This window comes from Enterobacter sp. Tr-810, assembly GCF_011752765.1.
In the GTDB taxonomy this organism is placed as follows: domain Bacteria; phylum Pseudomonadota; class Gammaproteobacteria; order Enterobacterales; family Enterobacteriaceae; genus Enterobacter; species Enterobacter soli.
The window spans coordinates 57,672-169,713 of sequence record NZ_VWWW01000007.1 but is presented as its reverse complement, the minus strand read 5'-3'; the positions used below and the strand labels follow the sequence as shown (position 1 = coordinate 169,713).

Annotated in this window: 111 protein-coding genes and 1 tRNA gene (2 of these 112 only partly in view); 51 read left to right on the top strand and 61 right to left on the bottom strand. The window is 54.4% G+C overall.

Annotated features, from left to right (window positions below; genetic code table 11):
• The 4 genes in view from phnS to phnV are tightly spaced (at most 5 nt apart) and all read left to right on the top strand, a layout consistent with a single transcriptional unit that may run on beyond the window.
• Positions 1–603, top strand: partial view of a 2-aminoethylphosphonate ABC transporter substrate-binding protein gene (phnS, locus tag F3J30_RS18745; protein ID WP_166718186.1) — the 3' portion only. The gene continues 411 nt to the left of window position 1, outside the view; 603 of the gene's 1,014 nt are visible here — the last part of the coding sequence; its start codon lies beyond the left edge, outside the window; the stop codon is at positions 601–603.
• Between the two features lie 5 nt (positions 604–608).
• Positions 609–1,718, top strand: coding sequence for a 2-aminoethylphosphonate ABC transport system ATP-binding subunit PhnT (gene phnT, locus F3J30_RS18740; RefSeq protein ID WP_166718185.1), 1,110 nt, complete (start codon positions 609–611; stop codon positions 1,716–1,718).
• Between the two features lie 2 nt (positions 1,719–1,720).
• Complete coding sequence (phnU, locus tag F3J30_RS18735) at positions 1,721–2,581, top strand: 2-aminoethylphosphonate ABC transporter permease subunit (protein WP_166718237.1); 861 nt, start codon at positions 1,721–1,723, stop codon at positions 2,579–2,581.
• 2 nt (positions 2,582–2,583) lie between these two features.
• Positions 2,584–3,381: a 2-aminoethylphosphonate ABC transport system, membrane component PhnV gene (phnV, locus tag F3J30_RS18730; protein ID WP_166718184.1), complete on the top strand. Its 798-nt coding sequence runs from the start codon at positions 2,584–2,586 to the stop codon at positions 3,379–3,381.
• A gap of 39 nt (positions 3,382–3,420) precedes the next feature.
• On the opposite strand, the gene F3J30_RS18725 is transcribed toward phnV, so the two are convergent.
• The 6 genes from F3J30_RS18725 to F3J30_RS18700 form a co-directional block, all read right to left on the bottom strand.
• Complete coding sequence (locus F3J30_RS18725; RefSeq protein ID WP_014068294.1) at positions 3,421–4,326, bottom strand: DMT family transporter; 906 nt, start codon at positions 4,324–4,326, stop codon at positions 3,421–3,423.
• Between the two features lie 148 nt (positions 4,327–4,474).
• The gene (locus tag F3J30_RS18720) at positions 4,475–5,854 is read right to left on the bottom strand and encodes a carbohydrate porin (protein ID WP_166718183.1); all 1,380 of its coding nucleotides are present in this window, start codon (positions 5,852–5,854) and stop codon (positions 4,475–4,477) included.
• Between the two features lie 140 nt (positions 5,855–5,994).
• Entirely contained in the window at positions 5,995–6,297 is a 303-nt protein-coding gene (locus F3J30_RS18715; RefSeq protein ID WP_014068296.1) for a PTS lactose/cellobiose transporter subunit IIA, read from the bottom strand.
• A gap of 11 nt (positions 6,298–6,308) precedes the next feature.
• Positions 6,309–7,682, bottom strand: a complete 1,374-nt coding sequence (locus tag F3J30_RS18710) for a glycoside hydrolase family 1 protein (RefSeq protein WP_166718182.1) — start codon at positions 7,680–7,682, stop codon at positions 6,309–6,311.
• Positions 7,683–7,699: 17 nt separating this feature from the next.
• Positions 7,700–9,025, bottom strand: coding sequence for a PTS cellobiose transporter subunit IIC (locus F3J30_RS18705; RefSeq protein ID WP_014068298.1), 1,326 nt, complete (start codon positions 9,023–9,025; stop codon positions 7,700–7,702).
• Positions 9,026–9,036: 11 nt separating this feature from the next.
• Positions 9,037–9,351 carry a PTS sugar transporter subunit IIB gene (locus F3J30_RS18700; RefSeq protein WP_014068299.1) on the bottom strand — a complete coding sequence of 105 codons (315 nt, stop codon included), beginning with the start codon at positions 9,349–9,351 and terminating at the stop codon, positions 9,037–9,039.
• Positions 9,352–9,645: 294 nt separating this feature from the next.
• On the opposite strand from F3J30_RS18700, the gene F3J30_RS18695 reads away from it, so the two are divergent.
• Positions 9,646–10,596, top strand: a complete 951-nt coding sequence (locus tag F3J30_RS18695) for a LacI family DNA-binding transcriptional regulator (protein ID WP_166718181.1) — start codon at positions 9,646–9,648, stop codon at positions 10,594–10,596.
• Between the two features lie 59 nt (positions 10,597–10,655).
• Here F3J30_RS18695 and F3J30_RS18690 read toward each other — a convergent pair whose 3' ends face one another.
• From F3J30_RS18690 to F3J30_RS18665, 6 genes are all read right to left on the bottom strand, one after another.
• On the bottom strand, positions 10,656–10,952 hold the full coding sequence (locus tag F3J30_RS18690) for a YicS family protein (protein WP_014068301.1): 297 nt from the start codon (positions 10,950–10,952) through the stop codon (positions 10,656–10,658).
• Positions 10,953–11,039: 87 nt separating this feature from the next.
• Positions 11,040–12,194: a multidrug effflux MFS transporter gene (locus F3J30_RS18685; RefSeq protein ID WP_166718180.1), complete on the bottom strand. Its 1,155-nt coding sequence runs from the start codon at positions 12,192–12,194 to the stop codon at positions 11,040–11,042.
• 43 nt (positions 12,195–12,237) lie between these two features.
• Entirely contained in the window at positions 12,238–13,599 is a 1,362-nt protein-coding gene (locus F3J30_RS18680; RefSeq protein WP_166718179.1) for a TolC family protein, read from the bottom strand.
• Positions 13,599–16,709 (bottom strand): efflux RND transporter permease subunit, encoded by a 3,111-nt coding sequence (locus F3J30_RS18675; RefSeq protein ID WP_014068304.1) that lies wholly within the window; start codon positions 16,707–16,709, stop codon positions 13,599–13,601. Before F3J30_RS18675 ends, F3J30_RS18680 begins: the two co-directional genes overlap by 1 nt.
• A complete protein-coding gene (locus F3J30_RS18670) occupies positions 16,709–17,830 on the bottom strand; it encodes an efflux RND transporter periplasmic adaptor subunit (RefSeq protein ID WP_166718178.1) in 1,122 nt (373 codons plus the stop codon). The genes F3J30_RS18675 and F3J30_RS18670 overlap by 1 nt, the downstream gene beginning before the upstream one ends.
• 148 nt (positions 17,831–17,978) lie before the next feature.
• Entirely contained in the window at positions 17,979–18,548 is a 570-nt protein-coding gene (locus tag F3J30_RS18665) for a helix-turn-helix domain-containing protein (RefSeq protein ID WP_014068306.1), read from the bottom strand.
• 186 nt (positions 18,549–18,734) lie between these two features.
• Between F3J30_RS18665 and F3J30_RS18660 the strand changes: the two genes are divergently transcribed.
• Positions 18,735–19,154, top strand: coding sequence for a GNAT family N-acetyltransferase (locus tag F3J30_RS18660; protein ID WP_166718177.1), 420 nt, complete (start codon positions 18,735–18,737; stop codon positions 19,152–19,154).
• On the opposite strand, the gene F3J30_RS18655 is transcribed toward F3J30_RS18660, so the two are convergent.
• The gene (locus F3J30_RS18655; RefSeq protein ID WP_014068308.1) at positions 19,151–19,798 is read right to left on the bottom strand and encodes a TetR/AcrR family transcriptional regulator; all 648 of its coding nucleotides are present in this window, start codon (positions 19,796–19,798) and stop codon (positions 19,151–19,153) included. The two genes, F3J30_RS18660 and F3J30_RS18655, sit on opposite strands and share 4 nt — an antisense overlap.
• A 93-nt stretch (positions 19,799–19,891) precedes the next feature.
• Here F3J30_RS18655 and F3J30_RS18650 point away from each other — a divergent pair, with 93 nt between their 5' ends.
• The 6 genes from F3J30_RS18650 to F3J30_RS18625 all read left to right on the top strand — a co-directional run bounded on the left by F3J30_RS18650 (position 19,892) and on the right by F3J30_RS18625 (position 25,030).
• Positions 19,892–21,379, top strand: coding sequence for an MDR family MFS transporter (locus tag F3J30_RS18650; protein WP_211053315.1), 1,488 nt, complete (start codon positions 19,892–19,894; stop codon positions 21,377–21,379).
• A 117-nt stretch (positions 21,380–21,496) separates the two neighbouring features.
• Complete coding sequence (locus tag F3J30_RS18645; protein WP_166718175.1) at positions 21,497–21,760, top strand: AbrB/MazE/SpoVT family DNA-binding domain-containing protein; 264 nt, start codon at positions 21,497–21,499, stop codon at positions 21,758–21,760.
• Positions 21,760–22,158: a type II toxin-antitoxin system VapC family toxin gene (locus F3J30_RS18640; protein WP_166718174.1), complete on the top strand. Its 399-nt coding sequence runs from the start codon at positions 21,760–21,762 to the stop codon at positions 22,156–22,158. The genes F3J30_RS18645 and F3J30_RS18640 overlap by 1 nt, the downstream gene beginning before the upstream one ends.
• Before the next feature lie 187 nt (positions 22,159–22,345).
• The gene (gene nlpA, locus F3J30_RS18635) at positions 22,346–23,146 is read left to right on the top strand and encodes a lipoprotein NlpA (RefSeq protein ID WP_166718173.1); all 801 of its coding nucleotides are present in this window, start codon (positions 22,346–22,348) and stop codon (positions 23,144–23,146) included.
• Positions 23,147–23,270: 124 nt separating this feature from the next.
• A complete protein-coding gene (locus F3J30_RS18630; RefSeq protein WP_166718172.1) occupies positions 23,271–24,050 on the top strand; it encodes an MBL fold metallo-hydrolase in 780 nt (259 codons plus the stop codon).
• A 26-nt stretch (positions 24,051–24,076) separates the two neighbouring features.
• A complete protein-coding gene (locus F3J30_RS18625; protein WP_166718171.1) occupies positions 24,077–25,030 on the top strand; it encodes a helix-turn-helix domain-containing protein in 954 nt (317 codons plus the stop codon).
• A gap of 28 nt (positions 25,031–25,058) precedes the next feature.
• Here F3J30_RS18625 and F3J30_RS18620 read toward each other — a convergent pair whose 3' ends face one another.
• Positions 25,059–26,147, bottom strand: a complete 1,089-nt coding sequence (locus F3J30_RS18620; RefSeq protein ID WP_166718236.1) for an AAA family ATPase — start codon at positions 26,145–26,147, stop codon at positions 25,059–25,061.
• Between the two features lie 60 nt (positions 26,148–26,207).
• Complete coding sequence (locus F3J30_RS18615) at positions 26,208–27,164, bottom strand: LysR family transcriptional regulator (RefSeq protein ID WP_166718170.1); 957 nt, start codon at positions 27,162–27,164, stop codon at positions 26,208–26,210.
• 113 nt (positions 27,165–27,277) lie between these two features.
• On the opposite strand from F3J30_RS18615, the gene F3J30_RS18610 reads away from it, so the two are divergent.
• Both F3J30_RS18610 and F3J30_RS18605 read left to right on the top strand, forming a co-directional pair.
• Complete coding sequence (locus tag F3J30_RS18610) at positions 27,278–27,592, top strand: DUF1330 domain-containing protein (protein WP_166718169.1); 315 nt, start codon at positions 27,278–27,280, stop codon at positions 27,590–27,592.
• Positions 27,593–27,603: 11 nt separating this feature from the next.
• The gene (locus F3J30_RS18605; protein WP_014068318.1) at positions 27,604–28,131 is read left to right on the top strand and encodes an NAD(P)H-dependent oxidoreductase; all 528 of its coding nucleotides are present in this window, start codon (positions 27,604–27,606) and stop codon (positions 28,129–28,131) included.
• Between the two features lie 84 nt (positions 28,132–28,215).
• Here F3J30_RS18605 and F3J30_RS18600 read toward each other — a convergent pair whose 3' ends face one another.
• The 3 genes from F3J30_RS18600 to F3J30_RS18590 all read right to left on the bottom strand — a co-directional run bounded on the left by F3J30_RS18600 (position 28,216) and on the right by F3J30_RS18590 (position 30,512).
• A complete protein-coding gene (locus tag F3J30_RS18600) occupies positions 28,216–29,175 on the bottom strand; it encodes a DUF523 and DUF1722 domain-containing protein (RefSeq protein WP_014068319.1) in 960 nt (319 codons plus the stop codon).
• Positions 29,176–29,276: 101 nt separating this feature from the next.
• Complete coding sequence (gene uraH, locus F3J30_RS18595; RefSeq protein ID WP_166718168.1) at positions 29,277–29,687, bottom strand: hydroxyisourate hydrolase; 411 nt, start codon at positions 29,685–29,687, stop codon at positions 29,277–29,279.
• A gap of 99 nt (positions 29,688–29,786) precedes the next feature.
• Positions 29,787–30,512 (bottom strand): MerR family transcriptional regulator, encoded by a 726-nt coding sequence (locus F3J30_RS18590; protein ID WP_166718167.1) that lies wholly within the window; start codon positions 30,510–30,512, stop codon positions 29,787–29,789.
• A gap of 117 nt (positions 30,513–30,629) precedes the next feature.
• Here F3J30_RS18590 and F3J30_RS18585 point away from each other — a divergent pair, with 117 nt between their 5' ends.
• On the top strand, positions 30,630–31,154 hold the full coding sequence (locus F3J30_RS18585; protein ID WP_166718166.1) for a lipocalin family protein: 525 nt from the start codon (positions 30,630–30,632) through the stop codon (positions 31,152–31,154).
• 77 nt (positions 31,155–31,231) lie between these two features.
• Entirely contained in the window at positions 31,232–32,230 is a 999-nt protein-coding gene (locus F3J30_RS18580; RefSeq protein WP_166718165.1) for a class I SAM-dependent methyltransferase, read from the top strand.
• A 67-nt stretch (positions 32,231–32,297) separates the two neighbouring features.
• Here the strand turns inward: F3J30_RS18580 and F3J30_RS18575 are convergent, their stop codons facing one another.
• Positions 32,298–32,906: a hypothetical protein gene (locus F3J30_RS18575; RefSeq protein WP_166718164.1), complete on the bottom strand. Its 609-nt coding sequence runs from the start codon at positions 32,904–32,906 to the stop codon at positions 32,298–32,300.
• 18 nt (positions 32,907–32,924) lie between these two features.
• Positions 32,925–33,071, bottom strand: coding sequence for a hypothetical protein (locus tag F3J30_RS18570; RefSeq protein ID WP_166718163.1), 147 nt, complete (start codon positions 33,069–33,071; stop codon positions 32,925–32,927).
• 9 nt (positions 33,072–33,080) lie between these two features.
• Here F3J30_RS18570 and F3J30_RS18565 point away from each other — a divergent pair, with 9 nt between their 5' ends.
• Positions 33,081–33,518 (top strand): acetyltransferase, encoded by a 438-nt coding sequence (locus F3J30_RS18565; RefSeq protein WP_166718162.1) that lies wholly within the window; start codon positions 33,081–33,083, stop codon positions 33,516–33,518.
• 140 nt (positions 33,519–33,658) lie between these two features.
• Here F3J30_RS18565 and F3J30_RS18560 read toward each other — a convergent pair whose 3' ends face one another.
• Positions 33,659–33,808, bottom strand: a complete 150-nt coding sequence (locus F3J30_RS18560; RefSeq protein ID WP_166718161.1) for a hypothetical protein — start codon at positions 33,806–33,808, stop codon at positions 33,659–33,661.
• 53 nt (positions 33,809–33,861) lie between these two features.
• Positions 33,862–34,146 carry a SymE family type I addiction module toxin gene (locus F3J30_RS18555; protein WP_166718160.1) on the bottom strand — a complete coding sequence of 95 codons (285 nt, stop codon included), beginning with the start codon at positions 34,144–34,146 and terminating at the stop codon, positions 33,862–33,864.
• A 128-nt stretch (positions 34,147–34,274) separates the two neighbouring features.
• Between F3J30_RS18555 and F3J30_RS18550 the strand changes: the two genes are divergently transcribed.
• A complete protein-coding gene (locus F3J30_RS18550) occupies positions 34,275–34,442 on the top strand; it encodes a YlcI/YnfO family protein (RefSeq protein ID WP_166718159.1) in 168 nt (55 codons plus the stop codon).
• Between the two features lie 44 nt (positions 34,443–34,486).
• Here F3J30_RS18550 and F3J30_RS18545 read toward each other — a convergent pair whose 3' ends face one another.
• Together F3J30_RS18545 and F3J30_RS18540 are read right to left on the bottom strand one after the other, a co-directional pair.
• Positions 34,487–36,544 carry an AIPR family protein gene (locus tag F3J30_RS18545; RefSeq protein WP_166718158.1) on the bottom strand — a complete coding sequence of 686 codons (2,058 nt, stop codon included), beginning with the start codon at positions 36,542–36,544 and terminating at the stop codon, positions 34,487–34,489.
• Between the two features lie 175 nt (positions 36,545–36,719).
• A tRNA-Sec gene (locus F3J30_RS18540) sits at positions 36,720–36,814 on the bottom strand.
• 290 nt (positions 36,815–37,104) lie between these two features.
• Here F3J30_RS18540 and F3J30_RS18535 point away from each other — a divergent pair.
• Positions 37,105–38,496: a glycoside-pentoside-hexuronide family transporter gene (locus F3J30_RS18535; protein ID WP_166718157.1), complete on the top strand. Its 1,392-nt coding sequence runs from the start codon at positions 37,105–37,107 to the stop codon at positions 38,494–38,496.
• A gap of 12 nt (positions 38,497–38,508) precedes the next feature.
• Positions 38,509–40,827 (top strand): alpha-xylosidase, encoded by a 2,319-nt coding sequence (gene yicI, locus F3J30_RS18530; RefSeq protein WP_166718156.1) that lies wholly within the window; start codon positions 38,509–38,511, stop codon positions 40,825–40,827.
• A gap of 60 nt (positions 40,828–40,887) precedes the next feature.
• Here yicI and F3J30_RS18525 read toward each other — a convergent pair whose 3' ends face one another.
• Positions 40,888–42,591 (bottom strand): AsmA family protein, encoded by a 1,704-nt coding sequence (locus F3J30_RS18525; protein WP_166718155.1) that lies wholly within the window; start codon positions 42,589–42,591, stop codon positions 40,888–40,890.
• A gap of 119 nt (positions 42,592–42,710) precedes the next feature.
• Positions 42,711–44,102 carry a uracil-xanthine permease family protein gene (locus F3J30_RS18520; RefSeq protein ID WP_014068333.1) on the bottom strand — a complete coding sequence of 464 codons (1,392 nt, stop codon included), beginning with the start codon at positions 44,100–44,102 and terminating at the stop codon, positions 42,711–42,713.
• A gap of 225 nt (positions 44,103–44,327) precedes the next feature.
• On the opposite strand from F3J30_RS18520, the gene gltS reads away from it, so the two are divergent.
• On the top strand, positions 44,328–45,530 hold the full coding sequence (gene gltS, locus F3J30_RS18515) for a sodium/glutamate symporter (protein ID WP_166718154.1): 1,203 nt from the start codon (positions 44,328–44,330) through the stop codon (positions 45,528–45,530).
• Between the two features lie 2 nt (positions 45,531–45,532).
• On the opposite strand, the gene recG is transcribed toward gltS, so the two are convergent.
• Genes recG through gmk form a run of 5 tightly spaced genes read right to left on the bottom strand, consistent with a single transcriptional unit; the run spans position 45,533 to position 51,399 of the window.
• On the bottom strand, positions 45,533–47,614 hold the full coding sequence (gene recG / locus F3J30_RS18510; RefSeq protein WP_166718153.1) for an ATP-dependent DNA helicase RecG: 2,082 nt from the start codon (positions 47,612–47,614) through the stop codon (positions 45,533–45,535).
• Between the two features lie 3 nt (positions 47,615–47,617).
• Positions 47,618–48,307 carry a tRNA (guanosine(18)-2'-O)-methyltransferase TrmH gene (gene trmH, locus F3J30_RS18505; protein WP_014068336.1) on the bottom strand — a complete coding sequence of 230 codons (690 nt, stop codon included), beginning with the start codon at positions 48,305–48,307 and terminating at the stop codon, positions 47,618–47,620.
• A gap of 4 nt (positions 48,308–48,311) precedes the next feature.
• Positions 48,312–50,426 carry a bifunctional GTP diphosphokinase/guanosine-3',5'-bis pyrophosphate 3'-pyrophosphohydrolase gene (gene spoT / locus F3J30_RS18500; RefSeq protein WP_014068337.1) on the bottom strand — a complete coding sequence of 705 codons (2,115 nt, stop codon included), beginning with the start codon at positions 50,424–50,426 and terminating at the stop codon, positions 48,312–48,314.
• A 19-nt stretch (positions 50,427–50,445) separates the two neighbouring features.
• The gene (gene rpoZ, locus F3J30_RS18495) at positions 50,446–50,721 is read right to left on the bottom strand and encodes a DNA-directed RNA polymerase subunit omega (RefSeq protein ID WP_000135058.1); all 276 of its coding nucleotides are present in this window, start codon (positions 50,719–50,721) and stop codon (positions 50,446–50,448) included.
• Positions 50,722–50,775: 54 nt separating this feature from the next.
• Positions 50,776–51,399, bottom strand: coding sequence for a guanylate kinase (gmk, locus tag F3J30_RS18490; protein WP_166718152.1), 624 nt, complete (start codon positions 51,397–51,399; stop codon positions 50,776–50,778).
• Positions 51,400–51,650: 251 nt separating this feature from the next.
• Between gmk and ligB the strand changes: the two genes are divergently transcribed.
• Positions 51,651–53,321, top strand: a complete 1,671-nt coding sequence (gene ligB, locus F3J30_RS18485) for an NAD-dependent DNA ligase LigB (protein WP_166718151.1) — start codon at positions 51,651–51,653, stop codon at positions 53,319–53,321.
• Position 53,322: 1 nt separating this feature from the next.
• On the opposite strand, the gene F3J30_RS18480 is transcribed toward ligB, so the two are convergent.
• The gene (locus F3J30_RS18480) at positions 53,323–53,940 is read right to left on the bottom strand and encodes a trimeric intracellular cation channel family protein (RefSeq protein ID WP_014068340.1); all 618 of its coding nucleotides are present in this window, start codon (positions 53,938–53,940) and stop codon (positions 53,323–53,325) included.
• Positions 53,941–54,144: 204 nt separating this feature from the next.
• Positions 54,145–55,053, bottom strand: a complete 909-nt coding sequence (locus tag F3J30_RS18475) for a LysR family transcriptional regulator (protein ID WP_166718150.1) — start codon at positions 55,051–55,053, stop codon at positions 54,145–54,147.
• A gap of 92 nt (positions 55,054–55,145) precedes the next feature.
• On the opposite strand from F3J30_RS18475, the gene F3J30_RS18470 reads away from it, so the two are divergent.
• Entirely contained in the window at positions 55,146–56,159 is a 1,014-nt protein-coding gene (locus tag F3J30_RS18470; protein ID WP_166718149.1) for an NAD(P)-dependent alcohol dehydrogenase, read from the top strand.
• A gap of 63 nt (positions 56,160–56,222) precedes the next feature.
• Here the strand turns inward: F3J30_RS18470 and F3J30_RS18465 are convergent, their stop codons facing one another.
• The 3 genes from F3J30_RS18465 to F3J30_RS18455 all read right to left on the bottom strand — a co-directional run bounded on the left by F3J30_RS18465 (position 56,223) and on the right by F3J30_RS18455 (position 59,038).
• Positions 56,223–57,281, bottom strand: coding sequence for a methylated-DNA--[protein]-cysteine S-methyltransferase (locus F3J30_RS18465; RefSeq protein ID WP_166718148.1), 1,059 nt, complete (start codon positions 57,279–57,281; stop codon positions 56,223–56,225).
• Positions 57,265–58,029 (bottom strand): isocitrate lyase/phosphoenolpyruvate mutase family protein, encoded by a 765-nt coding sequence (locus F3J30_RS18460; protein ID WP_166718147.1) that lies wholly within the window; start codon positions 58,027–58,029, stop codon positions 57,265–57,267. Before F3J30_RS18460 ends, F3J30_RS18465 begins: the two co-directional genes overlap by 17 nt.
• Positions 58,030–58,174: 145 nt before the next feature.
• Positions 58,175–59,038 carry a YicC/YloC family endoribonuclease gene (locus F3J30_RS18455; protein WP_014068345.1) on the bottom strand — a complete coding sequence of 288 codons (864 nt, stop codon included), beginning with the start codon at positions 59,036–59,038 and terminating at the stop codon, positions 58,175–58,177.
• A gap of 125 nt (positions 59,039–59,163) precedes the next feature.
• Here F3J30_RS18455 and rph point away from each other — a divergent pair, with 125 nt between their 5' ends.
• On the top strand, positions 59,164–59,880 hold the full coding sequence (gene rph / locus F3J30_RS18450) for a ribonuclease PH (protein ID WP_014068346.1): 717 nt from the start codon (positions 59,164–59,166) through the stop codon (positions 59,878–59,880).
• 72 nt (positions 59,881–59,952) lie between these two features.
• Positions 59,953–60,594, top strand: a complete 642-nt coding sequence (gene pyrE / locus F3J30_RS18445; protein WP_166718146.1) for an orotate phosphoribosyltransferase — start codon at positions 59,953–59,955, stop codon at positions 60,592–60,594.
• Positions 60,595–60,634: 40 nt separating this feature from the next.
• Here pyrE and slmA read toward each other — a convergent pair whose 3' ends face one another.
• The 3 genes from slmA to coaBC all read right to left on the bottom strand — a co-directional run bounded on the left by slmA (position 60,635) and on the right by coaBC (position 62,999).
• Complete coding sequence (gene slmA / locus F3J30_RS18440) at positions 60,635–61,231, bottom strand: nucleoid occlusion factor SlmA (protein WP_166718145.1); 597 nt, start codon at positions 61,229–61,231, stop codon at positions 60,635–60,637.
• 120 nt (positions 61,232–61,351) lie between these two features.
• Entirely contained in the window at positions 61,352–61,810 is a 459-nt protein-coding gene (gene dut, locus F3J30_RS18435) for a dUTP diphosphatase (RefSeq protein ID WP_014068349.1), read from the bottom strand.
• Positions 61,788–62,999: a bifunctional phosphopantothenoylcysteine decarboxylase/phosphopantothenate--cysteine ligase CoaBC gene (coaBC, locus tag F3J30_RS18430; protein ID WP_166718235.1), complete on the bottom strand. Its 1,212-nt coding sequence runs from the start codon at positions 62,997–62,999 to the stop codon at positions 61,788–61,790. The genes dut and coaBC overlap by 23 nt, the downstream gene beginning before the upstream one ends.
• A 175-nt stretch (positions 63,000–63,174) precedes the next feature.
• Here coaBC and radC point away from each other — a divergent pair, with 175 nt between their 5' ends.
• From radC to mutM, 4 genes are all read left to right on the top strand, one after another.
• On the top strand, positions 63,175–63,840 hold the full coding sequence (gene radC, locus F3J30_RS18425; RefSeq protein WP_166718144.1) for a DNA repair protein RadC: 666 nt from the start codon (positions 63,175–63,177) through the stop codon (positions 63,838–63,840).
• A gap of 216 nt (positions 63,841–64,056) precedes the next feature.
• On the top strand, positions 64,057–64,293 hold the full coding sequence (rpmB, locus tag F3J30_RS18420; protein ID WP_002436699.1) for a 50S ribosomal protein L28: 237 nt from the start codon (positions 64,057–64,059) through the stop codon (positions 64,291–64,293).
• 22 nt (positions 64,294–64,315) lie between these two features.
• The gene (rpmG, locus tag F3J30_RS18415) at positions 64,316–64,483 is read left to right on the top strand and encodes a 50S ribosomal protein L33 (RefSeq protein ID WP_003024094.1); all 168 of its coding nucleotides are present in this window, start codon (positions 64,316–64,318) and stop codon (positions 64,481–64,483) included.
• Positions 64,484–64,557: 74 nt separating this feature from the next.
• Positions 64,558–65,367: a bifunctional DNA-formamidopyrimidine glycosylase/DNA-(apurinic or apyrimidinic site) lyase gene (gene mutM / locus F3J30_RS18410; protein WP_166718143.1), complete on the top strand. Its 810-nt coding sequence runs from the start codon at positions 64,558–64,560 to the stop codon at positions 65,365–65,367.
• A gap of 47 nt (positions 65,368–65,414) precedes the next feature.
• On the opposite strand, the gene coaD is transcribed toward mutM, so the two are convergent.
• From coaD to F3J30_RS18390, 4 genes are all read right to left on the bottom strand, one after another.
• A complete protein-coding gene (gene coaD / locus F3J30_RS18405; protein WP_166718142.1) occupies positions 65,415–65,894 on the bottom strand; it encodes a pantetheine-phosphate adenylyltransferase in 480 nt (159 codons plus the stop codon).
• A 3-nt stretch (positions 65,895–65,897) separates the two neighbouring features.
• A complete protein-coding gene (locus F3J30_RS18400) occupies positions 65,898–66,668 on the bottom strand; it encodes a glycosyltransferase family 2 protein (RefSeq protein ID WP_166718141.1) in 771 nt (256 codons plus the stop codon).
• Positions 66,668–67,942 (bottom strand): lipid IV(A) 3-deoxy-D-manno-octulosonic acid transferase, encoded by a 1,275-nt coding sequence (waaA, locus tag F3J30_RS18395; protein WP_166718140.1) that lies wholly within the window; start codon positions 67,940–67,942, stop codon positions 66,668–66,670. The genes F3J30_RS18400 and waaA overlap by 1 nt, the downstream gene beginning before the upstream one ends.
• A 67-nt stretch (positions 67,943–68,009) precedes the next feature.
• Positions 68,010–68,993 carry a glycosyltransferase gene (locus F3J30_RS18390; RefSeq protein ID WP_166718139.1) on the bottom strand — a complete coding sequence of 328 codons (984 nt, stop codon included), beginning with the start codon at positions 68,991–68,993 and terminating at the stop codon, positions 68,010–68,012.
• A 158-nt stretch (positions 68,994–69,151) separates the two neighbouring features.
• Here F3J30_RS18390 and F3J30_RS18385 point away from each other — a divergent pair, with 158 nt between their 5' ends.
• Complete coding sequence (locus tag F3J30_RS18385; RefSeq protein WP_166718138.1) at positions 69,152–70,255, top strand: glycosyltransferase family 4 protein; 1,104 nt, start codon at positions 69,152–69,154, stop codon at positions 70,253–70,255.
• Here the strand turns inward: F3J30_RS18385 and F3J30_RS18380 are convergent.
• The 5 genes from F3J30_RS18380 to rfaD all read right to left on the bottom strand — a co-directional run bounded on the left by F3J30_RS18380 (position 70,234) and on the right by rfaD (position 75,532).
• Positions 70,234–71,343 (bottom strand): glycosyltransferase family 4 protein, encoded by a 1,110-nt coding sequence (locus tag F3J30_RS18380; protein ID WP_166718137.1) that lies wholly within the window; start codon positions 71,341–71,343, stop codon positions 70,234–70,236. The genes F3J30_RS18385 and F3J30_RS18380 overlap by 22 nt on opposite strands.
• Positions 71,340–72,443, bottom strand: a complete 1,104-nt coding sequence (gene rfaQ / locus F3J30_RS18375; RefSeq protein WP_014068359.1) for a putative lipopolysaccharide heptosyltransferase III — start codon at positions 72,441–72,443, stop codon at positions 71,340–71,342. The genes F3J30_RS18380 and rfaQ overlap by 4 nt, the downstream gene beginning before the upstream one ends.
• Positions 72,436–73,422: a lipopolysaccharide heptosyltransferase RfaC gene (gene rfaC / locus F3J30_RS18370; protein ID WP_166718136.1), complete on the bottom strand. Its 987-nt coding sequence runs from the start codon at positions 73,420–73,422 to the stop codon at positions 72,436–72,438. Before rfaC ends, rfaQ begins: the two co-directional genes overlap by 8 nt.
• A gap of 3 nt (positions 73,423–73,425) precedes the next feature.
• A complete protein-coding gene (gene rfaF, locus F3J30_RS18365) occupies positions 73,426–74,472 on the bottom strand; it encodes an ADP-heptose--LPS heptosyltransferase RfaF (RefSeq protein ID WP_166718135.1) in 1,047 nt (348 codons plus the stop codon).
• Positions 74,473–74,551: 79 nt separating this feature from the next.
• On the bottom strand, positions 74,552–75,532 hold the full coding sequence (gene rfaD / locus F3J30_RS18360) for an ADP-glyceromanno-heptose 6-epimerase (RefSeq protein WP_166718134.1): 981 nt from the start codon (positions 75,530–75,532) through the stop codon (positions 74,552–74,554).
• Positions 75,533–75,747: 215 nt separating this feature from the next.
• On the opposite strand from rfaD, the gene kbl reads away from it, so the two are divergent.
• The 6 genes from kbl (at position 75,748) to F3J30_RS18330 (ending at position 82,912) form a co-directional block, all read left to right on the top strand.
• A complete protein-coding gene (kbl, locus tag F3J30_RS18355) occupies positions 75,748–76,944 on the top strand; it encodes a glycine C-acetyltransferase (RefSeq protein ID WP_166718133.1) in 1,197 nt (398 codons plus the stop codon).
• Between the two features lie 9 nt (positions 76,945–76,953).
• Complete coding sequence (tdh, locus tag F3J30_RS18350; protein ID WP_014068364.1) at positions 76,954–77,979, top strand: L-threonine 3-dehydrogenase; 1,026 nt, start codon at positions 76,954–76,956, stop codon at positions 77,977–77,979.
• Between the two features lie 176 nt (positions 77,980–78,155).
• Positions 78,156–79,736, top strand: coding sequence for a phosphoethanolamine transferase (locus tag F3J30_RS18345; RefSeq protein ID WP_166718132.1), 1,581 nt, complete (start codon positions 78,156–78,158; stop codon positions 79,734–79,736).
• A gap of 69 nt (positions 79,737–79,805) precedes the next feature.
• Positions 79,806–81,065, top strand: coding sequence for an O-antigen ligase family protein (locus F3J30_RS18340; RefSeq protein WP_166718234.1), 1,260 nt, complete (start codon positions 79,806–79,808; stop codon positions 81,063–81,065).
• Between the two features lie 71 nt (positions 81,066–81,136).
• Positions 81,137–81,985: a glycosyltransferase gene (locus tag F3J30_RS18335; protein ID WP_166718131.1), complete on the top strand. Its 849-nt coding sequence runs from the start codon at positions 81,137–81,139 to the stop codon at positions 81,983–81,985.
• Between the two features lie 15 nt (positions 81,986–82,000).
• The gene (locus F3J30_RS18330; protein WP_247650638.1) at positions 82,001–82,912 is read left to right on the top strand and encodes a capsular polysaccharide synthesis protein; all 912 of its coding nucleotides are present in this window, start codon (positions 82,001–82,003) and stop codon (positions 82,910–82,912) included.
• A gap of 37 nt (positions 82,913–82,949) precedes the next feature.
• Here F3J30_RS18330 and F3J30_RS18325 read toward each other — a convergent pair whose 3' ends face one another.
• From F3J30_RS18325 to gpmM, 3 genes are read right to left on the bottom strand one after another with little or no spacing between them, the layout of a single operon-like run.
• Positions 82,950–83,885: a divergent polysaccharide deacetylase family protein gene (locus F3J30_RS18325; protein ID WP_166718130.1), complete on the bottom strand. Its 936-nt coding sequence runs from the start codon at positions 83,883–83,885 to the stop codon at positions 82,950–82,952.
• A 3-nt stretch (positions 83,886–83,888) separates the two neighbouring features.
• Entirely contained in the window at positions 83,889–85,148 is a 1,260-nt protein-coding gene (gene envC / locus F3J30_RS18320; protein WP_245551580.1) for a murein hydrolase activator EnvC, read from the bottom strand.
• Positions 85,149–85,181: 33 nt separating this feature from the next.
• The gene (gene gpmM / locus F3J30_RS18315) at positions 85,182–86,726 is read right to left on the bottom strand and encodes a 2,3-bisphosphoglycerate-independent phosphoglycerate mutase (protein ID WP_166718129.1); all 1,545 of its coding nucleotides are present in this window, start codon (positions 86,724–86,726) and stop codon (positions 85,182–85,184) included.
• Positions 86,727–86,974: 248 nt separating this feature from the next.
• Here gpmM and F3J30_RS18310 point away from each other — a divergent pair, with 248 nt between their 5' ends.
• From F3J30_RS18310 to cysE, 5 genes are all read left to right on the top strand, one after another.
• The gene (locus F3J30_RS18310) at positions 86,975–87,406 is read left to right on the top strand and encodes a rhodanese-like domain-containing protein (RefSeq protein ID WP_166718128.1); all 432 of its coding nucleotides are present in this window, start codon (positions 86,975–86,977) and stop codon (positions 87,404–87,406) included.
• An 11-nt stretch (positions 87,407–87,417) separates the two neighbouring features.
• Positions 87,418–87,669 carry a glutaredoxin 3 gene (gene grxC, locus F3J30_RS18305; RefSeq protein WP_014068373.1) on the top strand — a complete coding sequence of 84 codons (252 nt, stop codon included), beginning with the start codon at positions 87,418–87,420 and terminating at the stop codon, positions 87,667–87,669.
• Positions 87,670–87,701: 32 nt separating this feature from the next.
• Complete coding sequence (secB, locus tag F3J30_RS18300) at positions 87,702–88,169, top strand: protein-export chaperone SecB (RefSeq protein ID WP_014068374.1); 468 nt, start codon at positions 87,702–87,704, stop codon at positions 88,167–88,169.
• On the top strand, positions 88,169–89,188 hold the full coding sequence (gene gpsA, locus F3J30_RS18295; RefSeq protein WP_166718127.1) for an NAD(P)H-dependent glycerol-3-phosphate dehydrogenase: 1,020 nt from the start codon (positions 88,169–88,171) through the stop codon (positions 89,186–89,188). Before secB ends, gpsA begins: the two co-directional genes overlap by 1 nt.
• Before the next feature lie 78 nt (positions 89,189–89,266).
• Positions 89,267–90,088 carry a serine O-acetyltransferase gene (cysE, locus tag F3J30_RS18290; protein ID WP_008502718.1) on the top strand — a complete coding sequence of 274 codons (822 nt, stop codon included), beginning with the start codon at positions 89,267–89,269 and terminating at the stop codon, positions 90,086–90,088.
• Here cysE and trmL read toward each other — a convergent pair.
• From trmL to F3J30_RS18250, 8 genes are all read right to left on the bottom strand, one after another.
• A complete protein-coding gene (trmL, locus tag F3J30_RS18285; RefSeq protein ID WP_166718126.1) occupies positions 90,085–90,558 on the bottom strand; it encodes a tRNA (uridine(34)/cytosine(34)/5-carboxymethylaminomethyluridine(34)-2'-O)-methyltransferase TrmL in 474 nt (157 codons plus the stop codon). The two genes, cysE and trmL, sit on opposite strands and share 4 nt — an antisense overlap.
• Positions 90,559–90,596: 38 nt before the next feature.
• The gene (lldD, locus tag F3J30_RS18280; protein ID WP_166718125.1) at positions 90,597–91,784 is read right to left on the bottom strand and encodes an FMN-dependent L-lactate dehydrogenase LldD; all 1,188 of its coding nucleotides are present in this window, start codon (positions 91,782–91,784) and stop codon (positions 90,597–90,599) included.
• On the bottom strand, positions 91,781–92,554 hold the full coding sequence (gene lldR, locus F3J30_RS18275) for a transcriptional regulator LldR (RefSeq protein ID WP_014068378.1): 774 nt from the start codon (positions 92,552–92,554) through the stop codon (positions 91,781–91,783). Before lldR ends, lldD begins: the two co-directional genes overlap by 4 nt.
• Entirely contained in the window at positions 92,551–94,206 is a 1,656-nt protein-coding gene (gene lldP / locus F3J30_RS18270; RefSeq protein WP_014068379.1) for an L-lactate permease, read from the bottom strand. The genes lldR and lldP overlap by 4 nt, the downstream gene beginning before the upstream one ends.
• Positions 94,207–94,483: 277 nt before the next feature.
• Positions 94,484–94,846: a YibL family ribosome-associated protein gene (locus F3J30_RS18265; RefSeq protein WP_014068380.1), complete on the bottom strand. Its 363-nt coding sequence runs from the start codon at positions 94,844–94,846 to the stop codon at positions 94,484–94,486.
• A gap of 58 nt (positions 94,847–94,904) precedes the next feature.
• Positions 94,905–95,495: a mannitol operon repressor MtlR gene (mtlR, locus tag F3J30_RS18260; RefSeq protein ID WP_166718124.1), complete on the bottom strand. Its 591-nt coding sequence runs from the start codon at positions 95,493–95,495 to the stop codon at positions 94,905–94,907.
• Positions 95,492–96,640, bottom strand: a complete 1,149-nt coding sequence (gene mtlD, locus F3J30_RS18255; protein WP_166718123.1) for a mannitol-1-phosphate 5-dehydrogenase — start codon at positions 96,638–96,640, stop codon at positions 95,492–95,494. Before mtlD ends, mtlR begins: the two co-directional genes overlap by 4 nt.
• 98 nt (positions 96,641–96,738) lie before the next feature.
• Entirely contained in the window at positions 96,739–98,646 is a 1,908-nt protein-coding gene (locus tag F3J30_RS18250) for a PTS mannitol transporter subunit IICBA (RefSeq protein WP_166718122.1), read from the bottom strand.
• Positions 98,647–99,301: 655 nt separating this feature from the next.
• Here F3J30_RS18250 and F3J30_RS18245 point away from each other — a divergent pair.
• The 7 genes from F3J30_RS18245 (at position 99,302) to aldB (ending at position 107,781) form a co-directional block, all read left to right on the top strand.
• Positions 99,302–99,658 (top strand): DUF3302 domain-containing protein, encoded by a 357-nt coding sequence (locus F3J30_RS18245; protein WP_166718121.1) that lies wholly within the window; start codon positions 99,302–99,304, stop codon positions 99,656–99,658.
• Between the two features lie 2 nt (positions 99,659–99,660).
• Positions 99,661–100,797, top strand: a complete 1,137-nt coding sequence (locus F3J30_RS18240; RefSeq protein WP_014068385.1) for an HlyD family secretion protein — start codon at positions 99,661–99,663, stop codon at positions 100,795–100,797.
• A gap of 90 nt (positions 100,798–100,887) precedes the next feature.
• Positions 100,888–101,496: a glutathione S-transferase gene (locus tag F3J30_RS18235; protein ID WP_166718120.1), complete on the top strand. Its 609-nt coding sequence runs from the start codon at positions 100,888–100,890 to the stop codon at positions 101,494–101,496.
• A 103-nt stretch (positions 101,497–101,599) separates the two neighbouring features.
• Positions 101,600–102,985, top strand: coding sequence for an L-seryl-tRNA(Sec) selenium transferase (gene selA, locus F3J30_RS18230; RefSeq protein WP_166718119.1), 1,386 nt, complete (start codon positions 101,600–101,602; stop codon positions 102,983–102,985).
• Positions 102,982–104,853, top strand: coding sequence for a selenocysteine-specific translation elongation factor (gene selB, locus F3J30_RS18225; protein ID WP_166718118.1), 1,872 nt, complete (start codon positions 102,982–102,984; stop codon positions 104,851–104,853). Before selA ends, selB begins: the two co-directional genes overlap by 4 nt.
• A gap of 152 nt (positions 104,854–105,005) precedes the next feature.
• Positions 105,006–106,157: an L-threonine dehydrogenase gene (yiaY, locus tag F3J30_RS18220; RefSeq protein ID WP_166718117.1), complete on the top strand. Its 1,152-nt coding sequence runs from the start codon at positions 105,006–105,008 to the stop codon at positions 106,155–106,157.
• Positions 106,158–106,242: 85 nt separating this feature from the next.
• Positions 106,243–107,781 carry an aldehyde dehydrogenase AldB gene (gene aldB, locus F3J30_RS18215; RefSeq protein ID WP_166718116.1) on the top strand — a complete coding sequence of 513 codons (1,539 nt, stop codon included), beginning with the start codon at positions 106,243–106,245 and terminating at the stop codon, positions 107,779–107,781.
• Here aldB and F3J30_RS18210 read toward each other — a convergent pair.
• Positions 107,778–108,740: a LysR family transcriptional regulator gene (locus tag F3J30_RS18210; protein ID WP_041162168.1), complete on the bottom strand. Its 963-nt coding sequence runs from the start codon at positions 108,738–108,740 to the stop codon at positions 107,778–107,780. The two genes, aldB and F3J30_RS18210, sit on opposite strands and share 4 nt — an antisense overlap.
• A 120-nt stretch (positions 108,741–108,860) precedes the next feature.
• On the opposite strand from F3J30_RS18210, the gene F3J30_RS18205 reads away from it, so the two are divergent.
• The 3 genes from F3J30_RS18205 to F3J30_RS18195 all read left to right on the top strand — a co-directional run bounded on the left by F3J30_RS18205 (position 108,861) and on the right by F3J30_RS18195 (position 110,543).
• Positions 108,861–109,601, top strand: coding sequence for a MipA/OmpV family protein (locus F3J30_RS18205; RefSeq protein WP_166718115.1), 741 nt, complete (start codon positions 108,861–108,863; stop codon positions 109,599–109,601).
• Between the two features lie 337 nt (positions 109,602–109,938).
• The gene (locus F3J30_RS18200; RefSeq protein WP_014068393.1) at positions 109,939–110,124 is read left to right on the top strand and encodes a type II toxin-antitoxin system HicA family toxin; all 186 of its coding nucleotides are present in this window, start codon (positions 109,939–109,941) and stop codon (positions 110,122–110,124) included.
• A 14-nt stretch (positions 110,125–110,138) separates the two neighbouring features.
• Positions 110,139–110,543, top strand: a complete 405-nt coding sequence (locus F3J30_RS18195) for a type II toxin-antitoxin system HicB family antitoxin (protein ID WP_166718114.1) — start codon at positions 110,139–110,141, stop codon at positions 110,541–110,543.
• A gap of 43 nt (positions 110,544–110,586) precedes the next feature.
• On the opposite strand, the gene F3J30_RS18190 is transcribed toward F3J30_RS18195, so the two are convergent.
• Positions 110,587–112,042: the 3' portion of a glycoside hydrolase family 127 protein gene (locus tag F3J30_RS18190; protein WP_166718113.1), read on the bottom strand. It continues 494 nt past the right edge of the window; 1,456 of the gene's 1,950 nt are visible here — the last part of the coding sequence; its start codon lies off the right edge, out of view — the gene reads right to left on this strand; the stop codon is at positions 110,587–110,589.

Genomic DNA, 112,042 nt, shown 5'->3' with positions numbered 1-112,042 from the left:
GCCAACTGGCAGGAATTGCTCGACGGCAAATTCAAAAACAAGCTGCAATACTCGACGCCGGGCCAGGCGGCAGACGGCACGGCGGTCATGCTACAGGCCTTCCACAGCATGGGCAGCAAAGACGCAGGCTTTGACTATCTTGGCAAACTGCAGGCCAACAACGTTGGGCCATCGGCCTCTACCGGCAAGCTAACCGCGCTGGTCAACAAAGGCGAGCTGTACGTGGCGAACGGCGATCTGCAAATGAATCTGGCGCAGATGGAACGCAACCCGAACGTGAAGATCTTCTGGCCAGCAAACGCACAGGGTGAGCGCAGCGCGCTGGCACTGCCGTACGTGATTGGTTTAGTCCAGGGCGCGCCAGAAAGCGAAAACGGTAAAAAACTGATTAACTTCCTGCTGAGTAAAGAGGCACAAACGGCTGTGAGCGCGCTCTCCTGGGGAATGCCGGTTCGCAGCGACGTGACGCCGACGGATGACCACTACAAGGCTGCAACCGCTGCGCTGAACGGCGTGAAAAGCTGGGAACCGAACTGGGATGAGGTCGCCACATCGCTCTCCGCCGATATTTCCCGCTGGCATAAAGTGACCGACAGCGAGTAAGCCTGATGCTGATGAAAACATCTACCCTTCACGCCCCGCCGCTGGCGGGGTCATCGGGGATTGTCCTCGACTCGCTGCGCGTGGCGTACCACGGAAATGTGGTGCTCAAGCCGCTCTCATTAACCATCGAGCCGGGTGAAGTGCTGGCGCTGATTGGTCCGTCAGGCTCCGGCAAAACGACAGTGCTACGTGCTGTGGCGGGTTTTGTCCAGCCTGCGGGCGGGCGCATTCTGATTGGTGATACGGATGTCACCCATCTGCCGCCCTACAAGCGCGGGCTGGCGATGGTGGTGCAGAACTACGCGTTGTTCCCGCATCTGAAGGTTGAGGACAACGTTGCTTTCGGATTGCGAGCGCAAAAGCAGCCGAAAGCCCTGATTAACGATCGCGTGACCGAGGCGTTAAAAATTGTCGGGATGAGCGACTACGCGACGCGCTACCCCCATCAGCTTTCCGGCGGGCAGCAGCAGCGCGTGGCGATTGCCCGTGCGATTGCCGTACGCCCGCGCGTATTGTTGTTGGATGAACCACTTTCTGCGCTGGATGCGCAGATCCGCCACAACATGGTGGAAGAGATTGCGCGTTTACACCGTGAGCTGCCTGAACTGACCATTCTCTACGTGACGCACGATCAGACCGAGGCGCTTACTCTGGCAGATAAGATCGGCATCATGAAGGACGGGTCGATGATTGCTCACGGCGAAACTCGCGCGCTCTATCACCATCCGCCGAATCGCTTTGCAGCGGAGTTCCTCGGGCGGGCGAACATCCTTCAGGCGACGGCGCTGGGCAATGTTTCTGCGCCGGGGCTGGTGGGCGTGAGCTGTGGTGGAACGGTGATCCGTGCCTGGAGTCAGGGCGTGAAGCACGGACATAACAAACTGCTCTGCATTCGCCCGCAGCACATGAGCCTGACGCCGCGTTCGTCCAGCAGTAACCGCCTGAACGCCACCCTACAGTCTGTCCACTGGCAAGGCGATTTAACCCACTTGCTGTGCGATGTCGCAGGTGAATCGGTACGCATTGTGATGACCCACGTTAACCCGTTGCCGCAGGCGGGTGATCCGCTGGCGCTGTGGTTTGAGCCTGACGATGCGGTTCTGATTGAGGTGTAATGATGTCGCTCTCTCTGACGCTGAACAATACCGCCCCTGCACTACGCCCGTTGGTGTGGCTGGCGCTGCCGTTATTGGTACTGGGTACGCTCTTTTTCTATCCCTTACTGCTTATTGCCGAGCAGGCGCTGCGCAACACCAGTGGGCATATCGGGCTGGAGACCTTCTGGCAGGTGGTGGAGTCAAAACGTTTTGCCAGCGCGCTGCTGAATACTCTGCAGATTGCGTTGTCTGCAACTGCCGGGTGCCTGATTCTGGGCAGCGTGATGTCCCTGATCCTGGTGTTTATCCCCTTTCCGGGCAGCGGCCTGATTGGCCGGGTAGTGGATACCTTTATCGCCCTGCCAACCTTTCTGATCACGCTGGCGTTCACCTTTGTTTACGGTTCCGCCGGGCTGCTCAACGGCACGTTGATGAGCCTGTTTGATTTTGACCTTCCGCCCGTCGATTTTCTCTATTCCATGCAGGGGGTGATTCTGGCGGAGATCACCGTCTTCACGCCGCTGGTGATGCGCCCGCTGATGGCCGCCCTGCGGCAGATCGATACCAGTCAGCTGGAAGCAGCCAGCATTCTCGGTGCCCATCCGGCGCGCGTTATTGCACAGGTGATTTTCCCTGCGGCGCTCCCTGCGCTGATGGCGGGCGGCAGCCTGTGCCTGCTGTTAACCACCAATGAGTTTGGCATCGTGCTGTTTATTGGTGCGAAAGGGGTGAATACCTTGCCGATGATGGTCTATAGCAAAGCGATCCTTGAATCGGATTACAGCGTGGCGTGCATGATTGCCCTGATTAATATTGTGTTGTCGCTGGGGCTGTTCGCGCTCTATCGCCTGGCGGCATCGCGTACTGGCGTAAGGAATTAACGATGCTGATCTGGTCTCGTAAAGGGCGTGTTGTAGCCGGTGCGCTGGCGACCACGCTATTTACCGTCTTCTTCTTCCTGCCGCTGGCAGTGATTTTAATGTCCAGCCTGAGCCAGCAATGGAACGGCATCCTGCCGAGCGGGTTCACGTTGATCCATTTTGTGAACGCGCTGCGCGGCGCATCCTGGAATGCTCTGTCGGCGAGCCTGGTCATCGGTTTTTGCGCCAGCCTGTTCGCTCTGTTGTGCGGCGTGTGGGCGGCGCTGGCGTTACGCCAGTACGGTATGAAAACACAAAAGTGGTTGAGTATGGTCTTTTACCTGCCGAGTGCGATCCCGTCGGTATCGGTGGGGCTGGGGATCTTGGTGGCGTTCAGCCAGGGACCGTTGCAGATGAATGGTACGCTGTGGATTGTGCTGGCGGCACACTTTGTTCTGATCTCGGCTTTCACCTTTAGTAACGTCTCGACCGGGCTGGCTCGCGTGTCGGCGGATATCGAAAACGTGGCCTCGAGCCTGGGCGCTACGCCGTGGTATCGCCTGCGTCACGTGACCTTACCACTGCTGATGCCGTGGATGGTCTCCGCGCTGGCGCTGAGTTTGTCGCTGTCGATGGGCGAACTGGGTGCGACGATGATGATCTATCCGCCTGGCTGGACGACGCTTCCGGTCGCGATTTTTAGTCTGACCGATCGCGGGAATATTGCCGACGGCGCGGCGCTGACCATTGTGCTGGTGGCTATAACCTTGCTGCTGATGCTGAAACTGGAAAGGATCGCGAAGCGTTTAGGGCAGCGGTGAACGTGCTTTTAACCCTCTCCCGTGGGAGAGGGTATCAGGTCAGGCTGATGTCTGAACGCGTCTGCGCGAGTCCATTGAAATCAGCACCACCGACGAGACAATCAACAGCGTGCCCAGCCAGTCTGGCAGGGTGAATGCCACGCCCAGCAAGATGACAGACAGCAACGCGCTGCTCAGCGGCTCGGCGCAGCTGAGAATGCTCGCCTTCGGCCCGCCAATCATCTGTGCACCTTTCAGATACAGGCTGAACGTCAGCGCTGTGCCAATCACCACCAGATAGAAGAACGCCAGCAACAGGCTGCCGTCGATCACGAATGTGGTTCCGCGCCCGGCGTAGAACGGGGTCAGCATTAACCCTGCAATCAACATGCTCCAGCCGACAATCGGCAGCGTGCCGTAGCGGGCAATCAGCGTCGACGGATACGTGGTGTAGAACGCGGCGGCAAAGGCCGAAGCGATTCCGAAGAACAGAGCCGCAGGCGAAATAGAGAGCGAGGTGGGATCGCCATGGGTCACCAGCAGAAACGTGCCGATCAGTGACGTCATAATCGCGGACAACACAAAAATCCCCGGGCGCTTTTTCCGCGCCAGCGCAAACCACGCCACGATGATGGTGGGCGACAGGAATTGCAGCACGGTGGCGGTGGCGGCGTTGGATTTTTCAATCGTCAGCAGGAAGGTGAGCTGCACGGTGAGCGCGCCAACCAGCGAGAAAATCAGCAGGCTGATGGCATCTTTGCGATTTTTGATGACCGAGAAAATCTTGTCGCCGTGAACGAAGGAGAGCGTGAGCAGGATAACACCGGTAAACAGCAGGCGAACCATGGTCAGATAAGGCGAAGAAATATGGCTTTTCTCCATGATGTATTGCGCACAAACCCCTGAACTTCCCCATAAAACGGCGGCGATCAGGACGTTTAGCATCCCTTTACGTGTGGAACCCATGTACTCCCCTGCATTGTCGATTTTTGACTAGCATAACATGGGTCTTGTCGGGTGTGATGCGGCCTGATGCCCTCACCCCGGCCCTCTCCCACAGGGAGAGGGGGAAAACACTCGAAACGGCAACTTGCGTTGCCGTTTTGCGTTTACCTTAGAACCACGCTTCCCACATCGCGCCGACGTTGAAATCGTCGAGCGTGGTGTCATCCGTGCCGTTCACGCGTGCGGTGTGTTCGTTATCCACTTTGCCGCCGGTCACGTAGAAACGCAGCATCGGGCGGAACTCAGGCCCCATGGCGATAGACATGTTCTGCGACAGGGTCAGCTTCCAGCCTTTGTTATCGCCGCCGTTGTCGTAATCAACGTGCTGCCAGCCCGCTTCCAGCCAGGTGGAGTGAACATCGTTCCACCAGTGCATCGGGCGAATAATGGCGTTGTAGTTTTTGCGGTTATCGCTCTTGTCGCGGCTATTGTCGTAGTCGTGGAAGGCGAGGATGTACTCCACCTGGGTCTGCGGGGTGAATTTGTGCAGACCTTCGAAGCTGGCGTACACCGTGGTCAGATCCTCGGTTTTGTTAAATACGCTGTTGTCCGAGTTATCCGAGTAACGGGCAATCACCTTGTTCACGCCGCTGTCGTTGGTGTGGCTCAGCACTACACCGCCCTGCCAGGCGTTAAGACGCTCGTCGCTCTCAACGGCTTTGGAGTCAAAGCCATAGTTGGCATACAGCTCCAGATCGATTGGGCCGAGTTTCATGCCGTGGATTTTTGAGGTCGCGGCGTAGTTGCCTTTGTCGCCCGTGCCGGAACCGCCGGTACAGGTGATGCGCGATGGGTTAGCCTCATCTTCCATCACTTCCGGGCTACAGGACTCCACTGCCGCCACGGTCGCGACGTCAAACTGGACGCCGCCGATGTCGAAGTTCTTCACCCCGGCGCCCTGGCCGTCGTGGTTCATCCAGAAGTAATCGTTGATGCCCTGCTGCGGACGCTGGTGGAAGTCACGGCCGGCCCAGAAATAGGCGTTCGGGTTGGAGGCCATAATGTTGGTCACGCCCGCGTAGGCTTTTTTCAGGTTAACTTCATCGCCCCAGTGGTCGATCATCACGTTGATGTCCCAGATGGCGCCGTTTTCACCCTTGAAGGCTTTGGAAAGCTGGAATTCACCGCCGTTACCTTCGTTCCCCAGACGACCAATCGCGGATGCGCCGTTGTAGGAGCCATCCACTGCCACGTATTTCTGATCGGCGGCCTGGAAGTGCGCACCGTAGCGGGCGTAGCCGGTAAATTTGATGCCGAACGGGATAGCCATATCCGGGGATTGCGCCGCGCTTTGCGGCTCGGTCACCACGTCGACTTTTTTCGCCACCGCTGCATCCATTTTAGCCTGACGGTCTGCCAGGGCTTTATCCACCGCTTTGGCCACAATGGCGTCGATTTGCTCCTGCGTGAATTCTTGTGCGAGGACAGAAATTGGGCAAAGCGCGGCGATAACCGCCATTGTTAATGGAAGTTTTTTAATATTTTTCATTGTCATCTCTATTAATTTACATTTTATTCAGACAATAACCATCCCATTCCGATTAGACAGAATATGTCGCTATCATCAGAAACAGAGTGATTTATATTTTCAGGTACAGAGGTATTACATTAACGTTATTTCGCCATAAGCTATCTCTGATATAAATGAATAATTTCTTCGGATAATTCACGCGCCAGCAGGGAATTCATTAAATGATCCTGGGCGTGCACCATAATTAACGTCATCGGCTGACGGGCTTCACCCGCATCCTGCTCGATCAGTTTGGTTTGCATCTTGTGCGCCTGACGCGCGTAGCCATCGGCTTCGCGCAGCAGGTTTTTTGCTTCGTCAAGGTTGCCCTGACGCGCAGCGTGCAGTGCTTCAAAGCACAGGCTGCGCGACTGACCAGCATTGACGATGATTTCCATTACCGCTTCTTCTAAGGCAACCATCATCTCTTTCTCTATTTATCGAAACTATTGTTTAACGAGGTAGCGGCAAACCACTCACCGCTCTTTTTAACGGTGCGTTGCTGCGTATCTAAATCGAGCTGGATAAACCCATAGCGATTTTTATAGGCATTACACCATGACCAGTTATCAATAAATGTCCACATATGGTAACCAAGACAATTACACCCTTCGCTAATACCTTTATGCAGCCAGGTTAAATGTCCGGAAATAAAATCAATGCGGTATTGATCGTTTATTTGGCCATTTTCAATAAAGCGTTTTTCATTTTCGACACCCATACCGTTTTCAGAAATAAAGCAGCGTGGGTTGCCGTAATTGTCGCGAAGATTAACCAGAATATCGTAAATACCGGGTTCATAGATTTCCCAGCCACGATAAGGGTTCATCTTGCGGCCTGGCATTTCGTAGTTATCAAAGAACCACTCCGGCATAAAGGGTGCCTGTGGATTCACCGCGCTGTCACGGCACTTCACGCGACGCGGCTGATAATAGTTAACGCCTAGCAGGTCGATTTTCCCTTCTGCAATCAACGCACTGTCTTCCGGTTTACAGGCTGGAAGCTGATCGTAGGACTTCAGCAGAGTCACCAGGTCGGCCGGGTACTCGCCGCGCAACACCGGGTCGAGGAAGCTGCGGTTAAACATCAGGTCTGCAATGTGCGCCGCCTTCACATCGGCCGGGTTTTGTGAACGCGGGTACGATGGCGTCAGGTTCAATACAATGCCAATTTCACCCGCGTAATGACCGGCGCGGTAAGCGCGAACGGCCAGTGCATGAGCCAGCACAGTGTGGTACGCCACCGTCGCCGCACGACGGAAATCCACCACGTTTGGATAGTGGAAGTCGTACAGATAACCGCCCTCGACCGGGACGATCGGTTCGTTGAAGGTAAACCAGTGCAGCACGCGATCGCCAAACAGCTCGAAGCAAATTTGCGCGTAACGGGCATAGGCTTCCACTACGTCACGGTTTTCCCAGCCACCGATCTCCTGCATTGCCATCGGCATGTCGAAATGGAACAGGGTGATAAACGGCGTAATGCCCTGTTCAATCAGCTCATCAATGACCTGATTATAAAAATCGACTGCCTGTGGGTTCACTTCACCGATACCGTCGGGGATCAGGCGCGCCCAGCTAATCGAGGTCCGAAAGCTGTTGTGGTTCAGCTGCTTTAACAGCTGAATGTCCGTTTTCCAGTGCTGATAGAACGTGGAAGTCTGCTGCGGCCCCACGCCATTGTGAAAACGGTTTGGCTCGCGGGCAAACCAGTAATCCCATGTGGTTTGACCCTCTCTTGTCCCTTCGGTCTGGAGAGCGGAACTTGCGCTGCCCCACCAGAAATGCTCGGGAAATGAATATTTCATGACGCTTCCTCTTTGACTTAATTGCTTGCTGTTTCAGCGGCACCGACCGTGGCCTGAGCTTTCTGCTCTTCGTTTTTGAGCAGTGAGCGCTCATAAGCACGCAGGAACGGTAAATACATCAGCGCGGACATCACCATACAGACGACGCACATCACCACCGGACTTAACGCCCAGTTCGCCGCCCATGAGGCACCAATTGGCGCAGGGGTGGTCCACGGTGTTAACGACACAACCTGCGCCAGCCAACCCAGTTTAGTCGCGGCGTACGCCAGGCAGGCGTTGACCAGCGGAACACACACGAACGGGATGAACAGCATCGGGTTCATGATGATTGGCGCACCGAACAGGATCGGTTCGTTGATGTTAAAGAAGCTTGGCACAACGCCCATTTTGCCAATGGTGCGCAAGTGCGTTACGCGGCTACGCAGCAGCAGGAACGCCAGCGGCAGAGTCGAGCCCACACCACCAATCAGCAGGTAGTGATCCCAGAAACCTTGCAGGTAAACGTGTGGCAGCGCCGCGCCAGCAGCCAGTGCCGCCTGGTTTGCCGACAGGTTTGCCATCCAGAACGGGTTCATGATGCCGGTGACAATCAGCGAGCCGTGGATGCCCGCGAACCAGAAGATCTGGCACAGCAGCACAGAAAGCAGAATGGCTGGCAGGGAGTCAGACGCAGAGACCAGGGGCTCCAGCAGGTGCATAATCGCCTGCGGAATAATCATCCCGGTTTGCGCTTCAATAAACAGGTTCAGCGGGTGCAGCGTGCCGATCACCACCATCACCGGGATCAGAATCTCAAACGAACGCGCCACGCCGGTTGGCACTTCTTTCGGCAGGCGAATGGTCACGTTGTTCTGTTTCAGCCAGGCATACACGCGGGTAGAGTAAATCGCGGTGATAAGCGCAGTGAAAATCCCCTGACCAGACAGATACTGGGTAGAGATTTTGCCGTCGGCATAGGGCGCGGCAACCAGCAGAAACGCCATAAAGGCCAGCAGGCCAGACATCACCGGGTCGAGGTTAAACTGACGCCCCAGGCTCGCACCAATCCCCACCGAAATGAAGAAAGTCATCACACCCATGCTGAGGTTAAACGGCAGCATCAGCTGTTCGCGATAGGTCTGGGAGAAATCCAGCCAGCCGCGGGCGAAGCTGTTGGTGGTGTCCGCTGAGAACGGCGGGAAGATGAACACCAGCATAAACGAGCCGATGATCATAAACGGCAGGGCGGCGGTAAAGCCGTCGCGGATCGCAATCACATACTTCTGCTGTCCGAGCTTTGCCGCCAGCGGGGTAATAGATTGCTCAATAACCGCGACCATTGATTGATATAACGAACTCATGTGAACACCTTTTAGTGTGCCGCTTCGATGAGCGACAGTGCATAGTCCAGTACTTTATCGCCACGTTGCATCCCGTAGTCCATCATGTCGATGGCTTGTACCGGAATACCTTGCGTAGCCGCCTTGTCTGAGAGTGTCTGTAACATGTATTTCACTTGCGGTCCGAGAAGTACAACCTGGTATTGCGGAAACTGCGTATCAAATTCGGAAACACCGTACGCATCAATCTTGACCGGCAAACCACGTTCTTTCGCGACATCGACCATTTTGCTGACCAGCAGGCTGGTGGACATCCCGGCAGAGCAGCACAGCATAATCTTGAACATCGACAACCATCCTCTAAATGTAAAAAGTTATTGCGGGGATGATTGGACATCATACGGAAACCGGTTTCCATTTATAAAAGAAAGAAATGTGACAGCCATCAAGAAGCGTTGCTTATGGGGCTTGTTACCACGATCTGTGTCACAGAATTTGGCGATTAAGACCTCATTTTGAGTGGAAACGGAAAATCGGTTTCCATGAAAAACGGAAACGGATATACTCCATTCTGGCTATAATGTGAGCCGTAGCGGTTATGGAATTTACAGGTGCGGGTGGTTGCCTGTCAGGGGAGAGAGATGTCTACAATCAACGATGTATCACGTCTGGCCGGGGTGTCCAAAGCCACGGTATCACGGGTGTTGAGTGGGTCGCGTGGCGTAAAGGAAGCCAGCCGTCTGGCCGTATTGAAAGCGGTGGATGAGCTGAACTACCGGCCTAATGTGATTGCCCAGTCGCTGCTGAGCCAGTCCACGGGCTGTATTGGCGTGATTTGCGCGCAGGAAAATATTAACCAGACTACCGGATATCTTTACGCGCTGGAAAAACACCTCAGTCAGCATCAAAAACACCTGCTGTTGCGTTTTGCGCATACCAAAGCGGAAGTGATGCACGCCCTTGAAGAGCTCTCCTGCGGATTATGTGATGACATCCTGGTGATCGGCGCGCGTTTCCCGCTGGATATCGAGATGGAAAACGTCATTCTGGTCGACTGCATGGAAGCTGATAACGCCAACAGCATTCAGTTTGATCATGCCTTCGCCGCCGAAACCGCCTGTAACTACCTCACCAGCCAGGGGCGCCGCCAGATTGCGCTGATCCAGCCACAGGGTAGCGGTTTTGCCGACCAGGTGCTGCTGGGCTATAAGCACGCGCTGGAGAAAAATTTCCTGCCCTTTAACCGTAATCTGGTCTTTATGGAGGCAACGTCTTCTTCCGTTGCACTCCAGGAGCTGCTCAATAACGCCACCACGCTGAACTTTAACGCACTGCTGGTGGCTGATGAACAGGAAGCCCAGCGCGTTATTCCGCAGTTGCAGGCGTTTAATAAATCCGTACCGGACGACATTATGGTCTTCAGCCTTGCCGGTTCGCTGCATCTGCCGGGTATCCCGGTGATCCCGGCTATTGAGTATTCGATGGATGCGATGGCAGCGAGAATTGTGGCCTGGCTGAACGAGAAAACACAGATGCTCGGGTCGTACGTCTTACGCGGTGATTTAATTATTCCTGATATGCGTAAGCGTTAAAAATGGTGTGTAGGCCGGGTAAGCGCAGCGCCACCCGGCGAGAAGCACGTGCCCAACCCTCAATAATCTTCCATACAATCAATCTGCCCGATCGCCGCCCAGTAGCCATCCAGATTGTCGCGCTTCACCGCCGTGATGGCGTTTTTCACCAGCAGCTGATTTGCCTCGGATGACAAAATCATCGCCTGCCACTCTTTATCACTCTGTTTTCGCTGCGGCGTGCAGGTTTTCTTGATGTCTTTTAGCACCTGCTGCTTAATCTGCGCGTCCTTTGCCGGGCTTTCTTCTTCCTGGGCATGAACGAACGCGGCGAACAGCAGGCAAACAATCAGGCAAAAAAGGTGTGCAGATTTCATTGAAACCTCCGGTATTGAGTCACATGTTTCACCTGAAATATATAGTTACATTCACCGTTCCGACTCAAGCCGAAAGTATGAATTTGCTCATTCGCGCGTATGAGTACCGATTACCAGTGCAATGCTATAGCTGACGACCACGGCGAAACTCATTTTCAGCATAGTTTCTCCCCCAATCCCGGCAAGTGGTGCCGCAATCCCGCCGAACAAAAACATCAGCATTCCCAGAATGGCCGACGCCGTACCTGACTCGCGCGCCTCGACCGCGCTCATGGCCTCTGAACCCGCAATGGTGCTGATCCCACTGTTAAACGCGACGGTGAAAAATAGCGCGATCAGCGCAAGCGCTGAGAGGTGCATCCAGGCGAAGAGCAGCGTTAATGCGCCCGCGGCAACGGCCAGCACCAGACCTATTTGCATCAATCCTTCCGAGGGATGGCGGCGGGCCAGACGAGAAAAGATCAGTGCGGAAATAATCAGCCCGATACCGTTTACGCCGAACAACAGACTAAATTGCATGGCGCTCAGGCCATATTCGTTTTGCAACACAAACGATGAGGCACCGATATAGGAAAAAAGTCCCGCCAGCATAAAGGCCTGAATCAGGCAGAAGCGCATAAAACGGCGATTTTTGAGTACCGTTTTAGCCGTGCCCAGCAATGTTCCCGCGCTGGATTTTTCGCTGAGTGATTCACGGATAAACAACTGGCTGGCGACCAACAGCGCCAGACCCGCACCGGCCATCACCCAGAACAGCATCCGCCAGTCGAAGTGTGATGAGATATAACCGCCCAGCACCGGAGAAACCACCGGCGCAATGCCGTTAACCGTCATCAGCAGGGCGAAGAACTGCGTCAGCATCGTGCCGTGATAATTATCGCGGGCGATAGAGCGTGCCAGAACCGAGCCACCCGCCCCGGCAACGCCCTGGACGAACCGCCAGCCAATCAGCGCGTAGATATTTTGCGTGGTGGCACATAGCACAGAAGCCACCACAAACAGCAGCAGCGAAATCAGGAGCGGCATTTTTCGTCCCATGCGATCGCTCAACGGGCCGAAAAAGAGCTGCCCAAGTCCCAGGCCAATCAGCGCCGAAGTCAGCGAAAGCTGGGTTAGCGTGGTGGAGGTATTCAGATGCGTGGCGATCTCCGGCAGCGCCGGAAGATAAAAATCAGAGCACAATGGCCCGATGGCCGTCAGCAGGCCAAGAATCGCTGCAAATGAGAAAGAGAGTTTTGCCATATTGATCTGTCCCGTAGGCCGGGCAAGTGCCCGGCTAACCATGCTAAAGACCGCCACCCAGTGACTGCCACAAGGTGATGCGGTTTTCCAGGTCGGTTTGTTGTAATGAAATCAGTGATGCCTGCGCCGACCACAGCGACCGCTGCGCGGTCAGTACCGTCAGATAATCACCCGCGCCGGCCTGATAGCTGCGCATTGCCACATCCAGCGTTTTTTGCTCGGCGGCCACGTATTCACGCTGAGCATCAAGCTGCTCGCTCAGCGTTTCGCGACGTGCCAGCGCATCGGCCACATCCCTGAACGCGCTCTGGATGGTTTTTTCGTAGGTGGCAATCAGTCCTTTTTTCTCTGCTTCTGCGTAGCGCAGCTGCGCCATGTTGTTGCCACCGCTAAACAGCGGCAGGGTGATGGATGGCGCGAACGACCAGACCTTCATGCCGTGGCTAAACAGGGACGACAGCGAATCGCTGCCCACCCCTGCGCTGGCAGTGAGCGAAATCGTCGGGAAGAAGTTGGCGCGCGCAGCGCCGATATTGGCATTCGCACTCAGCAGGTTATGTTCTGCCTCCTGAATATCCGGGCGGCGCAGCAGTGTGCTTGAGCTGACGCCTGCCGGGATCAGGGTGATGGCGTTATCGCTCAGGCTCTCCAGCGTGCCGGGCAGCAGGTTGTCCGGTACGGTAGCCCCCGCCAGCAGATTCAGGGCGTTTTTGTCCTGCATCACCTGGGTTTGATAACTCGCCACGCTGGCGCGCGCCTGCTGGTAAACGGCCATCGCTGAACTAACGTCCGTGGCCGCCGCAACGCCAACTTGCTGCTGACGCTTCACAATGTTGAGCGAGTTTGCGGCACTCTCCATCGTCGATTTCGCCAGCGCCAGGTTGCTGTTATCGGCGGCGAGGGTAACCCAGGCCGTCGTCAGCTCGCTGACCATCGTCAGGCGGGTATTCTGGGCGGTAAATTCACTGGCAAGCCAGGTTTCACGCGCCGCCCGGGACAGGCTCTGGTTACGGCCGAACAGATCCAGCTCGAAGCTGGATACCGCGCCGTTGGCTTCGTCGCTGGTGGTCACACCGCTTGCCAGCGTGCGGCTGCGGGTGTGGCTCAGTTCCGCGTCCACCGTCGGGAACAGTGACGAACGGGTTTCACCGTACTGGGCGCGGGCGGCGTCGATATCCGCAATCGCTTTTTGCACATCACGGTTACTGTTGAGCGCCATCGTCACCACGCTTTTCAGCCGCGCATCGTTCATCACCTGCTGCCACTGGCTGACCACGGTATTGGCTTCACCGTGTGCGCCCGGCAACGTCGCCGGGACGGGCGCGTCAGGGCGCTGATAAGTTGGATCGAGCGAGACACAGCCAGCGCTCAGCAGGGCTAAGACTAAAACAGAGACACGAAACATTATGATCTCCGGTTTGCGTGTTTACCGGAGAACAGACGTTTCACCAGTACAAAGAATAAGGGGACGAAGAAGATAGCCAGCAGCGTGGCGGCGAGCGTACCGCCGATGATGCCGGTACCGATTGCCACGCGGCTGTTGGCCCCGGCACCGGTTGCCACGGCCAGCGGCGTCACGCCTGCAATAAACGCCAGCGAGGTCATGATGATAGGGCGCAGACGCGTCTGGGCGGCGCGAATGGCGGCGCGGGTCAGGGAATACCCTTCAGCCACTTTCGCCTCGGCGAATTCAACAATCAGAATGGCGTTTTTCGACGACAGGCCGATGGTGGTTAACAGCGCCACCTGGAAATAAACGTCGTTGTTCAGGCCGCGCAGGGTGGCGGCCACGGCTGCCCCCAGTACGCCAAGCGGGATCACCAGTATCACCGAAATCGGCACCGACCAGCTTTCATACAGCGCGGCCAGACACAGGAACACCACCAGAATGGAGAGGGCATACAGGCTCATCGCCTGACCGCTCGCCAGTTTCTCTTGCAGCGACAGGCCGCTCCACGCCCATGTCGTGCCGGATGGCAGGTTGTTGGCCAGCTGTTCCATTTTGCTCATTGCCGTACCGGAACTGGAGCCGCTGGCGTTTTCGCCCTGGATCTCATACGCCGCCGAGCCGTTATAACGCACCAGACTTTCCGGGCCATATTCCCAGCGGGTGGAGGCGAACGCAGAGAACGGCGTCATGGTGCTGTCACTGCCGCGGACATACCATTTGTTAAGGTCGGACGGCACGGCGCGGTAATCGCTATCGCCCTGGATATAGACCTTTTTCACGCGACCCCTGTCGATAAAGTCGTTCACGTAGGTCCCGCCCCAGGCGCTTGAGAGCGTGTCGGTCACATCGCTGAGAGAGAGCCCCAGAGACACGGCTTTGTTGTTATCAATATCCACCTGCAACTGCGGCATCTGCGGCAGATCGTTGGCACGCACGGCGTGCAGGTCGCTATCCTGATTGGCCTCACCAATCAGCTGGTTACGCATTTTGAGTAGGGTTTCACGGTCGGTATTGCCGGCCGCCATCAGCTCGAAGGTAAAGCCGTTACTCTGCCCCAGGCCGTCGACCGCAGGCGGCGTCATGGCAAAGATGGTGGCGTCACGAATGGTGCTCAGATCCTGCGTGGCACGCAGGGCAATCGCCTGGGCGGTGTTCTCTGCGCCTTTACGCTCAGACCAGTTTTTCAGCGAGACAAACGCCATCCCGGCATTCTGGCCGCTGCCGCTGAAACTAAAGCCCTCAACGGTAAAGATAACGTCGGTATTGGCTTTCTCTTTGTTGAGGAACCATTCGCGGACCTGGCGGCTCACCTCTGCGGTGCGTACTGCCGTTGCGCCTGCTGGCAGGGTATACTGCACCATGATTTCACCCTGGTCTTCCGTTGGCAGGAAGCTGCCCGGCAGTTTCAGCATCGCCAGACCCATTGCACCGCAAAGCAGGGCGTAGATGGCCAGCATCCCGCCGGAGCGGCGCAGTGCGCGCAGCACCTTGTTCTGATAGCCGTGTTCGGTTTTGCTGTAGAAGCGGTTAAACGCGCCGAAGAACCCTTTTTTGTGTGGTGGGGTATGACTCAGTACCGAGCCGCAGAGCGCTGGCGTCAGGGTCAGGGCCACCACAACCGAGAGGATCATCGCCGAAATAATGGTGACCGAGAACTGACGATAGATAACCCCGGTAGAGCCGCCGAAAAACGCCATCGGCAGGAACACAGCGGACAGCACCAGGGCAATGGCGACCAGTGCGCCGGAGATTTCACCCATCGATTTTTCGGTCGCTTCACGGGCGGGCAGCCCTTCGTCGCGCATAATACGCTCGACGTTTTCCACCACCACGATGGCGTCATCTACCAGCAGCCCTATCGCCAGCACCATCGCAAACAGCGTCAGGGTATTGATGGAATAACCGAACAGCGCCAGGACGCCAAACGTACCCAACAGCACCACCGGCACGGCCAGCGCCGGGATAAGCGTGGCGCGGATGTTTTGCAGGAACAGGTACATCACCACCACCACGAGGATAATGGCTTCGAACAGCGTCTGGATTACGTCCTCAACCGAGATTTTGATGAACTCGGTGCTGTCTTTCGGGTAGGCAACATCGTAGCCTTCCGGCATCGCGCGTTTAAACTCAGCGATTTTGTTCTTCACCGCCGTGGCCGTATCCAGCGCGTTGGCACCCGGGGAGAGCATCACTGCCATACCCGCTGCCGGGTGGCCGTTCAGTTTCGCGGTTGCGGTGTAATCTTCACTGCCCATCTCCACGCGGGCAACGTCGCTCATGTGCACGACCGCGCCGTTGGACTGGCTTTTCACGATGATATTTTTAAACTGATCGACCGTTTGCAGACGCGACTGGGCGCGCACGGTGGCGGTCAGCTGTTGGGCGTTTGAAGACGGCAGCGCACCGATTTTACCGGCTGATACCTGCACGTTCTGCGCTTCAATCGCGCTTTGCACGTCGGACGGCATCAGCGAGTAAGAGGCCAGTTTCGCCGGGTCGAGCCAGATGCGCATGGCGTATTCAGCACCAAACACCTGCAAGCTACCCACACCTTCAACGCGCGCCAGTGGGTCTTGCACGTTACTGACCATCCAGTCGGCGATATCGGAGCTGCTGGATTTGTCGGTCTTATCGTAGACGCCCATGATCAGCAGGAAGTTACTCTGCGATTTTTCTACCGTGATACCGGACTGCTGCACCTCGGTTGGCAGACGCGATTCCGCCTGCTGGACTTTGTTCTGCACCTGAACCTGCGCGGTATCGGGGTCGGTCCCCTGTTCGAAAGTCACGTTAATGCTGACCGAACCGTCCGAGCTGCTGGTGGAGGTGAAATAGAGCAGGTTATCCAGCCCGGTCAGCTGTTGCTCAATGACCTGGGTAACGCTGTTTTCCAGGGTCTGCGCCGATGCGCCGGTATAGGTGGCAGAGATTTTGACCGATGGCGGCGCAACGTCCGGGTACTGCGCGACGGGCAGCGTGCGGATCGCCAGCATCCCCGCGAGCATAATCAGAATGGCGATCACCCACGCAAACACCGGGCGACGCACAAAGAAACGGGAAAACATCAGGCGTTTCCTCCGTTGTCTTTCATCTCTTCAGCTTTCACTTCCTGACCGGTGGTGACTTTATCAGTACCTTCGACAATAAGCTTATCGCCGGCTTTCAGGCCGCTCAGTACCAGCCATTTGTCACCGTAGGTGTCGCCCGTTTCCAGCTGACGCTGTTCCACTTTGTTGCTGGCATCCACGACCAGCGCGGTGGCGTTGCCTTTGGCATCGCGGGTAATGCCCTGCTGCGGCGCGAGGATCGCATCGTTCATGATGCCTTCATCCACTCTGGCGCGTACAAACATCCCCGGCAGCAGCTGATGCTGCGGGTTCGGGAAGACGGCGCGAAGCGTCACCGAGCCGGTCGATTCATCCACCGCGACCTCGGTCAGCGCCAGGCGGCCTTTTTCGCTGTAGGTGCTACCGTCTTCCAGCAACAGGGATACGCTCAGGGTGTCACTGTTGCTGGCGAGAGTCTGTTTGCGTAAGCGCAGCAGGTCGGCGCTGGAGCGCGTTAAATCAACGTACATGCTGTCCAGACCCCGAACGGTGGCCAGTGCGGTGTCCTGCTGAGCGGTGACCAGTGCGCCTGGCGTGACGGAAGAGATGCCGATACGCCCGGCAATCGGCGCGGTGACGGTCGTCCAGTTGAGGTTAATGCGTGCACTCTCCTGGGCGGCTTTTTTCGACTCCACGCTGGCTTTGTCCTGCGCACAGGTGGATTTTGCGTCTTCCGCATCCTGGCGCGATACGCCGTCGTCTTTCACCAGCTGCGCATAGCGCTGGGCTTTCTGGCAGTCGGCCGTTACCAGCGCCTGCGCCTGTTTCAGTGCTGCGGCGGCTTCATCGTAAGCGGCGCGATAGCTTGAGGGATCAATCTGATACAGAGCTTGCCCGGCTTTAACGGTATCGCCTTCGGTAAATAGCCGCTTCTGGATAATGCCGCCGACCTGTGGGCGCACTTCGGCGCTCATGGCGGCGGTGGTGCGGCCGGTCAGTTCGCTGACCACCGATACCGGCTGGCTCATCAGGGTGACAATGCCCACTTCCGGGAGGGGGCGCTGGGGAGCAGATGTTTGCGCATTATCGCACCCCGTCAGGAGGAATAATGCCGCGATGGAGGTTGTTATGGCTTTCATAATGTTTTTCCAGGGTGAACGATGCCTGCCCTGTTAATCGCTTAACAAGGAGGAGGGCTATTTAAAGGCACAGCGATACCGCATCTCCGGCAGCGCCGGAAATGTAAAAACGAGAAATTACTTATCTCTTTTAATTATTCACATACGACTACTTCGCAGTGAAAAGCATATTTAAAATATCCTGATAAATGGGCTGTAACTGTTCTGATGGTACTTTTAAAGGTGTTAATCGACGGTATATGGTGCCCTCGATCATCACGGCGGTGATCTCCACGCAGCAGCGGATATGTTCGTCACTGAGGTGGGGAAATTGCTTTTTCAGGTGCGTACAGGCGTTGGCAAACATGCGGGCTTCGGCCTCGATAAGCATGGTCGCCACCTGTGGGTTGCGTGTTGCTTCGGCGGACATTTCGAGCATCAGCGCATCGTCATCTTCGTTAAGCGTCATGCGTGAGGCGAGGGCTTCCGGCATCCCTTCAACCAGCGTTTTGCCCTGCATCTCTTCAATGCGCGAGTCGATAATGCGGCGGATCATCTCTTCGATAATCGCGTCTTTGTTACTGAAATAACGATAGATTTGCCCGACGCTGAGCTTCGCCTCGCTGGCGATTTGCGACATGCTGGCCGCGTGAAATCCGCTGGCGCGAAAGCAGCGTCGCGCCGCAGTGATGATCTCGTCCTGGCGTATTTTTTGGCGTTCTGCAAGCGTTGGGCTCATCGTCGGTTACCGTGAAAAAGTGAGAATGATCGTTCTCATTATACGTTTTAAGAGCGTATTGGAAAGAGTTTTTTTATTTACATATTGAATGAATATTTCCAGATAAAAAGAATGGAGGAATTAAGGAGTTTCTGTGAAGGAAAGGCTGTGCGATATTAAGATTGCACAGAAAATAAGGAGAACAATATGCACCTGAGCACGACCGATAATGTCACGCAGCAAGAGAAAGACGAGTTATTAACGGGATTAAGAGCCTACAACGGGCAATTTTTGGATCTGACGACCTTTAGCGGTGATATTGGCGTTTTCGTGCGAGACGATAAAGGCGCAATGTTGGGCGGGTTAATCGGTGTACGTAAAGGCGACTGGTTAAACATCGATTTTCTGTGGGTCAGCGATAGCGTGCGGGGTTCCGGCGTGGGTAGCCAGATTATCAAAACGGCAGAAAATGAAGCCCGACGCAAAGGCTGCAAGCACGCGCTGGTGGATACAGCCAGTTTTCAGGCGCGCCCGTTCTATGAAAAGCAGGGATACCAGCTACAGATGTCACTGCCGGACTACCCGTATCCGGGAATGCAGCGGCACTACCTGACCAAATCCCTCTAACCACCTATCCCGTGGCCGATCACTGCTAAGGCATGACGCACAATGATGTCCGGCGAGAGGGCTTGTAGCCTCTCGTCATTGCGCATCCGCGAGAAGGGCACCAGCACCAGGCTCAGCAGCGTGGTGAACAGTAGCTCCGGCGCAAGCTCACGATTCAGTTTTCCTTCCTGCTGCCAGCGTGTGATGGCGGTCAGCGTCGTCTGATATTTTTCGTCGCCAAATCGCGCGTGCAGATGCGTGCGCAGAACCGGCATCTCGCCAATCACTTCCTGCATCCACAGCGGCGCAAACCAGTGGTGTTGCCCGGCCAAATCGGCCAGAGCCTGTACCATCTGCGTCAGGGCATTCACCGGGGTGTCCGGGTTTTCGGCGAAAATAGCACTGATTTTGCTGCGTAGCGGCAGGAAACGTTCCTCAATCATCGCATCAAGCAACTGTTCCCGGGAGTTAAAGTAGTAGTGCAGCATCGCAGGCGTCACGCCCGCTTCTTTCGCAATCGCGTTCAGCGACGTATTGGCAATCCCCTGCCGGGAAAAGAGATGCAGCGCGATATCCAGCAGCTGCTCGCGGCTGGCGGTAACACGTTTGCCACCGCGCGGACGGCCAGGGCGGCGGGGTTCAGAATTGTCCTTTTGTGCTGACATGGTCACAGTATCTCTTGATCTTATTCATCACTTACACAAATATTAATTATCCAATTAATTAATTTCAAGTGATGTCTTATGGAGTCCGACGTAATGGCTCAAACTGCGCAAAAAGCGCCGTCGATAAAGCTGCTGTTCAGCGCGCTGCTGCTGGTGATGCTGCTTTCTGCGCTGGATCAGACGATTGTCTCCACGGCGCTGCCGACCATTGTGGGTGAACTGGGCGGGCTGGATAAGCTTTCCTGGGTGGTCACGGCCTACATTCTCAGCTCTACCATCGTGGTGCCGCTGTACGGCAAATTTGGCGATCTGTTTGGCCGGAAAATCGTCCTGCAAATTGCGATTGTGCTGTTCCTGGCAGGCTCCGTGCTGTGCGGGCTGGCGCAAAACATGACCCAGCTGGTGCTGATGCGCGCCCTGCAAGGGCTGGGGGGCGGCGGGCTGATGGTCATCAGTATGGCCGCCGTGGCGGACGTTATTCCGCCTGCCGAGCGTGGACGTTATCAGGGGCTGTTTGGCGGCGTGTTCGGCCTGGCGACCGTCATCGGGCCGCTGATTGGCGGTTTCATCGTGCAGCACGCCTCCTGGCGCTGGATCTTCTACATCAACCTGCCACTGGGACTGTTTGCTCTGCTGGTGATTGGTGCGGTCTTTCATGGCAGTGCCCGGCGCAGCAAGCACGAGATTGACTACCTGGGGGCGATTTACCTCAGCATGGCGCTGCTGTGTATCATTCTGTTCACCACTGAAGGCGGGACAATCCGCCAGTGGAACGACCCGCAGCTGTGGTGCATTCTGGCTTTTGGCCTGACGGGGATCATCGGGTTTATCTACGAGGAACGCCTGGCCTGGGAGCCGATTATCCCGCTGTCGCTGTTCCGCGACCGCAGCTTCCTGCTCTGTAGTCTGATTGGTTTTATTATCGGGATGTCGCTGTTTGGCTCGGTGACTTTCCTGCCGCTCTATTTACAGGTGGTGAAAGACGCCACCCCAACGCAGGCCGGTTTGCAGCTGATCCCGTTGATGGGTGGCCTGCTGCTGACCTCGATTATCAGCGGGCGGATCATCAGCCATACCGGGAAGTATCGCCTGTTTCCGATCCTCGGCACGCTGCTGGGAGTGGTCGGGATGGTGTTGCTGACGCGAATTTCGATTTACTCTCCGACCTGGCAACTGTACCTGTTCACCGGCGTTCTGGGGATGGGGCTTGGGCTGGTGATGCAGGTGCTGGTGCTGGCGGTGCAAAACAGCGTGTCGGCAGATCAGTACGGTGTGGCGACCTCGGGTGTCACGCTGTTTCGTTCCATCGGCGGGGCGATTGGCGTCGCGCTGTTTGGCGCGGTGTTCACGCACATGCTGCAATCCGGGCTGATGGACCGTTTACCGGAAGGGGCTAACCTGCCGCGCTCACTGGATCCGACCGCCATTCATCACCTGCCTGAGACACTGAGGCTGGATTATCTTGATGCCTTCGGCTCGGCTATCCACGCCGTGTTCCTGCTGGCTGCGAGCATTATGGTGCTGGCATTTGTGCTGTCGTGGTTTTTACGTGAAGCGCCGCTGCGACGCCGTGAGGCGTGAGGTTAGCGGTTCGTCTATTTGTTGCGAGTCGCTTTCCTAATTTGAAAGGTCACGCTTGTCTTCCCCTCTGGCGCTGGCGCATGATTTGGCCTGGTCAATAAATCGACAGAGGTTGCAATGGAGCGCAAAGCAAAACTGTTTAAAAAGGGGCGAAATCAGGCCGTTGTCCTGCCTGCGGAATTCGCATTTGATACAGAGAATGTTTATATCCGTCGGGATGAGCAGGGGAATGTTGTATTGACGGCAAAGATTGCTCAGGAAAAAAGCTGGGATAATTTTTTCCGGTTACTGGAAAACACGACAGTGCCTGATTCATTTTTAAGTCGGGAGGAGAGAAACCAGGGCATTACAAAAAGAGACCCTCTGGATGGGGTTTGTTAATGAAGCATATGCTTGATACAAATATTGTGAGTCATTTATTTAAAAAACATCCAGAGGTGGTCACCCGTATGGCTTGCCTGATGCCGGGAGATGTTTGTATTTCGAGTATCACGGAGGCGGAATTACTCTATGGTGCTGATAAGAAACAGAACTGTGGGCTGAAAGAAACCATCCTGGAATTTCTTAAAACCATCACCATTTGTCACTGGGACAGTGACGCCGCAGCCATTTACGGCAAACTGCGTGCAGACATGGAAAAGCGCGGAAAAGTGATGGGCGATCTCGACCAACTGATTGCCGCACACGCGATCAGCAGGGGAACCACGGTGGTCACTAACGATCACGCTTTCGCGATGGTGCAGGATCTTACGGTAGAGGACTGGACTACCGTTGCCTGACCCCACGCCCGGTGGCGCTACGCTTACCGGGCCTACAACGACCACTCACGGAGGCCGGGTAAGCGCAGCGCCACCCGGCAAAAAAACCGTATATAACTTATCCTTCTTATTGATTCCTTTTCGGTTTTTAGCCCGCCGCTTCGTTGTCGATATAGTCATCAAAACGTTTATCAAAAGTAACTGTCTGGTGAAATTTCGATTGGGTGCTCTGGTTCTCGCGGGCCTGCTGCTGGCGGGTTGCGATCAAGGTGGCAGCGATGCCAAACACATTAAAGTCGGCGTGATTAACGGCGCGGAGCAGGATGTGGCGGAAGTCGCCAAAAAGGTCGCAAAAGAGAAATATGGCCTGGATGTCGAGCTTGTGGGCTTTAGCGGCTCGCTGCTGCCAAACGATGCCACCAACCACGGTGAACTGGATGCCAACGTCTTCCAGCACCGCCCGTTCCTGGCAGAAGATAACAAGGCGCACGGCTACAAGCTGGTGGCGGTAGCCAATACCTTCGTCTTCCCGATGGCCGGTTATTCCCGCAAGATAAAATCCGTGTCTGACCTGAAGGATGGTGCGACCATTGCCATTCCGAATGATCCGACCAACCTCGGCCGCGCGCTGTTGCTGCTGCAAAAAGAGAAGCTGATTACCCTCAAACCAGACGTGGGCCTGTTGCCGACGGCGCTGGATATCACCGCGAATCCCAAAAACCTGAAAATCATGGAGCTGGAAGGGGCGCAACTGCCGCGCGTGCTGGATGACCCGAAAGTCGATGTCGCCATTATCAGCACCACCTATCTCCAGCAAACCGGGTTGTCACCGGTGCATGACGGGGTATTTATCGAAGACAAAAATTCACCGTACGTGAACATTGTGGTGACGCGTGAAGACAACAAAGACGCCGAGAACGTGAAGGAGTTTATTCAGTCGTATCAGTCACCTGAGGTGGCGAAAGCGGCAGAGACTATCTTTAACGGCGGCGCGGTGCCGGGTTGGTAAGCTGTCTGGCGGGGAAACCCGCCTTTTCACATTGACCCGATTCCATCGATCATCGCCCTTTAGCCCACATCGCAACACGGCTCCTCTGGCTATTCTCCTTATCACACCAACCGGAGGATAACCCATGAACATCACCCACATTCGCAATGCCACCCAGCTGATGACCTACGCCGGAAAACGTTTTTTAATTGACCCGATGCTGGCACCAAAAGGCGCGTATCCCGGTTTTCCTGGCACGGCGCGCGCAGACATCCGCAACCCGATGGTCGAACTGCCCGTTGACGTAAAAACGCTGCTGGATGCCGATGCGGTGATTGTCACCCACACCCATGACGATCACTGGGATCAAGCGGCCATTGAGCTGATCGCCAAAGACAAACCTGTCTACGTGCAAAACGACAGCGATGCCGCGCTGCTGCGCAGTCAGGGGTTCACCCACCTGACGGTGATGACCGAAGAGACGGCCTTTGGCGATATCCGCATCGCAAAAACCCACGGCGGCCAGCACGGTACCGATCGCGCTTACGCCGTGCCAGAGCTGGCAGAACGTCTGGGCGAAGCCTGTGGTGTGGTCTTCCGCCATCCTGACGAAAAGACGCTGTACATCGCAGGCGATACCATCTGGCGCGACGAGGTGGCGGCCGATCTGCAAAAACACCAACCGGATGTAATAGTACTGAATGCCGGTTACGCGCATGTACTGGGTTTCGGGCCGATTATCATGGGTGAGCAGGACGTGCTGAACGTCCATTTCCTGTTGCCGCAGGCGCAGATTGTGGCGGCCCATATGGAGGCGATCAACCATTGCCTGTTAACGCGCCACGCACTGCGTGAGTACGCCGAGGCCAATCAGTTCAGTGATGTGCTGAGCATTCCAAAGGACGGCGAAAGCGTTATATTCTGAATACCACCAGGGGAAAGGAGAGACCGATGCCGCCAGTAAACGTCGCGATTGTCGCGGTGGACGGGTTTAGCCCGTTCCACTATTCCGTTCCCTGCATTCTGTTTGGCGATACGGTGTCGGGTGAAAAGCGCTTTAACGTGACGATCTGCGCCGAAAAGCCAGGATTACTGACCTCCAGAGACGGCTTTGCGCTCAATGCCACGCAGGATTATTCCGCGATTGTGCAGGCTGATATCGTGGTGGTGCCTTACTGGCAGCACGTTCTGGAACGCCCTCCGCAGAGACTGCTCGACAGCCTGGTTCAGGCAAGGGACAAGGGCGCGGAGATCGTCGGGCTGTGTCTGGGCTCATTTGTACTGGGCTATGCGGGCATTCTCGACGGCAAACGCGCGGCAACCCACTGGGAGTTCGAACGCCAGTTTGCGTCACAGTTCCCGGATGTGCAGCTGGATATCAACGCGCTCTATGTTGATGACGACAACATCATCACGTCTGCTGGCACCGCCGCCGCACTGGATTGCTGTTTGTATATTATTCGCCAGCGCTTTGGCAGCGTGGTGGCGAACCAGATTGCCCGGCGAATGATTGTGCCGCCGCACCGTGAAGGCGGGCAGGCGCAGTTTATTGCCCAGCCTGTGCCAAAAGACACCCGTGATGCGCAGATTAACTGCCTGATCGATTATCTCCAGCAGCATATTACCGAACCGCATAATCTGGACTCTCTGGCGGAGATTGTTTCTATGAGCCGTCGCACCCTGACCCGCCATTTTATGAAAGCCACTGGCATGAGCGTCGCCGACTGGCTGACCGCCGAGCGCCTGCGGCGCAGCCAGATCCTCCTTGAAGCCGGCAATCTGCCGATCGAAAACGTAGCCGAACAGGTGGGGTTTGTGTCGGCGGTGACCTATCGCCAGCAGTTTAAGGCGCGTTTTGGGGTCAGCCCGGCGGAATGGCGCAAGACGTTCCGGACTCATTTGTAGGCCGTGCAAGCGCAGCGCCACCCGGCGTTTATCCCAGCCGCTCCATCTTCGTTTCTCCTTCCGCCATCGACAGCTGATACAGCGAAAACGAACGGTGTTTATCAATCAGCTTCGCCAGTTCCGGCGAGTGGCTGGTGAGCCAGATCTGCGAGTAGCGGCTGGCCTCAGCAATCAGGCTCGCCAGTGCGGGCAGCATCTGCGGATGCAGGCTATTTTCCGGCTCGTTGAGGGCGATAAAGGCCGGTGGCCGCGGGCTTAACAGTGCCACCGCCAGGCACAGGAAACGCAGCGTGCCATCGGAGAACTCAGCTGGCTCCAGCGGTCTGCTTAATCCTTCGCGCTGCATCATCATGCGAAAACGTCCGCCCGAATTGTCGCTGTAAAACACGCAGCCGGGGAATGCCTGATCGAGGATGCGCATCAGCAGCAGCTCGTCGCCAATCTCGACAATCGTCTGAAACGCCGCGGCCAGGTTGGAACCGTCGCTGGCCAGCACCGGCGAGCGGAAGCCAACCTGTGGGGCACGGATCGCCGAGCCGGATGAGACTGAAAATTCGTGATAAAAGCGCCAGTTACGCAGGGATTCGCGCATCTGCGACACTTCCGGGTAGAGGTGCGGTTCGCCGAGCTGCCCGAACACCGATTCGTTCTCGTACAGCGTGCCGCTGTGGGTCACTTTTTCGTGATGCACGTTATTCAGAAACACGGCCTGGTTCTTGCGCTTCATCAGCTGTGATGAGGGGCGGCGATGCTGGCCGCTCAGCCAGATCGACTCCTCTTTAATCACCGGGTCGAGCTGAAACTGCGACGGATAGGGCAGCTTTTCGACAAAGCCTACCTGTAATTCGTATTCGTAGGTTTCGGTTTCCACTGCCAGGTTCATGCGCCGCAGCTGGTCGCTGCGCGTTTTACCCGCCCAGAACACTTTCAAAATCCCGCCCTCATTCGCCAGCGCCTGAGAAAACTGCCCCTGCGCCGCGCTGTGCATCAGGTAAATCGCCTTATAGATATTCGATTTCCCGGTGCCGTTTGGACCGAAGACGATGTTGAGCTGTTCCAGCTCCAGCGACATATCACGGATTGAGCGATAATTCTGAATATGCAGGGTGTTTATCATCATTTTATGCCTTTGATAAATAGTCGTCTTTTTGGCTTCCCCAGCCTGAGGAACGTTGGGTTAACCAGCGGCGTAATCCGCCAGCCTTTCGAGCGGGAAATGCAGCGACGCATCCTGGCGAAAAGCATCCAGCAGATACTCCACCGTGACTTTCACGCGCGGCGCGACCAGCGCACGGTGGGGATACTGAATCACCATCTCGTAATTACCGGGGTCGTGCTGACCGACCAGCACGGCTTTAAGCGCCCCGGCCTGCAAATGCGCCAGCGCGTGATGCACGCCCACCTGTGCAATACCCAGCCCCAGCAGTGCCGCCTGTGTCTGGGCTTCTGGCGCGGAGAGGGTCACCGCCGCAGCGTCTGGCTCAAGCGTGGTCAGGCTGCCATCGCTTCCCCTGAACCCCCACGGCGAGACACGCCCGCCCAAAAAACGCCGGGCGATAAGATGATGATTCGCCAGGTCGGCAGGTGTTTTGGGTATCCCGCAACGCGCCAGATACTCCGGCGAGGCAACCAGCGCGGTTTTGAGCTGGCAGACGGGCCGCGAAATCAGCGACGAATCGACAATACGCCCGCCGCGAATGGTCAGGTCGTAGCCATCGGCAATCAGGTCTGTCACCCGGTCGTCAAAATCCACCTCCACAGAGATACCCGGATAACGTGCCCGCAGCCCCGGCAGCACCGGGAGCAACTGTTCGCGCCCGAAGGCGGCGCTGGTGGAGATACGCACATGGCCGCGGGTTTCCATTTTGCGTGCCACCACGGCGTCCATCGCCGTATCCAGCGCGCCAATAGCAATCCGCGCCTGCTGCAAAAAGGCGGTTCCTTCTTCGGTCAGACTCAGCGTACGCGTGGTGCGGTTCATCAGCCTGACGCCCAGCGCCTGCTCAAGCCCGGCGATGTTTTTACTGACCGCGGCAGGGCTGATCCCCTGGCTGCGTGCGGCGGCGGCAAAGCTGCCCGCGCTGGCGGCTTCGACGAACGAGACGATTGCGCGAACGCGCTGTGATAACTCCATGTTTCACTCCCCATTCACAACCTGAAGTTGATTATCTATCAACCATAACCCTAATTCTCGTTACGAGTAAACGGGCACATACTTTCGCCATCAACCCACAGTGAGGAACTTGTATGAACGTATCCGAGCCTGCTTATTTCATTTTTGATGTGGTTATTCATGACCCCGCGGCGATGCAGCCGTACCGGGAAAAAGTCGAGGCCAGCTATAAAGCCTTTGGTGGTAAACGCCTGGTGATGGGCGGCCAGTGCGACACCGTGGAAGGCAACGGCCCGCAGGGGATGCTGGTGATGTTGCAGTTCGACAGCGTGGAACAGGCACACGCCTGGCACGATTCCCCTGCTTATCAGGAGATCATTCACTACCGTCAGGCCGCCGCCAGTACGAACGCCTGGCTGGTAAAAGGCGTAATGCCGGAACAACAATAAAGGAGACACCCATGAAAACCTTAGCGATTGTATCCCACCCTTATGCATCTCAGTCTCGTATTATCAAGGCGTTACAGCAGACAGCGGAAGGTGTGGATAACGTCATCGTCCGCAACCTGGAAGCGATGTACGGCAACGACGTGAACGCCATCGATGTGGCGGCAGAGCAGGCGGCTTATGACGGCGTTGACCGCGTGGTGTTTATCTACCCGACTCACTGGTTCAACCTGACGCCGATGCTGAAAGGCTATCTGAATGAAGTGTGGCAGTACGGCTGGGCGTTTGGTGCGGGTGGCGATGCCCTGAAAGGGAAAAGCCTGATGGTGGTCACTTCCGCAGGCGCCAGTCCGTTTACCTACTCCCACGAAGGGCTGATCCAAAGCTCGATGGATGAGGTACTCAGCCCAATGAAAGCCAGCGCGCTGTATGTGGGCATGAACTGGCTGCCACCGCTGGCGTTTTATGAAGTGGCGGCGGCGAATCGCGACAAGTTACCGCAGTTCAGCCAGGCGTTGGCTCAGGCGCTGAGCGCAGCGTAAAAAAAAGACGACAGTGAGGGTGTCGTCTAAACGGGGTACTGCCTGGGGCCTCTTTCGTTCCATGGACCCTTCGCATACTTTCTTTCAGGTGATAGCCAGGCGCAGACCTAAATCGTCCGGATAGGGATCAAAATAGTTTTGCGTCATCAGATACCGGTCAGGATATTCGGCCATGTAGTGTTTGAGCAGAGTCAGCGGCGCGAGAATTGGCAGTAGCCCGTCGCGATAGTGCAGGATCACATCGCGCAGTTCGCCACGCTGGCGGCTGTTGAGCTGATTTCGGAAGTAGCCCTGAATATGCATCAGCACGTTAGTGTGATTTTTCCGCGAGGCAGGTTGCTTCAGGATCGCCATCAGCTTATCCCGGTACGCCACAAAGAAAGCGTCCAGATCTTCCCACTCGTGCAACGAAGCGACGAACGGGCCGATCTCGCGGTAGCCCGCCTGATGGTGCGCCAGCAGCTGTAGTTTGTAGCGGCTGTGGAAATCCAGCAGCGTGCGGCGCGTCAGGCCGTTGGCTCGCAGGGTATTCAGCTCATGCAGGGCAAATACGCGCTCGATGAAGTTTTCCCGTAGCACCGGGTCGTGCAAACGACCATCTTCCTCCACGGGCAGCCACGGCCTGGTTTCAAGGAGGGCGGCGGTGAACAGCCCGACACCCTCCTTGCGGCCCCGGTTGCCGTTTTCATCATACAGACGTACGCGCTCCATGCCGCAGCTTGGCGATTTCGCACAGACGATAAATCCCGCCAGATCGTCGATTTTAGGCAGGTAATCCGCCGTAAAATCCGCCATTTTCTGCGTGAGGTTTTCGTGAGGTGGCTTGCTGAAACGCAGTTGCGTGTCGCCGCTATCTGTCAGCGTTAAACGAATGGCAGGGCGCGGCGTAGGCAGGCCAATCGCCATTTCAGGGCAGACCGGCCTGAAGCTGACCCACTGAGCCAGTTCGTCCATGACAAAGCCCATACGCTTGTGTCCGCCGTCAAAGCGAACGGCGGAACCGGTCAAGCATCCGCTAATACCGAGCACAGGTTTCGTTGTCATGGTATTTACCTCCAGAGTCATACTTAAAACTTACACAACATGTGTAATTTGTCCAAGTATTGGCGGGGTTATTTTTTCTTTCCGTTTAAAATCAATGGGAATTAACTACCCTTGTAAGTCGAGTAACCGTACTGGCTAAGCAGAAGCGGGATGTGCAGCTTTTCGTTGGTGCGAGTCACGGTGAACAGCACCGGGATCTCCGGGAAGAACGTGTCCAGCTTCTTCGCGTGGAAGTAATCAGCCGTTTTGAACGTCACTTTGTAGACACCTGGCTGCATATCCTGATCCTCCGGGTAGAGGGATTTGATGCGTCCGTCCTGGTCGGTTTTGCCGCTGGCAAGCGGGGTCCATTTATCCTGCTGCTGCTTTTCCAGCGTGACGGTAACGCCTGGAGGCGGTGTACCGGTTTGCTGGTCAAGAACGTGAACGCTCAGCGTACCGACAGGGGCGCTAAACGCGGCGGGGGCAAAGGCCATGGCGGCCAGGATCAGCAGGGGAGTTGTCTTTTTCACGGTGTCTTCCTGTGGAGTTATCAGTCACAGGAAAACGTTAGCATCTGTGGCGCGGGAAAATATTCAACTTTTCGTGAAGTTTCCCGCAGAGGAAAATAATCAGAGGATAATGACGTCCAGCGATACCTGCTGCTGCCACTGCTCCACCTGTTTTTTCCGCGCCGCGGTGAGTTTGCCGCGGGTCACCAGCAGCCATTTCCTGTCCGGAAAAATCTCCGGTGCCAGCATGGCAGGAGGCGTGGGCAAAATGTCGATACGGTGACCCTGGCCGGTACGTGTTAAGGCTTCGAGCCAGACTTCACAAGGATCGTTCAGGTACCAGCCGGTGAGCAGGAGGTTGTCGCCCGGGGCTTTTTTATCGCCCTCCAGGCAAAACGAGGTGTAGGCGATGAAGATGCCGTCGAGGATTTCACGCAGCGTCATGGCTGCGGGAACGTTGGCTGAAACCTGGCTGCGCAGCGGACGCAGGACGTTTGCCACCAGTTCTGCCCTCGGATATTCCCGACCAGCGTCGTAGATCATCTGGCGCAGGGACTCGATTTTGCCCTCTTTGAGACGCTCAAGCATGGTCTGTTGCAGCGTCTGCCAGTTGTTGGTGCGACGCGGCACCGGGCGTTCCAGCAGCGGTTTGACCTGGCCAATCGGCACGCCTTTTTTCACCCAGTCGAGGATTTTCAGCGCCTGCTGCACGTCTTCTTCGCTGTAAAGACGGTGGCCACCCTCTGTGCGCTGCGGCTTGAGCAAACCATAGCGGCGCTGCCACGCGCGCAGCGTGGTGGCAGTGATGCCGCTGAGTCTGGCGAATTCGCCGATGGAGTAGGCCATGTCTGCATCCGGAGAGGTGGAATAATCTCAATATACTACGAATTTTCCCCGACGGGATGAAGCGCCAGAGCGCTGCACTACACTTAACATCCAACCGCGTAAATGAAAGGAATTCTCATGAAGCTATGGCCTGTTGTCACCGGTGTCGCCATTGCCCTGACTCTGGTGGCCTGTAAATCACCCACGCCGCCGAAAGGCGTGCAGCCTATTACCGGCTTTGATGCCAGCCGCTATCTCGGCAAATGGTATGAAATCGCCCGCCTGGAAAACCGCTTTGAGCGCGGGCTGGAGCAGGTAACGGCAACCTATGGCGAGCGCAGCGACGGCGGTATTAGCGTCCTTAACCGGGGTTACGATCCGGAGAAGAACGAGTGGAACGAGAGCCAGGGTAAAGCGTACTTCACCGGCGCGCCAACTACCGCCGCGCTGAAGGTGTCGTTCTTCGGCCCGTTCTACGGCGGGTATAACGTGATCAGGCTGGACGATAAGTATCAGTACGCGCTGGTCAGCGGCCCGAACCGCGACTACCTGTGGATCCTGTCGCGCACGCCAACCATCCCGGATGCGGTGAAGCAGGATTACCTGAAGACTGCACGTAGTTTGGGGTTCCAGGTGGATCAACTCGTGTGGGTTAAGCAGTGAAGATCGTGCTTTCTTCGTAGGGTATTACTGGCCTGCCTGGATAGACTTCCGTTAAAAGCGCAACGGGAGACGACGAGATGAACTGGCAGCCTTTTCGCGACAATGCGCCGGCGAATATGACCATTTTTAGCGCCTCTTTTCCCGACGTTAGCGACCAGTGGCCGATGAAGGACGACACTGCGCGTGAGATCGCTGCGCTTGATCGGGCGCTGAAAGCCGATCCGGCACTGCGACCGCCGCTGATTGAATTCGAAGAAGGAGGGCGGGCGGCGCTTGTCCCTCAAAACCGTTATTCTGAGCAGGCTTACCGCAATCGCCCGGCGCTGGAAGCCTGGCGCACCCGGCTTGTCCCCACTGCGCTGGCGCTGTTTGTGGTGCAAAATCCGCTGGAAGACCGCCTCCCCGAAGGCACAAAAATGGACAGCGACAGCCGCCAGTGGTTTATCCATGCCAACGATGCCATCGGTGTTCGTTCCCGCGCAAAGGTACTGGCTGCACTGGTGGAGAGGTACATCCACAACAAGAGTGAGAACAACTGGGTGAGCCTGGCGAGTGGTGCCGCCATCCCGGTACTGGAGGCGCTGCGTAATGCGAAGCTCGAGGGTCAGCAGGTGTATCTGACGCTGGTGGATAAGGACCCGGTTGCCCTGCGCTGGGCGGAAACCATGGCCGCGCAGGAAGGGTTGACCGTGGGTGAACAGCTGACTTTGCTCAGACGCGATCTGGTGCATACCCTGGTGCGCAATGAGGATCTCCTGCTTGAGCTGGGTGACCATCAGGCCGAACTGGTCGACGCGCTGGGAATTTTCGAGTATTTCAATGACGCCGATGCGGCGATTTTTTTGCAACGCGCGCTGCGGCTGGTGAGGCCTGGCGGCGCGGTGATTGTGTCGAACATGCTGACCAGTAGCCCGCAAATCGACTTTACCCTGCGCTGCATTGGCTGGGAACACATCTTCCCGCGCTCGTTGCAGCAGTTGCAGGATATTCACCTCGCGGCGGGTGTGCCGGTGGAAAATGTCACCGTGATCGTGCCGAAGGATGGGGTGTATGCGGTGATGGAGGTGCGGGCGTAGTTCAATGAGTCCCCTCTCCCTTTGGGAGAGGGTTAGGGTGAGGGGGACAGGTCGCAGAGAAGCGTTATTATTTGCTCAAGATACAGACATAGGCGGTTGAAGGTACTGCAATTCCTGGCACAACTTGGGACAGAACACATGTAGGTTTGCATGGATCTGAGGGAGGCTTATCCGCTATTGAATCTATTACCCCTATCAAAATGCAGAGGACAATAATGAGCGAATAGGGTAGGTGAACAAAATCCTGAAATGCAGCGCTTCTGAATCGTTGCCATTTTTTGGCTGGTCTGTAGGCGGTCTCGTAACCGTAGATGGGTTCATCTTTCGAGTAAGACTTAAACCACCAATGATATATTTGTAGTGGCTTCGGATCTTTGAATAACACATGTGGGTCCTGGCGAAAGTGCGCTTCAATAATCCGGATTCGATCCGCAATAGCATACTGGAATGTTTTCCATTTTGCTTCGAGATACCAGAAGCACAGGGCGATCAACGAAATAGCAAACAGGGTGAGTAATGTGACATGTTTGTCTGCATTAGTACCCAATGCGAACCCAGCTAAGGCGCCAGCACCAATCCACCCCTTTATCACTAAAGCCCTGCGATCGTAGTCTTCGTATTGGTCCTGTAGTTTTAAATATTCATCTTTGAGAAAGCCATCGCTTTGATCTGCCATTTCAGGATCTCCAGCCGCTTATGTAGCCATCGTATTCAGATCGAAGTTTTGTTCTTGGCTGGCGCTTTCACATTCATGCCTTTGCATTAGCCCTGCAACTTTTTCCTTTTGGCCTAAGACTTTCTCTACTTCTGATGGCTTGATTTTAGGCTGGCTGATAGCCATGATCCCCCGATGAAAATAGAAACCGCCATCCCCTCACAATTCGAACGTCTTGTCGCGATCTGGGAATCTTCTGTTCGTGCCACTCACCACTTTTTACAGGAAAGCGATATTGCGGCGCTGCGCCCGTTATTGCTTAACGCGTATTTACCCAACCTCCGGGTCGTGATTGCCCGTGATGAAACGGGAGCGATTCACGGCTTTTTAGGCGTCGATGAAAACCGTATTGAGATGTTATTTGTCGATGACGTAAGCCGTGGCAAAGGTGTGGGCAAATTACTGCTGAAATACGCCATTGAACATTTTGGCGCGAACGAAGTGGATGTTAACGAGCAAAACCCGCAGGGCGTCGCGTTTTATCGCCATATGGGGTTTGAGCAGATTGGCCGCTCAGCGCTGGACGGGCAAGGGAATCCGTTTCCGTTGCTGCATATGCGGTTGGGGGAATAGTATTTACCCCGCTGGGGCTCGGGAATTCCCCTCAAAAAAAGTCTGCACGGTTGTCCTCTCTCCCTTTGGGAGAGAGGGAACACGTCACCAAACATGAATAATGATGCTTATTATGAGTTCTTAACCCCAGGTGGAACTTGTTAGTCCGGCTTACAAGTTGCTTGCGACAGCTTTTCCTCTTTCTGATCCAGTTGCTGATCGATTGCAAGGCTCATTTCCTCTGCCATCTCTTTAACTCGCAGCTGGCTTTCCGGTGGACGGGATGCAATCGCTTCATTTAACGTTTTCATTTTGTTGCCTCCAGGCTTACCCGTCTGTTTTGTTATCCAGGTTTCCGGAAAAACTAATGAGCCAATGCACCCTGTATTTCGGTCAACTTCGCTTGCGCTTGCTTGTAATCATCCAGCAACTTCTGTTCGTTCTCGCTATACGCCATCAACACGATGCAGCCTTTCATGACCTTCACCGTAACCTGATGTCCGGTTTCAAACCCCGCAGCGCGCAGCCATTTGCCAGAAAGAATAATATTGGGTGTAGATTTGTCGTGAACCTTCGGGCGATATCCCACAATTAACGAACGCTCGGTTCCGGTTTCGTTGGTGTCTGAGGTAGAATGCAAATCAGCCATAATCAACTCCTTGATAGTTGGTGAGGTTAGACGCCCTTTAGTGCTCCAACACTGCTGGGCGTTGTAAGAATTCTGAATCCGTGTGGTAGGTACCACGCGCAGATAAACTAACCGAAGTGGTACCTACCATGCAAGAGAAAAAGAAACCAAATTTTGACCGTACTAAGAGCACCATGAAGAACATTCGATTTGAGGATGAGCTTTTGGAACAGATTGAGAAAGCTGCGGGGAAAGGGAATTTTAGTAAGTGGGTTAAAGAGGCATGTTTAGCAAAACTGAATAATAAGAAAAATTAATTTAAGATGGTGGATCTTGTTCGATACACCATCTTTTGCATAACTTATTCTATCATCGTAATATTTGTTGCATATGGTTTAGATACACCCTTCTCCACTTCACATATTATGTTTACCCCAGGCGAGAGCGAAGTAAGCGAGTAGTCAGTACCTCTATTATCAAAGTAAATATTATCTTGGAATTCTTCCAGTTTTATAAATCCAAACCAATGATCTTTTCGCTTGATAATGTTTACAATTTTACCTTCATATTTATCTTCATTTTTATACTCCTCATCCACTTTCTCTTCTCTAACTTGAGTTAACTCGACTATGATGTTACTGACGAGATCTGTAAATTCCTTATTGTCTTTGATCCCGTATGCGCTTTTTCCAAACTCTTCCCATTTTTTTTGAGAATAGTCGAATATCTCAATGGTTTTTTCCAGTAGAGCTGGGAAATTCTTATTTGTTAGTCCATTTAATAAATTATTACAGTATTTAGTAACATTTTTTGATTTATCTAAATTTGATGGTGATGGTCCACACAACTTGGAGAAGATATAATATAAATGATGTTTATAAGTTCTAAGTTTAGATGGGATTTTGTTATCCCTAGTTCCTTTTTCAAACATATACCATATCAATGCACAGCAATAATAAATTGTTGGGTCATGCTTTTCCTTAAAAATTTTTCTTTTACTTGCATTCCCACCATATTCTTCTAGAAGTTTTGCTTCATGAAGATGTGATTCATGGGGTTTGCTAAGGAAGGTAGATGTAAACGTATGAATTAATATTCTAAGATTTACAACTTGAGTTTTTTTTACATTAGAAACGTTATTGTATTGCTTAGCCCTGCGTTCATAATATAATTTTGTATCACCTTCATAAGTATTAAAGAATGGCTCTAATACATCTTGGTGAAAAGGTAATGTGGCTTCAAACGCTTCATCTAAAACTTGATTCTGTTTATTTGTGCCTCGGACAATATTATTGGCTATGTTTAAATTCTCAGTGGAAATCAAGCGAACAATAAGTTGAATTCGATCAATATTATTTTGATCTCTTAAATGAAAAATGCTGTTACTAGTTTGGCAACCGTTTACTATTTGAGGGTTTTCTATTTTTACTAATTTATCTCTGACTTGCTCAAATTCGGTGCAGACAATGGTAATGCCATTATTGCATAATAAAAACATCTCTGGTTCTTTCTTTATTGTGCTTTCTATCTCGGAGTTAACGCTACCTTTGTTGCCAAGATAATCCCTCACATTACTATTAAATAGAGAGCGGCGAAGTTGACCATCTTCTTTTGTTAGTATTTTAAGAAATTCAGGCGCTTTACAAGTAAAGGCATATGACTTTTTAATATCATCTTTATTATCCATGTTAACTATTAATGGAATAATGTCTTGCACCGTCAAATAAACTTCAAATTTATTCTCTAATTCATTGCAGTATTTTATAAGTTGCTTTCCGTTAATGCTTTCAATCAACACATTCCCAAAATACATACCGAGATTGTTTATATCATCTTCGAGAGATTTCTTCGCTCCAAGATAATTTTCATCTATATTTTTTGCATCCCCAGTAGTAATATAATAAATATATATTGATGGAGTGTTGTCGAGTTTGGAAATTATTTGGTCATCAGAATAGATAAAGTTTTTGATTTTTTTTATTTCTTTTAAATGTTGGTTCTCAGGCAAATAATTCTCTGAGAAAAAATTCTTAATTCCAAGGCTAAATTTGCTAAATTCTCCAAGGTTAAAACCTGACGATAACTTTGATTGAGTAAAGATAAAATCAATATTTAATTTTCTAGAGTTTTTAGCGATTTCTTTTACTTCATCAATGCTTCGGACTACCTTTTCATTTATTCGAATTCCAATTCCGTCGATGCCTGTATCATTCCCGCCACCTACAGATATAAATTCTAGGAGGTCAATATCCCCTGTAAAAATTTCAGGATCATCGATGCTAAACATGACATAATTGACAAATCTTTCGAAACATTGAGATTCTAATACTTTAGTTTCTTGTGGGTTTCTTCCGTTTGAGTTCAGTTCAAATGATGATTTAAATTTATTGATATGATGTTTGAGAATTGGATCTAACATTATTTTTCCTCTCGGTTTCCATGTTGCATTAACATATCATGTTAATTTTTTTAGGATTTTGAAAGCTTTAATACAACCGAGAATAAAAAATGTGAAGTGCCGCAAATAAATAGTTTACTTAAGCAAAACGATAAAGGTGAGATATAAAATATATTATTAGTATGCATTAAACTTTTGGCGGAAGATCACAGGAGTCGAACCTGCCCGGGAACGCTGGCGTCCCCAACTGGATTTGAAGTCCAGCCACCTCACCGGAGATGACGATCTTCCGCGCCTGCATTGCTACATGGAGGCGGGGCGCATTATAGCTACTTTCAGGCATTTACCACATACCCCGACACACTTTTTTCACGTCTCTTTTGACCTGCATTAAGCCATTTCAGTTAATTCCTAAGAAAATCCTCACGTTAGCATTTTGTGTCCATCAACTTTTATCGCGATCACAAAAAAGAAGAAACATAACCTGCTAACCAGAAATCACAATACCCGCCCCTTCACCAATGGTTTACAACATGTGAAACCGGTCTCAGCGCCTCTTACAGCGTGAAGGATAAAAAAAGATGAGTGAAGTTCTGTCAGTAAAAGAGAAGATTGGGTACGGCATGGGTGACGCCGCCAGCCACATCATTTTTGATAACGTCATGCTGTACATGATGTTTTTCTACACCGATATCTTCGGCATTCCTGCCGGGTTTGTCGGGACGATGTTCCTGCTGGCGCGTGCACTGGATGCGATCTCCGATCCGTGCATGGGCCTGATTGCCGACCGCACCCGCAGCCGCTGGGGCAAGTTCCGGCCGTGGATACTGTTCGGCGCCATCCCGTTTGGCATCGTCTGCGTGCTGGCGTACACCACGCCGGATCTCAGCCATAACGGCAAACTGATTTACGCTGCCGTCACGTACACCTTGCTGACTCTGCTCTACACCGTGGTCAACATCCCTTACTGCGCGCTGGGCGGGGTTATCACCAACGACCCCACGCAACGTATCTCCCTGCAATCATGGCGCTTTGTCCTGGCGACGGCGGGCGGAATGCTCTCCACCGTGCTGATGATGCCGCTGGTGAACCTGATTGGCGGCGAAGACAAAGCCTTTGGATTCCAGGGCGGGATTGCCGTGCTGTCGGTGGTCGCGTTCCTGATGCTGGCGTTCTGCTTCTTCACCACTAAAGAGCGCATCCAGGTGCCGCCGAGCACCACCTCCATGCGTGAAGACCTGCGCGATATCTGGAACAACGACCAGTGGCGTATCGTGGGTGTGCTCACCATCCTCAACATCCTTGCCGTCTGCGTGCGCGGCGGGGCGATGATGTACTACTGCACCTGGATCATGGGCTCGCCGGAAATTTTCGTCGCGTTCCTCACTACCTATTGCGTCGGCAACCTGATTGGCTCCGCGCTCGCCAAACCGCTCACCGACTGGAAATGCAAAGTCAGCATCTTCTGGTGGACCAACGCCGCCCTGGCGGTGGTCAGCGTGGCGATGTTCTTCGTGCCGTTCCACGCCACGATTTTGATGTTCGCCTTCATCTTTGTGATCGGCGTGCTGCACCAGCTGGTCACGCCGATCCAGTGGGTGATGATGTCCGACACCGTCGACTACGGCGAATGGACTAACGGCAAACGCCTTACCGGCATCAGCTTTGCGGGCACGCTGTTCGTGCTGAAACTCGGCCTGGCGCTGGGTGGGGCAATGATTGGCTGGATGCTGGCAGGCGGTGGCTACGATGCCGCAGCCAAAACGCAAAACAGCGCGACCATCAGCATTATTGTTGGCCTGTTCACGCTGGCACCGGCGGTGTGCTATGTGCTGAGCGCCATCATCGCCAAACGCTATTACACGCTGAAAACGCCATTCCTGACCAAAATCATGGGCGAGCTGGCGCAGGGCGCGCGCCGCAACCAGCAGGAGTTTGAGAACCTGCCGGTCAGCAAAGAATTACAGAACTAAGAGGACGATAAGATGAAAATCAGTGATGGAAACTGGCTCATTCAACCGGGCCTGAATGTCACTTACCCGGTGCAGGTATTCGATGTGGAACAGCAGGGCAACGACCTGGTGGTCTACGTTGCGCCGCGCGATGTGCGCGAGCGTACCTGGCAGCTCGATACCCTGATGTTTACGGTTCGCCTGTTCGCACCGCAGGAAGGGATTGTCGGGGTGCGCATTGAGCACTTCCAGGGGGCGTTGGATAACGGCCCACATTATCCGCTGAACGTACTCAAAGACGTGAAGGTAGAGATTGAAAACAACGCGGAATTTGCTGAGCTGAAAAGCGGTAACCTCAGCGTGCGTGTCACTAAGGGTGAGTTCTGGGCGCTGGATTTCCTGCGTAATGGCCAGCGTATTACCGGTAGTCAGCTGAAAAATAACGGCTACGTGCAGGACAGCAACACCGATCGCAACTATCTCTTCGAACGTCTGGATCTGGGCGTGGGCGAAACGGTCTACGGGCTGGGCGAGCGCTTTACCGCGCTGGTGCGCAACGGTCAGACGGTCGAAACCTGGAACCGCGACGGCGGCACCAGTACCGAACAGTCGTACAAAAATATCCCGTTCTACCTCACCAACCGCGGCTACGGCGTGCTGGTGAATCACCCGGAGAACGTCTCGTTTGAAATCGGCTCTGAGAAAGTCTCCAAAGTGCAGTTCAGCGTTGAAGGCGAGCATCTGGAATATTTCGTGATCGACGGCCCAACTCCGAAAGCGGTATTAAACCGCTATACGCAGTTCACCGGGCGTCCGGCGCTGCCGCCGGCATGGTCTTTCGGCCTGTGGCTGACCACCTCGTTCACCACCAACTATGACGAAGCCACGGTAAACAGCTTTATCGACGGTATGGCTGAGCGCGACCTGCCGCTGCACGTTTTCCACTTCGACTGCTTCTGGATGAAAGCCTTCCAGTGGTGTGATTTCGAGTGGGACCCGGTGACCTTCCCGGATCCGAAAGGGATGATCCGCCGCCTGAAAGAAAAAGGGCTAAAAGTCTGCGTGTGGATCAACCCGTACATTGGCCAGAAATCGCCGGTGTTTAACGAACTGAAAGAGAAAGGTTATCTGCTTAAGCGCCCGGATGGCTCTGTATGGCAGTGGGACAAATGGCAGCCTGGCCTGGCGATTTATGACTTCACCAACCCGGAAGCCTGCAAATGGTACGCCGACAAGCTGAAAGGCCTGGTGGATATTGGCGTGGATTGCTTCAAAACCGATTTCGGCGAACGTATCCCGACCGATGTGCAGTGGTTCGATGGCTCGGATCCGCAGAAAATGCACAACCACTACGCTTATATCTATAACGAACTGGTGTGGAACGTACTGAAAGAAACTGTTGGCGAAGAAGAGGCGGTGCTGTTTGCCCGTTCTGCGTCTGTAGGGGCGCAACAGTTCCCGGTGCACTGGGGCGGCGATTGCTACGCCAACTACGAATCGATGGCAGAAAGCCTGCGCGGTGGGTTGTCGATTGGTCTGTCTGGCTTTGGCTTCTGGAGCCACGATATCGGCGGGTTCGAAAATACGGCCCCGGCGCACGTCTACAAACGTTGGTGCGCGTTCGGGCTGTTCTCCAGCCATAGTCGCCTGCATGGCAGCAAATCCTACCGTGTGCCGTGGGCGTACGATGATGAGTCCTGCGACGTGGTGCGCCATTTCACCCAGCTGAAATGCCAGTTGATGCCGTATTTATATCGTCAGGCTGCGCTGGCGCGTGAACTGGGCACTCCGATGCTGCGGGCGATGATGCTGGAATTCCCGGACGATCCGGCGTGCGATTATCTCGACCGCCAGTATATGCTCGGTGATTCCATGATGGTTGCGCCGGTGTTTTCCGAAGCGGGTGATGTGCAGTTTTATCTGCCGGAAGGACGCTGGACACACCTGTGGCACAACGATGAAATCCAGGGCAGCCGCTGGCATAAACAGCAGCACGACTTCCGCAGCCTGCCGGTGTATGTGCGTGATAACACCCTGCTGGCATTGGGCAACAACAACCAGAAGCCAGACTACGCGTGGAACGAGGGCACCGCCTTCCAGCTGTTTAACCTGGGCGATGGCGCAACGGCTGTCAGCGAAGTACCTGCGGCGAATGGCTCTGTTGTGTTTACGCTGAAGGCCACACGCAGCGGCAGCACGGTGACCATTAAAGGTGAAGGTGAAGCGCGAAACTGGTCCGTCTGCCTGCGCAACGTGCAGCAGGTGAGCGGCGTGAAAGGCGGTTCACATGCGGGTAGCGAGTGGGGCGTGGTAGTGAAAGCCGAGGGGAATGAGGTGGTGATTCACCTTTAATTCCCCTCACCCTGACCCTCTCCCCAAAGGGGCGAGGGAAGGGTTTGCTCCCTCTCCCTTTCAGGGAGAGGGCTGGGGTGAGGGTGGTGCTGAAACCACGCCGTCCGTCATCGTCTGCTGCACCTGCTGCTTATCCATATTCACCGCATTCAGCTTCCCGTTAACGGTCGGCTTCAGCGGGGCCTTGTCCTGCACGCTGCCGCTGGCGGTCAACTGCACATTGCCATCCCCCGCAATCGGCAGTGCTGGCCAGCCCCAGTGTTCGATCACGTTCAGCGGCACGCCTCGCCCGTTCAGGCTGACTGTGGTTTGCCGTGGCGGCAGCTGTGAAACCGTCGCGGTGGCCTCCAGAATGCCTTTCTCGGTAAAGGCGCTCAGCTCGCTGATGTTAACCGTCGATGCGTTGGCATTCAGCGTGAGCGACGGGCGCCGAACGTCCACGCGGTTAAAGGTCGCCGCTGCGCCATTCAGCGTTGCGCTGCCGCTCCACACGCCCCACTGGCGGTCTTTCGCCAGTTGCAGGTTCGCGCCGTAGCCGTCCAGAGAGGTAACTTGCCACGGGAAGGCCGGATCGATATCAATCACCAGGTTGCGGCTCAGGCCGAATTTTTTCAGCGTCACGCTGTTCAGCCATTCCGGAAGCGAGTCCATCCACAGGGTTTTCCAGTTCTGCGGCAGAGTGTATTCCAGCCCGGCAATGGCGGCATCGTCCAGCACCAGCGATTTCCCGTCGCGCTGCCAGTTGCCGGAGGTACGCACCATGCCGCCCTCCCAGCGAGAAGTAAACTGACGCAGCGCAATGCCCTGCGGGGCGAATTCTGCATTCAGGATTGGGTCGAACAGATGCACAGAGCCATAGATAAACTCACTGGCGTTCATCGATAACCGCCCCTCCTGGCTTTGCCAGTCGCCTTTGCTCAGGGTCAGGTTGCGCAAGCTTAAATCGAGATCGGTCACTGCCCAGTCCGGGCCTTGCAGGCGGGCATCGGTCACCTCCAGCCGGCCAATCTGCAAGGAAGGCAGCGTGGTCACAGGGGCAAAGAAATCCATCAGCGATTTATCGCTTTGCAGGCGGATGTCATTCAGGCGCATGGAATCGATAATCCAGCTGCCATCAGCATTACGCAGGGCAGAGCCGGTGAGTGAGCCGCGCGCCATATCCGCGCCAATGGTGTTCAGCACCACCTCTTTACCGTTGAGCTGCCCCTGGATCAGCACGTTACTGGCTGGCACGCCATTCAGGGTGAGCGAACCTGCACTCATCTGAATCTGCGCGTTTTTACCCAGCACGTTACCTGCCTCTGGCTGCCACGGGCTCACGCCGCCCGTCACTTTCTGCGCGCTCAGATCCCAGTCGGTATTTGGGCTGTTAAAGGCCATGTTGTTTAACTGCAAGCGGTCTGCCTGGAAGGGCAAAGGCGCCGTTTGCGGAGAGAGATTCAGCGTTCCGTCATACAGGGTGATGGTATCCATGTGCAGCGGATCGGTTATCTGGCGGCTGCTTAAACCGATATCCACTTTTTTCGCAACCAGTGTGGCGGGTTTACCGTCGCGGCCAAAGGTGATGTTTTCCAGAATAATGTGGGAAGGTGACGAGAAGCGGTGATCCATCTGGTCGAAACTGAGTTCGTAATCGGTATTGACCGTGACCCAGCTACTGACCTCAGACGCACCCCAGCGAGTCTGGAGCAGGAAATAGAACGCCAGAACCACAATTAACAGGGCTATCAGAAGATAAACAAGCAGCTTTCCAATAAATTTCATGGTCTTCCATCCCGCGAAACGCACATAAAGGAGTTATGCACGATTTATGCGCAATGCTCAAGGCGGGAATGGTGTAATTAGATGTCACGGCAGGCATTGACTGCCTGCCGTGATGGCGATCAATTTTTTTCAGGCGGGAAAACGAGGTTCAGTACGATGGCTGTAATACCGCCAGCCGCGATGCCGGAAGAGAGCAGGTTTTTCAGCCAGTCCGGGGCGAACTGCAGGATCAGCGGCTGCTGAGACACGCCCAGGCCGACAGCCAGAGACAGCGCGATAATCATGATCGCGCGGCGGTTCAGCGGCTCGCGCGAGACAATGCGCACACCCGATGCAGCGATAGTCCCGAACATCACCAGCGTTGCGCCGCCAAGCACAGGCTCAGGAATGTGCTGCACAAAACCACTCACCGCCGGGAACAGGCCGAGTACGATCAGCATCAGCGCCACCACAAAACCAACATAACGACTGGCAACGCCGGTCAGCTGGATCACGCCGTTATTCTGGCCGAAGCAGGAGTTCGGGAAGGTGTTGAACACCGCAGAGACAAACGAGTTCAGGCCGTTTGCCAGCACGCCGCCCTTCAGGCGTTTCATGTACAGCGGGCCAGAAACCGGCTGCTCAGAGACATCAGACGTGGCAGTAATATCACCGATGGTTTCCAGCGAGGTGATCATAAAGACCAGCATCAGTGGCACCAGCAGACTCCAGTCTATGCCCAGGCCGTAGTACAGCGGGGTCGGGATGGTGATGAATGCACTGCTGGCTGGCGCAGTATTTTCCGGCAGCATTCCCAGTGCCCATGCCAGCAGATAACCGGCCGCCATGGCGATCACCAGTGACGCGACACGCAGGTAAGGGTTACGCTGACGGTTAAGCAGAATAATGATCGCCAGCACCACGCCTGCCAGCAGCAGGTTTTTCGGTGCGCCGAAGGTGTGGTCGGCCATTGCGCCATAACCGCCGCCGATGGAAGTCAGGCCAACCTGAATCAGAGACAGGCCGATAATCATCACCACCACGCCGGATACCAGCGGGGTAATCACGCGGCGCGCCAGGTGCAGTACGCGGGAGATAACCATTTCCGTGCAGCTTGCCAGCATCAGTGTGCCGAACAGCGCCGCCATCATGGTCGGGACATCTGCACCACCGGTTTTCAGCGCTGTGCCGCCCATAATCAGCGGTGCCACAAAGTTAAAACTGGTGCCCTGAATCGACAGCAAACCCGATCCCACCGGACCCCACGCTTTAATCTGAATAATCGAGGCCACGCCAGAGGCGAACAGGGACATGCTGATGATGTGTTGTGTGTCCTGAGCCGGTAAACCAAGCGCCTGGCAAATCAGCAGAGCCGGCGTGATCACCGCAACAAACATCGCCAGTAAATGCTGACAAGCGGCGAACAAGGTTTGAGGCAGCGGTGGGCGATCTTCAAGGCGGTAGATCAATTCACTGTTTCGCGACTGCGCAATCGGTTGCGCATCGGGAGACTCTATGGTGTTAACGGACATCGGCAGCAATCCCACGGTAGAAAAGCGGGCATTTTATCTGACCAGTTGGTAAAAGCAAACGATTGCCAGCAAAAAAAGATAAGAAAATCTGCCGCAGCGGGCACCTTTTCTACACCCCATCAGGAAAAAAAATTACACTTTTTGCGCTGGGGGCTCATGACGAGCGCAAACCAGCCAGGATAACGCCGCGTATGGATGGAATACGCGCAGAATAAGGAGCCTTCTATGATTCACCTCGATACGTTGTCGACCCTTGTTGCCGCAACGCTGGTCTTACTGCTTGGCCGTAAACTGGTACACAGTGTTTCCCTTCTCAAGAAGTACACCATTCCTGAACCCGTTGCCGGTGGCTTACTGGTGGCGCTGGCCCTGCTGGTGCTGAAAAAAAGCATGGGCTGGGAAATCGATTTTGATATGTCCCTGAAAGACCCCCTGATGCTGGCTTTCTTTGCCACCATCGGCCTGAATGCCAACCTGGCGAGCCTGCGTGCGGGCGGTAAAGTGCTGGGTGTGTTTCTGATTGTGGTGGTTGGGCTGTTATTGATGCAAAACGCCATCGGTATCGGCATGGCGACGTTGCTGGGGCTGGATCCGCTGATGGGGCTGCTGGCAGGGTCAATCACGTTGTCTGGTGGACATGGCACCGGTGCCGCGTGGAGCAAGCTGTTTATTGAGCGTTACGGCTTTGAAAACGCAACGGAAGTGGCAATGGCCTGCGCAACCTTCGGCCTGGTACTTGGCGGGTTGATTGGCGGCCCGGTGGCGCGCTATCTGGTGAAACACTCCACTACACCAGACGGCAGACCGGACGATGAACTGGTGCCCACGGCGTTTGAAAAACCGGATGTCGGGCGCAATATCACCTCGCTGGTGCTGATTGAAACCATTGCGATGATTGCCATCTGCCTGACCGTGGGCAAAGTGGTTGCGCAATGGCTGGCGGGTTCGGCGTTTGAACTGCCGACCTTTGTTTGCGTGCTGTTTGTCGGGGTGGTGCTGAGTAACGGCCTGGCCGCAATGGGTTTCTACCGCGTGTTCGAACGCGCGGTCTCGGTGCTTGGCAACGTCTGCTTGTCGCTGTTCCTCGCGATGGCGCTGATGAGCCTCAAGCTGTGGGAGCTGGCTTCTCTGGCGCTGCCGATGGTCGCCATTCTGGCGGTCCAGGCCATATTTATGGCCCTGTATGCCATGTTTGTCACCTGGCGCATGATGGGTAAAAACTACGATGCAGCGGTGCTGGCTGCGGGGCATTGCGGGTTTGGTCTGGGAGCGACACCCACCGCTATCGCCAACATGCAGGCGATCACCGAGCGATTCGGGCCTTCTCATATGGCATTTCTGGTGGTTCCGATGGTCGGGGCGTTCTTTATTGATATCGTCAACGCGCTGGTGATCAAGCTGTACCTGATGCTGCCAATGTTTGCCTAATATCAGGCGTTGGAATAGCGCTCGGTTTCAGGCATCCAGCGTTCAATAAGCGCTTTTGCCTGGTCCGGGTAGCGTTCATGAATATGGCGGGCAAGGCGCTGAACTTCGGGGATCATGGCCTGATCGCGCAGCAGATCGGCCACTTTGAATTCGGCGTTCCCCGTCTGACGGGTGCCCAGCAATTCGCCAGGGCCGCGGATCTCCAGATCTTTTTGCGCAATCACGAAGCCATCGTTGCTGTCGCGTAATACCTGTAAACGCATTTGTGCCGTTTTCGAAAGCGGGGCTTTGTAGAGCAATACGCAGTGGGAAGCCACGGCTCCGCGCCCGACGCGGCCACGCAGCTGGTGGAGTTGCGCAAGGCCAAGACGTTCCGGGTTTTCAATGATCATCAGGCTGGAGTTCGGAACATCCACGCCCACTTCGATGACCGTGGTGGCAATCAGCAAATGCAAATCACCCTGTTTGAATGACTGCATTACTGCCTGTTTTTCGGCGGGCTTCATGCGGCCGTGAACCAGGCCCACGTTCAGCTCTGGCAGGGCCAGCTTCAGTTCTTCCCACGTTGCCTCTGCCGCTTGCGCTTCAAGCAGTTCTGACTCTTCAATCAGCGTGCAGACCCAGTACGCCTGGCGGCCTTCCTGAGTACAGGCGTTGCGGACGCGGTCGATGATGTCGCTGCGGCGCGTGTCCGGGATGGCAACCGTGGTGACCGGCGTACGGCCCGGCGGCAGCTCGTCGATGGTCGACGTATCCAGATCGGCGTAGGCGGTCATCGCCAGAGTGCGGGGGATCGGTGTTGCGGTCATGATCAGCTGATGCGGATGGAAGCCCTGCTGAAGACCCTTTTCCCACAGCGCCAGACGCTGATGCACACCAAAACGGTGTTGTTCGTCGATGATCACCAGGGCCAGACCATTAAACTGCACCTGCTCCTGGAAGATGGCATGGGTGCCGACAATCATCTGCACTTCGCCGCTGGCAATCGCGTCCTGTTGCGCAAGACGTGCTTTGCCCTTTTGTTTACCGGCGAGCCAGCCGACTTCAACGCCAAGCGGGGCAAACCAGTTGCGGAAGTTGTTTGCGTGTTGCTCTGCAAGAAGCTCGGTAGGCGCCATCAGCGCCACCTGTTTGCCGTGGGCAATCGCACGCAGGGCGGCCAGTGCAGCAACCAGTGTTTTACCGGAACCCACGTCACCCTGAACCAGACGCATCATTGGCACATCAAGCGCCATATCACGTTCAATTTCGGCGACAACGCGCGCCTGTGCGCCTGTCGGTTTAAACGGCAGTGATGCCAGCAGCTTATCTTTTAAATCATCACGGGCGCTTAACGGCTGAGCATGGAAGCGCTGCGCGCCCGCCCGCAGTGCCAGCATACTCAGGTTATGCGCCAGTAATTCTTCAAGGATAAGCCGCCGCTGTGCCGGATGCTGACCGCTTTCTAAATCACTGAGTTGTAGCGACGGAGGTGGGCGATGCAGCGTATGCAGTGCTTGCGGCAGGCTCATCATCCCCTGCGCCAGCTCAGGCGGCAGCAGTTCGGTTATGGCGCAGGTATCGAGTAATTCCAGCGCCTGATCGGTGAGCTTACGCAACGTGGCTTGTTTGATGCCTTCGGTGGTCGGGTAAACCGGGGTGAGCGTTTCCTGTAGCTCCGGCGTGCTGAGATCGCCCTGCACACGGTATTCCGGGTGGATCATCTCCGCGCCATATTTACCGCGTTTGGCTTCCCCGTACGCGAGCACGCGCCGGCCAGTGGCCAGGCTGTTTTTCATTGCTGCGCTGAAGTTGAAAAAGCGCATGGTGAGGATACCGGAGCCATCGCTTATCTGGCAGGTCATCATCCGGCGACCGCCGAAAGTGATGTTGCAGTTCAGTACTTCACCTTCAACCGTGGCGTAAATCGCGGGAAGGAGATCGCCAATTTTATACAACTGGGTGCGGTCTTCGTAACGCAGGGGGAGGTGAAGCAGGAGATCCTGCACGGTGTGCAGGCCAATTTTCGCCAGTTTGCTGCTTTGCGCCGCACCCACGCCTGTCAGCGTATTGAGCGGAATGGCATCCAGCAGGCGGCCTTTCATGGGTTATCCTGCGTACTGCATGGTGGACCACCACTCGGCATCGGCTTCGATTTCGCCCTGCGCGTTGACGTGGGGGTACGGTAATTTTTTCTGTTTCGCCACGCGGGCCAGCACCGGATAGCCGCCTTCAAACAGCAGGCGTTGCTGTTCGTCTTCCGGCAACATGCTGTTGCTGCGTTTGTACATCCCGGCGTTCTGACGCTGGCGTTGCGCCTCATACAGAATGAGCGCAGACGCCACGGAGACGTTCAGCGATTGCACCATGCCGATCATCGGGATGATGATGTCCTGATCCGCCAGATCCAGCGCTTCTTGCGAGATCCCGGTTTTCTCCTGACCCATCAGAATGCAGGTCGGGCGGGTGTAATCTATCTCGCGGAAGTCGACGGCTTTATCAGACAGGTTGGTGGCAAGGACCTGCATCCCGCGTCCTTTCAGGTGCGAAACGGCTTCGCCGATGGTCTGATGGTTTTTCACTGATACCCAGCTGTTGCTGCCTGCCGCTGCGGAAACCATGTTGCGCATCCGGGAACCAGGCCAGACGGCGTGCACTTCATGCACGCCCACGGCGTCGGCGGTACGGACAATCGCAGAGACGTTATGAGGTTTATGGACCTGCTCCATGCAGACCGTCAGGTCCGGTTGGCGCCTGGCGAGCATCTCGCAGATACGTGCATAACGTTGTGCATTCATAAAACTAGTTTCTGTTTCGGGTGACTTTAATCACGTCCGGCATCACGCGGATTTTGCGCATAATGTTTGCCAGATGCACGCGGTCACGGGCCGTCAGGCGGATAAAGGCGCTGTAAACACGGCCATCTTTTTCTTCGGTATTCAGGCTCTGAATATTTGAAGAGGCCGTGTTGATTGCCGCCGTCAGGTTAGCCAGTGCACCCTGATGGTTGAACATATCCACCTTAATTTCGGTGATAAATTCCTGCGCTGTCTCTTTATCCCACTCCACCGCCATGAACTTCTCTGGCTCTTTCTGGTAGCCACGGATGTTACGGCAGGATTCGTGATGGATAACCAGGCCTTTGCCCGGGCTGACGTGCGCAATAATCGGATCGCCCGGGATCGGTCGGCAGCATTTGGCGAAGGTGATAAGCACCCCGTCCGCGCCTTTGATCGGCAAGTGACCGTGGCCTTGCGTAGTGGATGGCGCAGCAGAGGCATCACCCTGTTGCAGGTTTTTCGCAACGACCACGCTCATGGCGTTGCCGAGGCCGATTTCTGCCAGCAGGTCATCAAGTGATGCAAGTTTCATGCGCTCCAGCTCGCGCTGGATGTTCTCTTTCGGGATCTCCGCAAGCTTACGGCTGCCACCCAACGCGTGGTTGAGCAGACGACGGCCAAGGCTTACCGAATCATCGCGTTTGAGGTTTTTCAGCAACTGGCGAATTTTGGCGCGTGCTTTGGAGCTGACGACAAAGTTCAGCCATGCCGCGTTCGGACGTGCGCCCGGCGCGGTGATAATTTCCACCGTCTGACCACTTGAAAGCGGCTGAGACAGCGGGTAAGGCTGTCTGTCGACACGTGCGCCAACACAGGCATGACCGATATCGGTATGGACTGCGTAAGCGAAGTCGACCGGTGTTGCACCAGCAGGCAGCTCGACAATGCGCCCCTCTGGTGTGAAAACGTAAATCTCATCCGGGAAGAGATCGGATTTAACGCTCTCGATAAATTCAAACGAGCTACCAGCGCTCTGTTGCAGTTCGAGCAGGCTCTGCATCCAGCGTTGCGCGCGGATCTGTGCAGTGGTGCTACTTTCACCGCCGTGCTCTTTATACGCCCAGTGTGCCGCGACACCCATTTCTGCCATCTGGTCCATGTCTTCGGTGCGGATCTGCACTTCAACAGGAACGCCATGAGGGCCGATCATCGAGGTATGCAAAGATTGATAGCCGTTCGCTTTTGGAATGGCGATGTAGTCTTTGACGCGACCAGGACGAGGTTTGTAGAGGCTGTGCATCTGGCCCAGTACGCGATAGCAGGTATCGGCATCGTGCACGATGACGCGAAACGCGTAGATGTCCATGATCGAGTGAAAACGCTGCTCTTTGAGCACCATTTTGCAGTAGATGGAGTACAGATGCTTTTCGCGACCGCTGACGCGGCACGGAATTCCCGCTTCCTGTAAACGCCCTTCAATTTCAGAGAGGATTTTTTGAATCATCTCTTTACGGTTACCGCGTGCGGCTTTCACCACCTCTTTAATCACGCGATAGCGGTTTGGGTACAACGCTTCAAAACCCAGCTCTTCCAGCTCGGTTTTAATGTGATGGATACCTAAACGGTGCGCCAGCGGGCTATAGATTTCGAGGGTTTCACGGGCAATGCGGCGACGTTTATCCGGGCGGAGTGAGCCCAGCGTGCGCATGTTGTGGGTACGGTCAGCGAGTTTGATGAGTATGACGCGGATATCCTGCACCATCGCCATAATCATCTTGCGGAAGTTTTCGGCTTGCGCCTCTTTCTTGTCGCGGAATTTCAGCTTATCAAGCTTAGATACCCCTTCCACCAGTTCGGCAACGCTTTTGCCAAACAGCTGTTCCATATCCTGGTAGGTGGCGGGGGTATCTTCGATCACGTCATGCAGCAGCGCGGCCATCAGGGTTTCATAGTCGAGTTTCATCTCGGCCAGAATACAGGCCACCGCTACCGGGTGCGTGATATAGGGTTCACCGCTTGAACGTGTCTGGCCCTCGTGAGCGTCACGTGCAACGAGATACGCCTGCTGGAGACGCTTAATTTGGTCTTCCGGCAGGTAGTGTTGAATCAGCTGATTCAGGCTTTCAAACAGATACAAGGGCGACCCGCAGGTTTAATTAACGACGACCTTCAGCAATGGCGGTTACGGCCTGCAGTTCTGCGGCTTCCTGCTCTTGCTGCTCCTGGCGCTCACGCACGTCGAGGATCTGGTTGTTGATCAGACCTTCTTCGATTTCGCGAAGTGCAATAACGGTGGTTTTATCGTTTTCTTCCGGTACCAGCGGATCTTTGCCGCCTACCTGCATCTGACGAGCGCGACGCGCGGCGACCAGCACCAGGTCAAAACGGTTACCAATTTTCTCTACAGCGTCCTGAACAGTTACGCGTGCCATACTTAAAATGCTCCACAGGTGAAGAAATGACTGGGCATGATACTGAAAGTGGGTTCAGTCTGCCAACAGTTTGGTGATTAATGCGTCATGTCGCTGCTTCTGGCGGCTCATACGCAGACGTTCTGCGCGAAGAATGGTTTTGAGATCGCTCAGTGCGGCATCAAAATCATCATTCACAATAAGGTAATCATATTCCGCGTAATGGCTCATTTCTGCAACTGCCTGTTCCATACGCTTTGCGATAACTTCTTCGCTGTCCTGGCCACGGCCACGCAGACGGCGATCCAGCTCATCTTTCGAAGGCGGTAAAATAAAGATGCTGCGCGAATCGGGCATTTTCTTGCGGATTTGCGCTGCACCCTGCCAGTCGATATCCAGGAACACATTTACGCCAGTTGCCAGAACCTGCTCAATGGTTTCACGCGAGGTTCCGTAGTAGTTACCGAAAACTTCCGCATGTTCAAGAAACGCGTCTCTGCCGATCATCGCTCTGAATTCGTCGTGATCCACAAAGAAATAATGTTCACCGTGTACTTCACCCGGACGCGGTTGACGCGTGGTGTGTGAAACAGAAACCTGCGTGTCGTACAACGGTTGGGTTTTTAACAGTGCCTGAATAAGGCTGGATTTACCCGCGCCACTAGGGGCAGAAACAATATAAAGCGTGCCTTGAGCCATGAGAGTCTTTTGTATGTGTTAGCGAAGAAGTCCTACATACGGGCTTATTATACACGTCGCCGCCCTGTGACGTAGCCTTTGTCACACTTTTTCACCTGGATTATTGAATTTTGCGTAACGTTTTCCGGTTTTACATGCGGTTTGCTGCAACGGCAATAAATCCTGGATAACGCCTCGCAGGTTGATGTTTTGACGTTAGCACCCTGACGCGTACCGGGTTATACCTCTGGCCATTCAATGGAGGGGTAGCGATGTGGCGATGGATAAGCGGGATGATGTTGCTGTGGTGCGGGTATAGCGTGGCGGTTTGCCCGGTCTGGCCGCCAGCAAAAGCAGACAAAGAAATAGCGACGCTCAGTGCGCAGCTTAAGCGCTGGAACGATGCGTACTGGCAACAAGGCAGCAGCCCGGTCAGCGATGAAGTCTACGATCAGCTCACTGCACGGCTGAAACAGTGGCAGCGTTGCTTTGGCAGCGAACCTGCGGATGTGGCGATCCCCGTGCTGGCGGGGAATATTCAGCATCCTGTTTCCCATACAGGGGTACAAAAAGTGGCGCATAAAGCGGCGCTTCGCCAGTGGATGCAGGTGCGCGGCGATCTCTGGGTGCAGCCAAAAGTCGATGGTGTGGCGGTGACGCTGGTCTATCGCAACGGGGTGTTAACCCAGGCAATTAGCCGTGGGGACGGCAACAAAGGGGAAGACTGGACTGAGCAGGTTCGCGCAATACCGTCGGTTCCTGGTCACCTGCAAGGCGCACTGGCGAACAGCGTGTTGCAGGGCGAGTTATTCCTTCTGAGCGATAACCATATTCAAAAGCAGATGGGTGGAATGAATGCCCGGGCAAAAGTCGCCGGTGCCCTGATGCGAAAAACCGACAAATTGCAATTAAGCCGTATTGGTGTGTTTATCTGGGCCTGGCCGGATGGTCCGGCAACGATGCCGCAGCGTCTTACGGCGTTAAAAGAGGCCGGGTTCCCCCTGACGGCGCGCTATACGCTGCCCGTCCGCTCAGTGGATGAAGTTGAGAAGCAACGTGCGCAGTGGCTCAGTTCCCCGCTCCCGTTTGCCACTGATGGTATTGTCGTTCGTTCAGCGAATGAGCCTCTGGGTGAACGCTGGCTACCTGGAGAAGGGCACTGGGTGGTGGCATGGAAATATGCGCCGGTTTCGCAGGTTGCGGAGGTAAGGGATATTCGTTTCACCGTGGGAAGAACGGGCAAGATTTCAGTTATTGCCGCGCTGGAGCCCGTGCAGCTGGACGACAAACGTGTTCAGCGGGTTAACCTGGGCTCTGTGGCCCGCTGGCAGGAACTGGATATTGCCCCAGGGGATCAGATCCTGGTGAGCCTTGCCGGGCAGGGCATTCCCCGGGTTGATAAAGTTGTCTGGCGGGGGCCGCTTCGGCAGAAACCCAATCCGCCACCCTCAAATTACCATTCGCTGACCTGCTTCTATGCATCCCCGGAGTGCATGGAACAATTTATCGCCAGGCTGACGTGGTTAAGTTCAAAACCGGTGCTGGATATTGAAGGCGTGGGGGAGTCTGCCTGGAGAACGCTTTATCAGACTCACCATTTTGACCATATTTTTTCGTGGCTTTCGTTAACTCAGGCGCAGTTACAGGCGACACCGGGGTTCTCTGCCGCGCGCGGATTGGCGGTATGGCATCGGTTTAACCTGACACGCGAACGGTCATTTATTCGTTGGGTCACGGCGATGGGGATCCCACTGCCTCAGGCTTCACTGAAAGCGGCCACAGGTTTGTCGTGGCAGGAAATGAGCCAGCGTAATACTACGTACTGGCGAGCGTTACCGGGGACAGGAGAAGAAAAAGCGCGGCAAATCGTTAACTGGCTGCATCAGCCCGAGGTTGCTGCGCTGGCAAAATGGCTTGCAGAGCAGCACATCAACGGATTTTAAGTCAGTGCGCGTTGTGCTTGTAATGAAAAACGGGCAGGCCGAGTTTCAGGCGCAACGCCAGCATCCGGGCGGTAAAGCCAAACAGCAGCGTGGAGATAACCACCACATCGTGATTAGACACGTAATGCTGCAACGCAACGTAGAGCACTGCTGCGGCAAAGGATATCCCGGCATACAGTTCTTTCTGGAACACTAACGGAATGCGTTTGCAGAACATATCGCGCAGCACGCCGCCGAACACCCCCGTGACTACGGCAGCGATGATGGCAATAACCGGGCCTTCACCCATATCCAGCGCGATTTGGGCACCAATAATCGAAAAGACGATAAGCCCAAGCGCATCCAGCACCAGAAACAACCGGCGCAGATGGGGCATTACGGGGGCGACAATCGTGGTTAACACCGCGGCCGTTGCCACAATAATCACGTATTCAGGGTTTTTCACCCAGCCGAGCGGGTAATGGCCCAGCAGTATATCGCGCACGGAGCCACCGCCGAGTGCGGTTGCGGTGGCGATAATGATCACGCCGAAAGTATCCATGCGGCGACGTCCGGCAGCGAGTGCGCCGGTCATGGCTTCTGCGGTGATCCCGATAAGATAAAGAATGTGAAGCAGCATATAACCTCCGGTGTGAAGGTGTGGAGGTTAGCGATTTGTGCGCAAGATCACGATTGAGATTTTCTAAGGCGACGTGTTTTTGATAATTTTTTGTAATGAATAATTATTGAATATAAATAATTCAATATATTGTTTTATATGGATTATATTTCCATATTTAGTCTGGTTTTACTGAGTGATTAGATTGTTTTTTACCTAAAAAAACTAATCCTTTAAAGCGATGCGAAGTGGCAGTTTCTCGCGCAGGCGATCAACAGCAATACGAACCTTGAGCGGTAGCCAGCGCGTTTTTGGCCAAACCGCATGAATAGGAAGCCGGACTCCGGCTGTATCGGGAAGGATCTGAACCAGACGTTTACTGTGTAGTCGTTCGTTAATGAGCCAGTAAGGAAGCCAGGCAATCCCGTCCCCGGCTTCAGCGGCATCGGCAATCGCATCCAGATCGTCCATAAACAGGCGTCCTTCAGGTCTGAAACGTTCCATCTGCCCCTGGATTGTGAGCTGCCACTCCAGTGGTCTGGATTTGTTCATGTAATAAATCGCCTGATGTTGCATAAGCTTGTCAGGTGAATCCGGTGTGCCATACCGGGCCAGGTAAGATGGTGCCGCGCAAAGCCGCATGTCGTGCCACGATAGCTGGCGAGCAACCAGTTCGCCGTTATCTCCCAGCTGACCATTACGCACTGCGAAGTCAAAACCTTCGTCCACCAGATTAATCACGCGATCGCTAAAGGAGAGTTCCAGAATCAGCTCGGGATGCTCCCGAGCCAGCTCCATTAATACAGGCGCCACGCAACGACGCCCAAACAACACGGGCAAGGATACGCGTAAGCGTCCGCGTAAAACCTGTTTGCCGCTTTCCAGAAGCGCTCGTGCTGATTCCATTTCGCCATGAGCGCGTTGAGCGTGTTCAAGAAGAAGCTCACCCTCAGCCGTCAGCGTTTGGCTGCGGGTGGTGCGCTGAAACAGCCTGACCCCGAGCCTGCTTTCGAGCCGTGCGATGCTTTTACCCACAGCAGAGCGCGACAGATGTAGCCGCTCCGCTGCCCTGGCAAAGCTGCCGCTTTCAACCACTTGCAGGAAAAGGTCGATACCATCAAACCGGTTAAGCATTGTCGCTCCTGAGGCACCAATATGAGGAAAAAGTATCAGCACTGTTGAGTTAATTGCAACGTTATCCTTGTTCCATCGTTTAGCAAATAAGGATGAAAAAGATGAAGTACTGGACAATGAACTCGGCCGGACGCGATAAACTCTCTCTTCAGACACAAACGCTGACAGCGCCGGGGCCGCATGAGGTGCGTGTCAGGGTCAACGCGGTTGCCCTGAACTATCGCGATAAGCTGATTATTGAAGGCGCTATGCCTGCTGTTTTCCCGCTGACGCCAGCGTCGGATATGGCCGGCGTTGTTGAAGCGGTGGGGGATAACGTAAGCCAGTTTACGCCAGGCGATCGGGTTATCTCTTCATTTTTCCCTGATTGGATCGAGGGTAAACGTCCTGGCAGCGCAGGTAAGCCTCACGGTGCAGCACTTGGTGGCGCGTATCCCGGAATGCTGGCGCAACAGATTGTGGTCAACGAAAACTGGCTGGTGGCCTCACCTGAAAGCCTCAGTGATGTTGAAGCGAGTACGCTGCCCTGTGCAGGGTTGACGGCCTGGTTTGCCCTGGTGGAGCAGGGGCAACTAAAAGCGGGGGATTCGGTTCTGGTCCAGGGTACAGGTGGCGTTGCCCTGTTTGCCCTGCAAATCGCCAAAGCTCAGGGAGCGACGGTTTACGTGACCTCATCTGGCGAAGACAAACTCGCAAGCGCGAAGGCACTGGGCGCCGATTTTGGGATAAACCGGCTTCAGGGCGACTGGGTTGAGCAGGTACTTGAGCTTAGCCACCATCGGGGTATTGATCATGTGGTGGATACGGTGGGAGGCTCAAATGTCGCGCGCTCTGTCGCCGTTGTTGCCCCCGGAGGACGCGTGTCGCTGATTGGCGTGCTGGAAGGATCCGATATCGTTGTACCGGGTGGGCTGATGTTGATGAAGTCTGCTGTGATTCAGGGCATTGGTGTGGGTCACCGCAGGGCATTGGCCGACCTTGTTCATGCTGTGGATGCTACACGTATCAAACCTGTAATCGACAGCACCTGGACGCTGGAACAACTCCCTGAAGCACTGGCGCGTCTGGACAGCGGACCATTTGGCAAGATTGTGGTTACGCTATAAAAAAAGCCCCTCTGGGGCTTTTTTCTGACCGCGATATACCGCCTGGCGGGTACAACGGAATGCTCAGAGATGCGCTTTCCTGATTTTATCTTCGTGGCTAATCAACCACGCTTTACGCGCAATTCCTCCGCCGTAACCGGTCATAGAGCCATCCTTGCCAATTATGCGATGGCACGGGATAACAATCGCGACACGATTCGCGCCATTCGCTGAGGCAACAGCGCGCACGGCAGTCGGTTTGCCAATCTCCGTCGCAAGGGCCTGATAATGTGCGGTATCACCAAACGAAATGCCCTGTAATCCCTCCCAGACGCTTCGCTGGAACTCGCTGCCGGGTGTATCAAGCGCCACATCGAATGATTGCCGCACGCCGGCAAAGTATTCCCCCATTTCTTTCTCAGCCTGGCGGGTATGGGCGTTTTCCCCTGCGATAATGTTCGCATTGAACAGGTGTTGCAGATCCCTGAATTCGGTTTCCAGCGCCCGACGGTCGACAAATTCCAGCAGACAAACCCCGCGCTCAGTGGCGCAGACAAACATTGGGCCCAGAGGGGTAGTAAAGCGATGAATGAGGATTATTTCTTTGCGTGTACCGGGCGAGGAGCCCGTCAGTTTTTTACAGGTGTAGCCAAAACCGCTTAAGGATCCGTAACCATTGTCGAACGCAACGTCAGTCGCTGAGCGACCGGTTTTTAGCTCCTGTAGCGCCACGTTAACCCGCTGCATTCGCTGAAAGGCCTGAAACGTTATCCCGTGGTTTTGCAGGAACCAGCGCCGTACCCGCTCCGGGCTGATGCCGTTCTGACGCAGTTCAGTATCGCTGACGCGTTCTTTGGGTTGTACGCGTAGCAGCTTTAGCGCGTGTTCAATGAAATCGGGCGCACTACTGGCGTTCTCTGTTGGGCGACACACCTTGCACGGGCGAAACCCGGCATCCAGAGCGGATTTGAAATCAGTATAAAATTCAACGTTCTCTCGTTTGGGTTTTCGCGCACGGCATACCGAAATGCAAAACACGCCGGTAGTTTTAACGCCCACGAAAAAAACGCCGGTAAATTCTTCTGCACGGTTGAGTAATGCCTGATACCAGATATCGCACTGGGTATTATCGGTTATTTTCATAGTCAAAAACGTCCGAGAAAGAGTGGTTTTCCTGGATCTTACAGAGTAAATCTGTGAGCCGCGTTTGCAGGGTAGCATGGATAAAATTACCCATCGAAATGCGCTTTACACCCAGTGAGGACAGAGTACTGAAATCTGGCAATGAAGGCATACACATCACGTTTAAAGGTACTGCAATTTCGCTGGCAAGGGCGGCAATATCGTCAGAACGGGTCACGCAAGGGACAAATAATCCGTGAGCGCCCTGCTCGGTATATAACCGGCCACGATAGAGCGTCTCTTCCAGCGTATTTTCACAGCTAAGTAAAAACGTATCGGTACGCACATTAAAAAATATACCGGGGCAGGCCTGGGTCAGCTCGCGCAGCTTGTCGGCAAAGTTTATTGCATCCACCAGGCTGCGTTCGTGATTAACAACCCGGCTGTCTTCAATATTGATCCCCACTACGCCCAGGTGCGCCAGGCGGTGAATATTCTCAATCACCTGGTCAGTGGTATCGCCGTAGCCTGCTTCAAGATCCACGCTTAAGGGCAACTCTGTAACTGCTTTGATGCGGGAAACGATAAAGAACAACTCGTCAAAACTCATGCCTTCGCCGTCTTCATACCCTAACATCGTGGCAATAGCGGCGCTGGACGTACCCAGTGCCTGATATCCCGCCTGCTCGGCGGCGAGAGCGCTGCTGGCATTCCAGACGTTGGCGATAAGCAATGGCTGGGGCTGATGGTGAAGTGCGTTGAAGTCCATGATTTTCTCCTGTTGTGATGTGCAGTATGAATGTGCCGCGTCAGGCACAGCTCTCACAACCGAAAATCGGACGAGCATTTTTCGAGGGCTCAAAATGAAAAAGGCCACTGTTTACAGTGGCCTTTTCTCACGTGACTGCGGGAGATTATTCGATGTTCTGGATCTGCTCGCGCATCTGCTCAATAAGCACTTTCAGCTCAATGGCAGAATTAGTGACGTCGGAATTGATGGATTTAGACGCCAGAGTGTTCGACTCGCGGTTAAACTCCTGCATCATAAAATCGAGGCGACGACCTACAGCTTCTTTCTTCTTCAGAATGTTGTAGGTTTCTTTCACGTGCGCTTCCAGACGGTCCAGCTCTTCTGCAACGTCCACGCGCTGCGCCATCAGCACCAGCTCTTGTTCCAGACGGTTGTTTTCTAACTGAACTTCGGCTTCTTCCAGCTTCGCCACCAGGCGCTCGCGCTGCCATTGCAGCACTTCTGGCATATGGGCACGGACTTTGGTGACTTCGGTGCTGACACCTTCAAGGCGTTGCTCAATCAGGGCTTTCAGCGCCTGACCTTCCGTTTCACGGGCAACGATAAAGTCATCCAGGGTGCCATCGAGAGCGGCAAGGATTTCCGCAGCGATAGCATCCAGATCCTGTTCACCGGCGGCCATGACGCCAGGCCAGCGCAGAATATCAACCGGATTGATTTCGCCTTCATCGCTCTGCATTTTGACCCAGTTCGCCGCATTGACGAGCTGTTTTGCCAGTTTTTCGTTGAGGATCAGTTCGCCCTGTGCGCTGGCATCGGGCTCAAAGCGCAGGTTACATTCAACTTTACCGCGCGTCAGGCGAGTACGGATACGCTCACGCACAACAGGCTCAAGGCTGCGGAACTGCTCCGGCATACGGAAATAAGTTTCCAGGTAGCGCTGGTTTACCGAGCGCATTTCCCAGGTCGCGCTGCCCCAGCTGCCCTTGATTTCACGCCGGGCGTAGGCGGTCATACTGCGGATCATAGACATTCCCGTTTTTAAAGGAGAGATGGGGGGATTATAGCTTTCAGGACTTTGTCAGGATAGGAATAAGCGCGTTTAATCCGTATAATGCGCAGCCACATTCGTTTCAAGCCGGAGAATTCATCATGCGTCCAGCAGGTCGTAGCGCCAATCAGGTGCGCCCCGTCACCCTGACCCGTAACTATACAAAACACGCTGAAGGCTCCGTGCTGGTTGAATTTGGTGATACCAAAGTTCTGTGCACCGCGTCCATCGAAGAAGGTGTACCGCGTTTCCTGAAAGGTCAGGGCCAGGGCTGGATCACCGCGGAATACGGCATGTTGCCGCGTTCAACCCATACCCGTAACGCGCGTGAAGCGGCGAAGGGTAAGCAGGGCGGCCGTACCATGGAAATTCAGCGCCTGATCGCACGTGCGCTGCGCGCCGCGGTAGATCTGAAAACGCTGGGTGAGTTCACCATTACCCTGGACTGCGATGTTATCCAGGCCGACGGCGGTACGCGTACGGCGTCCATCACCGGTGCTTGTGTTGCACTGGCTGATGCCCTGAATAATCTGGTTGCTGCGGGCAAACTGAAAACCAATCCACTGAAAGGGATGGTTGCTGCGGTTTCTGTGGGTATAGTGAATGGCGAAGCGCTCTGCGACCTGGAATACGTTGAAGATTCTGCCGCAGAAACCGACATGAACGTGGTCATGACCGAAGATGGTCGAATTATTGAAGTGCAGGGCACGGCAGAAGGCGAGCCGTTCACTCACGAAGAGCTTCTTACCTTGCTGGCTTTGGCCCGAGGGGGAATCGAATCCATTGTAACGACGCAGAAGGCGGCGTTAGAAAATTGATTTTAAAGGCGACTGATGAGTCGCCTTTTTTTTGTCCGTAGAAAAACAAAAAGTCATTTGAGGAGTAAGCCCATGAAACCGTATCAGCGCCAGTTTATTGAGTTTGCGCTTAACAAGCAGGTACTTAAGTTTGGCGAATTTACGCTGAAATCCGGGCGTAAAAGCCCCTATTTCTTCAATGCCGGGCTGTTTAATACCGGGCGTGATCTGGCACTGTTAGGCCGTTTCTACGCAGAAGCGCTGGTGGATTCAGGGATTGATTTCGACCTGCTGTTTGGCCCTGCTTACAAAGGTATCCCGATTGCGACGACTACTGCTGTTGCGCTTGCGGAACACCACGACCGCGATGTGCCGTACTGCTTTAACCGTAAAGAGGCTAAAACCCACGGTGAAGGTGGCAACCTGGTGGGCAGTGCGCTGCAAGGCCGTGTGATGCTGGTGGACGATGTGATCACTGCGGGTACAGCGATCCGCGAATCAATGGAAATCATCCAGGCAAACGGCGCAACGCTTGCGGGCGTGCTGATCTCTCTGGATCGTCAGGAGCGTGGACGCGGCGAAATTTCTGCTATTCAGGAAGTGGAGCGTGATTATGGCTGCAAAGTGACGTCAATCATCACTCTGAAAGACCTGATTGCGTATCTGGAAGAAAAACCAGAGATGGCGGACCACCTGGCATCGGTGCGTGCGTATCGGGAAGCTTTCGGCGTGTAATTCAATTGCCCGGTGACGTAACGCTCACCGGGCCTGAATACTACTGCAATTGCGCCGCCACTAACGGCCAGCGGGCGTCAAAATCGTCCGTTGGACAGTATTTGAATTCGCTGCGCACAAAGCGGGAGAGCATACCCTCGCAAAACGCCAGGATCTGACTTGCCAGCAGCGTTTCGTCAGTGACATACCCTTCACCTTCGCGCATTTTCTTCTCTCGCAGTACCTGGCGTAGCTGCGCTTCGATGCGTTCAAAGAGCTGATTAATGCGGCCCTGGAGTCTGTCCTGTTCAAACATCAGTGCGTGGCCCGTCAGAATGCGGGTTAAACCTGGGTTACGTTCGCCAAAACCCAGAATCAACAGCACAATCAGACGCAGACGCGCGGTGGTGTCTTTCTCATCTTTCAGAATCAGGTTGATGCGCGTGATCAGGCTGTCTTCGATAAACTCGATCAGGCTGTCAAACATCCGGGTTTTGCTGGGAAAATGACGGTATAGCGCTGCCTCTGACACGCCAACAGAAGCGGCCAGTTTTGCAGTGGTGATGCGTTGACTGCCATCGCTGGATTCAAGCATCAGAGCCAGAGATTGAAGTATTTCTTCGCGACGATTCCTTTTCGCAGTTTGTTTTTCTGCCATGTTACAAAATACCCCTGAAAATAATCACTTGCCAGGCTGGCATCCACGCAGCGACCGCAAACTGGCGTTTGCGGTTTTTTATTGCATTATGGCGCTGTGGGACGCGTCTTTATTGGGCGATTATTTACGCCCGGAATGGCCGAAGCCGCCTTCGCCGCGGTCGGTGGCATCAAAGTCTTCCACCAGGTTAAATTCTGCCTGCACCACCGGTACAAATACCATCTGCGCGATGCGTTCGCCCGGTTCAATGGTGAAGCTGTCCTGACCACGGTTCCAGACGGAAACCATCAGTTGACCCTGATAGTCAGAGTCGATAAGACCCACCAGGTTACCCAGCACGATACCATGCTTGTGACCCAGGCCAGAGCGAGGCAGGATCACCGCTGCCAGCGACGGGTCAGCAATGTGAATCGCCAGCCCGGTCGGGAGCAGGGTGGTTGCACCCGGCGCCAGTTCTACGGCGTCATCGAGACAGGCACGCAGGTCAAGACCGGCTGAGCCGGAGGTGGCATAGGTTGGCAGCGGAAATTGCTGACCAACACGCGGGTCCAGAATCTTAACGTCGATTTTTTTCATCATAACGGGTAACGATCTCGTCCAGTAATTGTTGGCCCAGGAGTTCCTTGCGCTCAAGCGGTAAGACTTTATCTCCATCCTGCCAGAAAAGGTGCAGTGCGTTGCTGTCGCTGTTAAATCCTTGAGTGGCCAGCGATACGTCGTTCGCGCAAATCAAATCGAGGTTTTTGCGGGTACGTTTTTGCCGGGCATATTCTTCCACATTATTCGTTTCTGCGGCAAACCCAACAACATAAGGACGGTGGTTTTTCAGAGAAGCAACACCGGCAACGATATCCGGGTTTTTCACCATTTTTATTGTTAATTCATCGCCTTGCTTTTTGATTTTCGCATCAGCAATGGTCTCTGCACGGTAATCAGCCACCGCCGCACAGCCGATAAAAATCTGCTGGTTTTGCGCGTGAGCCTGCACGGCCGCTTCCATTTCCAGCGCCGTTGTTACATCAATGCGCTGTACAAAAGGCGGCGTCGGCAGTGACACCGGGCCACTCACCAGCGTGACGTTTGCCCCGCGTTTTGCCGCGGCCTGAGCAATGGCAAAGCCCATCTTACCGGAGCTGTGATTGGTGATATAGCGCACCGGATCCAGCGGCTCGCGCGTTGGGCCCGCGGTAATCATGATGTTGAGATGTTGCAGATCGTTGACAGGCGCAAAATGGGCGGCGGCCATATCCACAATCGTCAACGGGTCGAGCATTCGCCCTGGGCCGATATCGCCACAGGCCTGGCTACCGCTGTCTGGCCCCCAAATCAGCAGACCACGTGCGGCCAGGGTATCCAGATTATGCTGGGTGGCGGCATTACGGTACATCTGCTGGTTCATGGCGGGAACCACCGCAACAGGTGCAGGTGTTGCCAGGCAAATTGTCGATACCAGGTCGTTTGCCATGCCTGCGGCAACGCGCGCAATCAGGTCGGCCGTTGCCGGGGCAAGAATAACCAGGTCTGCCCATTTGCCCAGCTCAATATGGCCCATCGCGGCTTCGGCAGCCGGGTCTAGCAGGCTGTCTGATACCGGGTATCCTGAAACGGCCTGTAGGCTCAGGGGAGTGATAAAGGCTTTACCGCCTTCCGTTATCGCGACCCGCACATCGGCCCCGCGCTCGCGCAAGCGGCGTACCAGCTCCGGCGCTTTATAGGCAGCGATACCGCCGCTCACGCCAAGAACGATTTTTTTACCGGCCAGGCTCATCATGATTCTTTCCTGTTGGGTTTCACCAGAGAGCGGGCATTTTATCACATTCCCAAAAGCGGGGTGATTTTGTCCTTCGGTCACTTTGCGAGGCGTTACGCAAGAATGAAAACTGTGCGTCGAACGCAGTACTGGCCTGTGGCAGCATAGACGGCAACCACAAGGAGACAGGGATATGGAACATATTTCACCCATGCTGCCGCGTGAAAAAATGCTGAATTTTGGCATTACGTCGCTAACGGATGATGAGCTGCTGGCACTGTTTTTACGCACTGGTACACCAGGGAAAACGGTTTTCACTCTGGCGCGCGAGCTGCTGCAACACTTTGGTTCGCTATACGGCTTACTGACTGCCGATCTGGCAGAGTTTAAGCATGTTGAGGGTATCGGTGTGGCGAAATATGCCCAACTGAAAGGCATTGCAGAGCTTGCCCGGCGTTTTTACAGCGTGCGGATGCTGGAAGAGGATTCGCTCTTAACCCCTGACATGACGAGAGAATTCCTGCAAAGCCAGCTGACGGATGCCGAGCGCGAGATCTTTATGGCGATCTTCCTCGACAATAAAAATCGGGTGCTGAAGCACTGCCATCTGTTTTCGGGAACGCTGAACCACGTTGAGGTCCATCCGCGAGAAATTGTGCGGGAAGCGATAAAAGTGAATGCAGCCGCCGTGATCCTCGCGCATAATCACCCCTCAGGCTGTGCGCAACCGAGCAGAGCCGACAAAGAGATCACCGCGCGCATTATCAAATGCTGTCAATTCATGGACATTCGTGTGCTGGACCATCTGATAATTGGTCGCGGAGAGTACGTTTCTTTTGCAGAACATGGTTGGATTTAGACCATTTCACGCGATCCATCGGGATCTTTGTCTGTTCGGGACTTGAGCACATCGCCGAGTCAGCGTATACTACGCCACCTTTGAGAATCTCGGGTTTGGCAATTGGGCCTGGCAATCGAGAGTTCGCTTAGAACTGCGATGACCGGGCTGTAAAGCCTGACGAGGCGCCGATACCCCATACGAAGCTCGAGCTAATTTGATTTTTGGAGAATAGACATGTCCCGAGTCTGCCAAGTTACTGGCAAGCGTCCGGTGACCGGTAACAACCGTTCCCACGCACTGAACGCGACTAAACGCCGTTTCCTGCCGAACCTGCACTCTCACCGTTTCTGGGTTGAGAGCGAGAAGCGTTTTGTCACCCTGCGTGTATCTGCTAAAGGTATGCGTGTTATTGATAAGAAAGGCATCGATACAGTTCTGTCCGAACTGCGTGCCCGTGGCGAAAAGTACTAAGTACTTAAAGAGGAAATAAATCATGGCTAAAGGTATTCGCGAGAAAATCAAGCTGGTTTCTTCTGCTGGTACAGGTCACTTCTACACCACCACGAAGAACAAACGTACTAAGCCGGAAAAACTGGAACTGAAAAAATTCGATCCAGTTGTACGCCAGCATGTACTGTACAAAGAAGCTAAAATTAAATAATTTTAGTCTCCTTGTATTGAAAAACCCCGCTTCTGCGGGGTTTTTTGCATTCTGACTCTCTCAACGGAGGAACCATGCCTGAATTACCTGAGGTAGAGACCAGCCGCCGCGGTATTGAACCCCATCTGGTTGGCGCGACCATTCTTCATGCTGTCGTGCGCAATGGCCGTCTACGCTGGCCGGTTTCCGACGAGATCCACGCCCTGAGTGATAAACCGATTCTGAGCGTGCAGCGCCGAGCCAAGTATCTGCTGCTGGAACTACCGGATGGCTGGATAATTATCCACCTGGGGATGTCCGGGAGCCTGCGTATTCTCAGTGAAGAATTACCCGCCGAAAAACACGACCATGTGGACCTGGTGATGAGCAATGGCAAAGTCCTGCGCTACACCGACCCGCGTCGCTTTGGGGCGTGGTTGTGGACCAAAGAGCTTGAAGGGCATAGCGTGCTGGCACATTTGGGGCCTGAACCGCTGTCTGACGCCTTTAACGCAGACTACCTGAAAGAGAAGTGCGCGAAGAAGAAAACCCCGATCAAACCCTGGCTGATGGATAACAAGCTGGTGGTGGGCGTGGGCAATATCTACGCCAGTGAATCCCTGTTTGCTGCGGGCATTCATCCCGACCGCCTGGCGTCGTCGCTGTCGGCACAGGAGTGCGAGCTGCTGGTCAGAGTGATTAAAGCGGTACTGCTGCGCTCAATTGAGCAGGGCGGAACGACGCTGAAGGATTTCCTGCAAAGTGACGGTAAGCCGGGCTATTTTGCGCAGGAGTTGCAGGTGTATGGCCGTAAGGGCGAGCCGTGCAGAGTGTGTGGAACACCGATTATTGCCACGAAGCACGCTCAGCGTGCCACGTTCTACTGCCGCCAGTGCCAGAAGTAATGCAGTTGCCAGCCGGGCAAGCGTAACGCCGCCCGGTAATCTGACGGCTACTTAAGCTTTTCCATCAGCGCCTGATGGACATTCACCGGCAGGAAGTGGGTCACATCGCCGTGATGACGGGCGACCTCTTTCACCAGCGTGGAAGAGATAAACGACCACTCTTTTGATGGCATCAGGAACACGCTCTCCAGATCTGGCATCAGATGGCGATTCATGTGCGCCAGCTGCATCTCATACTCGAAGTCAGCCACCGCGCGTAGCCCACGGATCAGGATATTAGCCTGCTGGGTGCGGGCGAAGTTGGCCATCAGATCGCTGAATCCCACGACCTCAACGTTCGACAGATGTGAAATCGCATCAGTAGCGAGCTGTACGCGCTCGGGCAGATCGAACATTGGCTTTTTGCTTGGGCTGGCGGCAATCGCCAGAATCACCTTATCAAACATGCTTGCCGCACGGGTGATGATATCAAGATGGCCGTTGGTGATTGGATCGAAGGTACCCGGATAAATCGCTTTTGTGCTCATGGCTCACGCTTTCTCTGAGTAGCCGCGGCTCAGCGCCCACAGCTCGGTGTATTTGTTAAAAGTATACTGGGCATTCACGACCGCCAGTAACCAGCCCTGTTTTCCGTCCAGCACGCCGCCACGCAGCAGCAGGGTTTTCAGAAATGCCCCGATCGTATGGGTGAAAATACCGGTCAGCGTTGCTTTCTTGCCACGCTGATGGCGTTCCTGTGCCCATGCGGTCGCGTAATTGAGCTGTTTACGCTGGAAGCTGGCGAAATCGCGGCAGGTCAGGTGCAGTAAATCACCGTTTAAGGCGACTACCGGCGCGTTATCGCAGGCCAGGGATTCATGCACAAGGTTATCGTTGTACTGGTAACGCTCGCGTTCATACAGGCGCATCACGCGGTCAGGATACCAGCCGCTGTGGCGCATAAACCGGCCGAGAAAATAGTTACGACGCGCGATGCTGTATACAGCGTCTGACTGAGGCGCGGCGAGCACGCCCTGAATCGCCAGCTGAAGCTCTGGCGTAATGCGCTCGTCGGTGTCGATCATCAGCACATAGTCACCGGTCGCGTAAGATTGCGCGCGTTGACGCTGCACGCCATAACCCTGCCAGTCCGTATTGGTGTACACCTTCACGCCTGCTGCACGGGCTATCTCTGCCGTGTTGTCCTCACTGCCTGAATCGAGGAGGACAATTTCGTCAGCCCAGGCCACAGAGGCCAGGCAATCGGGAAGCAGGTCGGCGGCGTTTTTGGCGATCATGACGACCGACAGACGCTGAGACATTAATGGCTCCGCTGAGGCAGATAAGGTTGAAGAAGTTGCAGCAGACGGGTCAGTGCGCCCTGGTTCTGATGCAGCACCTCGACGGCATGGCGGCCGTACCACAGACGGTAATCTTCGTCGGTCAGCAGATTTGACACCTCTTTGACCACCGAATCCGCGTCGGTTACGGTAATTAAGCCATCGGCTTGCTGCAATTTAGCGCAGATATCTTTGAAATTAAATGTATGCGGGCCCATCAGCACCGGAATAGCGTGCGCCGCAGGCTCCAGTGGGTTATGACCGCCACGTTCGACCAGGCTGCCGCCCACAAAGGCGAGGTCGGCAATACCGTACAGCAGCATCAGTTCGCCCATTGTATCGCCAATTACCACCTGGGTGCTGCTGGACGGGATCTCGCCGCTGCTACGCAGGGTGAAACTGAAACCGCCTTTCTGCACCATCTCGCGGGCGTCTTTGAAACGTTCCGGGTGACGCGGCACCAGAATCAGCAGTAAATCCGGGAATTTTTCCAGCAGCTTACGGTGCGCTTGCAGGATGACCTCTTCTTCGCCGTCGTGGGTACTGGTGGCAATCCAGACCTGGCGGCGCGGGGCCCACTGGCGACGCAACGTAACAGCGCGTGCGGCAAGCTCAGGCGTGACCGAAATATCGAATTTCAGGCTGCCGGTCACCGCAAGCTGGTTGCGTTTGAGACCAAGAGAGACAAAGCGCGCAGCGTCTTCTTCGTTTTGCGCGGCAATCAGTGTGATCTTGCCAAGCAGACGACGCATAAATTTACCCAGCTTGCCGTAACCTTTAGCCGAGCGCTCAGAGAGGCGCGCGTTGGCAATAACCAGCGGGATTTTACGGGCATGAAGGGCAGAAATCATATTCGGCCACAGCTCGGTTTCCATCACGATCACAAGCTTAGGGCGAACGGTATTCAGGAAACGGTTCATGGCGCAGGGCAGATCGTAAGGCAGATAGACGTGATGCACGTCTTTGCCAAATGCGGACATCACGCGCTCAGAGCCGGTCGGCGTCATGGTGGTGACGGTGATCGGCAAAGAGGGGTAACGGTGGCGCAGGGCACGTACCAGCGGAATCGCCGCCAGCGTTTCGCCAACAGAAACGGAATGCAGCAAAATACCGTCCGGGGCGACTTTATTGCGGCAATAGCCATAGCGTTCAGCCCAGCGTTTTCGGTACGCAGGCGCTTTACGGCTACGAAGCAACAGTCGCAGCCACACCAGTGGCTGAATGATGTAGAGCAGGGCGGTATACAACAATTCCAAGCGATTATCCGTTTTTTTTAGTTTCGGCGGGCAAATTCTAAGCATTTAAGCCAGGTAAAGCTATCTCTTATGCCAGATACCGCTTTAAACGGAAATAACGGCGACCCAGGCGCCAGTGCTGGCGAAGCCCACGGGCGTTTTTCCAGATAAGCGTCCAGATACCGCGATCGAACAGCTCCTGGATAATTTCACGCTTTTTGGCCGTATCGCCAATGTTGTTAATCGCGTGCAGGATCCCCAGACCCTCTTTCGCAATTTGCCACTGGCAGGCCGGCACGCGGCGCACGGCATCCGGGTAGCGCTGGTTGATAACGTCCAGCATCTCAAGGATTTTCATATAGTGGCGCGCGTTACGCATCCGCGTGTCATCGGTACCTGGCGTGTGTGATACCGATGCAGAATGGATGAGGTAGTCATAGAACGTTTCGTCTGTGTACTGAACGCGTTTGGCGGTCAGCAGCACTTCGGTCGTCCACGGAATATCCTGATGGCGCAGCCCATGCTCAAACGTGAATCCCTGCGCTTTAATAAAGGCGTGGCGATAAATATTAAGCCAGGTCACATGCAGGAATTTACGTGATGCCAGCGCGCGCTGAAGCCAGGTTGGGCCGTCCAGCACGTCTGTGGATTGCAGCTTGTCAGACGGGAAGATTTTTTTCGCAGGTCTGCCGTCATCGTAAATATAGGTGCCGTTACAGGTGGCGACGTCGAGATCGTTTTTCTTCGCCATCTCCAGCAGACGTGGGTACATGCCCGGGTAGATCACATCGTCGATGTCCGGGAACGCGACATACTCGCCTGTGGCCTCAGCCAGACCGGTATTACGGGCAGCAGATACGCCCTGGTTGGTCTGTTCGATAACCTTGTAATACGGGAATTCACTGGCGTATTGCGCAATGATGGCCGCAGAGTTATCGCTTGACCCATCGTCCACAACGACAAGTTCCAGACTGTCCAGATGTTGAGCTTTGATGCTGTCGAAAAATGCACTCAGGAATTTTTCACCGTTATAGACGGCGACCACAAGGCTCAATAAAGGTGTGTCGGACATGCTTTCTCCGTTGTGTTCAGGGCAGGCCACCCATGTTGGTGGTACCATTCGTGCTGTATTATATCTGGTGGATACTAAAAACATATGCCTGCAGGGGTTAAAGATCCCCTCAGGCGGCAAATTAGCGTCACGCTGGCGAGATTCATAACAGGAAATGTATGCATATTGTTCACACTGAAGCAGACGGTGGTAAAGGCGGGCAGCCTTTGCGCATTATTAACGAATCGTTAGGCATGATTCAGCGTGGCCATCAGGTGACCATTCTTTGCCCGGAAACCGCGCCGCTGCACGCGATGGCGAAAAACGCCGGGTTAACGGTTGTCACCATGCCGTTAAAACGTAAGAACCTTAAAAACCTGCAATTGTTACGTCGCTGGCTGAGTGACAACCGTAAATCGATTGATGTCATCAATAGCCATAACTCTGCTGATACCTGGCTGGTTGCGCTGGCGAACCTGACGCTATCGAACCCTGTGCCGCTGGTGCGCACGCGACATGCGTCCGGTGTACCGCGCAATAACTGGACGACGCGCTGGCTGTTCCGTAAAGCCTGCGCCCATATCGTCACCACCGGTGAAGCGCTGCGTCATCAGGTGGCGAATATTGGCGTACCTATGTCCCAGAGCACATCCGTGCCGAGCGGTGTGGATACGCAGCGTTTTCATCCGGCGGATAAACACGATGCCCGCACGCACTGCGGATTGTCGCAGGAAGATTTCTGGCTGGGGGTGGTATCGCATCTGCGTCCGAATAAAGGCCACAGCGTGCTGCTGCGCGCCCTGGCACAAATCGATAATCCGCACATCAAGCTGGCGATTGTCGGGGAAGGGCCGCACAAGGCCACGCTGGAGCAGGAAATCGTCGGGCTGGAATTACAACAGCGTGTGGTGATGGCGGGGCATCAAAGCGATCCTGAGCGCTGGTTCCCGGCGTTTGATATTGCGCTGAGTCCTTCACACGATATGGAAGGCGTACCCCAGGGTGTCCTGCAATCACTGGCGTCTCGCATTGCCACCATCGCGACCGATGCGGGTGGGACGGCGGATGCGGTGATTGATGGTCAGACGGGGATTCTGGTCGCTCAGCGTGATGAAAAAGCGCTGCATGATGCCATCGTAAAACTGTATGACGACGCAGACCTTCGCGAGAAGCTGGCGCAGCAAGGTTATGATTACCTGAGCACCCACTTTACTCGCGAATGTATGCTGGACGCGATGGAGAAAGTTTTCTCTGAAGCGGCTCAGCGCAGCAGGTCGCGGTAAAGCGCCTGGAGCTCTTTTGCCATTCTGTCCAGGGTGTAAGGTTCAGCCGTTGCGCGCGCAGCCGCTGAATAATCAACATCCTGGGCACGGCCTTGCAGCCAGTGGGCGATAGCCTGCTGGTAACCTTCACTGTCGAGCGCGTCGCGCACCCAGCCGTTTTGACCTTCAGTTATCCACTCAGCCGCGCCGCAGCCGTGGCTGGTGAGCAGCGGTAGACCGCAGGCCAGCGCTTCCACGCAGACATTCGGGAACGGATCGTAGAGTGTAGGCAGGATCAGCGCATCCGCCGTGCCGTAAACTTCACGCACATCCGTCACCGGCCCCAGGAAACGCACGCGTAACGCCACGCCGAGCGTCTGTGCCAGCTTTTCAAATTTACGCGCGTGTTTATCGCGACCGGCAACCAGCAGCCAGACGTCAGAATGCGGGACAATGGCACGTAGCGCGGTGGCCACGCCTTTACGGCTAAAACCAGACCCGACATATGCCAGCACTGGCGCATCTTCCGGGATGCCGAGCGCAGCGCGTTGCGACAACGAGCGGACTGTCGGGCTGAAATGCGCCGTATCCACGCCGTTGTAGATCACGGTCAGTTTGTCATCCGACAAGGCAAAACGACGGGCGATGTCATCACGCACCATTTTCGAGTTACAGATAACGGTGCGCAGCTGCGGATGGGTAAACATCTGCGCTTCGGCCTGCAAAATATAGCGATGGTAGCGGCTGAATGACTGCGCCCAGCGTGCCAGCGGCGATAAAATGCGGCCATACTGCTCAAGCCAGGTGGCATGTACGCCATCGCCTGCGCGGAAAATGGTTGCCCCAGGAATACGCTCGTGGCTTTGCACAATATCGAACTGAGCAAAATGCGAGGCTGCTTCCACCGCAAACCCGGATTCACGGGCAATACGGTTACGGAACGGCGGGTTCACCGTAAGCGTTTTCCAGCCTGACGCATCTTCCCACTGGCGGGCAATCAGCGTGACATCCAGAGTCGTGTCCTGGGCCAGCACGTTCAGCGCGCGGGACACAAAACGCTCCGCGCCGCCGTTGGGGTTGTAGGTCTGTCGGACGATAGCCAGCTTCATGCAGGATATTCCAGCAGCAGGGTATCAATGGCGCTCAGCACCTGTTGCGGGGTAATGGCGGTGATGCAGTCGGAAACGCCACCGTCACCGCAGCCCGCCTTGCCGCAAGGCTGGCAGGTAAACCCGGCAGTGATCACGCGATAATTCACACCCCACGGTGCCCACTTGATTGCCCCGGTTGGGCCAAAGATAGCCACGGTCGGGGTCCCCACGGCACTGGCGAGGTGCATTGGCATGGAGTCAACGCCGAAGTAAATTCGCGCGTGCTTCATCAGCGCGCCCAGCTCTTTCAGGTTCAGCTGACCGCTTAAATCAAACACCGGCTGGGTAAGCGCAGCACGCAGCTCATCCATATACGCGGTTTCTTCTTTTGACGGCGCAGCAGAGAGGATAATCGGCAGACCACGAGCCGCCAGGTTATCGATTGTCGCCGCCAGCTTTTTGATATCCCAGGCTTTAAACATCCAGCGCGACGTCGGGTGCACCAGAATGTAGGATTTACTCTGTAGACCAAAACCGGCCAGTTTCTCTGCAACAGAGGTTTCTGCCGCGTCACCTGGTACAAACAGGGTATGTTTGTCTTCATCAGACTGCGGATGAATACCAATCCGGCGCAGCGCGTCCAGGTTCACTTCCACCATATGACGGCTGTTGTCCTGAATCGCCGGGTAGAGCGTGGTGAAGGATTTCACCCAGCGCCGACGAGCCAGCCCACCGCGTTTATCTGGCTTAAAGCCAACGGAGACACGCGGCTTCAGCCGACGCGCCAGGCGCGCGCCGTGCCAGTGTTCGGTCAGATTAATCAGCACATCGTACTGGCGCCCTTTCAGCGTATTGACCAGAGCGCGATACAGACGGAATTGCTCGAACCAACCCTTTTTGCGCCAGTTGCGACCAATGGTATGCACCTGATCGATATGCGGGTGGCTGGTCAGCATCGCCTGCGTGTCGTCGTAGACCAGCGCATCGACTTCAACGTTCGGCCAGTTCTTTTTCAGCACGGTAAAGACCGGCGAGGTAAGCAGCACGTCACCGTGGTGACGCAGCTTAATGATCAGCACGCGCTTTGGTGGGCGCTCCGCTGAGAAAAAATCAGACATAGGCTCTCTCTGCTGCCAGCAAAGGCTCTAATTGCGCAAATACCGCAGCGGCGCTGAGGTCGCTCAGCTGCGATGAATGTTCCGGGCGGCAGATATATTGATTTTTTCCGTAGCCGCCGATAAGGCCCGGGTCCGTTGGGCCGTAAAGCGTAATATTAGGTCTATCCAGCGCGGCCGTCAGGTGGCTCAGGCCGGTATCTACCGATACCACTGCCGTCGCGCCCGCCAGCTCTTGCGCCACGCCGTCGAGCTTCATGCGTGGCAAGACGTCCACGTAATCAAACCCTTCCGCCAGGCGTTTGGCGCGTGCTTCTTCATGCGGGGCACCCCACGGCAGTTTGATGCGCAAACCTGCGTTGCCCAGTAAACCAATCAGCTCACGCCAGTGGGTTTCCGGCCAGTGTTTATCATCCCGGGTGGTGGCATGGAGGAAAATCAGATAAGACGCGCTAATTTGCTGTGAATTATGCAGGAAATGCTGTGAAATGGCGTAATCTCCCTGCGTTTCAGGTTTGGCATAACCCAGGCTTTTGGCGAACAGCTCGCGGGTGCGTTCCACCGCGTGCTGCTGCTTTGCAATATGATGGCGACGGTTATAGAACAGGCTTGCCAACGGTTCGCGAGCGCTTTGCCAGTCCATGCCGTGCTTTACGCCGTGCGCCAGTCGCGTCACCAGCGCGGCGCTTTTGACCAGCCCTTGCGCATCGATGATGGCATCATAATGCTGAGCCTGTACCGCATCGCGAAACGCTTTTCGTTCGGCTTTAATCGGCGCTGAGAACCACGCCTTACGCCAGCGGCGGATAGCCACCGGGATCACGCGGTCGACCGCTTCATGCCAGGTGGGGATCTGCGCGAAGCCTTCTTCCACCACCCAGTCAAAACGAATGCCGGGAATGGCCTGCATCGCGTCCGTCAGGGACGGCAGCGTATGCAGAACATCACCCATAGAAGAGGTTTTAACGATCAATACCCGCATTCGTTATCCTTCTTCGCTCAACAGCAGTTCGTTAAGTTCTTCGAGCACGCGCTCTGGCGTAATGTCGATCAGGCTCTGATGATAGCCTTGCGCCGCATCGCCTTTACGCACTTTGTGGTAGCCAGTGATCAGGCGAATAACGCGCGCTTTGTGTGACAGCGGCGGGGTGAAGTCCGGGCTACTTGGGCCATACAGGGCAACCAGCGGGCGGTTAAGGGCAGCTGCAACGTGCATCAGGCCAGAGTCGTTGGTGACCACGGCTTTACAGGCGGCAATCAGAATAACCGCTTGCTCCAGCTGCGTTTCCCCGGCCAGGTTGCGGCACCAGGCCTGTTGTTCTGTGCTCAGCGTGGCAAGGATTTCATTGCCCGCTTCGTGATCTTTCGCCGAGCCGAACAGGACAATCTGGTTGCCTTCGTCGATAAGCTGTTTTGCCAGTTCGGCGTAGTGATAGTGCGGCCAGCGTTTTGCCGGGCCGAACTCTGCGCCAGGGCAGAAACCGATCATCGGGCGTTCGTCAGAAATACCAAACGTATTGCAGGTCTGGGATTTTTCGCCATCGTTAACCTGCAACTGCGGCCACAACAGCGGTTGCGGCAGATCTTTCGCACTGCGCATCACGCCTTTGTCGTAGGCCAGCGCCACATAGCGCTCTACCATCAGCGGCCAGGCCGCTTTATCCAGCACGCGGGCGTCGTTCAGCAACCCGTAACGCATTTCACCGCGCCAGCCGGTGCGATGAGGCACGCCAGCAAAGAAGGGCACTAAAGCGGATTTAAATGAGTTGGGCAGCACGTAAGCGCGGTCGTAGCGCTTTTCGCGCAGACTGTGGCCGAGCTTGCGGCGTTCGCCGATTTCCAGCGCCCCGTGGCCGAGCGGCATCGGGATAGCGTCGTTAACTTCAGGCATCCGCGACAACAGCGGACGGCACCATGCAGGTGCCATCACGTCGATTATCGCCTGGGGATAGCGCGCCTTGAGCGTGCGATAGAGACTTTGCGACATCATCATGTCGCCCACCCAGGACGGGCCGACCACCAGTATTTTCATTCACTTCATCCTTCAAGCTGTCTCTGCGTTGGCTGCCTGCGTTCACTCCGGTCACTTACTTTTGTAAGCTCCCGGAGATTCACTTAGTTGCCGCCTTGATACCGCTCGAATGATTTTGTGAATTTGCATCGCTGTCGCGGTTCAGCCAGGCCATATATTCCGTTACGCCTTCGGCAACGGTCTTGAACGGCTTGTCGTAGCCCGCGGCACGCAGGTTGGTCATGTCAGCCTGAGTGAATGCCTGGTAGCGGCCTTTCAGTTTTTCCGGGAACGGAATGTACTCAATGCTGCCTTTTTTGTGGTACGCCAGCGCTGCATCTGCCACTGCCTGGAAGGATTCCGCACGGCCGGTACCCAGGTTGAAGATGCCGGACACGCCGTTTTCCCAGAACCACAGGTTCACCGCCGCAACGTCGCCCACATACACGAAGTCACGCTTGAAGCTATCGCTGCCTTCGAACAGTTTCGGACTTTCGCCATTATTCAGCTGGGTGTTCAGGTGGAACGCCACGCTCGCCATGCTGCCTTTGTGCCCTTCGCGCGGCCCGTACACGTTGAAGTAGCGGAAGCCCACGATCTGGGAATTCGCTTCAGGCAGAACCTGACGCACGTATTCGTCGAACAGGAACTTAGAGTAGCCGTACACGTTCAGCGGCTGCTCATATTCGCGGGATTCGATGAAGTTTGACGTACGACCGCCGTAGGTAGCCGCAGAAGAGGCATACAGGAACGGAATTTCACGCTCCAGGCAGTAGTGCAGGATCTCTTTAGAGTACTGATAGTTGTTATCCATCATGTACTTGCCGTCCCACTCGGTGGTGGAAGAACACGCACCTTCGTGGAAGATAGCTTCGATTTCGCCGAACTCTTCACCTGCCATAATCTGAATAAGGAAGTCTTCTTTATCCATGTAGTCAGCAATGTTCAGATCCACCAGGTTTACAAATTTGGTGCCGTCTTTCAGGTTGTCCACCACCAGGATGTCGGTGATGCCTTTGTCATTGAGAGCCTTAACAATGTTGCTGCCGATAAAGCCCGCGCCGCCGGTAACGATGATCATAACTGTAACCTTTGAAGTGTGGAGTCCGGGGACAATCCCGGACGCTAATGTACCTATCATATCATTAGTATGGCTGCCCTTCAGCCATTCACCGACATAGCGCAAGGGTACACGTGATTTATGCTACAAAAACGACAAGAGATAATGTGTCATCTCGTCATGAAGTATAGGTTTGGGTAATATGTGCCGAAATTTGCCGAGTCTGGAGAATTGCAATGCGTGGTGATTTTTACAAACAGTTAAACAGCGACCTGGACACCGCACGCGCGGAAGGGTTGTTCAAAGAAGAACGTATCATCACTTCTGCGCAGCAGGCGGATATCACCGTCGCCGATGGCAGCCATGTGATCAACTTTTGTGCGAACAACTATTTAGGTCTTGCGAATCACCCTGAGCTGATTGCCGCTGCGAAAAACGGCATGGACACCCACGGTTTTGGTATGGCCTCTGTGCGCTTTATTTGCGGCACGCAGGACAGCCACAAGCAGCTTGAGAAAAAACTGGCGAGCTTCCTCGGAATGGAAGACGCGATCCTGTACTCCTCTTGCTTCGATGCTAACGGCGGCCTGTTTGAAACGCTGCTGGGCGCAGAAGATGCGATTATTTCTGATGCCCTGAACCACGCCTCCATCATCGATGGCGTGCGTCTGTGTAAAGCGAAGCGTTTCCGCTATGCCAACAACGATATGGCTGAACTGGAAGCACGCCTGAAAGAGGCGCGTGAAGCCGGTGCTCGTCATGTTCTGATTGCCACCGACGGCGTGTTCTCCATGGACGGCGTGATTGCCAACCTGAAAGGCGTATGCGATCTGGCCGACAAATACGATGCGCTGGTGATGGTCGATGACTCTCACGCGGTGGGCTTTGTGGGCGAAAACGGCCGTGGTTCACACGAATACTGCGACGTGATGGGCCGTGTGGATATCATCACCGGCACGCTCGGTAAAGCTCTGGGCGGCGCGTCCGGCGGCTATACCGCTGCACGCAAAGAAGTGGTTGAGTGGCTGCGTCAGCGCTCCCGTCCGTACCTATTCTCCAACTCCCTGGCGCCAGCCATTGTTTCTGCCTCCATCAAAGTGCTGGAGATGGTGGAATCAGGCGCGGAGCTGCGTGACCGTCTGTGGTCAAACGCCCGTCTGTTCCGTGAAAAAATGAGTGCCGCAGGTTTTACCCTGGCCGGTGCTGACCACGCGATCATCCCGGTAATGCTGGGCGATGCGGTTGTGGCGCAGAACTTTGCCCGTGAGCTGCAAAAAGAAGGGATTTACGTCACCGGGTTCTTCTTCCCGGTGGTGCCAAAAGGTCAGGCGCGTATTCGCACCCAGATGTCTGCGGCGCATTCGCCTGAACAAATTGAACGTGCGGTTGAATCCTTTACCCGCATCGGCAAACAACTGGGCGTGATTGCCTGAGGACGTGAGATGAAAGCGTTATCCAAACTGAAAGCAGAAGAAGGGATTTGGATGACCGACGTGCCGGAGCCGGAAGTCGGTCATAACGATCTGCTGATCAAAATCCGTAAAACCGCCATCTGCGGTACTGACGTCCATATCTACAACTGGGACCAGTGGTCGCAGAAAACCATTCCGGTACCCATGGTGGTGGGCCACGAATATGTCGGCGAAGTGGTTGGCATCGGCCAGGAAGTGAAAGGCTTCAAAATTGGCGATCGCGTGTCTGGCGAAGGCCACATCACCTGCGGCCACTGCCGTAACTGCCGCGGTGGCCGTACGCACCTGTGCCGCAATACCGTGGGTGTGGGTGTGAACCGTCCTGGCTGTTTCGCGGAATACCTGGTGATCCCGGCATTCAACGCGTTCAAAATCCCGGACAATATTTCCGACGATCTGGCATCTATCTTCGACCCATTCGGTAACGCGGTGCATACGGCGCTGTCGTTCGACCTGGTGGGTGAAGACGTGCTGGTGTCCGGTGCTGGCCCAATCGGCATTATGGCCGCTGCTGTGGCGAAACACGTCGGTGCGCGTAATGTTGTTATCACAGACGTGAATGAATACCGTCTGTCGCTGGCTCGCAAAATGGGCGTCACCCGTGCGGTGGATGTGTCTAAAGAGAGCCTGAACGACGTGATGGCCGAGCTGGGCATGACCGAAGGCTTCGACGTGGGCCTGGAGATGTCCGGCGCGCCACCGGCGTTCCGTACCATGCTGGATACCATGAACCACGGTGGCCGTATTGCCATGCTGGGTATTCCGCCGTCAGACATGTCTATCGACTGGAATAAAGTCATCTTCAAGGGGCTGTTCATCAAAGGCATCTATGGCCGTGAGATGTTCGAAACCTGGTACAAGATGGCTGCATTGATCCAGTCTGGCCTGGATCTGTCGCCAATCATTACTCATCGCTTCTCCATCGATGAGTTCCAGCAGGGCTTTGACGCGATGCGTTCAGGCCAGTCCGGGAAAGTGATCCTGAGCTGGGATTAACCTGCCTCCAGGCACCCGTTTTTACGGGTGCCTGACTACTTTTTAGCGGTTTGACTTTCCAGGGGTTACTTGTTAACTTCTGGCGAATTTTTCTCCACCGAGTCTTCTCCGCACGTTCATACCTGCAGTCATAATGACTGCGTCAGGAAAGATTTCGCCAGACTAATCAGGTCATTATGTCCACATTGTTTTCGCAAAAGTTGGTTGATACTCCTTCACGGCTTGCCGCTTTTTTAACAGTAGTCATTTCCCTGCTAATAGTCATTGGCGTTAATATTATAAATGCTAAATATAATGCGGTGATTAACCGGACGCTGGTATTTGTACTGATATTACTGACGTTAAAATGCATAAATAATAAATTTATTAAAAACGTACTGGCGGTGATTTTATTAATTCCGGTCGCGGCTGATCTTACGCTTCAGTTATATGCGTGGAATAACTTCAATTCAGCATTTAGCTACGGATTTGCGCTCAGCGTATTAAATACCACACCGGGTGAAGCCAGTTCGATGCTCGGGCTGTACTGGCGTGAATGCATTCTCTTTGTGGCTTTTTCCGCGCTGTTTATCTATACCGCCAACACCGGTGGATGGCCCGTTGCACCGCGTTTTCGTCGCTGGCCGGGCATTGTGCTGGCATTAACGCTCGCAGCCTTTATTGGTCAGGCCTGGCAGCATCAGCTCAGAAGAAGTAATGTCGAAAGCATGGCGCAGCGCGTCGTGCAGGCCACACCGGTCAGCACTGCAAAAGTGTTTATGCAGGCGATAGAAGATAACGCGGTGGTCGCCAATATCGGCAATAACATTCCCGATTATAAACTCACGCTGTCGGACACCGGGATTGAAAACTATGTGCTGATCATTGGTGAGTCAGAGCGCACGGCAAACATGGGTATCTATGGTTATCAACGGGATACCACACCAGAGCTGGAGAAACAAAAATCGCAGCTTTTATTGTTCCGCAATGCCGTGACCCCCGCGCCTGTCACCATTATGGCCGTGCCATTAGCAATGACAGCCGATACTGTGAGCAAGCGCGACCCGCATAAATACAGCGATAATGTCATTAATATCGCCAATAAAGCGGGATATGACACCTACTGGTTTAGCCGCCAGGGCAAGGGCGGTGCGCATAATAATGTCATTACCGGTATTGCCCTGAACACGAAGGAGCATCAGTGGGTAGAAGGGGGCTATGATGAAGACCTGCTGCCGTTACTGAATGAGGCGCTGAAAAAACCGGGCAAAAAAATCATTGTCCTGCACCTGTACGGTAGCCACGAGCCCGCCTGTCGACGCTTCCCTGCAAGCCAGGCTGTTCTGCATGGCGGCAGCGAAGCCGATGATTGTTACGATAACTCGGTGCGTTACACCGATACGCTGATGGGTGATGTCTTCCGTACTCTGGAAAACTCGCGTTCATCAGTGATGTATTTTTCCGATCACGGTCTGATTCGTGATCCACAGCGTTCGGTGGTTTACTCTCACGGCAACGTCAACCCTCCGAGAGAAGCCCTACATATCCCGATGTTTATCTGGTATGGGCAACAGGTTGATCCTAAAAATAAATTCATCGGCGACTATAATAAGCCCTGGTCGGCTGACGATGTAAACACGCTCGCGGAGTTGTGGTTAGGCATTCATCGTCAGGGTGAACCTGTGCAGTCAGTACAGTCCTGGCTTGCCAGTTACGATAAGAATGTGACAGTGCTGGATACGACCGGTAAGTCGTATGAATGGCGCAATATTCGTTAACACAGGTACGATCAACAAGCGTAACGGGATGTGCTAGCCTGTTTTTTACTTTCAGTAAGTGGAATTATGATGAGTAACTTAACATTAGATAAGACCCAATATTATTTATTACAGTTATTATTTGGGCTATGTGCTGTTGCGTTTGGGTGCGTTATTGTTTCACCCAATTTCTCGATAAAAGTATTTAGTGTTGCCGGAATCGTGGCTCTGGTTGCATTTTTACTGGATATTAAAAACTTTAAAAAGCATGATGCATTTGGGCTGTGCATGGTGCTGCTTGCCATTGGTATTTGCGACCTCGTCTGGTATCGCATGTTTAAGGTAGAAAGTAGCCCTGCGATTAACTCTTACCGCGCGTACCTGGAAGTGGGTAAAATTTGCTTATTTGGCGCGTTTTCGCTGTTTGTGTTTGCAAACCGAAGCCAGCTCAAAATCGGTAGCAATAAAGTTCATGTGTTGCTGGCTGTTCTGCTTCAGGTGATGATTATTGTTTATGCAAGCTACCAACACTTTTTCCTTGATAGTCAAAGGGTAACACTTGCGCTCAAGGGCGGTACCAACGCGACGGGTGCAGCGTATACCATCGCCTTTATCTCCTTCTATACCATCCTTGTAATGCAGCACAGCGCTTCCCGCTGGAAAGAATTGGGTATCCTTGGACACTTCTTTATTACCTTCCTGATTCTGGTTTCTACAGAAACACGTGCCGCTATTCTGGCGTATCCCATCATCTTCTTCGGCCTGCTGGTGGTGAAGTTCTACAAAGAAAGGCATATTCCGTGGAAAGGGGTTGGTGTGCTTCTGGTCGCGTTGCTTGCGGGCATGTTTATGATGAAACACAGCCTGATCCAGCGTTATAACGATTTAAACCACGACATTGTTGCCTATGATAAAGACAACAGCACCACGTCCGTTGGGGCGCGTTTTGCCATGTGGAAAACCGGTTTAATTGCGGCAGAAGATAACTATTTCTGGCAATCCACTGATGTGCGTAATGCCAAAATTACTGACGTCGTGAAAAAAGATCCTAGCCTGGCAGGTGCGTTAGAACATATGCGCGGTCACTTGCATAATGAAGTGGTTGAGACACTTTCTTTAAAAGGCCCATCAGGTTTAATACTTTATATTCTGTTTGTAATATCGCTTGCGTGGTATGCATTACGGAAGCTGAACAGCGTTATTCTTTGCGCTTTCTTAGCGTCAATGATTATGTTCGGTTTAAGCGGTGTGATGTTCTATTCTAAAACAACGCCAGTTGCCTGGATGCTGACGCTTATAATGTCGGTTGTTTTCCTGGAGCAAAACAAGCACCGGGATGTCATAAAGTAATCGTTTTGATTCTCCACCGGGAAAAAGGTATTCTCCCGGTGGAAAAATGTCATTTAACAGACGAGCACGCTATGAACGAACTGATTTCAGTAATCATCACCACCTACAACAGAGAGGATTTGCTGGAACGCGCCATTCGCTCAGTAATTGCTCAGACTTACCCTGCTGTAGAATTGATTATTGTTGATGACCGTTCGAACGAAAAAACGGCGCAACTTATTGAACGTATACGGTCAGAATGTGAAGCGCGTTTTGTGCATTTCACTTATGAGCGTAACGAGAAGAACAGCGGCTCTAACTTCAGCCGCAACCGGGGTTACGCACTCTCGCACGGTGTGTTTGTCACCGGTCTGGATGACGACGACTATTTCCTCCCTGAGCGTTTGGCAAAGCTAGTTTCGCGCTACGATGAAAACTATGCCTTTGTCACAGATACTCCAGCCCGCCTGGATAAAACTCACCGCACTTACCCTGATACCAACGATAAAAGAATAATTGGCTTACAGGATATCCTCTGCGAAAACGTGGTGGGCAATCAGGTGCTGACAACGAAAGAGAAACTGTCAGGCGTGGGTGGTTTTTCCCCTGAGATTAAACAACAGCAGGACCGTGATGTCTGGATTAAATTAATCCTGAAATATGGTCCCGGTATTAAATACAGCTTTAGCACCGCTATGGTGGATGCTGAGCACGGTAGTAACCGCATTACATCGCAAATTAAAAAATATAATGCTTACCGCAAGCTCTATTTTAAATACCGTGAGCACATGTCCGAAGAAACCAAAAGCAACAACCTGTTCCAGTTGATGTCATTCCGTGGTTTTAAATCTTCGCGTATGAACTGTTTATTACGCGGGCGTAAAAAAGATGCCAAGCTGAGAATGAAACTGCTGCGCCGTACATTAAAAGAGCTATTCTGATATTAATAAGGTGAAATGATGAATCTTAATGTAACGAATAAGCTCATCAAGAAAACCCGGCGCTGGCACAAAAAAACCGGTTTATCTCTTTTCCAGCGTGCGGCTGAGCATTTTGAGCAGAAGAAAAAAGAGACGCTGTTTGGCGTGATTGATGCGCTAAAAATTCAGCCTGAATCCGCCAGCAACACTGAACCTGCCCAGTCGCGCATCATCTGGATCTGCTGGTTTCAGGGGCTGGAGAGCGCGCCAGAGTTGGTTAAACGTTGTATCGAATCCGTACAACGTAATACGCCTGACGCTCAGGTTGTCATCCTGACGGATGACAATATTCCTGACTATCTCTCGTTACCGGACCACATTAAAACCAAGTATCAGGCCGGGCTTATCAGCAAAGCGCAATATTCCGATATTGTTCGCTGCTCATTGCTGTATCAGTACGGCGGGATCTGGATGGATGCCACCGTCTTGATGACGAAAGCCGTGCCTGAATCCTTCTATGAAAATAGCTTCTCATCGCTGCGTTTCGACGCGGGTGAAAATGCAACAAGCCAGGGATTCTGGACGGCCTATTTTCTTGCCTCGCAAAAGGGCAATACGCTGGTGAAACTGGTTAGGGATATCCTTTATCGCTACTGGCAACATCACGATACCCTGATCGAATATTTCTTAATTGATTACAGCTTCTTGTATGCCCGCGAACGTTATCCTCAGTTTCGCGAGATCATGAATGCGCAGCCAGTGACGGGAAATAATCGCTTTTTGATTCGCCAGTTTATCTCTGCTGCACCTGATGCGGCGGCGATTGATACCCTGAATCGCGATCCTGTGGGCATCTATAAACTCTCCCACAAGGAACAGTATCGTACGGTGGATAACGGGAAGCCGACGCTGTACAGCCAGATCCTCGACGATACCTTCCGTCTGTAATGACAAAAAAGCCACCTTCACAGGTGGCTTTTTGTTATCAGGATTTCTTACCCCATCCCTGCCATTGCTGCTGAACGTATTTCACCAGCGTGCTTTCACCAATGCTTTCGCCAATCACCGTGAAGAAGCGGGTCGCGTAGACCGGCGCTGGCGGCTGTTTCGGTTTGCAGCTCTTCACGCCGCGGAACGGATTGCGCGGCGCAGATGGCTTGGCAGGTTGTGAAAGATTCGGTGTCGACGTATCAGACTGCGGTTCATTCAGCAGGTCGCTCGGGCGCACCAGCGTGATATCGGAAGGCAACGTCGGCAGCATCTGTTGCAGGACGCGCACGGTAGACGGATGCGGGTGGCCGATGGCAATTGCCGAGCCGTTGCGACGCGCCAGCTGCACCGCGCGATTAAACTGCACGCGAATATCCGCTTCGTTTTGGGTGTCATCCAGGAACACTTTGCGCTTAATCACCTTTACGCCAGTTCCCTGTGCGGCGCGCATGGCCTGACTGTTGCCAATGGTCATGCTGTCGAGGAAGTAGAGGTTATAGCGCTCCAGCGACTGCATCACCTTGAGCATCCCGTACAGGCTGGATGTCATCGCGCTGCCCATATGGTTATTGAGGCCCACGGCATACGGCACTTTGTTGTACGCATCGCGGATAATACGATCGATTTCATCGCTGCTCATGTCCGGGCGTAGGGTGTCTTTTTCCAGCGGTTGCTTGCTGATGGGCGCCATTGGCAGGTGGATCAATACCTGATGCCCGCTATTGTGGGCTTTGGTTGCCATTTCGCGCGCGTGCGGCGCATTGGGCAGCACGGCAACGGAAATGGCTGACGGCATTGCCAGGACCTGGTTTTCGGTTTGCGGACGATAACCGAAGTCATCAATCACGATGGCGAGTTTGCCTGCGTATACCGGTGTTGCCAGCACCAGTGCACTGGCGACGGAGAGAACAATTCGACGAAATTGAAGCAAAACTTATCTTCCCAACCACGGCTGTGGATTGACCGCCTGACCCTGGCGACGAATTTCGAAATAGAGTGACGGGCGGCCCTGACCGCCACTGCTGCCCACAAGGGCGATGGGTTGGCCAGCGCGCACCTGCGTGCCGACGCTGACCAGTGCGCTCTGATTGTAGCCGTAAAGGCTCATATCGCCTTTGCCGTGTTCGACCACCACCACAAGCCCGTAACCCTGCAACCAGTCGGCAAGGATCACGCGGCCATCGGCAATCGCTTTGACTTCGCTACCTTCAGACGCACCGATAACTATCCCTTTCCAACGTAGCTCACCCTGCAACTGTTCGCCATAGCGATGCAGAATAGAGCCGCGAACAGGCCAGTAAGCCTGACCGCGAGGCGCACCCAGACCGCCGGTACGCGACATCAGTGAGCGTTCGCTTTCCGTTGGTTTGTAGGTTGTCCCTTTGCGGGACGCTTCTTGTTGCTTGTCGCGAACGGCTTGCGCATCACGTGCTTCTCTCTCGGCGCGCGCTTTGGCGGCCGCTTCTGCACGGGCAATGCTGTTACGCAGTTTTGATTCGTTGGCGCGCATTTCGCTCAGCTGGCTCTGGCCTTCCTGAATGGACGACTCAAGACCAGAGAGGGTTTTTTTACGCTCATTACGCGCCTGTTCGAGCTTCGCCTGCTGTGCCTGCTGATCGTAGAGCAGCGTTTGCTGCTGACTCTGTTTCTCTTCCAGCTCGGCTTTTTGCGAGGTCACTTCTTCGCGGGTCTGTTTCAGCTGGGCGATAGTTTCCTGACGGGCCTGGTTCAGGTAACCGAAGTAGGCCTGCAAACGCTGGCCGCGCTGAGTCTCTTCCCCGCTTAAAATCAGCTGAATACCGGTGTGTTCCCCCTGACGGAAGGCGGCATCAAGCTGAGCCGCGAGATTGCGTTCCTGGCTGGCGCGCTGGCGCTCCAGTTTGGCAATCGAGGCATTCATTTCGTCGATCTGTTTATTCAGCTGCGCGAGGGTGTTTTGAGTTTCACGTAGCTTGCGCGCGGCAGCGGAGATGGCTTCTTCCTGCTGCTTCAGTTGGGCAAGGAGTGATGAACGCTGCTGTTGCTGCTGGCGTACCGCGCGCTCTTTGGCGGCGATATCGGCCTGAATAGATTTCAACTGGTCGCGATCGTCCGCATGGGCGGATGCTGCGCACAGCAATACGCCAGCGCTGAGTGCGCTGGCGCAAAATAGGGCCCTGACTGATAACCGAAGCGGCTTCACGACCCATGTGATTGAAAAAATCGCCTTTCCCCTCATGGGGAGCGATTATTCCACGATGAACAGCGGCTTGCCAGTCATCTCTTTAGGGATTTCCATACCCATCAGCGTCAACATGGTTGGCGCGATGTCGGAAAGCTTGCCGCCTTCCACCGCTTTCAGTGATTTATCACCGACATAGATCAGCGGAACAGGCAGGTTGGTGTGGGCAGTGTGAGCCTGGCCGGTAGACGGATCGCGCATCTGTTCTGCGTTACCATGGTCGGCGGTGATCAGCAGCTGGCCACCTACGGATTCAACCGCTTTTGCAACCTGTTCAACGCAGTGATCCAGCGCTTCAACGGCTTTGATTGCGGCTTCCATCACGCCAGTATGGCCAACCATATCGCCATTCGGATAGTTACAGATGATGGTGTCGTACTTACCGCTTTCGATAGCCGCGACCAGTTTTTCAGTCAGCTCGGCAGAGCTCATTTCTGGTTGCAGGTCGTAGGTCGCCACTTTTGGTGAGTTGATCAGGATACGGTCTTCGCCTTTGAACGGCTCTTCAACACCACCGTTAAAGAAGAAGGTCACGTGTGCGTATTTCTCTGTTTCAGAGATACGCAGCTGTGTTTTATCGTTTTTCGCCATCCACTCACCGAGGGTGTTTGCCAGTGAAGCAGGTGGGTAAGCGCAAGGTGCTTTGATATCTGCGGCGTATTCGGTCAACTGGATGAAATCAAGTTTCACCACTTTCTTGCGGGCGAAGCCGTCGAAATCGCTGTTCACGAATGCACGGGTGATTTCACGCGCACGGTCAGCACGGAAGTTCATGAAGATCAACGCATCGCCGTCTTCCATCGCGGCATCGGCCTGGCCTTCAGCACGGATAACCGTCGCTTTCACGAATTCGTCGTTTTCATCACGGGCGTAAGCCGCTTCCAGACCTTCTACGGCGGTCGCAAACTGGAACTCGCCTTTTGCCAGGGTCATCAGGTCATAAGCTTGTTCAACGCGATCCCAACGGTTGTCGCGGTCCATCGCATAGTAACGACCAATGATGGAGGCCACACGGCCTTTGCCCAGTGCGGCAAACTTGTCTTCAAAGGCTTTCAGGGAACCTTCAGCGCTGCGTGGTGGCGTATCGCGGCCATCAAGGAAAGCGTGCAGATAGATTTTCTCGGCACCGCGTTCTGCTGCCAGCTCTACCATCGCCATGATGTGATCTTCGTGGCTATGAACGCCGCCCGCAGAGAGCAGACCCATGATGTGTACTGCTTTGCCCGCGGCAACGGCTTTATCAACCGCACCTGACAGCGTTGGGTTGGAGAAGAAAGTCCGTTCTTTAATTTCAACATCCAGACGGGTCAGGTCCTGATACACGATACGACCCGCGCCCAGGTTAACGTGTCCGACTTCGGAGTTGCCCATCTGGCGATCCGGCAGACCCACTTCCAGGCCAGATGCATCAATCAGGGTATGGGGACGTTTTGCCCACAGTGCATCCATGACCGGGGTTTTGGCGTTGAAAATGGCGTTATCCTGCTGATCTTCACGGTAGCCATAGCCATCCAGAATCACCAGTACCATAGGTTTTTTAGAAACCGACATTGCGACAACCTCATGCTCAAGAGACAAAAAATTTGCGTAATTTTACTACAGCTGAATCGATCAAATAGCCGCAGAAGATCAAAGAATGGGTAGGGGCAAGGCGCTTCTCAGGTCATTTTAAGGCTTTTTTTTCGTGGCATCCCGCAGAAAATCGATTAGCTTATTGTCGCTGGCTGTATTTGCCACAACGCACAGGTATACTCCTGTCCTGGTTTTTTTAATCACTTAGACGGGAGTTGTTACCCCCCATGCAAGAAATTATGCAATTTGTTAGCCGCCACCCGGTACTGAGCATCGCGTGGATTGGTCTACTGGCCGCAGTGCTGTTCACCACCTTTAAGGGCCTGACGTCCAAAATTCGGGTTATTACCCGTGGTGAAGCGACGCGTCTTATCAACAAAGAAGATGCCGTTGTCGTTGACCTGCGCCAGCGTGATGATTTCCGTAAAGGCCACATTGCAGGTTCTGTTAACCTGCTGCCTGCTGAAATTAAAGCGAACAACATTGGCGAGCTGGATAAGCATAAAGCCCAGCCTATTATCGTTGTAGACGGTACCGGGATGCAGGCGCAGGAATCTGCAAGCGCACTGCACAAAGCTGGCTTTGAAAACGTATCTGTACTGAAAGAAGGCATTTCCGGCTGGAGCGGGGAAAACCTTCCTCTGGTTCGCGGTAAATAAGGAGCCCAGTCATGGCCAATATCGAGATCTACACCAAAGCAACCTGCCCGTTCTGCCACCGTGCGAAAGCGCTGCTTAACAGCAAAGGCGTCACCTTCCAGGAACTGCCTATTGATGGTGATGCGACAAAACGCGAAGAGATGATTCAACGTAGTGGCCGTACGACGGTTCCGCAGATTTTTATTGATGCGCAGCACATTGGCGGCTGTGATGACTTGTATGCGCTCGACGCACGTGGTGGACTCGATCCCCTGCTGCGCTAAGAGACTTTAGGACAATTAAAAAGGGTTTTTCCATGTCAGAACAAAACAACACCGAAATGACTTTCCAGATCCAGCGCATCTACACCAAGGATGTCTCTTTCGAAGCGCCAAATGCGCCGCACGTTTTCCAGAAAGATTGGCAACCAGAGGTTAAACTTGATCTTGATACCGCATCCACCCAACTGGCGGATGATGTGTATGAAGTTGTGCTGCGCGTAACCGTAACCGCTTCTCTGGGCGAAGAAACTGCATTCCTGTGTGAAGTACAGCAGGGCGGTATCTTCTCCGTTGGCGGTATCGAAGGTAACCAGATGGCGCATTGCCTGGGTGCATACTGCCCGAACATCCTGTTCCCGTATGCTCGCGAATGCATCACCAGCCTGGTTTCTCGCGGTACATTCCCGCAACTGAACCTTGCGCCAGTTAACTTTGATGCGCTGTTCATGAACTATCTGCAACAGCAGGCTGGCGAAGGTGCTGAACAACATCAGGATGCCTGATGAGCACTGTTAATGCGTCAATGACTGTGATCGGTGCCGGCTCTTACGGCACCGCTCTTGCTATCACGCTGGCAAGAAATGGTCACGATGTGGTTCTGTGGGGCCACGATCCAAAACATATCGCGACGTTGCAACACGACCGCTGCAATGTGGCGTTCCTCCCGGACGTTCCGTTTCCTGATTCCCTGCACCTCGAAAGCGATCTCGCGACCGCGCTCGCGGCCAGCCGAAATATTCTGATTGTGGTGCCAAGCCATGTCTTTGGCGAAGTACTGCGCCAGATTAAGCCGCTGATGCGCGCAGATGCACGCATTGTGTGGGCGACGAAGGGGCTGGAAGCTGAAACCGGACGCCTGCTCCAGGATGTTGCCCGCGAAGCGCTGGGCGATGACATTCCTCTTGCGGTGATCTCCGGGCCAACGTTTGCAAAAGAGCTGGCCGCAGGTCTGCCAACGGCCATCTCTCTGGCATCGACCGATGCGACCTTCGCTGACGATCTTCAGCATTTGCTGCACTGCGGCAAGAGCTTCCGTGTCTACAGCAACCCCGATTTTATCGGCGTGCAGCTGGGTGGTGCGGTGAAGAACGTAATTGCTATCGGCGCAGGCATGTCAGACGGCATTGGTTTCGGCGCGAACGCGCGTACGGCGCTTATCACCCGCGGGTTAACCGAAATGTCCCGTCTTGGCGCAGCACTGGGCGCTGATCCGGCCACCTTTATGGGAATGGCGGGTCTGGGCGATCTGGTGCTGACCTGTACCGACAACCAGTCGCGTAACCGCCGCTTTGGCATGATGCTCGGACAGGGCAGCGATGTGAAAAGCGCGCAGGAGAAGATTGGCCAGGTGGTTGAAGGCTATCGCAATACCAAAGAAGTCCGCGAGCTGGCACACCGTTTTGGTGTTGAAATGCCAATAACCGAGGAAATTTATCAGGTATTGTATTGCGGAAAAAATGCGCGCGAGGCAGCATTGACCCTATTAGGTCGTGCGCGCAAGGACGAGCGCAGCAGTAACTAATCGCAGGGATCCTTGTTAGCTATATGACCCGGCCAGCAAAGAACTGGCCGGTCATTAACATATCGTCTGGAGTATGCAATGCCGTGTGAAGAACTGGATATCGTCTGGAACAATATTAAAGCCGAAGCCCGGGCTTTGGCCGACTGCGAGCCTATGCTGGCCAGCTTCTATCACGCGACGCTACTCAAGCACGAAAACCTCGGCAGCGCCCTGAGCTACATGCTCGCCAACAAACTGGCCTCCTCAATTATGCCTGCCATCGCCATTCGCGAAGTGGTAGAAGAGGCCTACGCCGCAGACCCGGAAATGATCGCCTCTGCCGCCTGTGATATCCAGGCTGTACGCACGCGTGACCCGGCTGTCGATAAATACTCCACGCCGCTGCTGTACCTGAAAGGCTTCCATGCGCTTCAGGCTTACCGCATTGGTCACTGGCTGTGGAACGAAGGCCGCCGCGCGCTGGCTATCTTCCTGCAAAACCAGGTGTCGGTGACCTTTCAGGTGGACATCCACCCGGCCGCGAAAATTGGCCGTGGGATCATGCTTGACCATGCCACGGGCATTGTTGTGGGTGAAACGGCGGTCATTGAAGATGACGTGTCGATTCTGCAATCCGTCACGCTGGGTGGTACGGGTAAAACCAGCGGCGATCGCCACCCGAAAATCCGCGAAGGGGTAATGATTGGCGCGGGTGCGAAGATCCTCGGTAATATCGAAGTTGGTCGCGGGGCGAAGATTGGTGCGGGTTCGGTTGTGTTGCAGCCTGTTCCGCCGCACACCACTGCGGCTGGCGTACCGGCGCGTATCGTCGGCAAGCCAGACAGCGATAAACCGTCGATGGATATGGATCAGCACTTCAACGGTATTCACCATACGTTTGAGTATGGTGACGGGATTTAACTTCTGAGAATGGCGCCAGGGTAACCCAGCTGGCGCCAGGCTTCATACACCACCACCGACACCGCATTAGACAAGTTCATGCTGCGGCTGTCCGGCATCATGGGAATACGGATTTTTTGCTCAGCGGGCAGGGCGTCCAGAATGGTTGCAGGCAGACCACGGGTTTCCGGGCCAAACATCAGATAATCCCCGTCCTGATAGCTCACTGCGCTGTGTGCAGGCGTTCCTTTCGTGGTCAGGGCAAACATGCGCTGCGGCTGTTCTGCTTCCAGAAACGCGGCATAGTCGTGATGGCGAACCACGGCCGTAAATTCATGATAATCCAGCCCTGCACGACGCAGGCGTTTGTCGTCCCATGCGAAGCCCATCGGCTCAATGATATGCAGGCGAAAACCGGTGTTAGCGCACAGGCGGATGATGTTGCCGGTATTGGGTGGGATTTCTGGTTCGAATAAAACGATGTTAAGCATGTTGCCCCCTTGAATAGCGGGGGCAGAATAGCACAGAACTAGGCCGCATTCCCCTGCGACAGCGGGACTGGTGCCGCAGACAGTTTACTCAGTTCCTGCACCAGCGAATCCTGGCTGATTTCGCTAATCGATTTGGCGCCGGTCAGCGTCATCGCCACTTTCATCTCTTTCTCGATCAGGTTCAGCAGATTCGCCACGCCCGCCTGACCGTGGGTTGCCAGTGCGTACAGGTAGGCTCGACCCAGCAGCACGCTGTCAGCGCCCAGGGCAATCATGCGCACCACGTCCAGCCCGCTGCGAATGCCGCTATCGGCAAGAATCGCGATATCGCCTTTGACTGCATCGGCAATGGCAGGCAGTGCGCGCGCGGAAGAGAGCACGCCGTCGAGCTGACGTCCGCCGTGGTTAGAGACCACAATGCCGTCAGCACCAAAACGCACGGCGTCGCGCGCATCTTCCGGATCGAGAATGCCTTTGATCACCATCGGGCCGTCCCAGAATTCACGGATCCACTCCAGATCTTTCCAGGAGATTGACGGATCGAAGTTGTTCGCCAGCCAGCCGATGTAATCTTCCAGACCGGTGGGTTTACCGAGATAAGCCGAGATATTGCCCAGATCGTGCGGACGACCGTTCAGACCGACATCCCACGCCCACTGTGGGTGAGTGACAGCCTGCCAGTAGCGACGCAGGGCGGCATTAGGGCCGCTCATGCCGGAATGTGCATCGCGGTAGCGCGCACCAGGCGTTGGCATATCGACAGTAAAGACCAGCGTCGAACAGCCTGCGGCTTTGGCGCGCTCCAGCGCGTTACGCATAAACCCACGATCGCGCAAGACATACAGCTGGAACCACATCGGGCGTTTAATGGTTGGGGCGACTTCTTCAATCGGGCAGACGGACACGGTGGAGAGCGTAAACGGAATGCCTTTGGCATCTGCCGCGGCGGCCGCCTGTACTTCACCACGGCGGGCGTACATGCCGCACAGGCCGACAGGGGCGAGCGCCACAGGCATCGAGAGCGTTTCATTGAACAGCTTCGTCTCAAGGCTCAGGTCAGACATATTTTTCAGCACGCGCTGGCGCAGGGCCACTTCTGACAGGTCTGCCACGTTACGACGCAGCGTGTGTTCGGCATACGCCCCACCGTCGATATAGTGGAACAGGAATGGCGGCAAAATGCGTTGCGCCGCGGCGCGATAGTCACTGGCTGCTGAAATAATCATGCTTTGTTCTCCCTGGAAATATCGTTGTCGCCAGGCAGACGGGTAATGCGCGCCTGTCGGGCCTGATCTTCATCGAATTGTTTAATGGTAGTGTGCACAAAGCCCAGATGCGCCATCATCGCTTTGCGCGCGGCATCGGCATCACCGGCCAGAATGGCGTTAAGCACCGCCTCGTGCTGTTCGGTCAGTCGAGCAAACACCGGCGGTACCAGATACATACGCTGGCGGCTCTGCTTCACGGAGGATTGCAGCAGGTCGAAGAACCCCCGCATGGTCTGGAGCAGCACCACGTTATGGGAAGCCTCAGCAATCGCCAGATGGAAACGGACATCGGCCTGTGAAGCGATATCCGGGTCGCTGCTTTGGGTTGCCTCAAAACAGGCCCGCAGTTTCTCTTTATCGGCTTCTGTGGCCCGCATCGCCGCGTGCCAGGCCGTGCTGGCTTCGATGGCGTGTCGCGCTTCAAGGATGTCAAAGCTGTAGTCGGGGTCGTTTGCCATCAGCGTTTTGAGCGGCTGAACAATGTTTTGCTCAGACCAGTCATCGTGCTGCCAGCGCACAAAGGTGCCGCCGCCGCGGCGACTCAGCAGCACGCCGTCGTTAACCAGCGTTGCCAGCGCTTCGCGCAGTGAATTACGCGATACCCCAAGTTGGGCGGCAAGCTGGCGCTCGGCGGGCAATTTCATGCCCGCTTCAAGCTGTTGTTCTTCAATCAGCGCCCGCACGCGAGAAGCAATCTCGTCGGACAGGCGTCTGGGCATCACTATCATGGAATCATCCAGGTTAAGACATAGGCCTGTAGGGTAGTTATCACACCGACCATACAGGTGAATATCAGGCTGTGTTTGACGGTAAAGCGGAACAGATCCGACTCTTTACCCACCAGGCCCACCGCTGCACAGGCAATGGCGATGGATTGCGGGGAGATCATCTTGCCGGTGACGCCGCCCGTTGTGTTTGCTGCGACCAGCAGCACGTCCGAGACACCGATTTGCTGCGCGGCAGTTGCCTGAAGTGCGGCGAAGAGGGCGTTAGACGATGTATCTGAACCCGTCAGGAACACCCCCAGCCAGCCGAGGAACGGCGAGAAGAAGGTGAAGGCGTGGCTGGTATGCGCCAGAGCCAGCGCCAGCGTGGATGACAGGCCGGAATAGTTCGAGATAAACGCGAATGCCAGCACCATGCCAATGGAGTAAATCGGCAGCGCCAGCTCTTTAATGGTACTTGCAAAGGTCTGTACCGCTGCGGATGGCTTCATGCGCAGCCACACGACAGAAAGGATAGCCGCAAACAGGATGGCCGTGCCGGTCGCGGAGAACCAGTCGAATTTATAGACCGCGGCATACGGCGTGGCGGTGTGCACCACCGGCGGCATACGGGCGACCATTTTGTCGAGGAACGGTACGGAGATGTTAATCACCATGTCGTACAGCGCACCGCCTGGGGCAAACAACGCTTTAAACGGTGGCACGCTCCACAGCGTAACGGTTGCGGTCAGGAACAGGAACGGTGACCACGCGCGAATGACCTGACCCGCGGTATACCCGGTGCGCGCCAGCGTTTGATCAACCTGCGATGCACCCATATCTGCAAAGCGGAAAATACGTACCGGCTGCCAGCGTTTGAGGAACAGCGTCAGGCAAACCAGCGAAACCAGGGAAGAGATAATATCCGGCAGTTCCGGCCCTAGGAGGTTCGAGCTGAGGAACTGAGCAATGGCGAACGAACCGCCCGCCACCATTACCGCAGGCCAGGTTTCTTTCACGCCACGCCAGCCGTCCATAATCGCCATGATCCAGAACAGCACGATAATGGTCAGGAACGGCAACTGACGACCCACCATCTGGCCGATTTCAAAGCTGTCCAGCCCGGTGACTTGCCCGGCAACCAGAATCGGGATCCCCATCGCACCAAACGCGACCGGCGCCGTGTTTACGATCAGGCACAGGCCAGCGGCATAAAGTGGATTAAAACCAAGACCAACCAGCAGCGCCGCCGTGATCGCAACAGGGGCGCCAAAACCAGCAGCCCCTTCAAGGAACGCGCCGAAGGAGAAACCGACAATCAGCATCTGTAAGCGCTGATCGGGGGTGATCGAGAGAATCGACGAACGGATGATGTCAAACTGCCCGGTTTTCACCGAGATTTTATAGACAAAGACCGCGGCGATGATGATCCACGCTATCGGCCACAGCCCGTAGAAGAAGCCGTACACCACAGAGGCCAGCGCATGATCGACCGGCATTTTGTAGAAGAACAATGCGACCATCAGGGCGATGGCTACGGTATATGTTGCAGCAAGGTAGCCCTTCAGCTTGAGCTTAATCAGCGCAAAGAAGAAGAACAGGATCGGTAGCGATGCGATCAGGCTTGAAAGCCAGATATTCCCGGCCGGATCGTAGTTTTGTTGCCAGAGGCTCATGCAGGTCTCCAGGGGACCGCACAGTCAGTTTCGCGGTGAGTCTACGCTCATCTCGGCGTCACAGTCTGTGTAAAAGTGGTCCTTCCAATAGTGTGATGTAGGGTGAATGACAATGAATGGTTAATCAGATGTTATCGGTGAGCAATGGTTTTGTGAGCAAAGATTATGGAAGTGTGAACCAGGGGAGGGATGTTTGATGAATTGGTTGGGCCAATTTGAAGCGGGTGGGGCCTGATGCCCTCACCCCGGCCCTCTCCCACGGGGAGAGGGGGAATTATCAGAATGCAGTCTTACAGAAACCCGTCATCTCTTTCAGGCCCATTTCGCGGCCGAGTTCCGTCATCGGGTGTACGACGACCAGGCCACGCACGCTTTTCTTCAGCTTGCCCATATCGGCCTGTTCTTTTTTGGTGATCGCACGACGATGCGGCATGTTCATCAGCTTCTGCGCTTCTTTGCTCAGCTTCTGGCCTTTGACTTCGCGCAGGCGCTCGATTTCGGTTTCCAGCGTGGCGATCTCTTTTTCCAGCTCAGCGTATTTCTCAGCGGCATCAACCAAAGAGAGATCGGCCTGCTGGTGGCGGATCAGATCCAGACGGTCGCTCAGGCGTTTAATTTCGTTCTTTTCGACTTCTTTCATCACAAATGACTCTAAAAACGGGGGATTTACAGGGAAGGATACACCAATGTGCGCAGGCTTACTTCTGAAACGCTTTTTTTAAGCTGATTCGGGAAATCAGCTCAGTCAGGGAAAGGACCATGGTAGAACGGACAACCTGTTGATAACGAAGCTTTTGCATCGCATACAGCTCAGGATCGCTGTTATCAAAATGCGGTGCCGGAGGCAGCGCGGTGACGCAGTGTAGCTCGCCAAAGGGCCCCAGAATTTCGTCATCGGTAAAGCCATATTCATTACCGTCATGATTTAATTCTTCGCGCAGCGCCATTAACAGCTCAGCGTCTTCATACTCTGGCCTGCTGAGCACACCAAGGCCGTAAATCAGCTTCAGACGCACGGATAAATCGCCCAGCGGTCCGTCTCCGTCCAGTAACGGTTCTACAGCATATTTTACCGCGTAGTCGTCTTTGCGAAACACCTGAAGCACCAGGATATTCACCGCCTCGGTTAATAACTCGACGGCGGCAATCAGGAAACTTCGTACGGTTTTGCCAGCATTCAGACGCTCAAGCACACGATTTTCAAAGGCCTGGGTTTGTTCCATTATTGCCTGCATATCTGACAATCTGTTATCTGGGCGCAGGATAACCTGCGCCGCATTCTGCATCATTTGGTTGCGTTATATGCGTTAACCGCCTCCACAACCACGTTGCTGTTGGCATCCAGGCCTGAAACCTGCGCCAGCGCAGCTTGCGGGCCTTCATCGCCAATCAGTTTCGCCAGCTCAAGCGCCTGCGGATCTTGCTCGCTGCGGTAGTGCATAGCAGCGGCAATCCCTTTCACCAGGTTGGCGTGCGGCAGGCCGTATTCCAGCGTGCCCAGCAGTGGCTTGATCAGGCGGTCGCCCGCGCTCAGTTTACGCAGTGGCTGACGGCCAACGCGCTCAACGTCATCTTTCAAATACGGGTTTTCAAAACGACCGAGGATTTTCTGGATGTATGCTGCATGTTTTTCAGCATCAAAACCGTAGCGTTTGATCAGCACCGCGCCGCTCTCTTCCATTGCACCTTTTACCACAGCGCGGATTTTCTCATCGAGAATCGCGTCACGGATGGTCTGATGACCGGCCAATTTTCCGAGGTACGCGGTTATAGCATGACCGGTGTTCAGCGTGAAGAGTTTACGTTCGACAAATGCCATCAGGTTATCAGTTAATTCCATCCCCGGGATGGTTGGCAGCGCGCCTTTAAACTGTGTTTTATCGACAATCCATTCGCTGAAGGTTTCAACGGTCACTTCCAGCGGGTCGTTGGTGGCGGATTCAGACGGCGGAACGATACGGTCAACGGCGGAATCAACAAAGCCAACGTGCGCTTCAACCCAGGCTTTATCTTCGTCGGCCACGGCGGCCAGAACGTGGCCTTTCAGCTGCGTGGTGCCGCGAACCATGTTTTCACAGGCGATGATGTTCAGCGGGGTATCAATACCCTGCGCTTTACGTTTTGCCAGACCTTTCGCCACCGCAGGGGCGATACGTTCAAGCACAACCGGGCCGACCGCCGTGGTCACCAGGTCAACGCTTGCGATCAGATCAACCACGTCATCACCGATGCTGCTTACCGCATTCACGCCAGAAACGGTTTCGACCTGCTCGTTTTCTCCCACGACGTGAACCTGATAGCTATGACGGGCATTCAGGGCGTCTAGCACCACCTGGTTCACATCGGCGAATGTCAGCGTAATGCCCGCGTCTGCCAGCAACTTGCCGATAAAGCCACGACCAATATTACCTGCGCCAAAATGTAATGCTTTCATAGTGTTAACCTTCATCAATGTTTTTACCCGAGAGGGCTGGGGTGAGGCATTTCCCTCACCCTAACCCTCTCCCAAAGGGAGAGGGGATAGTTTGGAACTTACTTGTTCAGCAGTGCCAGCACTTCTTCCACGCTGGTGGTGCTTGCCAGACGCTCGATGACTGATTCGTCATCCAGGGCGTTGGTCAGGCTGGTAATCACCTGAATGTGCTCGTTGTTGCGAGCGGCGATACCAATCACCAGACGGGCGATGTCGTCTTCTTCTTCACCGAAGCGTACACCCTGTGGATACTGACAGAACACCACGCCGGTTTTCAGTACGCGGTCTTTCGCTTCAACCGTACCGTGCGGAACCGCGATGGATTCACCCAGGTAGGTTGGGGTCAGTTTTTCACGTTCCAGCATGGCGTCAACATACTCAGGCTGAACGTAACCGCCTTTCACCAGCTGCTCGCCCGCAAAGCGAATGGCTTCTTCTTTGTGGGTCGCAGTACGGCCCAGGAAGATGTTTTCCGCACCCAGTTTGAACAGGTGGCTGTCGTTCGCATCGAAGCTGTCTTTCAGGCTATCGCGGACTTTCACTTCGTTGTCTTCGTGGCGTTGTGCCGCAACCAGACGTTCAGTCAGGTTGGTATACAGGCCGCTGTCGAGGAAGTTGGTCAGCGAAATATGCTGCGCCTGTGGCACCTGACGCATAGCGCGTTCGGTCAGATCGCGGTGCGTGATAACCAGGTCAACATCCGGTGGCAGGCTGTTAATCGCGCTGTTGGTCACAGAGATATTGCTCAGACCGGCATCCTGTACTTTCTTACGCAGCACGCCCGCACCCATTGCGCTGGAACCCATACCGGCGTCGCAGGCAACGATGATTTTACGTACGTGGCTCAGATCGTTAGACACATCACCCGCCGCCAGCGGGGTCGCGCCTTTGGATTCCGCTTTCATGTCGTGCATACGACGGGTTGCTGCTTCGATATCGTCTTCTTCTTTCACTTTGCTGGTTTTCAGCAGGATAGAAGAGACAACGAAGGAGACTGCCATTGCCGCACAGATAGCCGCGATGTTAGCGAAGTAAGCGCCTTTCGGGGTCATCGCCAGCACGGCCAGGATAGAGCCCGGAGAGGCTGGAGAAACCAGACCACCGCCCAGCACGCTCAGAGTGAACACGCCAGTCATACCGCCGAGGATAACGGCCAGGATCAGACGTGGGTTCATCAGCACGTATGGGAAGTAAATTTCGTGGATACCACCCAGGAAGTGAATGATAGCCGCACCGCCCGCAGACTGTTTTGCACTGCCACGGCCAAAGAAGATGTACGCCAGCAGAACACCCATACCCGGACCTGGGTTCGCTTCAATCAGGAAGAAGATAGACTTCCCGAGGTCATGAGACTGCTGAATACCCAGCGGTGAGAAGATACCGTGGTTGATGGCGTTGTTAAGGAACAGGATTTTCGCCGGTTCAACAAAGATAGACGCCAGCGGCAGCATGTCGTGCGCAACCATGAAGTTAACGCCTGCTGCCAGAATTTTGGACAGCACTTCAACTGCCGGGCCAATGCCGAGGAAGGCCAGAATCGCCAGGATCATACCGATGATGCCAGCGGAGAAGTTGTTCACCAGCATTTCGAAGCCGGATTTGATTTTACCATCAACCCAGACGTCGAATTTCTTGATTGCCCAACCGCCCAGAGGACCGGCAATCATCGCACCGAGGAACATCGGCATATCCGCACCGACAATCACACCCATGGTGGTGATAGCACCCACCACACCGCCACGATCACCGCCAACCAGACGACCACCGGTAAAACCGATGAGCAGCGGCAGCAGGTAAGTAATCATTGGGCCAACAAGCTTCGCCAGCGTTTCGTTAGGCAACCACCCTGTCGGAATGAACAATGCAGTGATGATACCCCACGCGATAAACGCGCCGATATTTGGCATCACCATGTTGCTGAGGAAACGACCAAAGCTTTGTACTTTGATCTTGAAATCGGATGACATAAAACACCCCTTCTTATGTTTACGCTTAGGCTTGCGGCCCGAGGTTTATCGTTAATGTGCGGCGGCAGAGGTAGCCGGGCCCTGTTCATGCTGTGAAATCTGGCACTGAATCGTTCAACTGTCCAGACAGCGAAATTTTGTGTGATCTTAGTCACGTAAATGTAGGGGGTGTGGTATTTAATGAAGTGATCTGCGTCACAAAAGCGATGTGCAAAAAAAACTCAACGCGTGTAAAAAGCGCAAAAAGCACAGTGTTTTGTGATGTTTGTCACATTTGATGTTCGCCAGTTTGTTTCTGTAATGTGATTGGATTCACAAAAAATTTTTATGCAGATTTCTCTGGATGTGATCAACGGCAAACTCTGTTTTTCAGTTCACAGCCAGGATGTAATAAAAGAGCATCTAAAGCGAAAAAATGCATGTGCGAGTGTGTTATGGCGAAAAGTGAAAACCTGGATTACGCTCATATGTAAGGTTAAGTTTATTATTATTCAGGATATATTTTGACACGCTTATAAACTTGCATGGAGATATAATAAAAAACCATACTCTGCGGCCCTGAAAATAATTTCAGGTATTGCGATTAAATTAATTTAATTTGTGTGCTTATTATTTTATTTATTTAATGAGTTATCGTTGCTTGAGTGAGGGGAATATGTTTCTCAACTACTTTGCGCTGGGCGTGTTAATTTTCGTGTTCCTGGTTCTGTTTTACGGAATCATCGCTATTCATGATATTCCCTATAATATGGCCAAAAAACGCAATCATCCCCATGCTGATGCAATCCATACCGCCGGGTGGATAAGCCTGTTTACGCTCCATGCCATTTGGCCGTTTTTATGGATTTGGGCAACGCTGTACCAGGAAGATCGTGGCTGGGGCATGCAGAACCATATCACAAAGCCTGATGAGGTCCCCGGCATGGATGCTCTGGCCAAACGCGTGGCCGAATTAGAACAAAAACTGGCTGTCGCTCAATCGCCAGCAGATAAGAATACGTCGGAGCACTGATCATGGATCTGTTGATTATTTTGACCTATGTGGCTTTTGCCTGGGCAATTTTTAAGATATTCCGTATTCCTGTAAACCAGTGGACGCTCGCCACCGCGACATTAGGTGGGGTGTTTATTGTTGCGGGACTCATTTTATTAATGAACTATAACCACCCATATACCTTTACGGCGCAAAAAGCGGTTATTTCGATTCCCATTACGCCGCAGGTTACGGGTATAGTGAGTGAGGTTACGGATAAAAATAACCAGCTCATTAAAAAAGGCGAAGTGTTATTTAAACTGGATCCAGGCCGCTACCAGGCACGCGTCGACCGACTGCAAGCAGACCTGGTGACCGCCACGCACAATATCGATAACCTGAAAGCACAGCTTTCGGAGGCCGTCGCCAATACCACGCGAGTGTCTGCTGAGCGTGACCGCCTGTATAAAGATTATCAGCGTTATCTGAAAGGCAGCCAGGCGAAGGTTAACCCATTCTCTGAAAGCGATATCGATAACGCACGCCAGAACTATCTGGCACAGGATGCGCTGGTGAAAGGCTCTGTGGCTGAACAGACGCAGATCCAGAGTCAGTTAGACAGCATGGTTAACGGAGAGCAATCTCAGGTAGCCTCCTTGCGCGCCCAGCTTGCTGAAGCCAAATACAACCTTGATCAAACCATCGTCCGTGCACCGAGTAACGGTTATGTCACGCAGGTTTTAATTCGCCCAGGGACATACGCAGCGGCGCTGCCGCTGCGACCGGTGATGGTGTTTATTCCTGAACAGAAACGGCAGATCGTTGCCCAGTTCCGTCAGAACTCGTTACTGCGTCTGAAACCGGGTGATGAAGCTGAAGTGGTATTCAATGCACTACCAGGACAGGTGTTCTCCGGTAAACTCACCAGCATTCTGCCAGTGGTTCCGGGCGGTTCTTATCAGGCCCAGGGTGCGTTGCAATCGCTGACGGTCGTTCCGGGTACGGACGGCGTGCTGGGCACGATTGAGCTTGACCCGAATGCTGATGTCGATGCATTACCAGACGGTATTTATGCTCAGGTGGCGGTTTATTCCGACCATTTCTCGCATGTTTCCGTCATGCGTAAAGTGTTGTTGCGTATGACCAGCTGGATGCACTACCTCTATCTCGATCACTAATCTCTCCAGGGCAGGAATGCGATATGCATACCTGCCTTTTTTCATTGCTTGATCCATACTGACCTCTTTGTGGGCATTCAGGATCAGGCAATGAAACTTATCGGCAGCTATACCAGTCCCTTCGTGCGTAAAATCTCGGTTCTTCTGCTGGAGAAAGGGATTGAATTTGAATTCGTCAATGAACAGCCCTATAACGCCGAAAATGGCGTTGCCCGGTTCAATCCGCTAGGGAAAGTCCCGGCGCTGGTAACTGATGATGGCGAGTACTGGTTTGACTCTCCCATCATTGCGCAATACATCGAACTGCTGGACGTGGCGCCAGCCATGCTTCCGGCCGATGCGAAAGCGGCACTGGCGGTGAAACAGATTGAAGCCCTGGCCGATGGCATTATGGATGCGGCGCTGGCTTCCGTACGTGAGCAGGCAAGACCCGCTGCACAGCAATCAGAAACGGAGCTGGTGCGTCAGCGCGAAAAAATCAGCCGTAGCCTGGATATGTGCGAGCAGCTAATCCGGGATGGCATCATCCAGAGTGATAGCCTGAACCTGGCGACGATCGCTATTGCCTGCGCCATCGGCTATCTCAATTTCCGTCGTGTTTCTCCTGGCTGGTGTGTAGAGCGCCCGCTGCTGGTGAAGCTTGCCGAAACGCTCTTCCAGCGTGAGAGTTTTGCCCAAACTGAACCGCCTAAGGCTTGATTCGGGTTATAACACTTCGGCTCGGGAGGTTGTACAATCCCTCTTCACATCGACTCCCTCTCCCGTCGGGAGGGGGGATGATAACCCATTGCCAGGCGCTTTCATGACTACTCATCTTTCTCTCTACAGCCGCATTCCCGCAACCGATCGTCTGCTTCGTGATCCTCACTTCCTGGTCGTTCTGGAAACGTTCGGCCATCGCGCAACGGTAGATATGCTGCGCACGTTACAGGAAGAAGCCCGGGAACATATTCGGGCAGAAAATGCGTTGCCAGACTGGGCTGTACACTGGGGGCTGGAGGTTGAAAAGCGGCTGGCAGCGAATACGCAAAACACGCTGCGCCCGGTTATTAATCTGACGGGGACCGTTTTGCATACCAATCTGGGCCGTGCCCAGCAGGCTGAAGAAGCCGTCAGCGCGGTGGCGCAGGCCATGCGCTCGCCCGTTACGCTGGAGTACGATCTCGACGGTGCCGGGCGCGGGCATCGCGACAGGGCGCTGGCGGACTTACTTTGCCAGCTAACAGGTGCGGAAGATGCCTGTATCGTGAATAACAATGCGGCGGCGGTGCTGCTGATGCTGGCGGCGACTGCAAGCGGCAAAGAGGTGGTGGTATCGCGTGGTGAGCTGGTAGAGATTGGCGGTGCGTTCCGCATCCCGGACGTGATGCGTCAGGCCGGGTGTACATTGCATGAAGTGGGCACCACCAACCGCACCCACGCGAAAGACTATCGCGCGGCAGTGAATGAAAACACCGCGTTGCTGATGAAAGTACATACCAGCAACTACCAGATTGAAGGCTTTACTCACACGGTTGAAGAAGCCGAACTTGCAGAGATTGGGCGCGAGCTAAACGTGCCGGTAGTGGCCGATCTTGGCAGCGGTTCGCTGGTGGATTTGAGCCATTACGGCCTGCCAAAAGAGCCGATGCCGCAGGAGATGATCGCGGCCGGCGTGAGCCTGGTGAGTTTTTCCGGTGATAAATTGCTGGGCGGGCCGCAGGCGGGGATTATTGTTGGGCGGCGCGAGCTGATTGCCCGTCTACAGCAACACCCACTGAAGCGGGCGCTGCGCGCGGATAAAATGACGCTCTCGGCGCTGGAAGCGACGCTTCGGCTCTACCTCCACCCGGAGAAGCTCGCCGAACGCCTGCCCACCCTGCGGTTACTGACGCGTGATGCGGCTTCGATTCGTGCCCAGGGAGAGTTGCTTCTGGCCCAGGTTGCACAGCATTACCCCGATTTTGACGTGCGTGTCGAATCCTGTCAGTCCCAGATTGGCAGTGGTTCGCTGCCGGTAGACAGGTTGCCCAGCGCAGCACTTACGTTCACCCCGCGCGACGGCAGAGGTAGCCAGCTTGAGGCGCTTTCTGCACGGTTACGCACCTTGCCAGTACCGGTAATTGGACGTATTTATGATGGCCGAATGTGGCTGGATCTACGCTGTCTTGAAGATGAAGAGCGGTTTCTGGAGATGATGTCGAAATGATTATTGCCACCGCCGGTCACGTTGACCACGGCAAAACCACCTTATTGCAGGCCATTACGGGCGTAAACGCCGATCGCCTGCCGGAAGAGAAAAAACGTGGGATGACCATCGATTTGGGTTATGCCTACTGGCCGCAACCCGATGGCCGCGTGCTGGGCTTTATTGATGTGCCTGGCCATGAAAAGTTTCTTTCCAACATGCTGGCGGGCGTAGGTGGTATTGACCATGCGCTGCTGGTGGTGGCGTGCGATGACGGCGTGATGGCACAAACGCGCGAACACCTGGCGATCCTGCAACTGACCGGCAATCCGCAACTGACGGTTGCGCTGACGAAAGCCGACCGCGTTGATGAAGCGCGCATCGATGCTGTGCGCAAAGAAGTGCAGGCCATCCTGCGTGAATACGGTTTTGCCGATGCTCCGTTATTTGTGACGGTCGCCACCCAGGGGAGCGGGATTGACGCTCTGCGTGACCACCTGCAACACCTTGCATCCCGCGAGCAGGCCAGCCATCACAGTTTTCGCCTGGCGCTCGACCGCGCATTCACTGTGAAAGGGGCGGGTCTGGTGGTGACGGGAACGGCGCTGAGCGGCGAAGTCAGCGTGGGCGATACCTTATGGCTGACAGGCGTTAACAAGCCAATGCGTGTACGTGCACTTCACGCGCAAAATCAGCCGGTTGAACATGCTCATGCCGGGCAACGCATCGCACTGAATATAGCGGGCGATGCCGAAAAAGAACAGCTGAAGCGTGGCGACTGGCTGCTCTCTGATGCACCGCCCGAGCCATCTGAGCGCGTCATTGTTGCGCTTCAGATGCATTCGCCTCTGACACAGTGGCAACCGCTGCATATCCACCATGCCGCCAGCCACGTGACCGGGCGCGTATCACTGCTGGAGAACGACCTGGCTGAGCTGGTGTTTGATACCCCGCTGTGGCTGGCGGATAACGACAGACTGGTGCTGCGGGACATTTCTGCTAAAACCACGCTTGCCGGGGCCCGCGTGGTCACACTAAACCCGCCACGCCGCGGAAAACGTAAGCCGGAATATCTGCAATGGCTTGCGGCACTGACACAAGCGAAAGGGGATGCTGACGCGCTGGCCGTGCATCTTGAGCGTGGTGCCGTGAATCTGGCGGATTTCGCCTGGGCTCGCCAGCTGAGCGGCGAGGGGTTGCGTCAGCTGACGCAAGAGCCGGGCTTTATCCAGGCCGGATACAGCTTGCTAAATGCACCGATTGCGGCGCGCTGGCAACGTAAGGTGCTCAGCACGCTCGCCACGTATCATGAACAGCATCAGGACGAACCCGGTCCGGGTCGCGAGCGCTTACGTCGCATGGCGCTGCCAATGGAAGACGACGCGCTGGTGCTGTTACTGATTGAAAAAATGCGCGAAAGCGGGGTGATCAACAGTCATCACGGCTGGCTGCATCTGCCGGATCATAAAGCGGGCTTTACGGCTGAACAGCAGGCGGTGTGGCAGAAAGTCGCGCCACTGTTTGCGGATGAACCCTGGTGGGTGCGCGATTTAGCCCATCATACCGGCACCGATGAAATGCTGATGCGCCAGGTGTTGCGCCATGCGGCTCAGCAGGGGCTGATTGTGGCGATCGTGAAAGATCGTTATTACCGCAACGATCGCATCGTGGCGTTCGCGAATTTGATCCGCGAACTGGATCAGGAGCGAGGCTCAACCTGTGCGGCCGATTTCCGCGATCGACTGAACGTGGGGCGCAAGCTGGCCATTCAGATCCTGGAATATTTCAACCGCATTGGTTTTACCCGTCGTCGTGGTAATGACCATTTATTACGCGATTCATTATTATTTCCTGAAACAAAACCAGGAATTAATACAGAAACAGAATAGATTGAAATAGATTTATATATTAATTAACACCCTCGCAGGCTTAAATATATTAAGCCTGCGAGAATGCACGCAAAAACAAGTTATTGATCATGTTTTTTAAATAATCTTTTCCGTATGCTGCCGATACTTTTTTATCTCTTCGAGGAAATATCATGGCTGCATCCGTATTTTATATTCCGTCCGTGAATATTATTGGTTCTGAATCATTAGGTAGCGCAATGGATACCATGCGCGACTACGGCTGGCGCCGGGCGCTGATTGTGACTGATGCCATGCTCAACAAGCTGGGTATGGCGACGGATATTCAAAATGCACTGAAAGAACGAAATATTGCCAGCGTGGTTTATGACGGGACACATCCTAATCCCACCACGGGAAATGTGGCCGCTGGTCTTAAAGTATTAAAGGACAATAACTGCGACTGCGTTATTTCTCTCGGTGGTGGTTCGCCGCATGACTGCGCAAAAGGTATTGCGCTGGTGGCCGCTAATGGCGGTGATATTCGCGATTATGAAGGCGTGGATCGTTCTGCAAAACCGCAATTACCGATGATTGCCATTAATACCACCGCGGGCACGGCCTCTGAAATGACGCGTTTTTGTATTATTACCGATGAAGCGCGTCATATTAAAATGGCGATTGTCGATAAACACGTTACCCCGGTGCTTTCTGTTAACGACTCATCGCTGATGGCGGGGATGCCGGCCTCACTGACGGCGGCGACAGGTATGGATGCTCTGACCCACGCCATTGAAGCTTATGTTTCCGTTGCCGCAACCCCCATCACGGATGCCTGCGCGTTGAAAGCAATCACCATGATTGCCGAAAACCTTGTCCATGCCGTTGAAGATGGCAGCAATACGGCGGCACGCGAGGCGATGGCCTACGCGCAGTTCCTTGCCGGGATGGCCTTTAACAATGCCTCGCTGGGTTATGTACATGCGATGGCGCACCAGCTTGGCGGCTTCTACGATCTGCCGCACGGCGTCTGCAATGCGGTGTTGCTGCCACACGTTCAGGTCTTCAACTCTCGGGTTGCCGCTGCCCGTCTGCGGGACTGCGCCAGCGCAATGGGGGCGGACGTCAGCAAAATGACCGACGAACAGGGTGCGCAGGCCTGTATCGTGGAAATTCGCGCCCTGGCGCGTAAGGTGAATATCCCGGCGGGTTTGCGCGAGCTGAACGTCAAAGAAGAGGATATTCCGGTGCTGGCAACCAACGCCCTGAAAGATGCTTGTGGGTTCACTAACCCTGTTCAGGCAACCCACGAAGAGATCATGGCGATTTACCGCGCTGCGATGTGACCCCTGTCGTAAACCCAGGATGGACTGGCGAGAAAATCGCCAGTCCGAACTACCCTTGTTGTACACCAACAGCAAGGAGACGGTCATGACAAACAATTCTCCCTCATCGCGTATTCAGCCTGGCGAGTATGGTTTCCCTCTCAAGTTAAAACCCCGTTATGACAACTTTATAGGCGGCGACTGGGTTGCGCCCGTCGACGGTGAGTACTATTCGAATCTGACCCCAGTTACCGGCCAGCCGCTGTGTGAAATTGCCAGTTCCGGGAAGAAGGATATCGATCTGGCGCTGGATGCAGCACACAAGGTGAAAGACAAATGGGGGCATACCTCTGTGCAGGACAGAGCCGCCATTTTGTTCAAAATTGCCGATCGAATGGAACAGAACCTGGAGCTGCTGGCAACGGCAGAAACCTGGGACAACGGCAAACCTATCCGTGAAACCATGGCGGCGGACGTCCCGCTGGCCATTGACCATTTCCGCTATTTTGCGTCCTGTATCCGTGCGCAGGAGGGGGGAATAAGTGAGGTGGATAGCGAAACGGTCGCTTACCATTTCCACGAACCGCTGGGTGTGGTCGGGCAAATTATTCCGTGGAACTTCCCGCTGCTGATGGCGAGCTGGAAAATGGCTCCGGCACTGGCGGCAGGCAACTGTGTTGTGCTCAAACCTGCGCGCTTAACGCCGCTGTCGGTGCTGTTGCTGATGGAAGTGATTGGCGATCTGTTGCCACCGGGGGTGGTCAACGTGGTGAACGGTGCCGGGGGCGAAATTGGTGAATATCTGGCGACCTCAAAACGTATTGCCAAAGTGGCCTTTACCGGGTCGACGGAAGTGGGCCAGCAGATCATGCAATACGCGACCCAGAACATTATTCCAGTAACGCTGGAGCTGGGTGGCAAGTCCCCGAATATCTTCTTTGCCGATGTGATGGATGAAGAAGATGCCTTCTTTGACAAAGCGCTGGAAGGCTTCGCGCTGTTTGCTTTCAACCAGGGTGAAGTGTGCACCTGCCCGAGCCGGGCGCTGGTTCAGGAATCTATTTACGAGCGCTTTATGGAGCGCGCGATCCGCCGCGTGGAGTCTATTCGTAGTGGTAACCCGCTGGATAGCGTCACCCAGATGGGGGCGCAGGTGTCGCATGGGCAGCTGGAGACCATCCTGAACTACATTGATATCGGTAAGAAAGAGGGGGCTGATGTTCTCACGGGTGGGCGACGTAAGGTGTTGGGCGGCGAGCTGAATGAAGGCTATTACCTGGAGCCTACAATCCTGTTCGGCAAGAACAACATGCGTGTCTTCCAGGAAGAGATTTTTGGCCCTGTGCTGGCGGTGACGACCTTCAAAACCATGGAGGAGGCGCTGGAGATCGCCAACGACACGCAATATGGCTTAGGGGCGGGTGTCTGGAGCCGTAACGGCAATCTGGCCTATAAGATGGGACGTGGCATTCAGGCTGGCCGCGTGTGGACAAACTGCTATCACGCTTATCCGGCACATGCGGCGTTTGGCGGGTACAAACAATCGGGGATTGGCCGCGAAACGCACAAGATGATGCTGGAACATTACCAGCAAACGAAATGCCTGCTGGTCAGCTACTCTGATAAACCGCTGGGACTGTTTTAATCACCCAGCTCAGGTCGCCCATGGGCGGCCTGAGCAATTTGCTGACGAAGGCAGTTCAGTACGCCGTCCAGGACGTATTGCACGCGCCAGGGCTGGTACTCGCGTTTGCGGAATATGGCCGTAAGATCGAGCCACCACTCCTCCTGATGCGGAAAACAGGGGACTAACATGCCATGAGTGAGCTCTTTTCTCAGGCTCTCTTTCGGGGCAAAAACAATGCCGAGGTTATTTCTCGCAAGCTCCAGTGCCGTCTGGGTATTATCACAAATATAATTTCCGGTGACTTTATAGTCGCGCGCGCCTTCACTGCCGTGCGCCCGGAAACGCCAAATGTTAGCATCGTCAACCAGCATCGAGTCTATTAATATACATGAGTGATTGATTAAATCGTCAGGGCCGCTGATAGGGTGGAGCTTTAAGTATTCTTTAGAGGCAAATGCCGTGACGGAATATTTTGTTAATATGCTTGCGACTAAATTTTCATCTTTCGGTTGAGCATAGGTGATTAAAATATCGCAATCGTCAGGAAATGAAACACCCTCGGAAAATTCGTTGCTATCAAGGTTATAGGTTTTTAGCGAAATATGAATATCGCCTGGATCTTCAATCTTGTGAATGACATAGCGAGCCAGATAGGTGACGATGCCCGTCGGGGCGTAGATCGTCACTTTTCCTCGTTTTTCATGCTTGTAATCAGCAATAAAATTAATGAGTTGGCTATTTTTATCCAGTGAAGCATTAACGTAGGGTAACAACGCCTCGCCGAACTGCGTGAGTGACAGCTGGCGAGTGGTGCGCTCAAATACTTTGAGTCCAACACGGGTTTCAAAATCAGATAGATATTTACTCACATTGGCTTGTGCCATCCCTAACAGAGCGGCGGCGTCACCAATACTGTGCGTTGCGGCGATGACAGAAATGATTTTTAACTCACGCGGCTTCAATTGCAGGTTACTCATCATGCGCACCCATCTATATGATTTTATATATAATATTATATAAACAGCAGCGTTGCATTGGTAAATTTGTAACCATTATTATTCGCCTCGCTTGTTTGGCGTTTAAATGGATTGCATGGAATGACTATTAATAAGAATTTACTCATCGCCGCCACGTTATTTGCAACATCATCCGCGATGGCCGGTGACTTTTCACTAGGGGCGGGAGCTGTATTTAATGAATCGCCTTACAAAGGGTATAACGAAAATACCACCGCAGTACCGTTAATTAGCTATGAAGGCGACCGGTTCTATGTGCGTCAGACCACGGGAGGATGGATCCTGTGGAAAGATGGCAAAAATGAACTGAGCCTGACGGCAACCTGGATGCCGCTGCATTTCGACCCAGATGATAACGACGACCATCAGATGAAAAACCTTGATGAGCGTAAAGCGTCGGCATTTCTGGGGGGGGCATACTATCGCCACGAAAGCTGGGGGAGCCTGAAATTCGCCGTTTCTGGTGATGCGATGGATGAAAGCGGTGGTGTGATGGGCGAAGTGTCCTATTTCCACCCGATTCGCATGGAGCGTCTGATTCTGACGCCGTCAGTGGGCATTTTCTATAGCGATGAGAGTTACAACGATTACTACTACGGCGTGTCCGGCAACGAATCTCGTCGCACCGGGCTGGATGAATACACGGCGGGTGACAGCTGGACACCGTACGTTGGCCTTGCCGCAAAATACCAACTGACCCAAAGCCTGTTCCTGAATGCCAGCGCGGTGTACACCGTATTGCCTGACGATGTGAAGAACAGCCCGATGATCGACCGTGACGACAGCTTCGCGTTGATGACGGGCATGACCTGGCGTTTCTGATGGCTTAACACTGTCCCCACGGAAGGGGGCAGCCTCTCTGATTGCCTGGTGCTGTTGCGTTTATCTGGTTTGTCAGCCTTATGTTTTGCCGGGTGGCGGCTCCGCCTTACCCGGCCTACGATACGGCTTCAGGCCCGCGCAAGCGTAGCGCCGCCAGGCATTTTATTGCGACATTCCCCGCATCTTCGTTAGTAACATCGTGTATTGCACTTTCTTTTCTCATCGTCTCTTCCTGTTCTGAAAACACATTGCTGCACTCAGATCATCTCTGCGCTAACGTGATCTCACTCGGTAAGTTTCGTGTGTATAATGTGTATAATCCTCGAAGGATCAGGATGTGAAAAGTGCGGACGTCATTACCATTCTGGTCGGTCATGGCTGGAAATGCATAAGAACGAAAGGAAGCCATCATCAGTTCCGCCATCCGGTATATAAAGGGCTGGTAACAGTTCCTCATCCTAAAAAAGACATTAAACCTGGAACTCTCGCGCAAATCTGGCGGCAGGCGGGCATCAAACATTGATATCAGGAGAAGTTATGTTTTATCCGGCTTATATTCATTCTGACCTCAACGGAAGCGCCAGTGGCTTTTTTCCTGATGTGCCAGGCTGTTTTTTTGCGGGAGATTCTCTGGATGACGCTTTTCAGGACGCTCGTGCGGCGTTGACTGCTCACTTTGAAACGCTGTTCGAAAGTGATGAAGAGCTCCCTTTGCCCGGTAATGTTGAGGCACATCTTGAGGCAACACCCGGTGATTTTATCGGTGGGCAGTGGCTGCTGGTGGACATTAATATGAAGCAGTTTGACGGTAGAGCTGAGCGTATTAATATCACCATGCCCCGTCGTTTGCTGGTTAAGATCGATTCCTTTGTCAACGAACATCCCCAGTTTAGCAACCGGAGTGCCTTCCTGGCAGAGGCAGCACGTCGAGTGCTGCCCTGATTATTGCCCTCTCCCGTGGGTGAGGGCAGCAGGCTATAAGGAATTACGCCTCATCCACCCAAATCCGCATTTCCCCTTCACCGCGGTTTGCCCAGCTAAACCATGGAATAAAGGTTAATGTCTGAGGCTGACGCTGCACCGGTGAGCGATCGTATTGCCACAACGCATCCGAATCAGTTGCAAGGCAACCGATGCCCTCCGCCTGAATCAGCATCTTATGGGCGAAAATCCCTTTTCCTTCAAAGACCCGGAATGTGCTCTCTTCAGGCAGGGAGAGGTTATGCAGATTCGCGCCGTTGTCGGCCTCTTCCAGACAATAAACCAGCGGGCCACGTTGCAGAGCGACTTTACCCGCCTGCTGGCGTACCTGTGGATTGCCGTACAGACGGCGAACCGGCATGGGTAGCGTTAGCGTAATGGCATCTCCCTCTTGCCAGCGACGGGTGAGATAGAGATACCCCCGGGTCACTTCCCCTGTTATCACTTCGCCGTTAAGGGCAATTTCCGGGTTAGCGCACCAGTCCGGCAGGCGCAGAGCCAGCGTGTGAGTCACTGGCACCGGAGAGGTAATGTCGATTTTCACCTGCTCATGCCACGGATAGTTGCCGCTGATACGCAGCTGTAGCTTGTGATCGCCAACCGGGATAGCGACGTCGTTCCCCACATACAGGTTGATAAACAGTGCGTCTTCACGAACGGTATAGATGTAATGACCGAGCGAGGTCAGCACCCGTGCGATGTTTGGTGGGCAACACGCGCAGCCAAACCAGCGCTGGCGAACCGGCTTAACGTGATCGTAGATATGGTTAAACGACAACGTTTTAGGGTGCACCTCAAGCGGATTCACATAGAAGAAATGCTTTCCGTCAAGCGCCATACCGCCTAATACCGTGTTGTATAACGCCCGTTCCATGACGTCGGCGTACTGGCTGTCTGCCTCCATCTCCAGCATCCGACGGGCAAACATCATCAGGCCAATCGAGGCGCAGCTTTCGGCATACACCGTGTCGTTGGGCAGATCGTAATCACTGCTGAAGGCTTCGCCGCTGCTCTGCGAGCCGATCCCACCGGTAATGTAGAGCTGACGCTGGGCCATGTTGTTCCACAACCGCAAACAATCCTGACGTTTACCTTCGTCATGACTCAGGCGTGCCAGATGTGCCATGCCTGCCATCAGATAGACAAAACGCACCGCATGGCCAATTGCCGTTTGTTGCTCCGCAAGCGGCTGGTGCGCCTGGCTATAGGCTTTGTCTTTCACCATCCACGCCGGGCCATAGGTGTTCCAGTGTGACGTTTTGCCGCGCTTTTCGTATTCGATATCGTAAAAATGCGGCTGTGCCCCGCGCTCTTCGATGAAGTATTTCACCAGCGCCAGGTAGCGTGGCTCCTGCGTGACGTCGTACAACCGCATCAACGCCAGTTCAATCTCCGGGTGACCGGGGTAACCGTGCAGCTGGTTAACGCCTGGACCAAACACCGTGTCGATGTGATCGGCA

What these genes read in the sequence shown, in the direction of transcription:
- phnT (WP_166718185.1), top strand. Translation starts at nt 609, where the DNA reads ATGCTGATGAAAACATCTACCCTTCACGCCCCGCCGCTGGCGGGGTCA.
- phnU (WP_166718237.1), top strand. Translation starts at nt 1,721, where the DNA reads ATGTCGCTCTCTCTGACGCTGAACAATACCGCCCCTGCACTACGCCCG.
- phnV (WP_166718184.1), top strand. Translation starts at nt 2,584, where the DNA reads ATGCTGATCTGGTCTCGTAAAGGGCGTGTTGTAGCCGGTGCGCTGGCG.
- F3J30_RS18725 (WP_014068294.1), bottom strand. Translation starts at nt 4,326, where the DNA reads ATGGGTTCCACACGTAAAGGGATGCTAAACGTCCTGATCGCCGCCGTT.
- F3J30_RS18720 (WP_166718183.1), bottom strand. Translation starts at nt 5,854, where the DNA reads ATGAAAAATATTAAAAAACTTCCATTAACAATGGCGGTTATCGCCGCG.
- F3J30_RS18715 (WP_014068296.1), bottom strand. Translation starts at nt 6,297, where the DNA reads ATGGTTGCCTTAGAAGAAGCGGTAATGGAAATCATCGTCAATGCTGGT.
- F3J30_RS18710 (WP_166718182.1), bottom strand. Translation starts at nt 7,682, where the DNA reads ATGAAATATTCATTTCCCGAGCATTTCTGGTGGGGCAGCGCAAGTTCC.
- F3J30_RS18705 (WP_014068298.1), bottom strand. Translation starts at nt 9,025, where the DNA reads ATGAGTTCGTTATATCAATCAATGGTCGCGGTTATTGAGCAATCTATT.
- F3J30_RS18700 (WP_014068299.1), bottom strand. Translation starts at nt 9,351, where the DNA reads ATGTTCAAGATTATGCTGTGCTGCTCTGCCGGGATGTCCACCAGCCTG.
- F3J30_RS18695 (WP_166718181.1), top strand. Translation starts at nt 9,646, where the DNA reads ATGTCTACAATCAACGATGTATCACGTCTGGCCGGGGTGTCCAAAGCC.
- F3J30_RS18690 (WP_014068301.1), bottom strand. Translation starts at nt 10,952, where the DNA reads ATGAAATCTGCACACCTTTTTTGCCTGATTGTTTGCCTGCTGTTCGCC.
- F3J30_RS18685 (WP_166718180.1), bottom strand. Translation starts at nt 12,194, where the DNA reads ATGGCAAAACTCTCTTTCTCATTTGCAGCGATTCTTGGCCTGCTGACG.
- F3J30_RS18680 (WP_166718179.1), bottom strand. Translation starts at nt 13,599, where the DNA reads ATGTTTCGTGTCTCTGTTTTAGTCTTAGCCCTGCTGAGCGCTGGCTGT.
- F3J30_RS18675 (WP_014068304.1), bottom strand. Translation starts at nt 16,709, where the DNA reads ATGTTTTCCCGTTTCTTTGTGCGTCGCCCGGTGTTTGCGTGGGTGATC.
- F3J30_RS18670 (WP_166718178.1), bottom strand. Translation starts at nt 17,830, where the DNA reads ATGAAAGCCATAACAACCTCCATCGCGGCATTATTCCTCCTGACGGGG.
- F3J30_RS18665 (WP_014068306.1), bottom strand. Translation starts at nt 18,548, where the DNA reads ATGAGCCCAACGCTTGCAGAACGCCAAAAAATACGCCAGGACGAGATC.
- F3J30_RS18660 (WP_166718177.1), top strand. Translation starts at nt 18,735, where the DNA reads ATGCACCTGAGCACGACCGATAATGTCACGCAGCAAGAGAAAGACGAG.
- F3J30_RS18655 (WP_014068308.1), bottom strand. Translation starts at nt 19,798, where the DNA reads ATGTCAGCACAAAAGGACAATTCTGAACCCCGCCGCCCTGGCCGTCCG.
- F3J30_RS18650 (WP_211053315.1), top strand. Translation starts at nt 19,892, where the DNA reads ATGGCTCAAACTGCGCAAAAAGCGCCGTCGATAAAGCTGCTGTTCAGC.
- F3J30_RS18645 (WP_166718175.1), top strand. Translation starts at nt 21,497, where the DNA reads ATGGAGCGCAAAGCAAAACTGTTTAAAAAGGGGCGAAATCAGGCCGTT.
- F3J30_RS18640 (WP_166718174.1), top strand. Translation starts at nt 21,760, where the DNA reads ATGAAGCATATGCTTGATACAAATATTGTGAGTCATTTATTTAAAAAA.
- F3J30_RS18630 (WP_166718172.1), top strand. Translation starts at nt 23,271, where the DNA reads ATGAACATCACCCACATTCGCAATGCCACCCAGCTGATGACCTACGCC.
- F3J30_RS18625 (WP_166718171.1), top strand. Translation starts at nt 24,077, where the DNA reads ATGCCGCCAGTAAACGTCGCGATTGTCGCGGTGGACGGGTTTAGCCCG.
- F3J30_RS18620 (WP_166718236.1), bottom strand. Translation starts at nt 26,147, where the DNA reads ATGATAAACACCCTGCATATTCAGAATTATCGCTCAATCCGTGATATG.
- F3J30_RS18615 (WP_166718170.1), bottom strand. Translation starts at nt 27,164, where the DNA reads ATGGAGTTATCACAGCGCGTTCGCGCAATCGTCTCGTTCGTCGAAGCC.
- F3J30_RS18610 (WP_166718169.1), top strand. Translation starts at nt 27,278, where the DNA reads ATGAACGTATCCGAGCCTGCTTATTTCATTTTTGATGTGGTTATTCAT.
- F3J30_RS18605 (WP_014068318.1), top strand. Translation starts at nt 27,604, where the DNA reads ATGAAAACCTTAGCGATTGTATCCCACCCTTATGCATCTCAGTCTCGT.
- F3J30_RS18600 (WP_014068319.1), bottom strand. Translation starts at nt 29,175, where the DNA reads ATGACAACGAAACCTGTGCTCGGTATTAGCGGATGCTTGACCGGTTCC.
- F3J30_RS18590 (WP_166718167.1), bottom strand. Translation starts at nt 30,512, where the DNA reads ATGGCCTACTCCATCGGCGAATTCGCCAGACTCAGCGGCATCACTGCC.
- F3J30_RS18585 (WP_166718166.1), top strand. Translation starts at nt 30,630, where the DNA reads ATGAAGCTATGGCCTGTTGTCACCGGTGTCGCCATTGCCCTGACTCTG.
- F3J30_RS18580 (WP_166718165.1), top strand. Translation starts at nt 31,232, where the DNA reads ATGAACTGGCAGCCTTTTCGCGACAATGCGCCGGCGAATATGACCATT.
- F3J30_RS18575 (WP_166718164.1), bottom strand. Translation starts at nt 32,906, where the DNA reads ATGGCAGATCAAAGCGATGGCTTTCTCAAAGATGAATATTTAAAACTA.
- F3J30_RS18570 (WP_166718163.1), bottom strand. Translation starts at nt 33,071, where the DNA reads ATGGCTATCAGCCAGCCTAAAATCAAGCCATCAGAAGTAGAGAAAGTC.
- F3J30_RS18565 (WP_166718162.1), top strand. Translation starts at nt 33,081, where the DNA reads ATGAAAATAGAAACCGCCATCCCCTCACAATTCGAACGTCTTGTCGCG.
- F3J30_RS18560 (WP_166718161.1), bottom strand. Translation starts at nt 33,808, where the DNA reads ATGAAAACGTTAAATGAAGCGATTGCATCCCGTCCACCGGAAAGCCAG.
- F3J30_RS18555 (WP_166718160.1), bottom strand. Translation starts at nt 34,146, where the DNA reads ATGGCTGATTTGCATTCTACCTCAGACACCAACGAAACCGGAACCGAG.
- F3J30_RS18550 (WP_166718159.1), top strand. Translation starts at nt 34,275, where the DNA reads ATGCAAGAGAAAAAGAAACCAAATTTTGACCGTACTAAGAGCACCATG.
- F3J30_RS18545 (WP_166718158.1), bottom strand. Translation starts at nt 36,544, where the DNA reads ATGTTAGATCCAATTCTCAAACATCATATCAATAAATTTAAATCATCA.
- F3J30_RS18535 (WP_166718157.1), top strand. Translation starts at nt 37,105, where the DNA reads ATGAGTGAAGTTCTGTCAGTAAAAGAGAAGATTGGGTACGGCATGGGT.
- yicI (WP_166718156.1), top strand. Translation starts at nt 38,509, where the DNA reads ATGAAAATCAGTGATGGAAACTGGCTCATTCAACCGGGCCTGAATGTC.
- F3J30_RS18525 (WP_166718155.1), bottom strand. Translation starts at nt 42,591, where the DNA reads ATGAAATTTATTGGAAAGCTGCTTGTTTATCTTCTGATAGCCCTGTTA.
- F3J30_RS18520 (WP_014068333.1), bottom strand. Translation starts at nt 44,102, where the DNA reads ATGTCCGTTAACACCATAGAGTCTCCCGATGCGCAACCGATTGCGCAG.
- gltS (WP_166718154.1), top strand. Translation starts at nt 44,328, where the DNA reads ATGATTCACCTCGATACGTTGTCGACCCTTGTTGCCGCAACGCTGGTC.
- recG (WP_166718153.1), bottom strand. Translation starts at nt 47,614, where the DNA reads ATGAAAGGCCGCCTGCTGGATGCCATTCCGCTCAATACGCTGACAGGC.
- trmH (WP_014068336.1), bottom strand. Translation starts at nt 48,307, where the DNA reads ATGAATGCACAACGTTATGCACGTATCTGCGAGATGCTCGCCAGGCGC.
- rpoZ (WP_000135058.1), bottom strand. Translation starts at nt 50,721, where the DNA reads ATGGCACGCGTAACTGTTCAGGACGCTGTAGAGAAAATTGGTAACCGT.
- gmk (WP_166718152.1), bottom strand. Translation starts at nt 51,399, where the DNA reads ATGGCTCAAGGCACGCTTTATATTGTTTCTGCCCCTAGTGGCGCGGGT.
- ligB (WP_166718151.1), top strand. Translation starts at nt 51,651, where the DNA reads ATGTGGCGATGGATAAGCGGGATGATGTTGCTGTGGTGCGGGTATAGC.
- F3J30_RS18480 (WP_014068340.1), bottom strand. Translation starts at nt 53,940, where the DNA reads ATGCTGCTTCACATTCTTTATCTTATCGGGATCACCGCAGAAGCCATG.
- F3J30_RS18475 (WP_166718150.1), bottom strand. Translation starts at nt 55,053, where the DNA reads ATGCTTAACCGGTTTGATGGTATCGACCTTTTCCTGCAAGTGGTTGAA.
- F3J30_RS18470 (WP_166718149.1), top strand. Translation starts at nt 55,146, where the DNA reads ATGAAAAAGATGAAGTACTGGACAATGAACTCGGCCGGACGCGATAAA.
- F3J30_RS18465 (WP_166718148.1), bottom strand. Translation starts at nt 57,281, where the DNA reads ATGAAAATAACCGATAATACCCAGTGCGATATCTGGTATCAGGCATTA.
- F3J30_RS18460 (WP_166718147.1), bottom strand. Translation starts at nt 58,029, where the DNA reads ATGGACTTCAACGCACTTCACCATCAGCCCCAGCCATTGCTTATCGCC.
- F3J30_RS18455 (WP_014068345.1), bottom strand. Translation starts at nt 59,038, where the DNA reads ATGATCCGCAGTATGACCGCCTACGCCCGGCGTGAAATCAAGGGCAGC.
- rph (WP_014068346.1), top strand. Translation starts at nt 59,164, where the DNA reads ATGCGTCCAGCAGGTCGTAGCGCCAATCAGGTGCGCCCCGTCACCCTG.
- pyrE (WP_166718146.1), top strand. Translation starts at nt 59,953, where the DNA reads ATGAAACCGTATCAGCGCCAGTTTATTGAGTTTGCGCTTAACAAGCAG.
- slmA (WP_166718145.1), bottom strand. Translation starts at nt 61,231, where the DNA reads ATGGCAGAAAAACAAACTGCGAAAAGGAATCGTCGCGAAGAAATACTT.
- dut (WP_014068349.1), bottom strand. Translation starts at nt 61,810, where the DNA reads ATGATGAAAAAAATCGACGTTAAGATTCTGGACCCGCGTGTTGGTCAG.
- coaBC (WP_166718235.1), bottom strand. Translation starts at nt 62,999, where the DNA reads ATGAGCCTGGCCGGTAAAAAAATCGTTCTTGGCGTGAGCGGCGGTATC.
- radC (WP_166718144.1), top strand. Translation starts at nt 63,175, where the DNA reads ATGGAACATATTTCACCCATGCTGCCGCGTGAAAAAATGCTGAATTTT.
- rpmB (WP_002436699.1), top strand. Translation starts at nt 64,057, where the DNA reads ATGTCCCGAGTCTGCCAAGTTACTGGCAAGCGTCCGGTGACCGGTAAC.
- rpmG (WP_003024094.1), top strand. Translation starts at nt 64,316, where the DNA reads ATGGCTAAAGGTATTCGCGAGAAAATCAAGCTGGTTTCTTCTGCTGGT.
- mutM (WP_166718143.1), top strand. Translation starts at nt 64,558, where the DNA reads ATGCCTGAATTACCTGAGGTAGAGACCAGCCGCCGCGGTATTGAACCC.
- coaD (WP_166718142.1), bottom strand. Translation starts at nt 65,894, where the DNA reads ATGAGCACAAAAGCGATTTATCCGGGTACCTTCGATCCAATCACCAAC.
- F3J30_RS18400 (WP_166718141.1), bottom strand. Translation starts at nt 66,668, where the DNA reads ATGTCTCAGCGTCTGTCGGTCGTCATGATCGCCAAAAACGCCGCCGAC.
- F3J30_RS18390 (WP_166718139.1), bottom strand. Translation starts at nt 68,993, where the DNA reads ATGTCCGACACACCTTTATTGAGCCTTGTGGTCGCCGTCTATAACGGT.
- F3J30_RS18385 (WP_166718138.1), top strand. Translation starts at nt 69,152, where the DNA reads ATGCATATTGTTCACACTGAAGCAGACGGTGGTAAAGGCGGGCAGCCT.
- F3J30_RS18380 (WP_166718137.1), bottom strand. Translation starts at nt 71,343, where the DNA reads ATGAAGCTGGCTATCGTCCGACAGACCTACAACCCCAACGGCGGCGCG.
- rfaQ (WP_014068359.1), bottom strand. Translation starts at nt 72,443, where the DNA reads ATGTCTGATTTTTTCTCAGCGGAGCGCCCACCAAAGCGCGTGCTGATC.
- rfaC (WP_166718136.1), bottom strand. Translation starts at nt 73,422, where the DNA reads ATGCGGGTATTGATCGTTAAAACCTCTTCTATGGGTGATGTTCTGCAT.
- rfaF (WP_166718135.1), bottom strand. Translation starts at nt 74,472, where the DNA reads ATGAAAATACTGGTGGTCGGCCCGTCCTGGGTGGGCGACATGATGATG.
- rfaD (WP_166718134.1), bottom strand. Translation starts at nt 75,532, where the DNA reads ATGATCATCGTTACCGGCGGCGCGGGCTTTATCGGCAGCAACATTGTT.
- kbl (WP_166718133.1), top strand. Translation starts at nt 75,748, where the DNA reads ATGCGTGGTGATTTTTACAAACAGTTAAACAGCGACCTGGACACCGCA.
- tdh (WP_014068364.1), top strand. Translation starts at nt 76,954, where the DNA reads ATGAAAGCGTTATCCAAACTGAAAGCAGAAGAAGGGATTTGGATGACC.
- F3J30_RS18345 (WP_166718132.1), top strand. Translation starts at nt 78,156, where the DNA reads ATGTCCACATTGTTTTCGCAAAAGTTGGTTGATACTCCTTCACGGCTT.
- F3J30_RS18340 (WP_166718234.1), top strand. Translation starts at nt 79,806, where the DNA reads ATGAGTAACTTAACATTAGATAAGACCCAATATTATTTATTACAGTTA.
- F3J30_RS18335 (WP_166718131.1), top strand. Translation starts at nt 81,137, where the DNA reads ATGAACGAACTGATTTCAGTAATCATCACCACCTACAACAGAGAGGAT.
- F3J30_RS18330 (WP_247650638.1), top strand. Translation starts at nt 82,001, where the DNA reads ATGATGAATCTTAATGTAACGAATAAGCTCATCAAGAAAACCCGGCGC.
- gpmM (WP_166718129.1), bottom strand. Translation starts at nt 86,726, where the DNA reads ATGTCGGTTTCTAAAAAACCTATGGTACTGGTGATTCTGGATGGCTAT.
- F3J30_RS18310 (WP_166718128.1), top strand. Translation starts at nt 86,975, where the DNA reads ATGCAAGAAATTATGCAATTTGTTAGCCGCCACCCGGTACTGAGCATC.
- grxC (WP_014068373.1), top strand. Translation starts at nt 87,418, where the DNA reads ATGGCCAATATCGAGATCTACACCAAAGCAACCTGCCCGTTCTGCCAC.
- secB (WP_014068374.1), top strand. Translation starts at nt 87,702, where the DNA reads ATGTCAGAACAAAACAACACCGAAATGACTTTCCAGATCCAGCGCATC.
- gpsA (WP_166718127.1), top strand. Translation starts at nt 88,169, where the DNA reads ATGAGCACTGTTAATGCGTCAATGACTGTGATCGGTGCCGGCTCTTAC.
- cysE (WP_008502718.1), top strand. Translation starts at nt 89,267, where the DNA reads ATGCCGTGTGAAGAACTGGATATCGTCTGGAACAATATTAAAGCCGAA.
- trmL (WP_166718126.1), bottom strand. Translation starts at nt 90,558, where the DNA reads ATGCTTAACATCGTTTTATTCGAACCAGAAATCCCACCCAATACCGGC.
- lldD (WP_166718125.1), bottom strand. Translation starts at nt 91,784, where the DNA reads ATGATTATTTCAGCAGCCAGTGACTATCGCGCCGCGGCGCAACGCATT.
- lldR (WP_014068378.1), bottom strand. Translation starts at nt 92,554, where the DNA reads ATGATAGTGATGCCCAGACGCCTGTCCGACGAGATTGCTTCTCGCGTG.
- lldP (WP_014068379.1), bottom strand. Translation starts at nt 94,206, where the DNA reads ATGAGCCTCTGGCAACAAAACTACGATCCGGCCGGGAATATCTGGCTT.
- F3J30_RS18265 (WP_014068380.1), bottom strand. Translation starts at nt 94,846, where the DNA reads ATGAAAGAAGTCGAAAAGAACGAAATTAAACGCCTGAGCGACCGTCTG.
- mtlR (WP_166718124.1), bottom strand. Translation starts at nt 95,495, where the DNA reads ATGATGCAGAATGCGGCGCAGGTTATCCTGCGCCCAGATAACAGATTG.
- mtlD (WP_166718123.1), bottom strand. Translation starts at nt 96,640, where the DNA reads ATGAAAGCATTACATTTTGGCGCAGGTAATATTGGTCGTGGCTTTATC.
- F3J30_RS18250 (WP_166718122.1), bottom strand. Translation starts at nt 98,646, where the DNA reads ATGTCATCCGATTTCAAGATCAAAGTACAAAGCTTTGGTCGTTTCCTC.
- F3J30_RS18245 (WP_166718121.1), top strand. Translation starts at nt 99,302, where the DNA reads ATGTTTCTCAACTACTTTGCGCTGGGCGTGTTAATTTTCGTGTTCCTG.
- F3J30_RS18240 (WP_014068385.1), top strand. Translation starts at nt 99,661, where the DNA reads ATGGATCTGTTGATTATTTTGACCTATGTGGCTTTTGCCTGGGCAATT.
- F3J30_RS18235 (WP_166718120.1), top strand. Translation starts at nt 100,888, where the DNA reads ATGAAACTTATCGGCAGCTATACCAGTCCCTTCGTGCGTAAAATCTCG.
- selA (WP_166718119.1), top strand. Translation starts at nt 101,600, where the DNA reads ATGACTACTCATCTTTCTCTCTACAGCCGCATTCCCGCAACCGATCGT.
- selB (WP_166718118.1), top strand. Translation starts at nt 102,982, where the DNA reads ATGATTATTGCCACCGCCGGTCACGTTGACCACGGCAAAACCACCTTA.
- yiaY (WP_166718117.1), top strand. Translation starts at nt 105,006, where the DNA reads ATGGCTGCATCCGTATTTTATATTCCGTCCGTGAATATTATTGGTTCT.
- aldB (WP_166718116.1), top strand. Translation starts at nt 106,243, where the DNA reads ATGACAAACAATTCTCCCTCATCGCGTATTCAGCCTGGCGAGTATGGT.
- F3J30_RS18210 (WP_041162168.1), bottom strand. Translation starts at nt 108,740, where the DNA reads ATGAGTAACCTGCAATTGAAGCCGCGTGAGTTAAAAATCATTTCTGTC.
- F3J30_RS18205 (WP_166718115.1), top strand. Translation starts at nt 108,861, where the DNA reads ATGACTATTAATAAGAATTTACTCATCGCCGCCACGTTATTTGCAACA.
- F3J30_RS18195 (WP_166718114.1), top strand. Translation starts at nt 110,139, where the DNA reads ATGTTTTATCCGGCTTATATTCATTCTGACCTCAACGGAAGCGCCAGT.